We start from the raw sequence: 114204 nt of genomic DNA, 5'->3' as shown, positions 1-114204 counted from the left end.
AGATTTACGCCAAGTGACCATCCGTGTTTCCACGTATATCCAGATATTACTCTTGCCAAGCGTGATTTTGATAATAAATTATCAAAATCAATTACTTTGTCAAATTTTGCATCAATTGAAATATCGAGCGGCTTTCATAATAACATTTCATGCTCAAGAATTGGCATGGTGGCGCCAATAATAAATCACAGCACAGCGAGGCATAAAATGATCGAAGGCGGATGGTGGAAAGCCTATACAAAAAATGGCCGGTATATAGGAATAATCGAAGGAGATGAATTCATAGTCGGAAAAACGAGGATTTTATACAGAATAAGCAAAAACAAGCTGTATTCAACAGAAGTACCGCCTTCACTTATAGCTGACATATCAGAAAAACAAGCAATTACAACCAATGGAGAAATTCTACTCAAATTCTCAAAAACAACCAGAGAGCGAAGGCTATAAAAAACTGGACCAAGTCCAGACCAAAATAATTACTCAATCCAATCAAACAGCCGTCGCTACAGCACGAATTGGAAACTTTCGACCAAGATCAACACGTAATTGCATTCTGCGTATCAACTCTGGCGTCAAAACTCGACCTGCTGTAAGCAAGACCAAGCCTTCCCTCGATACGAAGTCTTGAGCCAAAATCATCCCTGGCCTCAATTCTGAACAGGGAACATTAATTGGAGCCGGGTCGGGAGCAGGGGTCGCCTGAATCACAATTTGCAAGAAAGCATCCACAACCTCTGGATCAAATTGTGCTCCTCTACTATGCGAAATGAGCGTTCTTGCCTCTGCGCAAGTTAGCGGCTTACTGCTCAAATGCCCCACCATCAGGTCATCGTAAAAATCAGCAACCGCAATTATGCGAGCACCTATTGGAATATCCTTCCCCTTTAGGCCATCAGGGTAACCTGCTCCATCGAATCGCTCATGGTGAGACCTGACGAGAGTAGCGACAAGATGCGCATCATCTATCGACAGAAGCAGTTGCTCTCCCAAACTGCTATGGTTTCTATACTTATCCAGTTCCTCATGACTTAAACTTGGGACGGGCTTGCTTAACATCCCATCGGGAAGAGTAATATGAGCGATATCATGAATGAGCGCAGCGACAAAAGCATTCTGCTGCTCTGCTTCACTTAGCTGCATAATACTTGCGGTTCGGCGGGTTAGATCCGCAACGCGTCTTGAATGTCCGGCAAGTATCCCCCCTCGCCACTCAAGCAGATTTGAAAACATTCGGATCGATGCGACGAAGCTTTTTTTAAGTTTCCTATGCGCCTCCAACAATTCGTCGTCATGCTCATGGGCAGTCAGCTCAACAGCTGCATTTAGTTCTGCCAACTCCTTCGTCAGCGCTCTATTTTTTTGCTCTAGCCGAATATTCTCATAGCGTGTAATTTTTTGATCATTCAGTTGCTCAATGACAGCCAAAAATTGCTCACTATTCAAAGGTTTGACTATATGGCGGTGCAAGCCCAGCAACCGACCAAGGCCTTTCGTAATTGCCATGGGACTGCATTCCGAAAGAAAAATCACGAACAGATCAGGGGACTGCCCAACGAGATTTTCCAGCCACTGCCCACCATCCTTGTCAATTACACGCGTATTGCATATCAACAAGTCAATTCGTCCACCAGCAAACTCAGCCAACGCTTCCGGCGCACTTGCCGCCATTCGCATATCATATCCAGCCTGACCGAGCAACAGGCCCAACCCTGAAAAATCTTCCACCTCGCAATCAACCATCAATGCTTGCAACCGCGATTGCGGCGCGAATGATTCTTGCCTCTCTCTAACATTCATTTGGCGCGCCTCCATTTGTCTTATTCGATGCATGGCCTCGCCAATATGCCATCGAAAGGCAATGTGCAGATAGAAATTCTTTACCAACACCAAATGAATGAAGATCAAATTTATCCGCTTCTCGCCACTCACTTACATCTAGCTACCATTACCCCAGTTTCGCGCAATGGATGAAATTTGCTCCAGGGAGAGCTCTCACTTGGATTCAAGGCAGTCTTGTTGGCCACGCTTGAAGCCCGGCCGCGTAGGCGGGCACCTGCGTGCGCAGCACGCTTGAGCCTGGCGCGGTCCAGCACCTGCAGCGGCGCATCAATGCCGCGCGCGGCCGAAGCATGCAGGAAGACCTGGCGCAGCCACACCATGTCATTGAGCACGGCGGCGGGCCGGCCTCGTCTTCCGTGCGCTGCTTCTTGGTGTAGCCCATCAGATCCTGCACCGTGAGCTTGGCGGCCTGGAGGTCGGCCCGACCAGAGGCCTGCAGTCGCGCGATGTCGGCTTTTTTACTACGGCCCCACTCAGTCACGTTTTTGACCGCACTGACATAATCCCGCAGTGGCTCCCCCACTGAAATTTTCTTGTGCACGGCCTGGCGCCTGGCCAAAAGCGTGCTCCTGGTCCATCTCGTGCTCGCGCCTGCGCAGCCACTCATTGGCCAGCACTTTCCGACGGTAGGCCTGGCTTTCGCGGTGGACAAACGTGCCGTTCTCCATCAGCCGGATCTGTGCGGTGCAGGCAAGCCATCCGTGCGCTTGCGTGAAGTGATGGCCCCATCTGTTTTGCGACAGGTGAAGGATGTGGCAAAGCCAGCGAGAAAATCAGCAAAAACGGGGTTGGATGGCGAAGAATCAGGCAACGACGCCAGAGCAAAAAACCCAATCAGATCAATGACAAACGTAGAAAACCAAGCACCTGCCAGCATGTGGCGCATGTCCGTTGCGCCCATGATGGACTGGACTGACAAGCACTGCCGCTACCTGCACCGACTGCTGAGCCGCCATACCCTGCTGTATACCGAGATGGTGACCACGGGCGCACTGCTGCACGGTGATGTGCCACGGCATCTGCGGTTCGAGGCCGAGGAGCATCCGGTGGCGTTGCAGCTCGGCGGCAGCGAGCCGTCGGATCTGGCGCAGGCTGCGCGGTTGGGAGCGCAGTGGGGATATGACGAGATCAATCTGAACTGCGGCTGCCCCAGCGAGCGGGTGCAGCGCGGTGCATTTGGCGCCTGCCTGATGAATGAGGCGCCGCTGGTGGCCGATTGCGTGAAGGCCATGGTGGATGTGGTGGACGTGCCTGTCACGGTGAAGCACCGCATCGGCATCGACAAGGACGAGAGCTACGAATTCGTGCGCGACTTCGTGGGCACGGTGGCCGATGCGGGATGCCGCGTGTTCATCGTTCACGCACGCAATGCCTGGCTCAAAGGCTTGTCTCCCAAGGAAAACCGCGAGATCCCGCCGCTGCGCTACGAGATCGTGGCCCGGCTCAAGCAGGATTTTCCGCAGCTGACCATTGCCATCAATGGCGGCATCAAGGCCGACGCCACCGTGCAGGAGCTGCTGCAGCAGGTCGATGGCGTGATGGTGGGGCGTGAGGCCTATCACAACCCCTGGTGGCTGGCCTCGTGGGATGCGCTGTACTACGGCGATGCTGGCGTGGAGCACACGCGCGAGTCCATCGAGGAGCAGATGGTGGCCTACATGGAGCGAGAGGCGCGCACGCACGGCACGCACTGGTATTCGATAGCCCGCCATATGTTGGGGTTGCGCAACGGGCTGGCAGGTGCGCGGCGCTGGCGCCAGGTGTGGAGCAACCACCAGTTCAAGCAATTGCCGCCTTCAGAGGTGATGCGGCTTGCGCGCACCAAACCGGCCGAAGCGGCGCTTGCCGCCTAGCGCGCCGCACTGCATTGCAGGAATGCCGGGGGCTGGGCTGCCGCCAGCTTACAACCATCAGTCAAGCTATCACTTAAGCGACAGCATTAGAGGGGTTTTACTACCAGTTTTCTTAGCGTGCTGCTGATATATTGCACTGCAACAAATCCAAACAACCCCCTTGTATCCATGCTCTATCAGCTCTACGAAATCCAGCGCGCCATGGTCGAGCCCTTTGCCGATTTCGCGCAGGCTGCAGCCAAGCTCTACAGCAACCCCCACTCGCTGCTGAGCCAGGGTCCGATGTCCCAGCGCATGGCCGCCGGGTTCGACCTGTTCTACCGCCTGGGCAAGGATTACGAAAAGCCCGAGTTCAACCTGCGCAGCGTCGATGTCGGCGGCGTGGACGTGACGATCCGCGAGCGGGTCGAAGTGGACAAGCCGTTTTGCGAGCTGCGCCGCTTCAAGCGCTTCTCCGACGACACCGAGACACTGCAGACCATGCTGAGCCAGCCCGTGGTGCTGATCGTGGCGCCGCTGTCGGGCCACTACGCCACGCTGCTGCGCGATACGGTGCAAAGCATGCTGGGCGACCACAAGGTCTACATCACCGACTGGAAGAACGCCCGCCTGGTACCGCTGGCCGATGGCGAGTTCCACCTCGACGACTACGTGAACTATGTGCAGGAGTTCATCCGCTACCTGCAGGGCAAGTACGGCCAGTGCCATGTGGTCAGCGTCTGCCAGCCCACGGTGCCGGTGCTGGCTGCCGTGTCGCTGATGGCCAGCCGTGGCGAGACGCCTCCGCTGTCCATGACCATGATGGGCGGCCCCATCGATGCGCGCCGCTCGCCGACCTCGGTGAACAATCTGGCGCAGAACCGCAGTTTCGAGTGGTTCGAGAACAATGTGATCTACCGCGTGCCCGAAGGCTATCCGGGCGTGGGTCGCCGCGTCTACCCCGGCTTCCTGCAGTACTCGGGCTTCGTGGCCATGAACCCGGATCGCCACGCCAAGAGCCACTACGACTACTTCAAGGACCTGATCAAGGGTGACGACGCCAGCGCCGAGCACCACCGCAAGTTCTATGACGAGTACAACGCCGTGCTCGACATGGATGCCGACTACTACCTCGAGACCATCGCCACGGTGTTCCAGGACTACAAGCTGGTCCATGGCACCTGGGAAGTGCGTTCGCCCGAGGACAAGGTTGAACTGGTGCGCCCGCAGGACATCAAGGGCAGCGCCCTGCTGACCATCGAGGGCGAGCTGGACGACATCTCCGGCTCCGGCCAGACGCGGGCTGCGCACGATCTGTGCAAGGGCATTGCCGCGGATCAGCGCAGGCACCTTGAAGTGCCGGGCGCGGGACACTACGGGATTTTCAGCGGCCGCCGCTGGCGAGAGATCGTCTATCCGCAGGTGCGCGAATTCATCAGCACCCACCAGCCCGAGAGCGCCACCGCCGCCAGCGCTGCAGGCCATGCCAGCAGCCTGAGCGATGACGCGCCAACGGCCGCCGAGCAGTCACGCAAGCGTGGCGCCAAGGTGCAGGCAGGCTGATTACCGAGCAAGCCCGCCACGCCATGTCCTCCACCGCCATGCTCGCCCGCGACGATCTGGCAGCGCGCATAGACGCCGCGCTGCCGCAGACGCAGTGCACGCGTTGCGGCTACCCTGACTGCGCCAGCTACGCCCAGGCCGTGGCTTCGGGCGAGGCTGGCATCAACCAGTGCCCACCGGGCGGCGCTGCGGGCGTGGAGCGGCTGGCCGCATTGACGGGCCGGCCCGTTGTTGCGCTGAGCGCCGAGCACGGCATGGAAGCCCCGCGCACCGTGGCCGTGATCGACGAGGCCTGGTGCATCGGTTGCACCCTGTGCATCAAGGCCTGCCCCACGGATGCCATCCTGGGGGCCAACAAGTTCATGCACACGGTGATCGCAGCCCACTGCACGGGATGCGAACTGTGCATTCCCGTGTGTCCGGTCGATTGCATCGAACTGCACAATGCCAGCGGCCCGGCCACAGGCTGGTCTGCCTGGAGCCCCCAGCAGGCCGAGCATGCGCGCCAGCGCTATGTGCTGCACCGCGAGCGTGAAGTGGAGCGCGAGCGTTTGAGTGCAAGCCGGGCAGCGACGCCTCTTGCGCAGGCAGAGCAGGCAGCAGCCGACGACGCCAGCCCTCAAGCACCCTGCCCCGCACCTCCCGTGGCCGAGAGCAAGCAGGCCACCATCGCCGCCATCCTGGCCCGCGCACGTGCCCAGCGCGCGGGCGGCGGTTCATCGCCGAACGCGTGCCAGTGAAGCCCGCCAGGCGGCAGTCTGCCTTCCACGCCAAGGCTATGCCGCCAGCGCCAGACTCTTGTAGACGCCGCATCCCCAGTACAGCCCGCCATGCTTGCAGACGAAGGACATCTTGGTCTGCACCTGTTGCGTGGCCGGGTTTCTGAAGTCGTACTCCACCCAGCCTGGGCCGCGCTCGGCCTGGGCAATGATGTCGGCCAGCAGCTGCTCACCCCGCACGCCTGGCAGCTCCTGCACGCGCACGCCCACACGCGCAGGGTTGCCGCCAAAGGCGCGGTAGCTGCCGTCGGCGGCCAGGGCGAAAACGTACATATCGCGGTCATGGAAGGGCTGGCCGGGGTCGTTTACGGCGGCCAGCAGTGCCTCGGTGGCCACTCCGCGCCGCGCCAGGCCCAGGGCCGACTCGACCAGGGCCACGGCCTCCTCCGCCGTGCCCTGCTGCAGCCGAAAGCGCGACACCGCCCCTGACAGCATCTGCGCGCGCTGCTGCAGCGCGCGTGCCTGGTCCAGCGCGTGGCCCACCATCTGCGCGTTGTGCTGGGTGATCTCGTCGATCTGGTGCACGGCGCGGCTGATCTCGGCCAGGCCCGTGCTCTGGCTGCCGGTGGACTGCGACAGCTCTCCCATGTGCTCGGCCACCTGGCGGATGCCTTCGGTCACGCGCTCCATGCCTCGCCCGGCCGTGCGGATCAGTTCGGTGCTGTGCTCCACCTGGGCCAGCGCATCGCCGATCAGGTGGCGGATCTCGCGCGCCGCCTCGGCCGAGCGGCCGGCCAGGGAGCGCACCTCGCTGGCCACCACGGCAAAGCCGCGGCCCTGCTCGCCCGCACGCGCCGCCTCCACGGCAGCGTTGAGCGCCAGGATGTTGGTCTGAAACGCAATGCCGTCGATCACACCGATGATCTCGCGCATGCGGCCGGCGCTGCTTTCAATGGTCTCCACCGACTCCACGGCGCGGCCCATGGCCACCACGCCTTCATCGGCCGCGCCGCGCACCGCGCTGGCCTGGTGGTGGACCACGCCCACCACGTCGGCGTTGTGCTGCACGGCGCTGCTGAGCTGCTCCACGCTGACCACGGTCTGGGCCAGGTTGGTGGCCTGCAGTTCGGTGCGATCGGACAGTGCTTGGTGCTCGTTCACCAGTTGTTGCCCGGCCTGCGCCACCAGGGCCGCATTGCTGCGCACATCGGCCACCATGCCAGACAGCGAGGTCACCATGCCGCCCAGCAAGGCCTTGGGCGTCTGGACGGCGCCTGCGCCCTCCTGGGAGGCCGCAGCCTCCACGGCCACACGCTGGCTCAGGTCTCCCTGGGCGATGCCCTGCATGGCCTGCTGCAGCAATTCGCGCTCGCCGATCACCCGCGACCAGAGCCTGTGCATGCCGCCCAGCAGCAACCCGGCCCACAGCAGCAAGGCTGCCCAAACCCAGGGCCCCAGGCCCATCGAATCGGCCACCAACGCCAGCGCCGGTCCCGCCAATGCCCACACCGTGCATACGAGGAAGCCGGCACCTGGGCCGGATGTATGCTTACGATGCCTGCTTCCATCTTTTTCCATGCCAGCGCCTGCCTGCATAGCTGTCTGCCTCTCTTGTAATTGGTATCTGGAATTCACCGTTTGCGAGGCCCCGCCACACGAGTTGGCATGGCCCCAGTCGAGACCATGCCAGAATAGGTAACAGAATGCAAAAAAGCCAGCGTGCAGACCCGCAGTCCCCTGTGACAACGGCATGCCGAAAGCGCATCAATCCATAATGCGAGCCCATGAATCCCCTGCTCTCCCGACTCCAGCCCTACCCGTTTGAGCGTCTTCGCAAACTGTTCGCCGGGGTCCAGCCACCGGCGGGCGTGCGCCCCATCAGCCTTGGCATCGGAGAGCCCCGCCATGCCACGCCGCCCTTCATCGAACAGGCGCTGAGCGCCGACCTGGGCGGCCTGGCCAAGTACCCGGCCACCGCCGGCGAGCCCGCGCTGCGCGAAGCCTGCGCCCAGTGGGCGCGCCAGCGCTACGGCATTGCGCTGGACGCCGCCGCCCAGGTGCTGCCGGTCAACGGCTCGCGCGAGGCCCTGTTCTCCTTCACCCAGGTCGTGGTGGACGCCAGCCAGGACGGCGCGCGCGTGATCTGCCCCAACCCGTTCTATCAAATCTACGAAGGCGCCACCCTGCTGGCCGGCGCCCAGCCGTACTACGCCCCCAGCGATGCTGCGCGCAATTTCGCGGTGGACTGGGACAGCGTTCCCGCCGACGTGTGGGAAAAGACCCAGCTGATCTTCGTGTGCTCTCCCGGCAACCCCACGGGCGCGGTGATGCCGCTGGCCGAATGGGAAAAGCTGTTTGCGCTGTCCGACCGCCATGGCTTCGTGATTGCCAGCGACGAGTGCTATAGCGAGATCTACTTCGACGGCACGCCTCCCCTGGGCGGACTGGAAGCCGCGCAGCGCCTGGGCCGCACGGACTACAAGAACCTGCTGATGTTCACCAGCCTGTCCAAGCGCAGCAATGTGCCTGGCCTGCGCAGCGGTTTCGTGGCGGGCGATGCGGCCCTGATCAAGGCCTTTTTGCTGTACCGCACCTACCACGGCGGCGCCATGAGCCCCGTGGTGCAGACGGCCAGCATCGCGGCCTGGGGCGACGAAGCCCATGTCGAGGAAAACCGCCGCCTGTACCGCGAAAAATTCAACCAGGTCACCCCCGTGCTGGCGCGCGTGATGGATGTGCGCCTGCCCGATGCCAGCTTCTACCTGTGGGCCGGCATTCCCGAATCGCTGGGCCTGGACGACGCCGACTTTGCCCGCGAGCTGTATGCCACCACCGGCGTGACCGTGCTGCCCGGCAGCTACCTGGCGCGCGAGGCCAATGGCCGCAATCCGGGCGCCGGGCGCGTGCGCATGGCCCTGGTGGCCGAGACCGCCGAATGCCTGGAGGCGGCCCAGCGCATTGCACAATTCATAGAATCACGCCAGCGCTGAGCCACGCCTGGCCACCCCTTTCCTCACAAACCCTTTGATCACCAAAGCCATATGACGCAACAGCTGCAATCCATCATCGACACCGCCTGGGACAACCGTGCCAGCCTCTCCCCCGCTGCCGCGCCCAAGGAAGTGACCGAGGCCGTGGACCACGTGATCGAAGCCCTGAACAACGGCCAGCTGCGCGTGGCCACGCGCGAAGGCGTGGGCCAGTGGACCGTGCACCAGTGGATCAAGAAGGCCGTGCTGCTGTCCTTCCGCCTCAAGGACAACGTGCTGATGCAGTCCGGCGACCTGAACTTCTTCGACAAGGTCCCCACCAAGTTCGCCGGCATGACCGAAGCCGAGATCGCCGCCACCGGCGTGCGCGTCGTGCCTCCGGCGGTGGCCCGCCGTGGCAGCTTCGTGGCCAAGGGCGCCATCCTGATGCCCTCCTACGTGAACATCGGCGCCTACGTGGACGAAGGCACCATGGTCGACACCTGGGCCACCGTGGGCTCCTGCGCTCAGGTCGGCAAGAACGTGCACCTGTCCGGCGGCGTGGGCCTGGGCGGCGTGCTGGAGCCGCTGCAGGCCAACCCGACCATCATCGAGGACAACTGCTTCATCGGCGCGCGTTCCGAAATCGTCGAAGGCGTGATCGTGGAAGAGAACTCGGTGATCTCCATGGGCGTGTACATCGGCCAGTCCACTCCCATCTATGACCGTGCGACCGGCGAGACCAGCTACGGCCGCGTGCCCGCCGGCTCGGTGGTGGTGTCGGGGAACCTGCCCAAGGACAACGGCCGCTACAGCATGTACGCCGCCATCATCGTCAAGAAGGTCGATGCCAAGACACGCTCCACCACGAGCCTGAACGACCTGCTGCGCGATTGACCTGCATCCGGACCGCGCCAAAGGCGTGGTTGCGGCGCCAAAACATCCCCTGTTCAGGGGATGGACCAAGGCATACTCTCGAGGGCGTCCCCGGCCACCAGGCAGCGGACGCCCGTTTCACGTCAAAAGCGCGTGACAACGATCCAAGAACAGCTACAGCACACGAATTTGGGGGAACACATGGGCACGATGGAGAGGATTTTGCGCCTGATGGGCGAGAAGCAGGCGTCCGACGTCTACCTGGCGGTCAACGCGCCGGCGCTGATCAAGATCAACGGCGAATGCGTCCCCATCAACAACCAGCTGCTGCCGCCCGATGCGCCGCGCAGCCTGCTGGCCGAGATCGTGCCGGCCGAGCGCCTGCAGGAGCTGGACGAGACGGGCGAGCTCAACATGGGCGTGCCGCTGCGCGGCGTGGGGCGTTTCCGCGTCAGCGCCATGCACCAGCGCGGCAGCTGCGCCGTGGTGATCCGCTTCATCGCCCAGCACATCCCGCCCATGGACACGCTGAACCTGCCGCCCGTGCTGGGCGAGCTGATCATGCAAAAGCGCGGCCTGCTGCTGGTCGTGGGCTCCACGGGCTCGGGCAAGAGCACGACGCTGGCCTCGATGATCGACGCGCGCAATGAAAAGCTCACGGGCCACATCCTCACCATCGAGGACCCCATCGAATACCAGTTCCGCAACAAGCGCTCCATCGTCAACCAGCGCGAAGTGGGATCCGACACGGCATCGCTGCAGGTTGCGCTCAAGAATGCGCTGCGCCAGGCGCCCGACGTGATCCTGATCGGCGAGATCCGCGACCGCGAGACCATGTCCTCGGCCATGGGCTTTGCGCAGTCGGGCCATTTGTGCCTTGCCACGCTGCACGCCAACAACAGCTACCACGCACTCAACCGCATCCTGTCCTTCTTCCCCGAGGAAATCCGCCCCACCATGCTGGGCGAGCTGTCGGCAGCGCTCAAGGGCGTGATCTCCCAGCGCCTGGTGCGCACCGTGGATGGCGGCCGCATGCCGGCCGTCGAGGTGATGCTCAACACCAAGCTGATCGCCGACCTGATCGAGCGCGGCAACTTCTCGGGCGTCAAGGAGGCCATGGAGAAATCCATGGCCGAAGGCTCGCAGACCTTTGAAGAGGCGCTGGCCCAGCTGATCCGCTCGGGCCGCATCGACCGCGCCGAGGGACTGGCCTTTGCCGACTCGCCCACCAACCTGATGTGGCGCCTGGAAAACGACGTGGTCAAGGCCGGCCATGCCGCGCCGTCCAGCCAGTTCGCCGAACTGGCCACGCCCGGCGAGGACGACATGCCCTCGTTCACCGAAATCATGCTGGAAGTCAAGCCGAACTGAACGGCCGGGCCTGCAGCGTTCACAATGTCGGAGCACGCTGGCGCCAGCCAGCCCTCCGACTTTTTTGTTTTTTGACCTTCCCACCATGTCCCGCACCTTGCAACTGACCGAGCAGCTGATCAGCCTGCCATCCGTGACCCCGGAAGACGCCGGCTGCCTTGAACTCCTGGCCGATGCCCTGCTGCCCATGGGCTTTGCCTGCGAGCGCATCGACAGCGGCCCCGACAGCTTTCGCGTGCGCAATCTCTGGGCCAGGCGCTCCGGCGCAGGCACCGACCGGCCCGTGCTGGTCTTTGCCGGTCATACCGACGTGGTGCCCACCGGCCCCCTGGAGCAGTGGAGCAGCCCGCCCTTCGTGCCCACGCACCGCGACGGCAAGCTGTACGGCCGCGGCGCCAGCGACATGAAGACCTCCATCGCCGCCTTTGTCGTGGCACTGGAGGAGTTCCTGGCCGAGACGCCAACTCCCTCCTTCGACATTGCCCTGCTGCTGACCAGCGACGAGGAAGGCCCTTCGGTGGACGGCACCAAGGTCGTGGTCGAGTTGCTGCGCGAGCGCGGCGAGCGCCTGGACTGGTGCATCGTGGGCGAGCCCACCTCCGTGGACCGCACGGGCGACATGATCAAGAACGGCCGCCGGGGCACCATGAGCGGACGCCTCACCGTCAAGGGCATCCAGGGCCACATCGCCTACCCGCAGCTGGCGCGCAACCCCATCCACCAGGCCCTGCCGGCCCTGGCCGAACTGGCCGCCACGCGATGGGACGAGGGCAACGCCTTCTTCCCGCCCACCAGCTGGCAGATCAGCAACATGCATGGCGGCACGGGCGCATCCAACGTCATCCCCGGCCATGTGACCATCGACTTCAACTTCCGTTTCTGCACCGAGTCCACGGCCGAATCGCTGCAGCAGCGCGTGCACGCCGTGCTGGACCGCCATGGACTGGAGTACGAGCTGGCCTGGACCATCGGCGGCCAGCCCTTCCTGACCACGCCGGGCACGCTGGTGAATGCCGTGCAGGCGGCCATCCGCGCCGAGACCGGCCTGGAGACCGAGCTGTCCACCACGGGCGGCACCAGCGACGGCCGCTTCATCGCCCAGATCTGCAGCCAGGTCGTGGAAGTGGGCCCGCCCAACGCCAGCATCCACAAGATCGACGAGCACATCGTGGTGGCCGACATCGAGCCCCTCAAGAACATTTACCGCCGCACGCTCCAGGAGCTGCAGCGCCAGCAGGCCGCCTGAACGCGCGCCCAAGGAGCCGACGATGACATCCGCCCCCACCCCTGCCAATATTCCCGCCATCTCGGGCAGCACCATCGCCGACCTCGTGGCCTCGGGCGCCGCAGCGCTCACGGCGGCCGGCGTGGCCTTTGGCCACGGCACGGCCACGGCCGAAGACGAAGCGGCCTGGCTCACGCTGTGGAAGCTGGGCCTGCCGCTGGACAGCGAACTGGCACCCGGCGCGCCCGAATCCCTGGCCGACCAGGCCGTCAGCGCCCAGCAGCAGGCCGAAGTGGCTGAGCTGTTTGCAGAGCGCATCCGAACGCGCAAGCCCGCCGCCTACCTCACGCGCGAAGCCTGGCTGCAGGGCGTGCCCTTCTACGTGGACGAGCGCGCCATCGTGCCGCGCAGCTTCATTGCCGAGCTGCTGGCCGACGGCAGCATCGACGGCTGGCTGTCCGACCGCACGCGCCGCGTGCTGGACCTGTGCACCGGCAACGGCAGCCTCGCCTGCCTGGCGGCCATGGCCTGGCCCGAGGTCGAGGTCACGGGCGCCGACATCTCGGCCGACGCGCTGGCCGTGGCGCGCATCAACGTGGACCGCCATGAACTCGCCGAGCGCGTGCAACTGCTGGAGAGCGACGGACTGGCCGCCCTGCCCGGCCCCTGGGACCTGGTGCTGTGCAACCCGCCCTATGTGAATGCCGACAGCATGTCGCGCCTGCCTGCCGAATACCAGGCCGAGCCCGAGCTGGCGCTGGCCGGTGGTGCCGACGGCATGGACTTCATCCGCCGCCTGCTGCAGGACCTGCCCTCGCGCCTGGCCAAGGAAGGCGTGGTCGTGCTGGAAATCGGCAATGAAAAGGACTTCTTCGAAGCCGCCTTCCCCGACCTGCCCGTGTTCTGGCTGGACACCAGCTCGGGCGACGAGCAGGTGCTGCTGATCACCCAGGAGGCACTGCGCGCCTGGACCGAAGGCGATATCGAGGCCCTGCGCCCGCAATACCGCCCCCTGGGCTGAGATGGACCTGCGGGCGCTGCGCTACTTCATCGCCGTGCTGGAGGCTGGCAGCCTCTCGCGCGCCGCGCACTCGCTGTACGTGGCCCAGCCCGCGCTCACGGCGCAGATCAAGAAGCTGGAAGGCGAGCTGGGTGCGCAACTGCTGGAGCGCAGCCACGCCGGCGTGACCCCCACCCCGGCCGGCGCGCAGCTGTACGAGGATGCCCGCCGCCTGCTGTCCGACGCCGATGCCATGCGCGAGCGCATACAGCGCCTGCCCCAAGGCCCCGAAGGCTCGGTCACCATCGCCCTGCCCTTTTTGCTGACCAGCCTGCTGGCAGGCCCCCTGATTGCCAGCCTGCGCCACAGCCACCCGCGCATACGCATCTTCGTGCTCGACGACCTGAGCCTGATGGTGCAAAAGGCCATGCTGGACCGGCGCGCCGACTTGGCCATTCTTGTGGACACGGCCAGCCTGCATGACCTGCAGGTGCAGCCCATGGCCGAGGAATCCATCTACGTCTGCGGCCAGGATGGCGATGGCAGCGTGGCCCCGCTGCTGCGCCCGGCGCCGGACGGCGGCCTGCCGCACATGGACTTTGCCCATGCCTGCCAGCTGCCGCTGGTGCTGCAGTCGCGCCGCTTTTCCATCCGCCAGACCGTGGAGGCCGCCGCCGATGCGCGGGAGCTGCGGTTGAACATCGTCCACGAACACGATTCCGCCCGCGTCATCCGCTCGCTCTACCACTGCGGCGCGGGCTTCACCTTCACGCCCGCCTGCTCGCTGAGCGATGCGCCCGCCTGGCTGCGCGAGGGCGCCAAGGCGGCGCCCACGGGCCTCCAGCCCGGCTGGATCGTGGCCCAGGTCGCGGCGCCCGCGCTGCTGCGCCGCTACTTCCTTGCCGTGCAGGCCAACCGCGGCGGTGACCCGGCACTGCAGGTGGTCCGGCAGGCACTGCTGGACCAGGCCCGGCAACTGATCACGGCGGGCCTCTGGCAGGCGCGCTGGCAGCATCCGCAGCAGATGTGATGCAGCAGCCCAGCGTAGTGCGGCAGTCCGATGGTCATCAGCAAAAACGGCAAGGGTTGGTCTGGACATCAATTTTTCTGATGCAACTGAATCACTAATCGGTATTTCCCCGGCCCGGTCCTCTTCTGCAACAGTGCATGGCACACCGCGCAAAACGCGCGGCTTCAGCCAAGGAATGCCATGCACGAGACATCCCGGCCCACCGCAGGCCACCCCCATTCCCTCCCCATACCCAATGTCGGCGAACTCGTCGCACGCAGCTGCAGGGCCCATGCCGAGCAGCCTGCGGTGACCAGCGCCGCGCGCAGCATCAGCTACGCAGAGCTTGAGCAGCGCTCCAACCGCCTGGCGAACGCCCTGCTTGCCCAGGGGCTGGCCCGCGGCGACCGCGTGGGCATCTACCTGCCCAATTGCGTGGAAATCGTGGAGATCGAGATCGCCTGCTACAAGGCCGGGCTCATCAAGGCGCCCTTCAACGCACGCCTGTCTCCACGCGAAGTAGGCGATATCGCGGCCAACAGCGATGCTTCCATCATCGTGACCACGGCCGCGCGCGCCGAGGCCTTCAAGCCGCACCTGCAGTCTGCCGACGTGCGCCTGCTGCTGCTGGACGGCCCTGCCGACAGCAACTACGAAGCGCTGCTCGCCCGCGCCAGCGACCGCTTCCAGCCCGTGGACGTGCACGAGCACGAGGTGGCCGTGCTGCACTACACCTCGGGCTCGTCGGGCGTGCTCAAGGCCGCCATGCAGACCTTCGGCAACCGCCTGGCCCAACTGCGCAAGTTCCTGATGCGCGGCGAGGGCATGCAGGCCGGCCATGTGCTGGGACTGGTGGGGCCGGTCACCCACGCCTCGGGCATGCAGATGGTGCCGGCGCTGTGCACGGGCGCCACCATCCACCTGTTCTCGGGCTTCGAGCCGGGCGCCTTCATGGCCGAGATGCAGGCGCGGCGCGTCACCCATACCTTCATGGTGCCCACCATGATCAACATGCTGCTGGCCGAGATCGGCGGCCGCTACCGCCCGCTGCCCGACCTGCAACGCCTGGGCTACGGCGCAGCGCCCATGGCGCCCGCGCGCATCCTGCAGGCCATGGACGTGTTCGGCCCCATCCTGTCCCAGGGCTACGGCGCGGGCGAGACCACCTCCGGCGTCTGCGGCCTGACGGTGCAGGACCACCTGCAGGCACGCGCGTCGCGGCCCGAGCGGCTGGCATCCTGCGGCCGGCCCTTTCTGGAATCCCTGGTGGAGGTGGTGGACGACGAAGGCCGCCGCGTGCCCGAGGGCGAGATCGGCGAGATCGTGGTCAGCGGCGCCGATGTCTTCGCAGGCTACTGGCGCGCGCCCGAGCTGACGGCCGAGGTGCTCAGGAACGGCCGCTACCACACGGGCGATCTGGCCCGCATGGACGAGCAGGGCTTTGTCTACATCGTGGACCGCAAGAAGGACATGGTCATCAGCGGCGGCTTCAACGTCTATCCGTCCGAGGTGGAGTCCGTGCTCTACGAACACGCCTCGGTGGCCGATGCCTGCGTGTTCGCCATCCCCGACGACAAATGGGGCGAGGCCGTGGCCGCCCACATCGTGCTCAAGCCCGGCCTGGCCGGCGACAGTGCCGCGCTGGACCGCTTCTGCGCCGAGCGCCTGGGCGGCTTCAAGCGCCCGCGCCACATCGAATTCGTGCAGCAACTGCCCAAGAACCCCAACGGCAAGGTCATGCGCCGCGCCGTGCAGGCGCCCTACTGGGCCAACCACGCCCGCAAGGTGAACTGAGATGAACGCCAAAGACACACTCCCCACCGCCAACGCTGCCCTGCTGGAAATGCCCTTTGAAGGCTCCGAGCGCGCAGCCGGCCTGATCGACGCGCTCAACGCCTTCATCCACGGCGAACTGGCCGACCTCGCCCGCGCGCATGGTGTGGACCATGAAAACAGCGCCTCCACCGATTTGCTGCGCCAGGTCTGGAAGCTGTCGCATGCGCGCGGCTTCTACGGCATGACCCTGCCCGAGGCCATGGGCGGCGCCGGCCTGTCCGTGCTCGACCAGGTGCTGGTCAAGGAGGCCATCTACGCCACGGGATCGCCCTTCGCGCCCCATGTGCTGGGCGAACTCAGCGGCCCGCCGCGCATAGGCGCGCTGATCCGCAAGGCCACGCCCTTGCAGATGGAGCAGTTCATCCTGCCCGTGGCACGCGCCGAAAAGTCCATCTGCTTTGCGCTGACCGAGGCGGCGGCCGGCTCGGACGCGGGCGCGCTGGAGACGCGCGCCGTGCTGGAAGGCGACCATTACGTGCTCCACGGCCGCAAGCGCTTCATCTCGGGCTCGCCGTTTGCCGACTTCGCCGTGCTCATGGCCTCGACCGCGCCCGAGGGCAGCCCGCAGCGCGAGATCAGCGCCTTCTTCGTGGACCTGCATGCACCGGGTGTGCAGGTGGTCAGCGGCTACAAGACCATGGCCGGTCAATCGAGCACGGGAGACATCGTGCTCGACGGCTGCCGCGTGCCCGCTGCCCAGTTGATCGGCGAGCCGGGCCGGGGCCTGGCCCTGGCGCTGGGCCGCATCACCGTCAACCGCCTGCTGCACTGCCCGGCCATGATGGGGCTGGCGCAGGTGGCGCTGCGCGATGCGCGTGACTATGCGCTGGGGCGCCAGCAATTCGGCCGCAGCATTGCCCAGTTCCAGTCCATACAGCACATGCTGGCCGACATGGCCACCGAATGGATGGCCGCGCGCGCGCTGATGGTGCAGACGGCCCGCGCCATAGACGCCGGTATCGACGCGCGCGCCCAGGCCTCGATGAGCAAGCTGTTCTGCTCGGAGACGGCGTTCCGCATCGCCGACCGCGCCGTGCAGATCCATGGGGGCGAAGGCATCGTCCAGGGCCGGCGCGTGGAATTCCTGTTCCGCATGCTGCGCATGTACCGCGTGCTCACGGGCACCAGCGAGATACAGCGCAACACCATCGCCAAGGAGCTGCTGGAGCGGGCCGGCGCCTGAGGCTGACCGGCAGCCCCAGCACTCCCCCAGCAAACAGAAAAGACAAAAGACCAGGAGACAAAGCCATGCCACACATCACCAGCAGCGGCCAGGACCGCCGCCAATTCCTGCGGGCTGCAGGCGCCGCATCGCTTGCGGCAGGCCTGCCCTGGGCCGCCACAGCCTCCGCGCACGACAGCGCCTGGCCCACGCGCCCCATCAAATGGGTGGTGCCCTACCTGGCCGGCACCAGCCCCGACACGGCCGCGCGCATCGTGGCCGAGGCGCTGTCGGCCCAGCTGGGCCAGCCCGTGGTGATAGACAACCGCGCCGGCGCGGGCGGCAACATCGGCGCCCGCCAGGTGGCCAAGGCACCGGCGGACGGCTACACCCTGTTGTACTCGGGCTCGCCCATGGCCGCCGCCATGCGCATGTACAAAAGCCCCGGCTACGACGTGTTCAAGGACTTCCGCCATGTGCTGGGCATGTCGCGCTCGGACATCCTGGTCGTCGTGCATGCCGACTCGGGCATGCGCACGCTGGATGACCTGGCCGCCCGCGCCAAGGCCAGGCCGGGCGCGCTGGACTATGCCTCGGGCGGCGTGGGCACGCCATCGCACCTGGGAGTGGAGATGCTGGCCTCAAGCATGGGCCTGCAGGTCAACCATGTGCCCTACAAGGGCGCGTCCGAGCTGGTCAATGCCGTGCTGGGCCAGCAGGTGGCCTTCGGCGCCCCGCTGTTTTCCGTGGCCTATCCCCAGGTGCTGGCGGGCAGGCTGGTGCCGCTGGCCATTGCCGGCCCCCAGCGCAACGCCAAGCTGCCCCAGGTGCAGACCCTGGCCGAGCTGGGCGTGCCCGACGTCAACCTCACGTCCTGGGGCGGTGTGTCCGTGCCGGCCGCCACGCCCGATGCCATCGTCCAGCGGCTGCGCACGGCGCTGGAGGAGGTGCTCAGGCAGCCCAAGGTCATCGCCTTGCTGGAGCAGGAAGGCGGCAAGGTCGCCATCACCAGCGCCGAAGCCTATGCCAAGGGCTTCGAGCGCGAGATCCAGTTCACCCAGTCCATGATGCAGCGCGTGGGCATACAGCCGATCTAGGGACTGGTACCAGGGCTTTGCACCGTGGCCGGGCACGGGCATGGCGGGCGGCAATCCTGCCCTGGCGCAATCGCTGGGATAATCCTGCCCATTCATGATCAGCCTTCGCAACATTACCCTGCGCCGCGGCACCCGCGTGCTGCTGGACAGCACCTCCGTCTCCATCAACCCCGGTGAAAAAGTCGGCCTTGTCGGACGCAATGGCGCCGGCAAGTCCAGCCTGTTCGCCCTGCTCAACGGCAGCCTGGCCGAGGACGGCGGAGAGTTCTCCATCCCCTCGCAATGGCGCCTGGGCCAGGTCGCGCAGAACATGCCCGAGACCTCGGAGACGGCCACCCAGTTCGTGCTGGACGGCGACACCCGCCTGAGCGAGCTCAACGCCCAGCTCGCGGCCGCCGAGGCCAGCGAGGACGGCATGGCCATCGCCCACGCCCACGTGGACCTGGCCGATGCCGGCGCGCACGACGCCGTGCCGCGCGCACAGGCCCTGATCCTGGGCCTGGGCTTCAAGGTCTCCGAGCTGGAGCACCCCGTCAACAGCTTCTCGGGCGGCTGGCGCATGCGCCTGCAGCTGGCGCGCGCGCTGATGTGCCCCTCCGACCTGCTGCTGCTGGACGAGCCCACCAACCACTTGGACCTGGACGCCCTGGTCTGGCTGGAAGCCTGGCTCAAGCGCTACCCCGGCACCCTGGTCGTGATCAGCCATGACCGCGAATTCCTGGACGCCATCACCAACACCACGCTGCACATCGAAAACGCGCAGGTCACGCGCTATGGCGGCAACTACAGCAAGTTCGAGGAACTGCGCGCCCAGCAGATGCTGCTGCAGCAGGCTTCGTTCGAGCGCCAGCAGGAAAAGATCGCCCACCTGCAAAAATTCATCGACCGCTTCAAGGCCAAGGCCTCCAAGGCCAAGCAGGCGCAAAGCCGCGTCAAGCAGATCGAGCGCATGGAAAAGGTCGCGCCCATGCTGGCCAGCGCCGATTTCACCTTCGAGTTCAAGCCGCCCGCCAACCTGCCCAACCCCATGCTGGCGATCACGGACGCCGCATTCGGCTACCTGGACGACGAAGGCCAGGCGACCACCATCCTGCGCGGCGTCAACCGCTCGGTGCTGGCGGGCCAGCGCATCGGCATCCTGGGCGCCAACGGCCAGGGCAAGTCCACCCTGGTCAAGACCATCGCGCGCGAGATGAAGGCCCTGGCCGGCACCGTGACCGAAGGCAAGGGCCTGAACATCGGCTACTTCGCCCAGCAGGAACTGGACGTGCTGCGCCCCGGCGAAAACCCGATGGAGCACATGATCCGCCTGGCACGGGACACCGGCGCCACCGGCCCGCAGGCGCGCGAGCAGGACCTGCGCAGCTACCTGGGTACGTTCAATTTCAGCGGCGACATGGTCAAGCAGGCCGTGGGCAGCATGAGCGGCGGCGAGAAGGCGCGCCTGGTGCTGGCCATGATCGTCTGGCAGCGCCCCAACCTGCTGCTGCTGGACGAGCCCACCAACCACCTGGACCTGGCCACGCGCGAGGCCCTGGCCATGGCCATCAACGACTTCGACGGTACCGTCATGCTGGTCAGCCACGACCGCGCGCTGCTGCGCTCGGTCTGCGAGGACTTCTGGCTGGTCGGCCGTGGCGTGGTCGGCCCCTTCGACGGCGACCTGGACGACTACCAGCGCTACCTGCTGGAAGAATCCCGCCGCCTGCGCGAGGAAGCCCGCAAGGCCGAACAGGCGGCTGCGGCCACCAGCAAGGCGGCAGCGCAGGTGGAGCCCGCAGCAGGTGCAGCAGCTGCAGCACCTGCAGTGCAGGCCCCCGTGGCTGCTGCGCTGGCCCCGGCCCCCGCTGCCCCATCCACGCCGCCGGCCGCCAGCGCCGGAGACCAGCGCGAGCAACGGCGCCTGGCCGCCCTGGCCCGCCAGCAGATGGCCGAGAAGACCCGGCCGTTCAAGAAGGAACTGGAACAGCTGGACAAGCGCCTGCCCCAGCTGCAGGCCGAACGCACGCGGCTGGAGGGCCTGCTGAGCCAGCCCATCTCGCCCGCCGAGATGGCCGAAGCAGGCCGCAGCCTCAAGGCCTGCAACGACGAGATCGACAGCCTGGAAGAACGCTGGCTGGAACTGAGCGAGCAGATCGAGCAGCTGTCGGCCGCGATGTCCGACTGATTCCAGTCGTTCTCGAAAACCAGGCGGTCCCATTGGCCCGCCTGCCACAAGCGTCGTCCCGCGTGAAGACGGCGCTCCACTTCGGCCCAGCCGAAGTGCGCCCCTGAGGCCCCTCCCTCTCCCAACGCCCTCGCACTCCCCCGTAGCCAGCGGAACGCATGGATCGTTCGGTTCAGGGTTTCCCCTGAATGAAAGATTTCATTCCTAAAAAATAATGAATGAAAGAGATCATTCACTTTTATTCATTCATGGAACTCCACCCCCACCCCGCCGTACAGGAACTGCTGCGCGCCAGCGTCGATGGCTCGCCCGCCGTCGCCCGGGTCGGCCGCTGGATGGCCGCGCATCCGGTCCTGGCCGTCACGCTGAGCGCCGAGGAAGTGGCCAATGCCTGTGGCGGCTCCCTGGCTGCCGTCAACCGCTTCGCCAAGCACGCCGGCTACGAAGGCTTTGCCGATCTGCGCCTGCACCTGGGCCGCCAGCTGCAACAGGCCCTGGAGCCCGTGAACAAGCTGCGCGCGGCGCACGAGCCTGCCGCAAGCGCCGTGGGAGCGCAGGCCTTCGAGCACACGCAGCGCAATCTGCAGGCGGCCGCACAGGCCTGCGACCCCGGCCTGCTCGATCAACTGGCCCAGCGCATCTGCCGCGCGCGCCGCGTCCTGTTCATGGGCTTTGGCAGCTCCCACCATGTGGCAGCCTTTGGCGCCGACGCGCTGCAGCCCTATCTGCCACAGGTGCTGGAAGTGGCCTGCGCAGGCGGCACGGAGCAAGCCGTCAGGCGCATGACGGGGCTGACGGAGCAGGACGTGCTGATCGCGATCTCGCTGCCGCGCTACTCACGCGAAGCGGTGGAGCTGACGGCGCATGCGCGCCAGCGGGGCGCCCTGACCATCGCCATCACCGACGAGGCCACCAGCCCGCTGGCCGGCCAGGCCGACTACGTGCTGCTGGCACCCGCCGCCCACCCTCTGCTGCCATCGTCGGTGCTGGCGGCCATGGCCATGGTCGAAGCGCTGGCCACCCAGGTCATCCGCGCCACGCCCCAGGCCGTGCGCAGCCTGGTCGAACTGTCCGAGTCGGTGCTTCCCTACCTGATACCGGACAGCAGCCCTGCTTCACCTGCGGCGAGCAAGCCGCAACCCCAGGCCCCCCATCCCGCCGCAAAGGACTCCGCATGAATGCCCCTGCCCGTTTCCGCTCTCTTTTCGCCTCGATGGCCGCCGCGGCCACGCTCGCTGCCGCGCCGGCCCACGCAGGCAAGACGCTGGATGGCATCAAGCAGCGCGGCGCCGTGGCCTGCGGTGTGCACACGGGGCGCGCAGGCTTTGCGCTGGCCGACGGCAGCGGCAACTGGTCCGGGCTGGACGTGGATTTCTGCCGCGCCGTGGCGGCCGCCACCCTGGGCGACGCCACCAAGGTGAAATTCATCCCCACCAGCGGCCAGACACGCATCACGGCGCTGCAGTCCGGCGAGATCGATCTGCTGGCACGCAACACCACCTGGACCTTCACGCGCGACAACGGCCTGGGCCTGATGTGGGCGGGCATCAATTTCCACGACGGCCAGGGCTTCATGGCCAGGAAGAAACCCGGCCTGAACAGCGTCAAGCAGCTCTCTGGCGCCACCATCTGCGTGATCAGCGGATCCACCACGGAAAAGACCCTGTCGGAGTACTTTCGCGCCCACAAGCTCAACTACAAGGCGGTGGTGTTCGACAACCCCGAAGCCGCCCTGCAGGCCTTCAGCAGCGGGCGCTGCCAGGCCTATACCGGCGACCTCGGCGCCCTGGCCGTGCTGCGCGGCAAGGAACTGGCCAACCCCGACGACTACGTGATCCTGCCCGAAGTCATCTCCAAGGAGCCGGCCGGCCCGGCCGTGCGCCGCGGTGACGACGAATGGTTCGCCGTCGTGCGCTGGACACTCAACGCCATGATCGAGGCCGAGGAACTGGGCATCACCCAGGCCAATGCCGACGAGCTCAAGACCCGCTCCGACAGCATCCAGGTCAAGCGTTTCCTGGGCCAGAGCGACGACCTGGGCAAGCAGCTGGGGCTGGACAAGGAATGGGCGCTGCGCATCGTCAAGGCCGTGGGCAACTATGGCGAGAGCTATGAGCGCAACCTGGGCGCCAGGTCGGGCCTGAACGTGCCGCGCGGCAAGAACGCGCTGTTCACCAAGGGCGGCCTGATGATGTCGCCGCCGATGAACTGACGCGCCGAGGGCACCCTGCCATGAACGCCGCGAACGCTGTAGATGCTGTGAAAGCCGTGAATGCCATCGACACCGGGGCACGGCAGCCACCGGCCCCCACCCGGCCACGCTGGGGCCGGCTGGCCTTGCAGCTCGCCATCGGCTGGCTGCTGATATTGCTGCTGGGCTGGCTGGCGCACAACGCCAGCCGCAACATGGCCGCGCGCGGCATTGCCGGGGGCTTCGGCTTTCTGGAGCAGACGGCCGGCTTTTCCATCTCCGAAGGGCTGCTGCCCTACGAGCCCGGCGACAGCTACCTGCGTGCGGTCGCGGCCGGCGTGGCCAACACGGTTCGCGCCGCCGTGCCCGCGCTCGTGCTGGCCACCGTGCTGGGCCTGCTGCTGGGCGTGGCCGCCGTGGCAAGGCATCCGCTGCTGCGCGGCGCCGTGCGCCTCTATGTCGATGTGGCGCGCAACATCCCGCTGCTGGTGCAGGTGCTGCTGTGGTATTTCGCGCTGACTTCGCTGCTGCCCGATGTGGACCGCCCTCTGGCCATCGGCCCCCTGGGCTTTCTGAGCAAGGCGGGGCTGGCCCTGCCCGGCCCGGTGTACGACAGCGCGGCGGGCTGGCACTGGAGTTCCCCGCAACCGGGCATGTTCGGCATCGACGGAGGACTGGCGCTGACGCCTGAATTCCTGGCCCTGGTGGGCGCCCTGGGCCTGTATGCCGCCGCCTATTGCGCGGAGATCGTGCGCGCCGGTCTGCAGGCCGTGCCGCGCGGGCAATGGAATGCTGCCTCGGCCCTGGGCATGCGCCGCGGCCAGCAGCTGCGCCTGGTCGTGCTGCCGCAGGCCCTGCGGGTGATCATTCCCCCCTATACCAACCTGGCGCTCAGCACCATCAAGAACTCCTCGCTGGCCGTGGCCATCGGCTACCCCGACGTGGTGATGGTCGCCAACACCGCCATGAGCCAGACCGGCCAGGCCATCGAATGCGTGACCATCATCGCGGTGGTCTACCTGGCCATCAACCTGCTGACCTCGCTGGCATTGAATGCCTTCAACCAGCGCAGTGCCTTCATCACACGCTAGCCGGGAAAGACCTGCCCATGAGTGCCGTACTCCGCGCACCGGCCCTGCCGGTGGCCCCGCCCCGGGTTCCGCTGGCGCAGGGCGCACCGGCCCTGCCGGTGGCCCCGCCCCGGGTTCCGCTGGCGCAGCGCCTGCGCGCCAGCCTGTTTCCGGATGCGCTCTCCGGGCTCATCACCGCCACGCTGCTGCTGGCCGCGCTGTGGGCGGGCTGGAAACTGCTGGCCTGGGGCCTGCTCGACGCCGAAACCGCAGCCAACCCCGACACATGCCGCGCTGCGGCCGGCGCCTGCTGGGGCGTGGTGCGCGAGAAATACCGCCTGGTATTCCTGGGCCGCTATCCCGTGGCCGAACAGTGGCGCCCCGTCGCCGCCAGCCTTTGGCTGCTGGGCAGCGTGGGCGTGGCGGCGCTACCGCGCTTCTTCGGCCGCGCCGGCATGGCAATGCTGCTGGCCGGGTTGACCGGCTTTGGCGTGCTGATGGCCGGCGGTGTGGCCGGCCTGGCACCCGTGCCCAGCGATCTGTGGGGCGGCCTGCCGCTGACCCTGTTCCTTGCCGTGATCGCCTGCCTGGCCGGCGTTCCGCTGGGCATCCTGCTGGCGCTGGGCCGGCGCTCCAGCCTGCCCTTGATCCGCATCCTGTGCACGGGCTTCATCGAGGCCGTGCGCGGCGTGCCCCTGATCACACTGCTGTTCTTCGGGGCCTTCGTGCTGCCCATGCTGGTGCCCGCGCAATGGAGGGTAGACCCCATGGTCCGCATCGCCGTCTGCCTGGCGGCCTTCAGCGCGGCCTATCTTGCCGAGGTGTTTCGCGGCGGGCTGCAGGCCGTGCCCCAAGGCCAGGTCATGGCGGCCCAGGCCATGGGCTTCACCAGGGTGCAGGTGCTGCGCCACGTGGTCCTGCCGCAGGCGCTGCGCGTGACCATAGCGCCCACGGTGAGCAACTTCATCGGCGCGGTGAAGGACACCTCCCTGGTGGCGATCGTGAACATCTACGACATCACTGGCTCCCTGAAGATGGCCATGAGCGACCCCCACTGGATTGCGTACTTCGTGGAGATGTACATGGTGGTCTGTGCCGTCTACCTGCTCATCGGCCTGGGCATCGCCCGCTATGGCCGCTTCCTGGAATCGCGCTACGCACTCCAATGAACATGCCCCAGAACTCCCGAAAATTTTCCATTGCCGTGCACGGCGGCGCAGGCACCGTCATCCAGGGCCAGGCCGACGAGGCCCCTTACCACGCCGCGCTGGCCCAGGCGCTGGAGGCGGGCGCCGCCCTGCTGCGGCGCGGCGCCAGCGCGCTGGACGCCGTCCAGGCCGCGTGCCAGTCCCTGGAAGACTGCCCGCTGTTCAATGCCGGGCGCGGCTCCGTCTACACACGCGACGCGCGCCACGAGATGGACGCCGGCCTGATGGACGGCAGCAACCTGCGGGCCGGCGCAGTCGCTTCCGTCAGCCAGGTGCGCAATCCGATTGCGCTGGCACGGCATGTTCTTGACGATGGCCAGTGCGTGCTCCTGGTCGGCGAAGGGGCGCAGCGGTTTGCCGATGAGCGCGGGCTGGCGCGGATGGATGCAGGCTACTTCGAATCTGCCGAGCGCCTGGCACAGCTGCGCCGGGTGCAGGCGCAATCCGGCCAGACCGCGCTGCTGGACCACGACGCCAGCGGACTGGCGGCGCACCCTGCTCCGCTGAACGAGAACGGCAAGATGGGCACGGTCGGCGCCGTGGCGCGCGATGTGCATGGCAACCTGGCCGCGGCGGCATCCACCGGCGGGCTGACCAACAAGCGCCCCGGGCGCGTGGGCGACACGCCTGTGGTGGGCGCAGGTTTCTACGCCGACAGCACCACCTGCGCCGTGGCGGCCACCGGAACCGGCGAGCATTTCCTGCGCGCAGCCATCGCGCACGACATCCATGCGCGCATGCGCTACCTGGGGCAAAGCCTGGAACTCGCAGCCGACGCCGCAGTGCGGGGCACGCTGACACACATCGGTGGCCAGGGCGGCGTGGTGGCCGTGGACAGCGACGGACGCGTGCACTGCCCCTTCAACAGCGCCGGCATGTACCGCGGCTACATCGTGGACGACGCGCCTGCCGTGACCCTGATTTTTGCCTGATGGACGTTTTCACCCCGGGTTGACCTGTGCCCACGCATTGCGGGCAACGAGGCGTAACAGCATCGGCATTAGCCCGCCACGCCCGTAAGCCTCTGTCAGAAAACGGATTTTTTCTCACCGCGCCAGAAATCTGTCTTCAAACTGACAGATCACCACCTCCGGGCTTGCAATTGCTTGCGTCCTGGGGCAATCCCTGAGTCAACCTGCCGCCACTGCCCCGCGTTGAACACGCAAAGGAGTGACTGCAATGACCGACATCTTTTCCCACACCGCCCTGCAGACCCGCTTTGCAGCCGCTGCGCTGGCCCAAGCTGTCTGGCCATGGGATGACCGTGACCGCAAGCGCGGCCCCCGCAGCGCTTGAAAACCGGGTCACGAAAAAGTTTCGACTTCCTTCGAAAATTTTTTAAAAACCTGTCAACCAGCTGAATCCAGCCCGCGTTAAGAGAGCAATACAGGAGAAGTTTCCATGCAAACGAACGCCATCATGTCCATCTGGCCCGAAGACGAACGCGATCGCAAGCGCTGAGGCGCTGGCTGGCGCACTCGGTGCCCCAGTCTCTGACACCACCGGTCTGACGGCCTTCCGTGCAGACCCCCTCTTCCACAGAACCCGCTTCAGCGGGTTTTGTCATTTCTGGGCCATTTGCCGCGGGGCTGCCCTACAAAAAAGGAGCCCGGAGGCTCCTTTGCAGTGCGAACCCTTGCAGGTTCAATGCATGTGCAGGCCACCGTTGACCGAAAAATCGGCGCCGGTGGAATAGCCGCCTTCCTCCGAAGCCAGCCAGGCGATGATCGATGCGATCTCGCTGGGCTCGCCCAGGCGCTTGACGGGGATGGTGCCCACGATCTTCTCCAGCACGTCGGGACGGATGGCCTTGACCATGTCGGTGCCGATGTAGCCGGGGCTCACGGTGTTGACGGTCACGCCCTTGGTGGCCATCTCCTGCGCCAGCGCCATGGTGAAGCCGTGCATGCCCGCCTTGGCGGCCGAGTAATTGGTCTGCCCGGCCTGGCCCTTGGCGCCATTGACCGAGCTGATGTTGATGATGCGGCCCCAGCCCTTTTCCACCATGTCGCCCACGACCTGCTTGGTCACGTTGAACATGGAGTTGAGGTTGGTCTCGATGACGGCCTGCCAGTCTTCGGGCGTCATCTTGATGAACATGCGGTCACGCGTGATGCCGGCATTGTTGACCAGCACATCGATGCTGCCGTGCTCGGCCTTGGTCTTGCTGAAGGCTTCGACGGTGGAAGCCCAGTCGCCCACATTGCCCACCGATGCATGGAAGGTGAAACCCAGCGCCTTTTGCTCGTCAAGCCACTTCTGGAAGTCGCGCGACGGACCACAACCTGCGATGACCTTGAAGCCTTCCTTGTGCAGACGCTGGCAGATGGCCGTTCCGATGCCTCCCATTCCCCCTGTGACATACGCTACTTTTTGAGCCATTCTTCTCTCCTGTCAATCAATGGTTGCTTCAGATCAATCTATCCATGACAACCGGAACATTGACGCCGGTTATCGCCAAGGGTGCCTGAGCCTCTGGGCCCGGCCCCCTCGCATGGCTAGTATGCAGCGCGTGCGCTGCGCCCCTCTTCGGGCAGGCCCTAGTCAAGCCTAGGATCTACCCTGAAAGCTTGCTAACGTTTTCCCGGAGCCTTTCAGACGCGCTCCACGGTCATGGCCACGCCCATGCCGCCGCCGATGCACAGGCCGGCCAGACCCTTCCTGGCGCCGCTGCGCTGCATCTCGTGCAGCAGGGTCACCAGGATGCGGGCGCCCGATGCGCCGATGGGGTGGCCGATGGCAATGGCGCCGCCGTTGACGTTGACCTTGGCCGGGTCGATGCCCAGCTCCTGGTTCACCGCACAGGCCTGTGCCGCGAAGGCTTCGTTCAGCTCGAACAGGTCCACGTCCTGCGCAGACCAGCCGGCGCGCTGCAGCGCCTTGCGCGAGGCGAACACCGGGCCCAGGCCCATGGTGGCGGGGTCCAGACCGCTGGTGGCATAGGAGACGATGCGCGCCAGCGGCGTCAGGCCCAGGGCCTTGGCCTTGGAGGCGCTCATCACCATCACGGCGGCGGCGCCGTCGTTCAGGCCCGAAGCATTGCCGGCCGTCACCGAGCCGGCCTTGTCGAAGGCCGGACGCAGGCCTGCCAGCGCCTCGGCGTTGGTCTTGCGGTTGATGTACTCGTCGGCCGCAAAGACCACGGGATCGCCCTTGCGCTGGGGAATGCTGACGGGAACGATCTCATCCACGAACTTGCCGGCGTCCTGCGCGGCCGTGGCCTTTTGCTGGCTGGCCAGGGCCAGGGCGTCCTGCTGTTCGCGGCTGACGCTCTTTTCCTTGGCCACGTTCTCGGCCGTGATGCCCATGTGGTACTGGTTGTAGACGTCCCACAGGCCGTCCACGATCATGGTGTCAGCCATCTTCCACTCGCCCATGCGCTGGCCGTCGCGCGAGCCCGGCAGCACGTGGGGGGACAGGCTCATGTTCTCCTGGCCGCCGGCCACGACGATCTCGCTGTCGCCCGTAGCCACGGCCTGGGCCGCCAGCATCACGGCCTTCAGGCCCGAGCCGCAGACCGCGTTGATGGTCAGGGCCGGGGTTTCCTTGGCGATGCCGGCCTTCATCATGGCCTGGCGTGCAGGGTTCTGGCCTGCGCCAGCGGCCAGCACCTGGCCCATGATGACTTCACCGACCTGGTCGGTGCCGACCTTGGCGCGGCTCAGAGCCTCGCGGATCACGATGGAGCCCAGTTCGGTGGCGGGGATCTTGGCAAGGGTGCCGCCGAACTTGCCAACGGCAGTGCGGACAGCGGAAACGATGACGATGTCTTCCATGATGACGGACCTTTCTTTGGACTCTTGAAGGGATGCCCGGGCACGCACTGCCGAAGCTGCGGCAGCGGCACCCTGCATTCAAGCCGCAGCGTTATTGCGCTGCAGCATCGAAACGATTGTGCCTCAGGCCTTGGCCAGCACGTAGCGGCCCGGGGCCGGCTCGATGGCCGTGTATTCCCTGCCCTTGCCGTACTGCTTTGGCGCCGCGACCAGCTTGCCGCCGTGCTCGGCCAGCCAGGGGCTCCAGTCGGCCCACCAGCTGCCGGGGTACTCGTCGGCGCCGGCCTGCCACTCCTTGAGCGTGGGCGGCAGCTGGCCGTCCTCACGCAGCCAGTAGCTGCGCTTTTTCTTGGCCGGCGGATTGATCACGCCCGCGATGTGGCCGGATGCGCCCATGACGAAACGCTTATCGCCACCCAGCACCTGGGTCGATGCATAGGAGCCGCCCACGGGCACGATGTGGTCCTCGCGCGAGCCGTAGATATAGGCCGGCAGGCGCAGCTGGTGCATGTCGATGCGCTCGCCGCAGACGGTCAGCGCACCGGGCTGGACCAGCTTGTTTTCCAGGTAGAGGTTGCGCAGGTACCAGGCGTAGTACGGGCCGGGCAGGTTGGTGCAGTCGCTGTTCCAGTACAGCAGGTCGAACGGCGGCGGTGTTTCGCCCTTGAGGTAGTTGCCCACCACGTAGTTCCAGACCAGATCGTTGGGACGCAGAAAGCTGAAGGTCGATGCCAGGTCCTGGCCCTTCATGAGGCCGCCCTCGCCCATCTGCATTTCGCGGAAGCGCACCACGGACTCGTCGATGAAGACATCGAGGATGCCGGTGTCGCTGAAGTCGATGAAAGTGGTCAGCAGCGTGACGCTGGCCACGGGAAATGGCACGCCGGCCGGCGCCGTGGCGCGGGCTGTGGATGTGCGGGCGGCGCTGCGGCTGCCAGCCGCGCGCTTGGCTGGAGCCGCCTTGGCCGCCGGAGCAGCAGCTGCGCCATGCTCGCGGTCGTGGCGTGCCTGCAGCACGGCCAGCGCGGTGGACAGCATGGTGCCGCCCACGCAAAAGCCCAGCACGTTGATCTGCTCGGCTCCTGCGATCTCGCGTGCCACGCGGATGCCGGTGAGCACGCCGTCTTCGATGTAGTTGTCCCAGGTCTTGTGCGCAAGGCTGTCGTCGGGATTGCGCCAGCTCATCACGAAGGTGCGGTGGCCCTGGCTGACGGCATAGCGGATCAGCGAGTTGTCGGGCTGCAGGTCCAGGATGTAGAACTTGTTGATGCACGGCGGCACCATGAGGAAGGGACGCTCGTGCACCTTGTCCGTCAGCGGCTTGTACTCGATGAGCTGGAACAGCTCGTTCTCGAACACCACGGCGCCTTCGGTGGTGGCAACGTTCTTGCCCACGGTGAACAGGCTCTCGTCGGTCATGGAGACATGGCCCTGGCGCATGTCGGCCAGCAGGTTGGCCACGCCCAGGGCCAGGCTCTCGCCCTGGGTTTCGATGGCCTTCTTCTGCGCCTCTGCATTGAGTGCCAGGAAGTTGCTGGGCGACATGGCCGCCAGCCACTGTTCCACAGCGAAGCGCACGCGGTTGCGGGTCTTCTCGTCGGCCTGCACGGCCTCGGCCAGGCCCATGAGCATGCGGCTGTTGAGCAGATAGGTGGCTGCGGTGGCCGCCGTCAGCGGGTTGTCGGCCCAGGATTGGGTGTTGAAGCGCTTGTCCTTGGCCAGCAGCGCCTGGGCGCCGCCCTGCTCGCACATGGCCTTGGCGCCGTCCAGGTACTGGCGCTGCAGCTCCAGCAGCTTTTCGGGGTCCAGCGACAGCGCGTTCTCGGGCAAGGCGCCGGGTTCGGGGACTGCAGCCTTCCAGGCCTGGGCCATGTCCGGCATGCCCGCGCCCTGTGCTCCCGGCATTCCCGGTGATCCCATCTGCTGCAGTATCTGCAGCGTCCGGCTCCATTGCTCGTTCCAGAATTGCTGGATGGGTTGGCCTGGCAGGCCTGCGAGTGGGTCAAAATTCATGCTGCATCCTTGTTCGCGGATGCCGTTCGCAATAGCCTGGGGCTTGCGGGGCATCCGTTTTGATTGTGACCCAGGCGAGCCCCCCGTTGCCCGGCACAGCCCTCCACAAAAACCCGTGCCCGGTGCGCCTTTTTCGAATCGACCATGTATCTCGTTGTTATCGCCTGGTTGTATGTCACGCTGATGATGGCCGTGGCCGAAGCCGCCAGCCCCACGGGCAGCATACTCGGCGCCCTGGTCACTTTCGCACTGTATGGACTGCTGCCGCTGTCCATCGTGATCTACATCATGGGTACGCCCGCGCGCAACCGAAAGCGCCATGCGCGCGAACTGGCCGAGCGCCAGGCCTGGCTGGCGCAGCAGCAGGCCTCGCAGGGCACGGCGGACGCACCGGACGCGCCCGCGCCCTCAGTCCTTCCAGATGCAGGCGGCGAATCGGCCGCTGCTGCCCAGGCGGGCAGCGTCGCGCCGGTGCGAAAAGAACCGTGAGTCGTTGAGCACCGTGCACCATGCGTCGCTGCCGTCATTGCCATGGATGGCAGTGATGCCCAGCGCCGCCAGGCGCTGGCGCGCAAGCCCGGCCAGGCTGGCCAGGTACTTGGGGGTGCCCTCGCCCGCCTGAGGTATGGCGGTGAAATGCGCGGCGGCGGCGGCGTCATGCGCGATGAAGGCAGCGCGCACCTCGGCACCGACCTCAAAGGAACGCGGACCGATGCAAGGGCCCAGCCATGCCAGGGTCTGCGGCGCCACCTGCTCGGGCGCGGTCCGGAGCTGATCGGCAAAGCGCTTGAACAGAGACTCCAGCACACCGCCTGCCAACGGCTGACCCGCATGGCCAGGCGGCATTCCGGCCAGACCGCGCCAGCCCGCATGGGCCGCGCCCACCACGGCGCCGCTGCGATGGGCCAGCAGCACGGGCAGGCAATCGGCCACCATGATGGTGCAGACCACGCCCGAGGCGCTGGTCACGCAGGCATCGAAGGCCTGGCCCTGCGCGCTGCCTGCATCCAGTGCGATGACATCCACGCCATGCACCTGCTGCAGGAACACCGCGCAGGCATCCGGCGTATCCGCACGCACGATCTCCTGCAGGCGCTGGCGGTTGGCGCGCACGGCCTGGGGGTCGTCGCCCACATGGTCGCCCAGGTTCAGGCTGCCCCAGGGCGCCGTGCTGACGCCGCCTTCGCGCGAGGTGCACAGCGCGTGCACGCCGGGCGGCGCGGGCCAGTCGGGCACCAGCCAGGATACGGGGATGGTGCCGGGGAGGTTGCCGGGGATGGAGTCAGGCCGGGCCGCGCTCATTCCGCGTCGGGGCAGGCCGAGGGATGGGCCTTCTGGAAGGCCGGCAGCGCCTCGCAGCGATCGACGATGGCCGCCAGGCGCGGCAGGCCGTCCAGGCTCACGTTGAAGCGGCGGCCGTTGAAGATCTGCGGCACCAGGCAGCAATCGGCCAGCGTGGGCGTGTCGCCCCAGCAAAACAGCGAAGGCGGCAGGCCGGCGGCCTCGCGCTCGGCGGCCAGCAGGTCCAGCTGGCGCTCGAAGGCCTCCAGGCCCGATCGCACCCAATGCACGTACCAGCCGCTCTTGGCCTCGTCGGAGACACCCAGGTTGCGCACCAGGTACTTGAGCACGCGCAGGTTGTTGAGCGGATGGATCTCGCAGGCCACCATCTGGGCCAGTGCGCGCACATGGGCACGGCCCAGGGCGTCACGCGGCAGCAGCGGTATTTCGGCATGGGTCTCATCGAGATATTCGATGATGGCCATGGACTGGGTCAGCCAGTGGCCGTCCTCGGTCTCCAGCGCCGGCACCAGCGCATCGCCGACATGCTGGGCATAGGCCGGCGCCTTGTGGTCGCCGCGCAGCAGGTGCACGGGTACGGATTCATAGTCCAGGCCCTTGATCTGCAGCGCAATGCGCACGCGGTAGGAGGCCGACGAGCGGAAGTAGGTGTGGAGCTTCATAGACTGCAAAGCATACCGTGCAGCCGCGCCGATGCATGGCACACTTGCGGCGGCGCCCAAGAGACAAGGCGCCAGAGGAACACCGACATGAGCTACGTTTTCAACCCGCCCGCCGTGGCCAGCGTACCCGTCCTGGGCCGCCCCGAGCGCTTCCCCGTGCACCGCATCTACTGCGTGGGCCGCAACTACGAAGAACACGCCAAGGAGATGGGCTTCACCGGCCGCGAGCCGCCCTTCTTCTTCCTCAAGCCTGCCGACGCCATCGTGCCCGTCGAGGCCGGCACCACGGGCACCATGCCCTACCCCACGCTGACCTCCAACCTGCACCACGAGATCGAGCTCGTCGTGGCCATCGGCAAGGCGGGCAAGAACATCCTGGCAGCCGATGCGCTGGACTACGTCTGGGGCTACGCCGTGGGCCTGGACATGACGCGCCGCGACCTGCAAAACGACATGAAGAAGCAGGGCCGACCCTGGTGCATCGGCAAGGCCTTCGAGCATGCCGCACCCATCGGCCCCATCACCCCGGCAGCCGAGGCCGGCGACATCGCCAAGGCCGCGATCTCGCTGCAGGTCAATGGCGCCGACCGCCAGCGCAGCGACATCGGCAAGCTGATCTGGAACATTGCCGAGACCATCGAGCACCTGTCGGCGGCCTGGGAACTGCAGCCCGGCGACCTGATCATGACGGGCACGCCCGAAGGCGTGGCCGCCGTGGTGCGCGGTGACCTGCTGGAAGGCCGCATCGACGGGCTGAGCCCCTTGAGCGTCAAGATCGCCTGAGTTTTCTCTGAGCCTGGCGACAGGCCGGCAAGGCAGCAGGGAGCACGCTCCCCGGCCTGCCGGCCTTTGTGTTTGAACCCACGGTCCGCCGCACGGAATGCCTTACTGCCTTCCGTCTGGCGGCGCTTTCACTTTCATGGTGTCGGCATGATTTTTCGCAGCCCCATCAAGTTCTGCCGAGCCTGCGGCACGGCGGTGGTCTACCGCCTTCCTGACGATGGCGACACGCGCGAGCGCGCCGTGTGCCCGCACTGCCACACCATCCACTACGAGAACCCGCTGAACGTGGTGGGCACCATCCCCGTGACCGACGACGGCCGCGTGCTGCTGTGCAAGCGCAACATCGAGCCGCGCCGGGGCCTGTGGACCCTGCCCGCAGGCTTCATGGAACTGGCCGAGACCACGGCACGCGGCGCCCAGCGCGAGACCGACGAGGAAGCCGGCGCCGACATCGAGATGGGGCCGCTGTTTTCCATCGTGGACGTGCCCAAGGTCAGCCAGGTCCATCTGTTCTACCGCGCCCGTCTGCGCAGCGAGCAGTTCTACCCCGGCCCCGAGACCATGGAGGCCCGCCTGTTTGCGCAGGCCGATGTTCCCTGGGAGGAACTGGCCTTCCGCACCGTGCGCGTGACGCTGGAGCGCTACTTCGCCGACCGGGCTGCCGGCCTGCTGGACGCGCACCGGGTGCACTCCATCGACCTGAGCCTGTAGGCCTGCACGGCCGCCAGGCACCACCGTGCTGCACGGGGCGCCGGCGTACGCACTGCGGTGATGCCGGGCCATGCCCCGGTGTGGCACCGGACGGGCTGCGGACGGGGAGCAGGCGGCGGTCCGTCACCCCTATGTCACCTTGCAGACACATTTAGTCACAAACTGGCCTCCTTCTTGCTCTTTGCATAGGGCTTTTCCCTGAGCGGAAAAGTTGGTTTACCGAACCTGAACCTGACTGCGGAGCGCCCCATGGCCACATCCCTGCCCACCGACCTGATTCTTCCCCACCTGCGGGAACTCAACCGCAACGCCGCCGACCTGCGCGAGATCCGGCTCATGTGGCGTCTCATCGAGGCTTCGGCCCGCATGCAGGCCTCGCAGCAGGGACAGGCCCTGGTGTCCATGCTGACCGACACGCGCCAGGGGTTGGAGCAGCTGGAGCAAGGCCTGCTGCAGTCGCAGCTGGCCCAGTCCGCGCAGGAAGCCATGGCCCAGCTGGGCATGCAGTCCAGCCATGCCATCGACCTGCTGGTGCGCAGCCTCTACGAGCGCACGGCCGATGTCGGCTTCCTGGCCGCCGATTCCGTGCTGTGCGAGGCCATGGCCCAGCTCGGCGATGGCGACATCCTGCTGGACATGGCCGCGGGCGGCCTGCACGCCTGGCAGGCTCCGCTGCAGCTGCACCTGCAGGCCTACCGTGCCAAGTACACGGTCTACGACGACATCCTGCTGCTGGACACCCAGGGCCAGGTCTGTGCACGCGCCCAGGCAGGCGACAAGCCGCTGCCGCCCTGCGCCGAGGGCTGGTTTCAGCAGTGCCTGCAGCAGGCCGGCCATGTCAGCCATTTCGGCGCCAGCTGCGTGCTGCCCGGCGCAGACCGCCTGATCTACGCGCAGCGCCTGCTGCATCCACGCACCATGGCGGTGCTCGGCGTACTGTGCCTGAGCTTCGACTTCGCGGCCGAGATGCAGGCCATCTTTGCCTCGGGCGGGCCTCGCGCCCAGGTGGGACTGCTGCTGGATGCGGCTGGACTGGTCATTGCCAGCAGCGATGACCACTGGATCGCCCCCGGCAGCCGCGTGCCCATGCACCACGGCGATGCCGTGCAGCCGCTGATCCACGCCGGCCGCACCTATCTGGTGCGTACGGCACGCGCCCTGCCCTACCAGGGCTATGCGGGCCCCGAGGGCTGGCAGACCCAGGTCATGGCGCCGCTGGACCTGGCCTTCGCCACCCAGCAAAGGCCGCAGGTCCTGCAGGCACTGGAGCCTGCCATCGCCGAAGGACTGATGGCCCAGTCCCGGGGCTTTTGCCCGCCCCTGCACGCCATGGCACGCGCGGCCGACGACATACGCCGCGTGGTCTGGAACGGCCAGGTGCTGGCTGCCAGCCAGGCGCCGGAGTCCCCCGTGCAGGGCACGGCCCACCCGGACCCGCTGCAGGCCGTGCTGGAGCAGATGAGCGAGACCGGCGACCTGACCCATGCCGTGTTCACGCGCGCCATCCACGGCCTGCACGAGACGGCGCTGTCCACGCGGCTGCAGGAGCACACCACGCTGAACCGGCTGCTGATGGACCTGCTGGAGCGCAATCTCTACGAACGCGCCAACGATTGCCGCTGGTGGGCCCTGACGCCAGGCCTGCAGAAAGTGCTGCAAGACAACAGCGGCTGCCTGGCCCTGTCGGTACAGGCACACGACGCCGCGCAGCGTCTGCTGGAGCAGCTCAATGCGCTGTACACCGTCTATGCGCGCATTGCGCTGTATGACGCCCAGGGCCTGGTGCTGGCCTGCAGCCATGAGGACGAACCCGGTCTGCCGCTGTCACCCGGCGTGCGCGTGCAGGCATCGGCACTGCAGGCCACCATGGCGCTGCGCGATGCCCAGGCCTATCACGTGCAGGAGCTGGACGATGGGGGCCTGCCCGTCCACGTCTACCACGCCGCATTGCGCGCCCCCTCAACCACCAATGGACATGGGCATGGGCAGGGCGCAGATCAGGGCCCCGCCATCGGCGGCATTGCCCTGCTGTTCCACACGCGCCGAGAACTGCAGGCCATGCTGCAGGCCGCTGCACCGGAGCAGTCCGAAGACGCCGGCCCCGAAGACCACGGCCTGCCCCGTTTGCCGATGGAGGCTTTCTACGTGGCACGCGACGGCCGCATCATCGCCGCCAGCCACGGCGGTCGGCCGCTGGGCAGTTGCATAGAAGGCGTGGCCGGGCTGGCAACGCTGGCCGATGGAGAGGTACGCAGCAGCATCGAGGAAATCGAAGGCCACTACTGCATCGTCGGCATGGCTGCCGGGCGCGGCTACCGCGAGTTCCGGCTGGACCAGGGCGCGGCACGCGATGCAAAGGAAAGCGCAACGGAGGACACACTGGCCGGCCTCGTCAGCCTGAGCCTTCAGCGGCTGGGCCCTGTGCATGCCGATGCGCGCAACCGCGCCCTGCGCCTGGCGCCGGCCACGCGGCTGGATGGCTCGCGTCCTGTCGCGCGTGCGCTCGCCGCGCACGGCGGCGGCGATGCGCCGGTGGAACTGGCCAGCTTCTACGTGGGCGCCAGCCTGCTGGCCCTGCGGGCGGCCGATGTCTGCGAGGCCCTGCCCGCCAGCGCCATCTCGCCCGTGGCGGCAGGGCGGCTGCCGTTTTGCGTGGGTGCGCTGGCGCGGCGCAGCCAGGGCAGCGTCAGCGGCTATGTCTGGGTGTTCGACCTGGCCGCGCTGCTGCAGGGCCGGCCCGGCGTGGTCACCGAGCAGTCGCAGGTCATCGTGGTCCAGCACGGAGGCCTGCGCGTGGGGCTGCTGGTCAGCGCGCTGCAAGGCGTGCACCGGCTGCCGGCCAGCGCGCTGGTGGAATCGCCCATGCTCAGCGTGGCCTCCACGACGCCGGCCCTGGTGCGGGAGCTGGTGCATGCCGGCGCGGGCCTGCCGCTGATCCAGTGCCTGGATCCGGCTGCATTGATGCAACGGCTGCAGCCTTCGCGCGGCGCGGCGGCCAACGCAGACCGCAGCGCGGCAGCAGTGGAGCGCGAGGCGGCCTGGGATGCCCAGGCGGCATAGGGCGCGTTCCCCCGGGGCCTCACAGACCCCAGTGGCGCAGGCCGGGCAGCGCGGCCTGCGTCGCCTCGTAGCCTTCGTCGATGGCCTCGCGGGCGCGGTGGAAGTCCAGCAGGCCCAGGTGGGACAGGCGCGGGGCGATCACCAGCTCGGGCGGGTCACCCGCCATGCGGCTGCGCGTGATGCGCATCTGCATGATGTTGACGCTGGTCATCACCACGTCCAGCAGCGAGGGCGGCCGGGGCGGGGGCTCGGTCTCGCGGCCTGCCTCATCGCGGTGGTGGCCGGGCATCCACCCCATCACGCCGCGCTGCAGCCGGCGCATCCAGGCCGAGCCGGCCACGGCGCTGGCCTGGCCCGACAGGTCCTCGGGCGCCACGCCCTGCTCCACGGCGGGCGGGGCCTCCTCCAGCGGCGGCGCAGCGGCCATGGCGGCAGCGGGCGCCAGCGGCCGCATGTGGCGCCGCATGATGTCGGCATTGAGATCGACCGCGATCACGATGTCCGCGCCCATGGCGCGCGCCAGCGAGGCGGGCACGGGGTTGACGATGCCGCCATCGACCAGCAGCCGCCCTTCGCGCTGCACGGGCGTGAACAGGCCGGGCAGCGCGATGGAGGCGCGCACGGCATCGGCGATGGAGCCCTTGCGCAGCCAGACCTCGGCACCCGAATGCAGGTCGGTGGCCACGGCGCCGAAGGGAATCTTCAGATCCTCGATGGCCGAGTCCACGAAATGCTCGCGCCAGAACGAGATCAGCTTCTCGCCCTTGAGCATGCCGCCCGCGATGTTGAAGTCCATGAAGCCGAAGACCTTGCGCATGCCCAGGCCCAGCACCCATTCCTCGAAGCGCTGCATTTCACCGGCCGCATAGGAGGCGCCCACCAGGGCGCCGATGGACGAGCCGCAGATGATGTCGGGCCGCAGGCCCGCATCCTCGAGCGCGCGCAGCACGCCGAAATGCGCCCAGCCGCGCGCCGACCCGCTGCCCAGCGCCAGGCCGACCACGGGTTTGCGCGGACTCAGCGCCATCAGCCCTGCTCCGCTGCGGCTGCAGCAGGGGGGTCACCCGCCAGCAGGGCCAGCATGCCGGCCTCGTCCAGCACGGGCACACCCAGTTCCTCGGCCTTGGCCAGCTTGCTGCCGGCCTCGGCGCCCGCGACCACGTAGCTGGTCTTTTTGCTGACCGATCCGGAGACCTTGGCGCCAGCGGCCTCCAGCATCTCCTTGGCCTGGTCGCGGCCCAGCGTGGGCAGCGTGCCGGTGAGCACCACGGTCATGCCGGCCAGGGGCTGGGCGGTCTGCTCGCGCGCCGCGCCCTCTTCCCAGTGCACGCCGCAGGCACGCAACTGCTCGACCACCTCGCGGTTGTGGGGCTGGGCGAAGAAGGTGTGGATGCTCTCGGCCACGATGGGCCCGACGTCGCGCACCTGCAGCAGTTGCTCGACGCTGGCGTCCATGATGGCGTCCAGCTGGCCGAAATGGCGGGCCAGGTCCTTGGCCGTGGACTCGCCGACCTGGCGGATGCCCAGGCCGAAGAGGAATCGCGCCAGCGTGGTCTTCTTGGATTTCTCCAGCGCATCCAGCACGTTCTGGGCCGACTTCTCGGCCATGCGGTCCAGCGATGCCAGGGCCACCAGGCCCAGGCGGTAGAGGTCGGGCAGCGTGCGCACCACATGGCCGTCCACCAACTGGTCCACCAGCTTGTCGCCCAGGCCCTCGATGTCCATGGCGCGCCGCGCGGCGAAGTGCAGGATGGCCTCCTTGCGCTGCGCCGGGCAGAACAGGCCGCCCGTGCAGCGGTGGTTGGCCTCGCCCTTGGGGCGCGACACCGCGCTGCCGCAGATGGGGCATGCAGCGGGCATGCGGAAGTTGGGCACATAGGCCGGCCGGTCGCCGGGCACGCGGCCCACGACTTCGGGAATCACATCGCCGGCGCGGCGCACGACCACGGTGTCGCCGGTGCGCACGCGCTTCTTGCGGATCTCGAACAGGTTGTGCAGCGTGGCATTGGTGACGATGACGCCGCCCACGGCCACGGGCGCCAGGCGCGCCACGGGGGTGAGCTTGCCCGTGCGGCCGACCTGTATGTCGATGCCTTCCATGCGCGTGGGCATTTCCTCGGCCGGGTACTTGTGGGCCACGGCCCAGCGCGGCTCGCGCGAGACAAAGCCCAGCTGGCGCTGCTGGGCCAGGCTGTTAACCTTGTAGACCACGCCGTCGATCTCGTAGGGCAGCGTGGCGCGCTCGGCGCCCATGCGCTGGTGGAAGGCCACCAGCTCGGCCGCACCCTTGGCAATGCAGACCTGGGGCGCCACCGGGAAGCCCCAGTCGCGCAGCGTCTGCAGCATGGCGTAGTGGGTGCCGAAGTCGGGGCCGCCCTGCGCGGCCGGCGTGATCTCTCCCAGGCCATAGGCGAAGAAGGACAGCGGTCGCTGCGCAGCAATGCCCGAGTCCAGCTGGCGCACCGAGCCCGCCGCCGCATTGCGCGGATTGGCAAAGCTCTTGCCGCCGGCGGCCTGCTGGCGTTCGTTGAGCCGGACGAAGTCGGCGCGGCCCATGTAGACCTCGCCGCGCACCTCGACCACGGGCGGCACGCCCTTGCCTTCGGGAAGGGACAGCGGAATCTTGCGGATGGTGCGGATGTTGTGTGTGACGTCCTCGCCCACCTCGCCGTCGCCGCGCGTGGTGGCCTGCACCAGGCGGCCGTTCTCGTAGCGCAGGTTCATGGCCAGGCCATCGAACTTGGGCTCGGCCACGTATTCCACGGGCGGTGCGCCTTCGGCCAGTTCCAGCTCCTTGCGGATGCGTGCGTCGAAGGCCTCGGCTCCCGTGGCCTCGTTGTCGGTCTCGGTGCGGATGCTGAGCATGGGCACGGCATGGCGCACGGGCATCAGGCCGTCGAGCACGGCGCCGATCACGCGCTGCGTGGGCGAGTCCGGGGTGACCAGTTCGGGGTAGGCACCTTCCAATGCCTGCAATTGCTGGAAGACGCGGTCGTACTCGCCGTCGGGCACGGTGGGCGTGTCCAGCACGTAGTACTCATGTGCCCATTGGTTGAGCTGGGCGCGCAGCGCCTGCACCTTGGCCAGCACCTTGTCGGGGGCGGCCCCGGACTCCGGCGCCGCGGGGGCTGCGCCGGAGAAGAGATCCAGATTGTCGTTCATGGGGTTGAGGCCAGGAGCCTGTTGTGCACCAGGGGCACCGCGCCGCGTCAGCTGAACAGTCGCCGCGCCAGCATGGAGCCCGCCGACAGCTCGCGGCTGTCGAGCTTGTCATAGAGTTGTTCCAGGTCGTGCTGGATGGGGTCCAGCGCCATGGCCGGCAGCAGGTAGCCGTTCTGGTCGCAGAGCACGCCGTCCATGGTCTGGCACAGGCGCTCGGCCACCTGGCGCAGCTGCACGAAGGCCTGCTCGCCGCGCGGCACCTGGGGCACGTCCAGGCTCAGCAGGAACTCGCGCACCACCGAGGTGTCCAGGTCGTCGGCCATGGCCGCCTGCGGGTCGTAGTTGAGCACCAGCACCGGCGGCATGCCGGGCGTGGGCGAAGGCAGGGCCATGCGCCCGGGCATGGAGCCCGGCAGAAAGCCCTGGCGCGATGCGTTCTGCTGCACATAGCCCGCGCTCCAGGAGGCCTGGCGTGCGCGCAGCATGAAGGTGAGCTGGGCATCGTGCTCGCTGGCGAACTGGTCGAGCTCGCGCGCACGCGCCACTTCCTGCAGCATGTCGGGCACGTCGGGCGTGGCGCCCAGCGCGTCGGCAAAGCGCTGCACCTTGGCAACGAACTCGGAGAACTCGATCTCGTTGAGCGCACCCGTGCGGTTGGCCAGCTGCACGCCGGCCTGGAAACCCAGGTAGCGCTGGCCGGGCTGCAGCGGCTCCCACTGGTGGGTGGACTGGTTCATGCCTTCGATGGCAAACGGCTTGTTGCCCGCGCGCCGCGTGGCCGGCTGGGCCTGCAGCGCCAGTTCGCCAGGCACGGCCTGGCCGACCTGCACGGGGGCAATGGCATCGATCAGCGCATCCAGGCCCGGCCGGCTGGCCGCAGCGCTGGTCAGGGCCGCGTCGTTGAGGGAAGGCTCGATGGACTGCGGTGCCAACGGGGATGGCGCAGGCACTGACGCAGATGCGGGTGCCGATGCGCTGGCGTCTTCAGCCGCCTGCAGGGCATGGGCAGCCTGCGCGGTCTGCACCGACTGGGCTGCCTTGGCCGCCAAAGCGGCCTGGGCCTCGGCCTGGCGCTGCTGCTCTTCGAGCTGGACCAGATGGGCCAGTTCGGCATCGGTTTCGGCAAAGCGGTCCACGGCGGCAGGGCTCTGGCCCGGGGCTGCGGTGCCGAAGTCGCCCAGCACGGGCTCGCGCAGGCTGTGCGTCAGGTCCGGGCCGTGGCCCACGGTGTCCATGCCGGGTTCATGGCGCGAGGGATCGCGCTGCGCCTCTTCGACGGGGTCGGCGCGCTTGGGTGCGTTGCGGCGTGCGGACCAGCTGTTGTAGGCAATGATCAGGGCCAGCACCACAAAGCCCAGGACGGCCAGACTGATTTGCAGGTTACTCATGGAATGAAGGAATGAAACGTCGTTCCAGCAAATGGGTTCGGAAGGTTGCGGACATGCTCAGGATAGCTCAGCCATGGACAGCGCGGACTCCATGTCCACGGCCACGATGCGGGACACGCCCTGCTCCTGCATGGTCACGCCGATGAGCTGCTGCGCCATTTCCATGGCGATCTTGTTGTGGCTGATGAACAGGAACTGCGTGCCCTTGCTCATGCTGGCCACCAGCTTGGCATAGCGCTCGGTGTTGGCGTCGTCCAGCGGCGCGTCCACCTCGTCCAGCAGACAGAACGGCGCCGGGTTGAGCTGGAAGATGGCGAAGACCAGGGCAATCGCCGTCAGCGCCTTCTCGCCACCGGACAGCAGGTGGATGGTCTGGTTCTTCTTGCCGGGCGGCTGCGCGATCACCTGCACGCCCGAGTCGAGGATTTCATCGCCGGTGATCACCAGCTTGGCCTGGCCACCGCCGAACAGCTCGGGGAACATGCGCCCGAAATGCCCGTTCACGGTCTCGAAGGTGCCCGACAGCAGCTCGCGCGTCTCGGCGTCGATCTTGCGGATGGCATCTTCCAGCGTGTTCATGGCCTGGGTCAGGTCCTCGGTCTGCGCGTCAAGGAAGGTCTTGCGCTCGCGCGCCAGCTTCAGCTCGTCCAGCGCCGCCAGGTTGACGGCGCCCAGGGCGGCGATCTCGCGGTGCAGCCGGTCGATTTCGCCCTGCAGGCCGTGCATGCGCACATTGGCCTCGGCAATGGACTGGGAGACGGCTGCCAGGTCGGCACCGGCCTCCTCCAGCAGGGTGGAGTACTGCTCCAGGCCCAGGCGCGCGGCCTGCTCCTTGAGCTGGAATTCGGTGATGCGCTGGCGCAGCGGGTCCAGCGCCTTCTCCAGCTGCTGGCGGCGTTCGTCGCTGGCGCGCAGCTTGTTGGTCAGGTCGTCATATTCGCTGCGGCGCGCGGCCACGGCCTGCTCGCGCTGCATCTTCAGATCCAGCGCGTCCTGCAGGCCGCCCTGGGCGGCGGCATCGGTCAGGCGCGTGAGTTCGTCCTGCGCGCGCTGCTGCTCGTCGGCCAGCGAGCGGGCCTGCTGGCTGGCCGTCTCTATGGTGCGGCTGAGTTCGCCCCGGCGAGCCTCCAGGCTGCGCCGCGAGAAAGTGGCCTCCTGGGCCTGGCGCTCCAGCGTGCGCAGCTGCTCGCGCGATTCGTTCAGGCGCCGCTCGGACTCCAGCACCTTGTCGCCCAGCTGGGCATGGCGCTCCTGGCTGTCGGCCAGCTGCATGTCCAGTTCCTCGAAGCGGGCTTCGGCCGCCACGCGGCGCTCCTCGATGTCGGACAGCTGGGCCTCGACCTCGGCCAGGTCGGCGCTGATCTGGGCATTGCGTGCACGGGCCTGCTCGGCCAGCTGCGACAGTCGCAGCGTCTCGACCTGCAGCTCGTGGGCACGGCTTTGCGATTCGCTGGCCTCGCGCCGGGCGCTGACCAGGCGCTGCGAGGCCTCGGCATAGGCGCTTTCGGCACGCACCAGGGCCGTGCGCGACTCGTCGGAGATCAGCGCCTGGGCACGCACTTCCTTTTCAAGGTGCTCGATTTCCTGGGCGCGGGCCAGCAGGCCGGATTGCTCCGAGTCCTGCGCATAAAAGCTCACGCTGTGGCTGCTGACGGCATGGCCCGTGGGCACATAGACCGTCTCGCCGGGCCGCAGCTCGCCGCGACGCGACAGCGCCTCTTCCAGCGTGGGCGCCGTGTAGCAGTCCTGCAGCCAGTCGCCGAGCACGGCGCGCAGGCCGGCATCGTTCACGCGCAGCAGGTCCGACAGGTGCTGCCAGCGGCCGGCGGCCGGCGCGGGCGCGCCTTGCGGCGGGCTGAAGAAGGCCAGGCGCGCGGGGGGCGCATCGTGCCCGCCTGCGCCCAGGAAGCCGCGCACCATGTCGAGCCGGCCCACTTCCAGCGCGCCCAGGCGTTCGCGCAGCGCGGCCTCCAGCGCGTTTTCCCAGCCGGGCTCGATGGCAATGCGGCTCCACAGGCCCTGCATGCCGTCCAGGCCGTGCTTGGCCAGCCAGGGCTGGAGCTTGCCGTCTGTCTTGACCTTTTCCTGCAGGGCCTTGAGGGCTTCCAGCCGCGCCGACAGGTCGGCATGGCGCGCGGCCTCGGCATTGACGGCCTGCTGGCGCGTGCGACGGTCCTCATCGAGCTGGGGCACGGAGTCCTGCAGCTCGTTGAGCACGGCATCGGCCATTTCAGCCAGTTCGCGGGCCTCGTCCAGCTGGGACTGCAGATTGTGGAGGCGGGCCTCGTCGGGTGTCTCCAGCGCATTGCGGTCGGCGCGCAGTCGCTCGAAGCGGGTCTCGAACTGGCGGCGCTGCTCGTCCAGGCTGCGCTGCTCAGCGGCCAGCACCTGGATCTGCTGCTGCACCTGCACCACGCTGGCGCGCTGGTCGGCATCGGCCTTCTGGGCATTGCGCAGCGCCTCTTCCAGGTCGGGCAGGCGCATGCTCTGCTCCTCGACCTGGGCGGCCAGCATCTCGGCCTGTTCCTCGGCGTCCATACCGGCGCCGTCGAGATTTTCGATTTCGGCTTCGGCCTCCTCGCGGCGGCTGTTCCACAGCAGCACCTGCTCGGACAGCTGCTGCAGCCGCTGCTGCACGCGCTGGCGGCCTTCGAGCACGTAGCGGATCTCGGCCTCCAGCTTGCCGACCTCGGCCGTGGATTCGTAGAGCTTGGCCTGGGCCTGGTTGACCTGGTCGCTGGCGTCATAGTGGGCCTGGCGCAGGGTTTCGAGTCCGCTTTCGTTGTTGCGGATGTCGGCCATGCGCTCTTCCAGCTCGTTGACGGCCTTCAGGCCCTCCACGCGCACGCGGTCCTGCTCGGCCTCGGCCTCGGCGCGCTTGAGAAACCACAGCTGCTGCTGCTTGAGCGTGACCTGGGACTGCAGCGCGTTGTACTGCGCCGCCACCTCGGCCTGCTTCTCCAGCCGGTCGAGGTTGTTGTTGAGCTCGCGCAGGATGTCCTCCACGCGCGTGAGGTTCTCGGTGGTGGCCGAGAGTCGGTTCTCGGTCTCGCGCCGGCGCTCCTTGTACTTGGACACGCCTGCGGCCTCTTCCAGGAACAGGCGCAGCTCTTCGGGGCGCGACTCGATGATGCGGCTGATCGTGCCCTGGCCGATGATGGCGTAGGCGCGCGGGCCCAGGCCCGTGCCCAGGAACACGTCCTGCACGTCACGGCGGCGCACGGCCTGGTTGTTGATGAAGTAGCTGCTGTTGCCCTCGCGCGTGAGCACGCGCTTGACGGCGATCTCACCGAACTGGCCCCACTGGCCGCCCGCACGGTGGTCGCTGTTGTCGAAAACCAGTTCCACGCTGGAGCGGCTGGCCGGCTTGCGGTGCGTGGTGCCGTTGAAGATCACGTCCTGCATGGACTCGCCGCGCAGCTCGCTGGCCTTGCTCTCGCCCAGCACCCAGCGCACCGCATCCATGATGTTGGACTTGCCGCAGCCGTTGGGGCCCACCACGCCCACCAGTTGACCCGGCAGCATGAAGTTGGTGGGCTCGGCGAAGGACTTGAAGCCGGACAGCTTGATGGAATTCAGGCGCACGATGCAGGCACAAAGCGGTCCGCGGCGAACGGACAAACAAGGAGGTGGGGAAAGAACAAGGCAGCTCGGGATGATACCGCGCGCCACCCCCTCTCAAGAATGGAAAGCGGCCCGGGCGGGGCCGCTGCGAATGTCAAGAATGGTTTGAAGGGACCTCTGGCCCCGTGCTGGCGTCCGTGCATTCCGCCACTTCGGGCCGGTGTTGCGCCGGCGGGGTCAGGCATGCGGGGCTCAAGGCCGGGGGGCGCTGCAAGGGGGCGGCCTCGCGCACCAGGGCCTCGAAGCTGCGCACGGGCACGGGCGGGCTGAGCAGGTAGCCCTGCCAGACGTGGCAGCTCTGGTCTTCGAGGAATTGGCGCTGCGCCTCGGTTTCCACGCCTTCGGCGATGACCTGCAGTCCCAGGCTGGTGCCCAGGGCGACGATGGTGCGCGCAATGGCCGCGTCGTTGGGGTCGCTGAGCACGTCGCGCACGAAGCTGCGGTCGATCTTGAGCTGGTCCAGCGGCAGGCGCTTGAGATAGGCCAGCGAGGAATAGCCTGTGCCGAAGTCATCCAGCGAGAAGCCGACACCGTGGGCCTTGAGCGTGGCCATCTTGGCGGCCGTGTCGTCCACGTCGGCCAGCAGCAGGCTTTCGGTCAGCTCCAGCTTGAGCAGGCGCGGGTTGGCGCCATGCTCCTTGAGCGCCTGCAGCACCTGCTCCACGAAGCGCGCCTGGTGGAACTGGCGCGGGCTGACGTTGACGGCCAGCACCATGCAGGCCATTTCGGGGTCCGCCGCCCATTGCGCCAGCTGCCTGCAGGCCTCGCCCAGCACCCATTCGCCCAGTTGCTGGATCAGGCCGGTCTCCTCGGCCAGCGAGACGAAGAGCGAGGGCGGCACCAGCCCTTCGCGCGGGTGGTTCCAGCGCAGCAGGCCTTCGGCGCCCACGATGCGTCCGTGCGCCATCTGCGGCTGGTAGTACAGGACGAACTGGCTGCGCACCAGGCCCTCGCGCATTTCCTGCTCCATGGCCGTGCGCGAGCGCAGCACGGCCTGCAACTGCGGATCGAAGAATTGCAGCGTGTTGCGCCCCATGCCCTTGGCCTGGTACATGGCCATTTCGGCGCGGCGCAGCACCTCGTCGGCGCTCAGTTCCTGCTCGCCGAACAGGCTGGCGCCAATGCTCATCGTGATGTGGCAGGACTGGCCTGCCAACTGCAGCGGCTGCTGCAGCAGCGAACGCATGCGCTGGACCTCGCCTTCCAGCTGCGAGGCCGCATGCATGGAGTCCTTGCCCAGGTCCTCCAGCAGCACGACGAAGTCATCGCCGCTGTGGCGGGCCAGCGTGGCCTCGGGCCCCAGGGACTGCGCCAGGCGCTCGGCAATCATGCGCAGCAGCACATCGCCAAGCTCCAGCCCCAGGCTGTCGTTGAAGGCCTTGAAGTTGTCCACATCCAGCAGCATGACGGCGCCGCAGCGCCCGCGCCGGCGGCTGGAGGCCAGCGCCTGCTGCAACCGGTCCACCAGCAGGCGGCGGTTGGGCAGGCCGGTGAGCGCGTCGTGGAAGGCCAGGCGGCGGATTTCCTCTTCGGCGGTCTTGCGCTGGCTCTGGTCCTGCAGGATCAGCAGGCAGCCTTCGTCCAGCAGCATGCCGCCTATCGATACGGAACGCGTGCGGCCATCGCTGCCCATGAGCTGGTATTCCTCGCAGTTGAGGGTGCCGCAGCTGTCGGACTCGCCGCTGTGCAGGCTCTGTGCCACGCGCGCCCTCGCCTGCGCGGCCTCGAAGCGGCGCTGCATGCGCAGGCGGCGGGCTTCATCGGGACACATGTTGCACCACCAGCCATCACCATCCATGCCGGCCGTGGCACCGTGGCCCGCCAGGCGCATGAATTCCTCGTTCCAGTAGGCGAAGCGGCCGTCGTCCTGAAGCATGGCCAGGCCCAGAGGCAGGCGCTGGATGACCATGCGCAGATGGCGCGATCCATCGCGCTGCATCTGCTGCAGGTGGCGCCGCGCGCTGATGTCCTGCACCAGCGCCATCAGCCGCCGGGACGGGCCATGGCCCAGCGCGGAGATATGCAGCTCCACCCAGACCAGGGTGCCGTCGCGGCGCCGCAGCTGCCGCTCGATCTGCAGGGCCCCGCGCTGGCCCGCCGTCAGCTCCTGCAGCAGCACCCGGTCGCCCTCCAGGGTTTCGGCCGCCAACAGGGCCAGCAGGGGCCGCTGGCACAGCTGCTGCGCCTCATGGCCCGTAATGTCGCAGTACCTGCGGTTCACATGCAGGACGTTGCCGCTGGCCGCATCGACCTGCACCACGCCCACGGCAGCCTGCTCGAACAGGGCCTGAAAGCGGGCATCGCTCTCGCGCATGCTGCGGGAGGAGGCGCGCAGCTGGGCCCAGCTGGAAGGATGGCGCCGCCACCAGGCCGCCGCCAGCGACGCCAGCAGGGCCGACACGAGCATGCCCAGCGCGAAAAGAACCAGGGGCTGGACACGCTCGGTCCAGGACAGGGCCGTCCCCATGGGAATGAAGTTCAACCGCCACAGCCGGTCCTGGGCCTGCAGCGTCTGCTCCAGCACCACTTGGCCGGTGTCGCCCATGCCGGCCGCCTCCTGCCCGCGCTCCGGCCAGGCCGCGCCCAGGTACAGCGGCAGCGGCGATATGCCGGCCGGCGGCAGGGGCGAGGTCGGGCCTGCGTCATGCATGGCCAGCGCAAGCCGGCGCAGAAAGCCGCGTTCATGCAGATCCTGCACCAGGTCGTGCACGCGCACGCTGACGTCTGCAGTCCCCAGAAACAGCGGCTGCGCGGCCTCCCCGTCCGGGGACTGGTGGTCCACAAGCGCAAAGACAGGCGCGCGCACCAGCACGGCGGTGGCATGCTCGCCGGGCTGCTTCAGCGCAAACGGTGCCGAGACCACGGCGGCCGCGCTGTCGCGGCTGCGCACCATGCTGGCCATGAGGCTGGGGCGGTCGTGCATGTCCAGGCCGGCAATGGACTCGTTGCCCTCCAGCGGCCAGAGATAGTCGATGAAGAAATAGTGGGGCCCGGGCCGGGCGGTGAAGGCCTGATCCTGGCCGGGCAGACCGCGCTGCGTTGCGGCCCGTGTAAAGGACAGCGCCTGCATGCCCGGCTGCGCCTGTATGCGCAGCGCCTGCGCCATGCGCGCGAAGGCCGATTGCCCCATCTCGGGAGAGGCGGCCAGCTGGTTGGCCACATGCTGGACCATGACCGCGTAGGCATCCAGGCGCATCTCCAGCGCCTGGCGGGCCGACTGGGCCTGCTGGGTATGGCGCTGCAGGTCGATACGCTCCAGCGCCCGCTGCTGCTGCAAGGCAAGCACAGCGCTCAGGCACATGCCCACCGCCATGACGGTTGCGGCTGGCCAGGCGGCCCGGATGGCTACAAGCGTGCGCTGGGCAAAAACTGACATGGAGCGGCTAAGGCGGAATAGGCGGTCACGGGAAATCGGTCCAGGAGCACGGAACCGCTCGTTGCCAGCCCCATGGCAGGTTCACCGGAAAGGGCAGTACAGGCCATGTGGAGCAGAGCGCGAGGATAAATGGATTTCGGCACGCGGCAGGCGAACCATGGATAAGACAAATCCTACAAACACCCTTCCTCTATCGTCTGCAAGCACACTTGCTGAAGGCTGGCCCGGGCAAACCCTAGAGAGCTCCGCAGGCCGGCGTGGGACTGGGGGACCGAACCGTTGCACGCTCCCTCATCCATGAAATCAAAAGCAGCAATTTTGAAACGACAGTGAAACGAATGTTGCGGCGGCAGCCAGCACCGCAGTGCACACGCCCTGTGCTGGCGCGCTGCAAGGCTTGCACGGGTTTTCCCTTGATGCGGATGGCATGGCGCTTGCAACAAACCTGGCCTACTGCCATCGCCTGACACCGCAGGGGACACCGTCCATGGGCATCAACCGCCGCCAGAGGCTGCGCGCTCCGGCGATCGGCAGACCGCAAGAACAGACACAGATACGAACAACAGCACAGGAGGCCTGAGATGGGCGCGATCCCCGAAACCTTTCTTCCCCAGTTGCGCATCCCTGCCACCTATCTGCGCGGCGGCACCAGCAAGGGCGTGTTCTTTCGCCTGCAGGATCTGCCCGAGGCGGCCCAGCGCCCCGGACCCGTGCGCGACGCCATCCTGTTGCGCGCCCTGGGCAGCCCCGACCCGTACGGCAAGCAGATCGACGGCATGGGCAATGCATCGTCCAGCACCAGCAAGGCCGTGATCCTGGCTCCCAGTACGCGGGAAGGCCATGACGTGGACTATCTGTTTGGCCAGGTCGCCATCGACCAGCCGTTTGTGGACTGGAGCGGCAACTGCGGCAACCTCTCGGCCGCCGTGGGGCCCTGCGCCATCCACATGGGACTGATAGATCCCGCGCGCATTCCTCGCAACGGCACGGTCACCATTCGCATCTGGCAGGCCAACATCGCCAAGACCATCGTGGCCCATGTGCCCATCACGCAAGGCCAGGTCCAGGAGACCGGCTCCTTCGAGCTCGATGGCGTGACCTTCCCGGCCGCCGAAGTGGCGCTGGAGTTCCTGGATCCCGCCGATGAAGGAGACGATGGCGGAGCCATGTTCCCTACAGGCCACCTCGTGGACCGGCTGGACGTGCCCGGCGTGGGCAGCCTGGCGGCCACGCTGATCAATGCGGGTATTCCGACCATCTTCCTGAACGCCCAGGACCTGGGCTACACGGGCTGCGAGCTGCAGGACGCCATCAACACGGACGACGAGGCCCTGGCCCGCTTCGAGGCCATACGCGCCCACGGCGCGCTGCAGATGGGGCTGATCAAGGACCTGGCCGAGGCCGCCAGACGGCAGCACACGCCAAAGATCGCCTTTGTGGCGCCACCGGCCGCCTACACGGCATCCAGCGGCAAGCGCATTGAATCGGGTGACGTGGACCTGCTGGTGCGCGCCCTGTCCATGGGCAAGCTGCACCACGCCATGATGGGCACGGCTGCCGTGGCCATCGGCACCGCAGCGGCTGTGCCGGGCACGCTGGTGAATCTGGCGGCAGGCGGCGGCGAGCGCAGCGCCGTGCGCTTTGGCCACCCCTCCGGAACGCTGCGCGTGGGCGCCGAGGCCCGTTTGGTGAACGGCCAGTGGCAGGTGACCAAGGCCCTGATGAGCCGCAGCGCACGCATCCTGATGGAAGGCTGGATCAGGGTCCCCGGCGAGGTGTTGAGCGCCGCATGAATGCGCGGGCCGGGACTTCAGGCCGCAGCCGTGCTCACGCCTCGGCTGCCAGCGCCGCCCCACGCCACGCCTGGAGCTGCTCCAGCGTGTTCGTCGTGCCGCCGCAGGCCACCACCAGCACGCGCTGGAAGCCTTGCAACGCAGGAGCGCGCCCGTAGGCCAGGGCCAGCGCGGCGCCACAGGCCGGCTCCACATGCAGGCGATGGTCGTCAATGAAGCGCAGGCAGGCCTGCAGCGCCTGCGCATCCGTCACCACGGCGCTGCGCACGGGGTGCACCTGCGCCAGATCGAAGGCCCGCTGGCAGACCTGGCGCGCGCCCAGCGAAGTAGCCACGCTGGTGATGCGGTCCAGCAGTACGCGGCGGCCCTGGGCCAGGGACTGCGCCAGAGAATCGGCGCCGGCCGTCTCCGCCGCGATCACGGGCACATCGGTCCAGCCATGGCGCTCCAGGCCCTGCACCACGCCGGCCAGCAGGCCGCCGCCGCCCACGGCCAGCACCACGGCGTCGGGCTTGAAGCCGGCAGCGGCCAGTTCGTCGACGAGGGTGGAATGCCCGGCCCACAGCAGCGGATCGTCAAACGGGTGGACAAAGGCATCGTCGGCACCCAGCAGGGACTGGGCCAGCGCATTGGCCTCGTCCCAGACGGAGCCATGCACGATCAGCTCGGCGCCCTGGGCGCGGATCAATGCCCGTGCATGCTCGGTCGTGGTCTGGGGAACGACCACGGTGACGGGCATCGACAGCTGCCGTCCCGCATAGGCCACGGCAATGCCGGCATTGCCGCCCGACGAGGCCACAAAGCGCTTCTTGCCCTGGCCCGCCAGGGTCTCGCAGGCATGGCCTATGCCGCGCAACTTGAATGATCCGCAAGGCTGCAGCGCGTCCAGCTTGAGCCAGATGTTCTGGCCGCTGGCCTGGCCCAGGGCATGGGATTCGATGAGGGGAGTGGAGGTGTGCAAAGGCATGGAGCGGCAGTGTAGAACCGGGCTGCCATCGCGATAATCCCCCGGTATTCCAAATATTCTTTGCGCCATGAGCACAAATCAAGCCCTGCCCCTGTTCGGAGAAATGGCCATCTTCGTCAAGGTGGTGGACACGGGCAGCTTCTCCGAGGCCGCGCGCCAGCTGGGCAGCACGCCATCGGCCACCAGCCGGGGCGTGGCGCGGCTGGAAAAGGCGCTGGGCCTGCGCCTGCTGGAACGCACCACGCGCAAGCTGCGCCTGAGCGAGGCCGGCCGCGAAGTGCATGCGCGCTGCCTGGACATGGTGGGCGCCGCGCAGGCCGTCATGGCTGCATCCCTGCTTCAGGACGCGCAGCCGCGCGGCCTGGTGCGCATCAGCGTGCCCAAGGCCGTGGGCCATACCGTGGTCCATCCCCACATGCCCGACTTCCTGGCCCTGTATCCCGAGGTCGACGTGCAAATGCGGCTGGAAGACCGCTACATGGACCTGATCGATGACCCCGTGGACCTGGCCATACGCATCACCAACCACCCGCCGCCAGGGCTCATGGGCCGCCACCTGATGGACATCGACCATCTGCTGTGCGCCTCGCCCCAGTACCTGGCCCGGCACGGCACGCCCGCACATCCGCTGGACCTCAAGGCCCACAGCTGCATCTACCTGGGAGAGGAGCCCGGCGACGCGCACTGGAAGCTGCGCGGCCGCGGCAAGACCGTCACCGTGGCCGTGCGCGGGCGCTATGCGGCCAACCACACCGGTGTGCGGCTGGACGCCGTGCTGCAGCACATCGGCATCGCCAGCCTGCCCCGCTTCACGGCACGGCAGGCCCTGGCGGACGGGCGCATCGTGCAGGTGCTGCCGGACTGGAGCTTCCTGCCCAACTACAGCGGCCAGCTGTGGATTCTTCACCCGCCCACCAGACATCTGCCACTGAAGCTGCGCGTGCTGATGGATTTCCTGGCCGAGCGGCTGGGTGGCCATGCACCCTGATCAGTCCGGCGCCCTGAGCCTGCGCCACAACGTGGCCCGGCTGATGCCCAGGATCTCGCAGGCGCGGCGCTGGTCGCCCTGTACCTGCTCCAGCACTTCGCGCATGCGCTGGCGCTCGGCATCGCGCCGGGCCTCGCGCAGTTGCAGTTGCCGCTGCTGCGCTGGCAGGGCCTGAACGGTACCCTGCCCAGCCCCGCCGCATTCAGGAAACAGCTCCCGCAAGCGGCCCATGTCCACGCGGCCCGCGCTGTCGCGCAGGTCGTGGCGGCAGGCCAGCAGGCGTTCCACCCAGTTGTCCAGCTCTCGCGCATTGCCGGGCCAGCGGTGGCCGGATGCCAGCTCCAGCAAGGCCGCCAGCAAGGGCTCCAGCGATGGCCCTTCCGCCTGCAGCGACTGCGTGCGCAGGCGCCGCGCCAGCATGGCGCGGGCCAGGGCCTGGACATCGGCCGGGCCGCGTTCGTGCAGTCCGGGCATGTACAGGCGCAGCACGGCCAGGCGGTAGAACAGGTCACGCCGGAATTCACCGCGCTCGACCAGGGCCGCCAGATCGGCGTGCGTGGCGGCGATGACGCGCAGGTCCACCGGCACGGGCGTGGTGGAGCCCACGCGCAGCACTTCGCGCTCCTGCAGCACGCGCAGCAGGCGGGACTGCAGGGCCAGCGGCATGTCGCCGATCTCGTCCAGGAACAAGGTGCCCGTATGGGCCGCCTCGATCAGCCCGGTCTTGCCGCCGCGCCGCGCGCCGGTGAAAGCGCCTTCGTCGTAGCCGAAGAGTTCGCTCTCCAGCAGGCTTTCCCCCAGGGCCGCGCAGTTCACCGCCAGGAAGGGCTGGGCCGCGCGCCGGCTGGCGCGGTGCATGCCCTGGGCCAGCAACTCCTTGCCCGTGCCGCTGTCGCCCTGGATGAGCACGGTGGCATCGCTGGCCGCGAACTGGCGCGCCAGGCGGCGCACGCGCTGGGCGGGTTCGCTGTCGCCCGCGTAGTCTTCGATGCGCCAGCGCACGCCCGCGCCGCGCAGGCTGCGGTTGGCGCGCAGGTGGCGGTCGGCACGCTGGATGGTGGCCGGGTCGCGGCACACCAGCAAGGCGCCCGTGAGCTGGCCGTTTTCCACGATGGGCGCGCGCCGTACCACCAGGGTGCGCATGGCCAGCTGGACCACGTCTTCACTGCCTTCGGGCTCCAGGGACTGCGACTGCAGCGCCTGTGCCAGTGCCAGCGCGGGTGCCACCTCGTCCAGCAGCCGGCCATGCAGCGCATTGGCGGGCGCGCCCAGCAGCGCGGCCATGGTGGGGTTCAGGGCCTGGATGCGGCCTTGCGTGTCCACGGCGACCACGCCGTCCTGCAACTGGCCGAGCACGGTTTCCAGCCGCTGGTGGCGGGCGCGCTCGGCATGGCGGTGGCGGGCCAGCAGCACGGCGTCACGCAGGGCCTGCAGCACGGCGCCATCGGAGTACAGCAGCACGCTGGGAATGCCGGCCTGCTCGGCCAGGTCGGCCACCAGGCCCGGCGCGACGACGGCGCCCACGCCGGCGGCCTGCAGCGCACGCACGCAGGCCTGGGCATCTTCGGGTCCGTGGTAGCTGAACTGCGCAATGCCGGCGCCGAACAGCGCGTCGAACTGGGCCAGATGCGGCGAGGGATGGTCGAACGACACCAGCCCGATGCGCGGCGTGCCGCCGGACTGGGCCAGTGCACGTGCGCTGGCCAGCGCCTGCAGCAGATCGAACCCGCGCACCTCGATCATGACGACGGGGATATCGACCCGCTCGCGCACCCAGGCGCCGCTGGCCCCTGCGGCCACCAGGGCGTCTATGGGCTCGACCGCCTGCAGCGCACGCACGGCCTGCACGGCATCGTCAAAGGCCGCGCTGACATGCTCCACGCGCACCTGGTCGCCCACGGCCAGCGACATGCGCTCCAGCACGCGGCCGATGCGGTGGCGGCCCACGGTGACGACGCGCGGCCAGGCTGCGCGGGGGCCGGAAGGGGTTGCATGCATGGAAGGCACAACTGATTCATTCATGCAACCGATTATTTCATTCATGCAACACCGCACCGGGCGAATCGATGAATGCCTGCAGAGCAGGCTTTTCAAGAAACACAAAACCCATTCACATCAACAACTTGCGATATCAAGGGTTTACCCTTTGATCCGGTGGCATGCCACTTGCAAACAGGCCAGGCGTTTCAATCATTTCAAGCATTTCCAGGAGACCCCATGAACCAGCCATCCCGCCTGCCCCGCCGCACCGCCCTGGCCACCCTGCTTGCCGCCGCGCTGCCGCTGGCCGGCGTGACCTGCTCCGTCGCTGCACGGGCTGCCGGCGCCGCCGATGCCTGGCCCACCCGCCCCATTCGCCTGGTGGTGCCGTTCTCGGCCGGCGGCGCCAATGACCTGATGGCACGATCGGCTGCCGAAGGCGCGTCCAGGATCCTGGGCCAGCCCGTGGTGGTCGACAACCGCGCGGGTGCGGGAGGCACGGTGGGCGCCGACATCGTGGCCAAGGCCCAGCCCGACGGCTACACCCTGCTGGTGAGCGCGGCTGGCGTGATCTCCAACAGCATGATCAAGAAGACCATGCCGTTCAAGGACGATGCGCTGGTTCCGGTGGCCATGATCGGCCTGGCGCCGTCCGTGATCGTGGTTCCCAAGAACGCGCCCTACCAGAACCTGCGCGATTTCGTCGAGGCATCGAAGAAGGGCCAGGGCTTCAATTTCGCCACTGCCGGCACGGGCAGCACGCCGCATTTCGTGGCCGAGATGCTGAACGTGAAGTACGGCGCCCAGCTGCAGCCCGTGCCCTACAAGAGCGGGTCGGAGAGCACGACGGCCGTGCTGGGCGGGCAGGTGGAGGGCACGTCGGAGGCCAGCATCATCGCCCTGCCCCACATCCTCAACGAAGGCAAGTTCAAGGCCCTGGCCACCACCTGGACGCAGCGCATCTCGGCCTATCCGCAGCTGTCCACCGCCGTGGAGCAGGGCTTTGCCGAGCTGCAGATCGCGCACTGGGCCGGCATCCATGCGCCCAAGGGGACGCCGCCCGCCATCCTGGACAAGCTGGCCGCCGCCGTGGACAAGGCCATGAAGGAGCCGGCCACGGTGGAAAAGCTCAAGGGCCTGGGCATCGAGCCCATCGGCGGCACGCGCGCCGAGTTCGTGAAGTTCACAGACGCCGAACGCAAGCGCCTGGGCGAGATCGTCAAGGCCGCGAACATGCAGGAAAAGTGAACCGCTTGCGCCATCACCATCGATCCCAACCGAGACAAGACACCATGAATACCCGCCGCAACACCCTCCGCCTGGGCATGGGCCTGGCCCTCAGCGCCACCGCCGCCGCTGCCGCCCTGCTCGCCGCCCCCGCCACCGCAATGGCCCAGGGCGCAGATGCCTGGCCCTCGCGCCCCATCAAGCTCATCGTGCCCTATGCGGCCGGCGGCTTTGCCGATACGCGGGCCCGCAAGATCGCCGACAAGATAGGCCAGAGCCTGGGCCAGCCCATCGTGATCGACAACCGCGGCGGCGCGGGCGGCGTGACGGGCACGGATGCCATCGCCAAGGCCACGGACGGCCATACCTTCGGTTTCGGCTCGCCGGGTCCGCTGGTGACCAATCCCATGCTGATGAAAAAGCTGCCCTACAACGCCGCACGCGACCTGCAGCCCATCATCCTGATCGAAGAGGCGCCGCTGATCCTGACCACGGCGCCCAACCAGCCGTTCAAGACCGTGGCCGAACTGGTCGCGGCAGCCAAGGCCAAGCCCGGCACGCTGACCTATGGATCGTCGGGCGTGGGCGGTGCCCACCACCTGTCGGGCGAGCTGCTGGCCTTCCAGACGCGCACGGACATGGTCCATGTGCCCTACAAGGGCGGCGCGCTGGCAGCCACCGACCTGATGGGCGGCCACCTGGCCTTCATGTTCGAGATGGGCTATGCGGCCCTGCCTGCCATCCAGGGCGACAAGGTCAAGGCCCTGGCCGTGTCCAGCAAGCAGCGCCTGAAAGTGCTACCCGGCGTGCCCACGCTGGATGAGGCGGGCATCAAGGGCTTCGAGTCATACAACTGGCTGGGCATGATCGCGCCGGCCAGCACGCCGCCGGCCGTGATCGAGCGCCTGAACAAGGCTGTGAACGACGCCCTCAAGGACGCGGAGGTGCGCGCCATGATCGAGAACACGGGCGGCATGGTCATGGGCGGCACGCCCCAGGCCTACGGAAAGTTCATCGAGGCCGAACGCGCCAAGTGGGGCCCGGTGATCAAGAACGCCAACATCACGCTGGACTGAGCGCCCACCCGCGCAGCACTTTTCCTCATCCGACAGAACCCTCCATGAACACCAAGCAACAACTCAAGGCCCTGGCCGAAGCGCGCCGCGGCGTGCTCGTGCCCGGCGCATTCAACGCACTGTCCGCGCGCGTCGTGGCCGATCTCGGCTTCGAGGCCATCTATGTGACCGGCGCTGGCGTGACCAATATGTGGTTCGGCCTGCCCGACCAGGCCTTCATGGGCCTGACCGACATCGCCGACCACACGGCCCGCATCCGCGACGCCGTGGATCTGCCGCTGATCGTCGATGCCGACACCGGCTTCGGCAACGCGCTCAACACCTACCATGCGGTGCGCACGCTGGAGCGCGCGGGCGCCGACTGCATCCAGATCGAGGACCAGATCAGCCCCAAGCGCTGCGGCCATTTCAATGGCAAGGAAGTGATTTCCACCGAGGAAATGCTGGGCAAGATCAAGGCCGCCGTGGACGCGCGCCGCGACCAGGGCACGCTGATCATGGCGCGCACCGATGCCTGCGCCACGCAGGGCTTCGAGGCTGCCGTCGAGCGCGCCCAGCGCTTTGCCGAGGCGGGAGCCGACATCCTCTTCGTGGAGGCCGTGACCCAGGCCGAAGAAATCCGCGCCCTGCCCCGGCGCCTGTCCACGCCGCAGCTGATGAACATGGTGATCGGAGGCAAGACGCCCATCACCGACGCGGGCGAGCTGGCAGACTTGGGCTATGGCCTGGTGCTGTATGCCAATGCCGCGCTGCAAGGCGCCGTGGCCGGCATGCAAAAGGCGCTGGGCCAACTGCGCAACGAGCGCAGGGTGGACGAGAACCCCGCTGTGGTCGCCCCCTTTGCCGAGCGCCAGCGCCTGGTCAACAAGCCGTTCTGGGACGCGCTGGAAAAGAAGTACGAGTGAAGCGCGAGCGAGGGCGCTCAGCCCCTCGCAGGCGCCTTCCACCCCTTGAGCGTCAGCTCCAGCGCCTGCAGCGCCTGCTGCAGGCGTTCGGGGGGTGCCCCTTCCTCGGCAATCCAGAATGCCGACTCCACCAGGCAGCCATTGAGCAGGCGCGACATGGCCAGCGGATTGGCCCGCACGATCACGCCGCGCTCCATGAGCTGCTCCAGGTAGCCGGCCACGAAGGCGATGCAGGCACGGTGCTGCTCGCCCTGGTCCGTGCCCGTCAGCACGGCGCGCGCATCCTGCAGCACGATGCGGCGTATCTCGCCCTCCTGCGCCATGGCCAGGTAGGCACGGCAGTAGGCCAGGAACCCCTCCCAGGGATCTGCATGGTCGGCCAGCACCTGCTCAAGGCGTGCGTCCATCTCGGCATCCATCTGCGCCACCACGGCGGCCAGCAGGCCCGGCTTGCCGCCGAAATGGTGGTACAGCGCGCCGCGCGTCAGGCCGGCCTTGGCCGTCAGTTCGTCCATGGAGGCCTGGGCATAGCCCTGGCTGCCAAAGGCCTCGCGCGCAGCCTCGATGAGCTTGGCGCGTGTCTCCTCGATCATGCTGGCCCGGCTTTTGCGCATGGCGCACTCCATTCACATACAAAACGTATGCCAATGATACGGCGCGTCATGGGCAACCCGTAGAATCGCTGACATACGCCGCGTATGTGATTGCAGCGGCCTGTCCGTCTTCCGAGGTTTCCATGTTCCACGCCTACCGCCAGCTGTTCTCCCGGCCCGGCACGGCCGCCTTTGTGCTGGCCGGTCTCCTGGCCCGCCTGCCCCTTTCCATGACGGGTATCGGCCTGATCACCATGCTGTCCCAGCAGCGCGGCGCCTACACGCTGGCCGGCGCGGTCGCCGCCTGCTTTGCGCTGTCCATCGCGGTGCTGGCGCCCCGCATCTCGGCCCTGGTGGACCGCCATGGCCAGCGCAAGGTCCTGCCCTGGGCAGCGGCCGTGAGTGCTGCCGCCATGTTTGCGCTGCTGGCCTGCGCGCATTGGCAGGGACCGGAGTGGCTGCTGCTGGTGCTGGCAGCGCTGGTGGGTGCCCTGCCCAGCATGCCGGCCATGGTGCGTGCGCGCTGGACCGTGCTGCTGCGCGGCACGCCACAACTGCAGACGGCCTATGCGCTGGAGGCCGTGCTGGACGATGTCTGCTTCATCGTCGGCCCGCCCCTGTCGGTCGGCCTGAGCATGGTGCTGTTCCCCGAGGCCGGGCCGCTGGCCGCCTCCTTGCTGCTGCTGGTGGGCGTGGCGCTGTTCGTGGCCCAGCGCCGTACAGAGCCACCCGTGGACACATCGCAGCGGCGCACGCGCCAGCAGTCGCTGGCCCGCCATCCCGTGGTACGCACGCTGGCGCTGTTCATGCTGGCCCAGGGCATCATCGTGGGCACCATCGACGTGGCCAGCGTGGCCTTTGCCACGCAGCAGGGCCAGCCGGCGGCGGCCAGCATCGTGCTGTCGTTCTATGCGCTGGGCTCCTGCGTGATGGGACTGGTGTTCGGCACGCTGCGCCTGAAGGCGCCGCTGCACCGCCAGATCGCCTGGGTGGGCGCCTCGGTCTGCATCACGGCCGTGCCCCTGCTGCTGGCCACCAATGTGTTCACGCTGACCCTGGCCGTGCTGCTGGCCGGCATTACCTTCGGCCCGACCATCACCGTGGCCATGGGCCTGGTGGAGCAGCAGGTGCCGCCCCAGCGCCTGACGGAGGGCATGACCTGGCTGCTGACCGGCATTGCCATGGGCGTGGCCCTGGGCGCGGCCGCCGCCGGCTGGGCCACCGACCTGTGGGGCGCGCGCATCTCCTTCGTGGTGGCGCTGCTGGCCGGTGCTGTCATGTGGGCCCTGGGCGTGCTGGCCGCACGCCAGGCACGAACGAAAGAGAGCCCGCCTGCCGAAGACGCAGCCGCTGCCTGCACCTGAACACGGCCCCAACGCCCGCGCCAGCCCAGACCGCTCAGGCCGTGGCCATCAAGGCCAGCAGCTCGGCCAGGCGCTGGCGCATCCACAGCGCTTCGACCCCGGGCGCCAGCCCTTCCAGCCAGAGCATGCGCACGGTCAGCGGCGGCAGCGCCAGCCCCTCGCAGGCGCGTTGCCGCAGATGCGGGCGCAGATCGCCGAACTCGGCAATATTGACCGGCAGGATGGCCCAGCCCAGGCCGTCGGCCACCATGTCGGCAATCACATAGAAGCTGTTGGAGCGCCAGACGGCGGGACTGAGCACGGTGTCCTCCACGCCCTCGATGTGCATCAGCAACTGGCGGTGCGCGGCCAGCTGCCTGCGCGTCAAGGACTCTGCGCCATCGAGCACATGGCCCTTGGCCACGCAAATGGTCTGCGGCACGCTGCCGATATGGCGCTGGGCACAGGTGGCCGGCGCAGGCGCTCGGTCGAACTGGAAGGCGACCTGGGCACGCTGCGCCGCCACATGCTCGGCCACTTCGGAGGCCGTGCCGTTCAGCACGGTCAGCTCCATGGCCGGAAAGCGTGCCGCCAGCTCCTTGAACAGCTGGGCCAGCGGCACATAGGGCAATGCCTCGTCCAGCGCAACGGCCAGGCGCGCCTGCCCGCCTGCGGCCAGGGCGCGTGCGCGGTGGTCCATGGCCTGGGCCTGGTGCAGCAGGGACCGGGCCTCCAGCAGCATGACCTCGCCTGCGGCCGTGAGCCGCACATGGCGTCCCACACGGTCGAACAGCTCCAGCCCCAGATCGGCCTCCAGCAGGCCGATGGCCGTGCTCACGGCCGATTGCGCACGGCCCAGGCGGCGCGCAGCCTCGGTCATGGTGCCGGCCTCGGCCACCGCCACGAAATGCCTCAGTCTGTCCAGTGTCCATTCCATCCATCAATTTTATTGATTGAATCAAACTTTGATAAAGCATTTTATTGATGGAAACTGCGGCTTTCATCCAAAGGAAGCTCCGGCCCACAAGGCCAGGGGCAAACAGGTGCTTTATGGCGTTCACGACGCAAACCCGGGTCCCCGCTGCGGGGCATCCCTCCAAATCTCTGGCGGCCGACCCGCGCCGCTGGCTGGTGCTGGCCATCGTCTCGGTGGCGCTGCTGCTCATCGTCATCGACATGACGGTGCTCTACACGGCACTGCCGCGCCTCACGCATGACCTGGCGGCCACGGCCTCCGCCAAGCTGTGGATCGTCAATATCTATGCCCTGGTGGTTTCCGGCCTGCTGCTGGGCATGGGCACGCTGGGCGACAGGCTCGGCCACAAGCGGCTGTTCATGGCCGGGCTGTGCGTGTTCGGCCTGGCATCGCTGTGCGCGGCCTTTGCGCCCTCGCCCGCCCTGCTGATTGCGGCGCGCGCGCTGCTGGGCGTGGGCGCGGCCATGATGATGCCGGCCACGCTGTCCCTGATCCGCCTGAGCTTTGCCGATGAGCGCGAGCGCGCGCTGGCCATCGGCATCTGGGCCTCGGTGGCATCGGGCGGTGCGGCCTTCGGCCCCGTGGTGGGCGGGCTGCTGCTGGAGTATTTCTGGTGGGGCTCGGTGTTCCTGATCAACGTGCCCATCGTGCTGCTGGCCCTGCCCCTGGCCTGGTGGCTGATTCCCGCAGGCGGCGCCACCTCGCAGCGGCCCTGGGACTTTGTGGGCTCGCTGCAGGTCATGGCAGGCCTGGTGGCAAGCACCTACGCGATCAAGGAGGCTGGCAAGCAATCGCCCGACTGGGTCCTGGCCGCCGTGACCCTGGTGCTGGGCCTGGGCTTTCTTGCCCTGTTCGTGCGGCGCCAGCGGCGCAGCAGCGACCCGCTGCTGGACTTCGCCCTGTTCCGCAACCCGGCCTTTGCCACGGCCGTGGCCTCGGCCCTGGTGGCTGCGGCAGCGCTGATCGGCATGGAACTGGTCTTCAGCCAGCGCCTGCAACTGGTGCAGGGCCTGTCTCCGCTGCAGGCGGGCCTGGCCGTGCTGCCGCTGCCGCTGGCCGCCTTTGTTGCCGGCCCCGTCGCAGGCCACTGGCTGCCGCGACTGGGTGGGGCCCGCATGCTGCCGGCCTCCCTGTTGCTGTCGGGCCTGGGCATGGGCGGCTACCTGCTGGTCCATGACATGGGCTGGTGGCCACAGGCGGCAGCGCTGGCCGTGCTGGGCCTGGGCATAGGCGCGGCCATGACCACGGCGTCGAGCACCATCATGCAAAGCGCTCCCGCAGACCGTGCAGGCATGGCGGCTTCGGTCGAGGAGGTGTCATACGAGCTGGGCGGCGCCCTGGGCGTGACGCTGATGGGCAGCCTGCTGTCGGCCGTGTACGCAGGCTCTTTGCGCCTGCCTGAGGGGCTGGGCCTGGCCCTGCCCGATTCCGTGCGCGACAGCCTGGACGAAGCCCTGCTGGCCGCCGAACAGCTGAGGCCTCAGGCCGCGCACCAGTTGACCGAACTGGCACGCACGGCCTTCGGCCAGGGTTTCAGCGCCGTGATCGCCGGCGCCACGCTGCTGCTGGTGTGCACGGCGCTGTGGACGGGGTGGCGGCTGCGCGGTCAGCGCCGCTGAACGGCGGCACCCCGGCCTCAGCCAGAAAGCCAAAAAGCCCCTTTCGGGGCTTTTTGGGCGCTGCGTGCACGTTGCGCGTGCACATTGCTGGCAGCTGCTTCGATCAGGCGAAGTTCTGCTCGGCAAACTTCCAGTTCACCAGCTTGTCGAGGAAGGTCTCGACGAACTTGGGACGCAGGTTGCGGTAGTCGATGTAGTAGGCGTGTTCCCAGACGTCCACGGTCAGCAGGGCCTTGTCTTGCGTGGTCAGGGGCGTGCCGGCGGCGCCGGTGTTGACGATGTCCACCGAGCCATCGGCCTTCTTCACCAGCCAGGTCCAGCCGGAGCCGAAGTTGCCCACGGCCGACTTCACGAAGGCTTCCTTGAAGGCGGCATAGCTGCCCCACTTCTTGTTGATGGCGTCAGCCAGGGCGCCGGTGGGCTCGCCGCCACCGTTGGGGGCCATGCAGTTCCAGAAGAAGGTGTGGTTCCAGATCTGGGCTGCGTTGTTGTAGATGCCGCCGGAAGACTTCTTGACGATCTCTTCCAGGGTCATGCTTTCGAATTCGGTGCCCTTTTGCAGATTATTCAGGTTCACCACATAGGCGTTGTGGTGCTTGCCATGGTGGTACTCCAGCGTTTCCTGGCTGTAGTGGGGTGCCAGCGCGTCAATCGCATAGGGCAGAGGGGGCAAGGTATGTTCCATGGTGTTTCCTTCGTGGTTGAAATCTTTTAGGACGGGCCAGCACCTGTTGCGCAGAGCGCCTGCAGCGCCTGCCGTGACCGTCGCGCGGGGCCTGCATTGCGCGCATTGCTGCGAGCCCTGGCCCTCACGCACCCGAACGGGCATTGTAGGAACAAGTTCGTGACCCTGCGGCGAAAGCGCGCTCCAAATCGGCCATCTTGGCCCGCTGCCGCGAGGGTGGATGTGAATTGACCGCAATCCGGCCAATCGGCCTACACGGATACCGCCTGCCGCCCGCCACTCCCTGCACGCCGAACGCTGCACACAGCGGGCCGCAGTTCAGAGCAGGCGCGGCTGCGTCACCACCAGGTCCAGGCTGCCGTCCGCCAGTTGCGCCTGCAGCGCCGTGCCCGGTGGCGCACGGCGCGCCTCGGTCACGGGATGGCCCTCGGCATCGGTGAGCAGGGCATAGCCTCGCTGCAGCACCAGGCGCGGGTCCAGCAGTTGCAGGCGAAGCTCCATGCGCGCCAGGTGATCCGCGCGCCTGTCCAGGCCGCGGCGCATGCCGGCAGGCAGCTGCGCCTGCAGGCCCTGCCCCGCATGGTCCATGCGCTGCAGCCTCAACTGCATGGCATGGCGCAGGCGCTGCGCCTGGCGGCTGAGCTGCAGCCGGCTGCGCGCCAGCTGTTCGCTGGGCCGGCCCAGGCGCTGCGACGCCAGGTCAAGGCGCTGCTGCTGGCGGTCCAGCAGCCGTTGCACCCCGTCCTCCAGCCGGCCCTGCATGAGCTGCAGCGCACCCAGCCAGACTTCGCGCGGCTGGCTCACCAACTCTGCCGCCGCCGTGGGCGTGGGCGCGCGCAGGTCGGCGCAGAAGTCGGCAATGGTGAAGTCGGTCTCGTGCCCCACGCCGCTGATCAGCGGCACCGGGCTTTGCACGATGGTGCGGGCCAGGCGCTCGTCATTGAAGGCCCAGAGGTCTTCGATGGAGCCGCCGCCGCGCACCAGCAAGATGGTGTCGATGTGCGGCGCGCCGGCCACCGATCCCGCGCCTTCCTGCGCCAGCCCATAAAGCCTTTGCAGCGCGTCGATCAGCGAGGCCGGTGCCTGCGCGCCCTGCACCAGGGCCGGCACCAGCACTACGGGGATGTGGGGCACGCGGCGGCGCAGCGCGGTGATCACGTCGTGCAGCGCGGCAGCCCCCGGCGAAGTCACCACGCCAATGCCGCGCGGCAGCGGCGGCAGGCTGCGCTTGCGCGCCGCATCGAAGAGGCCTTCGGCCTCCAGCTGCGCCTTCAGCCGCAGGAACTGCTCGAACAGTGCGCCCTGGCCTGCACGCTGCATGCTTTCGACGACCAGTTGCAGATCACCGCGCTGCTCGTAGACACCCAGCCGGCCCCGCAACTCGACCAGCTCGCCATCGCGCGGCGAAAAGTCCATGAGCTGGGCCGCGCGCCGGAACATGGCGCAGCGGATCTGCCCGCCGGCGTCCTTGATGCTGAAGTAGCAATGGCCGCTGGCCGCGCGCGAGAAGCCACTGATCTCGCCGCGCACCGCCACCGGATTGAAGCGCGCCTGCAAGGCATCGCTCACGGCGCGGCACAGCGCGCCGACTTCCCAGACCAGCGGCGCCGCTGCTGGATTCATTGCGCCAAATGCACCGCTCATGCGGGCTCCCGGTCAGCATGCAGTGCAACATTCTCCACAGGTCGGCAGATGCGGCCTTGAAGAGGCACTTTGGCGATGATTTGCACAAGCAATCTCAAGAACACCTCGCAAGCATTTGATTAATAATAGATTTTTTTACTGAAACAAAGAATTCACATTTGTCACAGTGGTCATTCGCCGTCGCCGCCGCATCTGCGCAGGCAGCTTGATAACAAAGTTATCCACAGAAAATTGTGCTATATGAGCAAGCTCGAGGCCAGAAACCGGGACACCGCCCGTTGCCTGGATGCTGCGCCCGGTCACAGTTTTAGGCCGATCGCGCAGCCGGGACGCCTGGACCGGCCACATGGCTGGGCCATAATCGTCGGCTGCAGTTAAACGCGGGGGGAAAACAACTTGCTGTCGATCATACAAGCCGCAGGCTGGCCGATCTGGCCACTGATTGCCTGCTCCATCCTGGCTCTGGCCCTGGTCTTTGAACGCTTCGTGGCGCTGAAAACAGCCCGTGTTGCGCCGCCTGCCCTGTTGGGCGAGGCGATTTCCGTGTCCTCGCGCGGCCTGCCCAGTCAGGAAGTCGTGCAGCAACTGGCACAGAACTCCACGCTGGGCGAGGTCCTGGCCAGCGGGCTGCGCGCACTGCAGGCCCATCCGGACAGCAGCGAGGAAGAGCTGCGCGCGTCCATGGAAGGCGCCGGCCGCGCCGCCGCCCACACGCTGGAAAAGCACCTGAGCGCACTGGCCACCATCGCCTCTGCCGCCCCTTTGCTGGGCCTGCTGGGCACGGTGATCGGCATGATCGAGATCTTCGGCTCGCAAGGCGGCGCATCGGCCACCGGCGGCAGCAACCCCGCCCAGCTGGCGGCCGGCATCTCCATCGCCCTGTACAACACGGCCTTCGGCCTGATCGTCGCCATTCCGGCCCTGATCTTCTGGCGCTACTTCCGCGCCCGCGTCGACGGCTACCTGCTGGGCATGGAGCTGGCTTCCGAACAGTTCGTGCGCCACCTCACCCGCGTCGGCGGCAAGTGAACCAGCACGCGAGAGACCTGACATGAACTTCCGTCCCCGCCGCCGTGACGAACCCGAGATCAACCTGATCCCGTTCATCGACGTGCTGCTGGTGGTGCTGATCTTTCTGATGCTGTCCACCACCTACAGCAAGTTCACCGAGCTGCAGCTGACCCTTCCGGTGGCCGACGTCGAGCAGCAGCGCGACCGGCCCCGCGAAATCATCGTCGCCATCGCAGCCGATGGCCGCTATGCCATCAACAAGACCGCCGTGGAAGATCGCAGCGTCACCGGCCTGACCCAGGCGCTGGCCGCAGCGGCCGTCGCCGGCAAGGACAGCGTGGTCATCATCAGCGCCGATGCCACTGCGCCGCACCAGTCCGTGGTATCGGTGATGGAAGCCTCGCGCCGCGCCGGACTGTCCCAGATCACCTTCGCCACGCAGACCTCGGCCAGCGCCGGGCGCTGAAGGCAAGGCCGCCATGCCCCGGACTGGTCCTGCCCCCGCAGCCCGGGGGCTTCGCGCGGCCTGGCGCCGCCGCGGTCCGCTGGCCTGCGCGCTCCTTCCCCTGTCCCTGCTGTACCGCGCCCTGCTGGGCCTGCATCGGCTGCCATATGCACTGGGCTTCAGGCGTGGGGGCCAGGCCGGCATTCCGGTCATCGTCGTCGGCAACGTGATTGCGGGCGGCGCCGGAAAGACCCCCGTCACGCTCGCCCTGGCCCGCCATCTGCGCGATGGCGGCTGGAGTCCCGGCATCGTCTCGCGCGGCTATGGCCGCAGCACGGACGACTGCCGCGAGGCCCGTCCTGACAGCGCCCCCGCCGACGTGGGTGACGAGCCCGCGCTGCTGGCTCGTGCCAGCGGCGTGCCGGTCTTCGTGGCCCGCAAGCGCATCGAGGCCGTCCAGGCCCTGCGCGCCCGCCATCCGCAGGTGGATGTGGTCATCAGCGACGACGGCCTGCAGCACCTGGCCCTGGCCCGCGACATCGAGCTGTGCGTCTTCAATGACGACGGCATCGGCAACGGCTGGCTGCTGCCGGCCGGCCCGCTGCGCGAGCCCTGGCCGCGCCCCGTCACCGCCGTGCTGCATGCAGGCGCAGCCCCCGACACCGACGCCCCCGCGTTTGCCATGCAGCGCCAGCTGTCCAGCGAAGCCGTCAATGCCCAAGGCGAGCGCATCGCACTGTCCTCCCTGCGTGCGCAGCCCGTGGAGGCCGTGGCCGCCGTGGCCCGGCCCGAGGGCTTTTTCTCCATGCTGACCCGCGAGCAAGGCCTGACGCTGGAGCATGTCCAGGCGCTGCCGGATCACTATAATTTTGAGAGCTTCCAGCGCCTGGGGCGCAACGAAGACCCGCTGGTCTGCACCGAAAAAGATGCCGTCAAGCTGTGGCGCACCCATCCCCAGGCCTGGGCGGTTGCGCTGCAATTGCAGCTGCCGGCGGATTTCTGGGCTCTGCTGGATGAGCGGCTGCAGGCACTGCGCCCCTGCCCCGCCTGACTATCATCTCCGTGTCGGCTGGCTGCCACGGCCCGCCCTTTCCCTTCAAAACACAGGATCCGCCATGGACGCCAAACTTCTCGAACTGCTGGTCTGCCCCGTCACCAAAGGCCCGCTGCGCTTTGACCGCGAGCACCAGGAACTGGTCTCGCGCAGCGCGCGCCTGGCCTACCCGGTGCGCGACGGCATTCCCGCGCTGCTGGAAACCGAGGCCCGCACGCTGGACGACGACGAGATCGAGGACTGATTTTTCCCATCACCTGCGCCGCCCCACGCCTTCGCCTCACTCCTGCACGCACCATGTCCTCCGCGCCCTTCACGGTTCTGATTCCCGCCCGCCTGTCTTCCAGCCGCCTGCCGGGCAAGCCCCTGGCCGACATTGCAGGCCTTCCCATGGTCGTGCGCGTGGCACAGCGCGCCAGCCGCAGCGGCGCCGCGCGGTGCGTGGTCGCAGCCGATGACGAAAGCATCCTCGCCGCCTGTACCGCGCATGGCGTGGCGGCCGTGCTCACGCGCAACGACCATGCCAGCGGCAGCGACCGACTGGCCGAGGCCTGCGCGCTGCTGGGTCTCGATGGCGATGACATCGTGGTCAATGTCCAGGGCGACGAGCCGCTGATCGCCCCCGAACTCATCGACGCCGTGGCCGCCCTGCTGCCCCGGCAACCTTCGGCCAGCATGGGAACGGCGGCGCATGCCATTGACAGCCTTGCCGACTTCGTCAACCCGAACGTGGTCAAGGTCGTCTGCGATGCCCAGGGCATGGCCCACTATTTCAGCCGTGCGCCCATTCCCTTCGCGCGCGAGCATGCGGACCAGGCATGGTGGGAGACGGCATCGGCAGCGTTGGGCTACCCCGGCTTCGCACCGCTGCGCCACATCGGCATCTACAGCTATCGCGCCGGCTTCCTGCGCAGCTTCCCCCAGCTTTCCCAGGCACCCACCGAGGCACTGGAGGCCCTGGAGCAGTTGCGTGCGCTGTGGCACGGCCACCGCATCGCCGTCCATGTCACACCCCATGCACCCGGCCCTGGCGTGGACACGCGCGAGGATCTGGAGCGGGTGCGCGCCCAGCTGTCCAATCCGTCGGCCTGAATCGGCCGGCCGCTGAAAACGCACAAATGGCGATGCCGGGCATCGCCATTTGCAGCAACACCGCCCATGCGGTTTTGTCGGACAGCAAAACGCAGGTTTTGGCGATTGCACAGGCGACAGTTTTGCCCCGTGCGTGTAAGCCAGTGTTGGCCCTGTGCGTGCTATCCTTGCCCGCGACAAAAATATGACGCATGGACTGTCCGCCCCGGTGGGCCGATCCGGCAGACAAGAATTTCTACTCTCCTCAAGGACTTCCATGAAACTGATTTTGTTGGGCGCACCCGGCGCCGGCAAAGGCACGCAAGCCGCTTTCATCTGCCAGAAGTACGGCATTCCCCAGATCTCCACCGGTGACATGCTGCGTGCCGCCGTCAAGGCCGGCACGCCCCTGGGCCAGCAGGCCAAGGCCGTGATGGACGCCGGCCAACTGGTCAGCGACGACCTGATCATCAATCTGGTCAAGGAGCGCATTGCCCAGCCCGATTGCGCCAACGGCTTCCTGTTCGACGGATTTCCCCGCACCATTCCCCAGGCCGACGCCATGAAGGCCGCCGGCGTGAAGCTGGACTACGTGCTCGAGATCGATGTGCCCTTCGATGCCATCATCGAGCGCATGAGCGGCCGCCGCTCCCACCCCGCTTCGGGCCGCACCTACCACGTCACGTTCAACCCGCCCAAGGTCGAAGGCCTGGACGACGTGACCGGCGAGCCGCTGGTGCAGCGCGAGGACGACAAGGAAGAAACGGTCAAGAAGCGCCTGGACGTCTACAGCAGCCAGACCCGCCCGCTGGTGGACTACTACCGCGCCTGGGCCGAGAAGGAAGCCGCAGCAGCCCCCAAGTACCGCGCCATCAGCGGCCTGGGCTCGGTGGAAGACATCACCCAGCGCGCCCTGGCAGCACTGGCTGAATGACACAGGCCATGCGCCAGACCCCAGAAAAGCACCCGCCGGGTGCTTTTTTGTTGCCCGCCTGCATCTGAAGCGCCGGCGACGCCCGGAGGATCAGTCGCGCGGCTGCGCGGCCAGCGCCAGCATCATGGCAATCCGTGCCTTGGCCACGGGCAGTTGGACCAGATCGGCCTCTGCGGGGTCCGTGCCAAGCCCCGAGGCAACGGGCAGGCCTTCGGCGCAGCGCGTGCCCCGCCAGATCCAGACGCCTTTGTCGCGCGCACGCAGCAAGGCCGCTTCCATGCTTTCGTGAATGGTCGCATTGCCCGTGCCGGCCACCACGATGCCGCGCACGCCGGCGGCCACCAGCGCATCCACGCCGCAGGCACGCGCCAGGGCACCGCTGAACACCACCTCGACCCAGGGCAGCTCATCCAGCGCCAGCAGGTCAGACAGAGCGGGAGCGGAAGTCACCATCCGCGCAACGGGGGCGACCGGCGTGACCGGCGCATCAGGCACCAGCCAGCGCACGCGTCCTTCCTCCACCACGGCCTGCGGGCCACCTTCCATGGAGCGCATGGCCTGCAGTCGGTAAGGGTGGACCTTTTGCACCTGGGCCGCCGCATGCACCTCGCCGCCGGCCACCACCCACACACCGCTGCGCCCGCCGCTGGCGGCCACGGTCACGGCATCGCGCAGATTCTGCGGTCCGTCGGCCAGCAGGGCCGTGGCCGGGCGCATGGCGCAAGTGAGCACTATGGGCTTGGCGGCAGGCAGCAGGCTGTGCAGCAGCCAGGCCGTCTCTTCCAGCGTGTCCGTTCCATGCGTGATCACCACGGCGCGTGTGTCCGCATCCTCCAGCGCCTGCGTGCAGGCACGCAGCAACGCGCGCCACACGGACCAGTCCATATCCTTGCTGTCCACCTGCGCGATCTGCTGCGTCTGCACAGGCCCCAGCGCCTGCTGCTCCAGATCCGGCACGGCATCGAGCAGCGACTGCACCGTGATCTGTCCGGCCTTGTATCCCACTGCCTGCGACTGCGAATCCGCCCGGCCGGCGATGGTGCCGCCCGTGCCAAGAATCACCAACTTTGACTGCCCCACTTGCACCTCTTGGAAAACTGGTTAAAAATACAGATACTGTATAAATCATCAGATGACTTCTCTGCCTGCCATCTGAATTCAAGGACCGGACGCACGCCATGCTCGACCATCCCAAGCTCACCGCCCGCCAGCAACAGATCCTGGACCTGATCCAGGCCGCCATCTCCCGCACGGGCGCGCCCCCCACCCGCGCGGAAATCGCCAACACGCTGGGCTTCAAGTCCGCCAACGCAGCAGAGGAACATCTGCAGGCCCTGGCCCGCAAAGGCGTGATCGAACTGGTCAGCGGCACCTCCCGCGGCATTCGCCTGCGTACCGACACCGTGCGCAACATCAATGCCGCACGCGGCACCAGCTTCGGGCTGCCGCTGTCGGCCCTGGCGCCGCTGATGCTGCCGCTGGTGGGCCGCGTTGCGGCGGGCTCGCCCATTCTCGCCCAGGAACATATCGACCAGACCTATTCCGTCGAACCCAGCCTGTTCCAGGTCCGCCCGGACTATCTGCTGCGCGTGCGCGGCATGTCCATGCGCGACGCGGGCATCATGGACGGCGATCTGCTGGCCGTGCAGTCCGCGCATGAAGCCCGCAACGGGCAGATCGTCGTGGCACGCCTGGGAGATGAAGTCACCGTCAAGCGCCTGCGCCGCACCACGCAGGGCGTGGAGCTCCTGCCGGAAAACCCCGATTACCCGGTGATCCGCGTCGCTCCCGAAGAGGCCTTTGCCATTGAAGGCCTGGCCGTGGGGCTGATCCGCAACAGCATGTCCATGTAAGCCGGACGGGCAGCCCTGCACGGGTTGCCACCCCCTACTTCATGCACCGCCCAGGTGGTAGGCGCGAAGCCTTGCAGCTTCGCCCTGGGCGGAGCTTTGCCCGCAAACCGCAATCCTGCCTGTGTCCATGCCTCTTTGAAATACGCCAACAGGAGTCGTCACATGGGATTCGCTCTGCCAACACTGTCTTCTCTGTCCTTCCTGCGCCTGGCACAGGGCATTCGCCTGCCCGCCGCCGCCATGGAGCCCGCCATGCGCACCATCCAGCCCGAATCGCCTGTGCAATCCGAGCAGGCGACCATCCTGTCCTTCAGCAAGGCCCGCCGCCGCAGCCAGCAGCGGCGCAGCAAGTCAGCACGGCTGCCAGAACACAGGGATGCGCAGCTGCTGCTGCCCCTGCAACCCGAACTGCCCTCCCTTCCGGCAGATCAGGCCCTGCCTTCGGGTCTGCGCATCATCCAGCGCTCGCCGCAGGAGCAGCCCGAATGCCTGTTCATCTCGGGCCGCATGGCCGATGTCTGTGCCGCCCTGGAACGCATGGAAGCGCACGGCGCGCAGACACCGGCCTGAGGTCGCCCTGAGACCAACCCGTCCACCCGGTCTGCGAGAGCCCGGGCCTGTCTCTTGCCTTGCCCAGCGGCAGGGGCTGCGCATCAGGCCCTGACAGCCGCCGGTGCAGCACTCCCCTCGCTGCGCCGATTGCGCATGCACCACGCCTGCGCCGCGGCAACGCACAGAATGCACAGCACGACGCTCAACGAAAAACGCAGTCCGCGCGCATCGGACAGCATGCCGAACAACGGCGCCACCATGCCGCCTATCGACATGGCCAGCCCCAGGGTCAGCCCGCTGGCCGTGGCCTGGTTGCGCGGCAGATAGTCCTGGGCCAGCGTGACCTGGGCGGCAAACGGAAGAAACATGCACACGCCCAGGGCCATGGTGCAGGCCAGCGCCATCCATGGCGTGGAGGCCAGGGCCAGGGCCGCCAGAGCAGGCAATGCCAGCAGGTAGCCGGCGCGGATGGCCTGCATGCGCCCCCGGCGATCTGCAAGCGTGCCCCCCAGCAAAGTACCCACCGCCGCAGCGGCTGTGAATGAGGTCAGCGTGGCCGCTCCCATGAAGTCCGAGCCGCCCAGCTCGCGCGTCACGAACATGGGCAGGGTGGACAGCACCGTCACATAGGGAATCGACCAGCAGACGATGACCCCGCACAGCAGGAAGAAGGCGCGCCAGTGGTTGGCCGGCAATTCGCCCTGCGCCACGGCCGGGCGCCGGGTGGCGCAATGGTCCTTGGCTCCATCCCGCCAGGTACAGGCATACCAGAGCACCAGCATGGCCGCTGCAGGCAGGGCCAGCATCCAGCTGCGGTGCAAGGCGCCTGCGCCCACCACGGCCGCCGCCAGCATGGGAGCGAACGATGCCCCCGCCGTTCCGCCCACCGAAAACACGCTCATCGCCTTCTGCGAGCTGCCGCCCGCCATGCGGGCCGCCACCGTTGCGGACGGATGGTAGGCCGCGATCCCCAGGCCGCACAGCACGGCAGCCAACCAGCTGACCCAGTAGTCCGGGCTCATGCCCACCAGGGCCAGGCCCAGGGCGGCCACCACAAAGCCGGCCGGCACCATCCAGGGCCGTGGCGACCGGTCGGCATACAGGCCGAACAGCGGCTGGACCATGCTCGACAGGCCCGTGGCCGCCAGCATCAGGCCGCTGGCTTCCGTATAGCTGTAGCCGCGCTCCAGCACCATGAAGGGCAACAGCGCAGGAACCAGTCCCTGGTAGAGGTCGTTGATGGCATGCGTGCCCGTAAGCAGCCCCAGACGTGCGCGGTTCATGCCCTGCCTCCTGTCACGTCCGTCATTCTCGAAAGGGAAATCATCTCCATACCTGCCACTTTCCTGCGGATTGAAAGTGGGTCATCGTAGAAAGTGCATGATCTGCATTCCTGCTACGAAGCAACAACAATCGTCGAGAAAATGACAACCCGGCAAAGTGGCCCACTTTCCCATGCCCGCACACGCGCTTGCCTGGATGACGTGCCTGCGGCCGCTCCATTGCCCCCGCACGGCGAGCACACGGCCCGCCCGGTCGTGGCCTTTGCCACAGACATGGCGGCCGGCGCTGCCATCGCACCGCATGCCCACCGCCGCGGCCAGCTGCTGCATGCCACCGAGGGAGTGATGCTGATCCGCGCGGATTCGGGCAGTTGGGTCGTCCCCCCGGGATGCGCCGTCTGGGTTCCACCACAGTCCCTGCACGCCATCCACATGGCCGCCGGCCCCGTGGCCATGCGCACCGTGTTCGTGGAGCCGGGGCTGCGGCCCGGCCTGTGGCAAGACTGCCGAGTGATGCAGGTCACGCCCCTGCTGCGCGAACTCGTGCTGGAGGCCATCGAGCTGCCCATGGACTACCCGCTGGGCGGCAGGGAGGAGCGTGTCATGCAGTTGATCCTCGACGAAATGGAGCGCGCCCGCGCCCTGTCCTTGCACGTGCCCATGCCCCGGCATGGCGCCCTGGCCGCCTGCTGCCGCAGCTTTGTGGACGACCCATCGCAGGACGCCGGCCTGGCCAGTTGGGCACAGCGGCTGCACATGCATCCCCGCACGCTGGCACGCCTGTTCCTGCGCGAGACCGGCATGAACTTCGGCGCATGGTGCCGCCAGGCCCGTCTTCTGCTCAGCCTGCCCCGGCTGGCCGCTGGCGCCTCGGTCCTGGAAGTGGCGCTCTCCCATGGATACGACAGTCCCAGCGCCTTCACCGCCGTCTTCCGGCGCAGCTTTGGCGCTCCGCCCAGCGCCTACCAGCGCAATCGCCCGGCGCAGGGCCGGCGTGGAAGTTCCGCCAGCATCTCCCTGTAGCGCACATGCAACAGAAAGATACCCAGTCCTCAGGAGTAAAGCCTGCGTGAAAGATAATTGATAAGCATTCTTATTATCTTTTGCAACCGAGACCGCCACGTTGCCCATCTCGGCTTCTACGCCCGGCCTCCCCGCTTCTTTCGCACAAGCCCTCTCCGTGCACAGCCTCTACCAGAATCACCATCCCTGGCTGGAAAGCCTGCTGCGCAAGCGCCTGGGCAACCGTGACGATGCGGCCGACCTGGCCCAGGACACCTTCGTGCGCCTGCTGCGCTCGCCAGTGCCGCAGCAGGACATCCGCGAGCCCAGGCGCTACCTGGCCACCATCGCCCGCGGCCTGGTCACCGACCTGTTTCGCCGCCGCACGCTGGAGCAGTCCTATCTGGACTATCTTGCACAGCTGCCGCAGTCGCTGGCGCCTTCGCCCGAGGAGCAGGCCATCGTCCAGCAGACCCTGCTCGACGTGGACCGCATGCTCCAGGGCCTTGCACCCAAGGTGCGCGAAGCCTTCGTCCTGTCCCATTTCGAGGAACTGAGCTACCCCGAGATCGCCGAGCGCCTGGGCGTGTCGCTGCGCACCGTCAGCAACTACCTGACCCGGGCGATGGAGCATTGCTGCCTGGTCCTGGCATAGCCACATGGGCGAGGGATCTTTGGAAAGCAACGACCGACGGGCCTTGCATGAGGCCGCTGCCTGGCACGTGAAACTGCGCGGCACCGCGGTGACGCCAAGCCTGCAGCAGGCATGGACGGACTGGCACGAGGCCGACCCCGCCCACCAGCGCGCCTGGCTGCGCGTGCAATCCGTCACCGCACAGCTGTCGCATCTGCCCGCACCCTTGGCGCGCCAGGCGCTGGGCCGCCGCTCCGACCCCAATCGCCGTTCTGCGGTGCGTGCTGTGGCCCTTGGCCTGGGCAGTGGTGCCACGGCCTGGCTCGCCTGGAAAGGCGCGCCGCTCGAGCACTGGCAGGCAGCTCATCGCACCGCCACTGGCGAGCGCCGCGACCTGACGCTGCCCGACGGCTCCCTGGTGGCCCTGGATACAGCCACCTCCGTGGACGTGGCTTTCGACGACCGCCAGCGCCTGCTGCGCCTTTACCGCGGCCGCATCCTCGTCGCCACCGGGCCAGACGCACTGGGCCGCCCCTTCAGTGTGCAAACCCCGCAAGGCCATGTACTGGCCCTGGGAACGCGCTTCACGGTCCATGTCGCGGACGACGGCCTGTGCCATGTCAACGTGCAGGAAAAGACCGTGCGCCTGCAGCCCCTGGACAGCGAAGCCACCCCCACCGAGCTGCAGGCCGGGCAACACGCCGCCTTCTCGGCCAGCGCCGCCCAGCCACCCGCGTCTGCCGATCCCTTTGCCGCCAGCTGGCACGAAGGCGGACTGATCGCGCTGGACATGCCGCTGGGCCAGCTGATCGACGCCCTCGCCCGCTACCGGCCCGGCTACCTGGGCTGCACGCCCGAGGTGGCAGGCCTGCGTGTCTCGGGCGCCTTTCCCGTGGACGACACCGATCGCGCCCTGGCCGCGCTCGTCAGCCGCTTCCCCTTGCAGTTGAGCACCCGTACACGCTATTGGGTGCAAGTGCAGGCACGGTCTGGCGGGGATTGAGTAGGCGATCGAGGAGGCGTTCCAGTGGGCGAGCCGGCGGCCGCACGGCCTTTGCGGTCAGGCCCGCACATACGGGTGATGCACCACGTCGAAGCCCTCCTGTGCGCAAGGCGCGACAAAGTAGCTGGTGATCAGGTCGAACTGCTCATCGCTGGCCTGAAAGGGATGATCCCCCGCCGCATTGCGCGCACGCAGGCGCTGCTTGCAGACCTCATCGGGCACATCCAGGAAATGCAGGCGGTGGGAGGCACCCACCCTCTCGAACACGCTGCGCGCCCAACCTCTGCCTTCCAGCGTGTTGGCAGGAAAGTCCAGCACCACTGAAACGCCGGCATCCAGCAGCGCCTGCACATGTGCCCCCATCAATCCCTTGAGCCGCGCGCTGCAGCGCACATAGTCGGCCACCGACTGCATCTCGCCAGGATACAAACCGGCCAGCCAGGAATCCTCGCTGACCAGCACCGTGCCGGGCTGCGCCGCCAGTTGCCGTGCCAGCGTCGACTTGCCCGAGCCGATCTTGCCGCAGACCATGTGCAGCGTGGCCGGCCGCGCAGCGCGGGAATCGGCCTGGGCGTCGTCCGCATGGCGGGACGGTTCGAAAACCTGCATATCCATCTCCTGAAAGGCTTGTGAAAACCCTGGAGGCGGAATGAAAAAACCCGCCTCTTCTGGGCGGGTTGCATGGCGCCGAAGGCCGCTGGCTAACCCACCATCCAATGGATGGTGCGAATAATCTGCGTTGCGTTCAGGCGGGCCATGGCGCACAGCATAGCGCAATCAGGGCGCCTCAATGGGCCACCATCCGCACCAGCCCCAGCCCCGCAAACAGCGCGGCAACGCCCAGCACCAGCGAACCCAGCGCATACAGCACGGAAGCGAGCCAGTCGCCGCGCTCGTACAGCATGCCGATCTCCAGTGCGTAGGTCGAAAACGTGGTGAAGCCGCCCAGAATGCCCGTGGTGATGAACAGCCTCGCACTCTGCGGCAGCGAAGTCTTGAGCGCAAACCACTCCACCACCACCCCCATCACGAAAGCGCCCAGCACATTGATCGCCAAGGTGCCCAGCGGATAGGCACTGCCCACCAGCCGCAGTGCAAGCAGGTTCGAGCCATGCCGTAGCGCGGAGCCGAGGCCGCCGCCCACGAACACCAAAATGAAACCGTAGATACCCATGACCGTCCTTTCATCAAACAACCGGGACGGGCGCGCCGGGCAGGATCAAGACACGGCCCTGCCACCGGCAGGACACGCCCCACCAAGGCAGGAGCCATCAGCCCCTTGCAGGGCGGTTTCGGGAAGCTCCATTCCCATCGTGCAGCCAGTGCTGCGGTGGTCGAGTTTACTCCGGGCAAGCGAGCACAGGCAGCCATCCCCTGGCGGCAATACCGACCCTGCATCCCTTGCAGCGGCCTATTGGAATAACTTAACCTCAACCAATTCACCGTACCGGGATACCATCACTCCCATTCATTCACCGAGATGCATATGCGCCTATTGACTCTGACAATCGTTGCGACATTTCTGGCTTTACCTGCCGCCGCCCAGGTCTATCAATGCAAGGATGTTTCTGGAAAACTGATTTTTTCAGACAGCCCCTGCAGCAGCGACCAATCCGGCGCACTGATACAGCGCAAAAAATCGGACGATGAAATCTACCGCGAACGGGCCGAGGCCGCGGAGGCCAATGAGCGAAAGCAGCAGCGCCAGATGAACGAAATGCAGCAGCGCCAGATCGAGAGCCAGCAGCGCGTCATCGAACAGCAGGCCCGCAAGGCGAATGCTCCTGCACCGGAGCAGCTCGGCGCATCCTCCCAGTGCAAGGAGGCGCGCAAGGAGCTGGAATTCGTATCCAGCATTCGCACCCTTTCCCTGGATGAAAAACGGATACGCACCAATGCAGCAATCACCAGCGTCAATGCTGCATGCGGCTCCAATACGCCGCTGATGCAGGAACCACCGAAGCCGGTTTTCACACCGCGGGCGGCCCAGCCTGTTCCTCTATCCAGTTGCAATGGTGCACTTTGCTACGACAGCAATGGCGGAATCTACAACCGCAACGGCCAATTCATCAGTGACAGTCAAGGGCGGAGCTGCCGAATACTGGGTGGAACCATGATTGAGTGCGACTGAGCGCGGTCCATCACACTCTCGGCCTTCACCGGCTTCGCCGGCAGGTGGCAACCCCCAAGTCCCGTCCGACCAGGGGTCCGCAAGGCGTTGCAGGGTGTAATTCGCTGATACAGCTGCGCGGGCGACAGAGCGTGCCAGTGACCGGTTTCACCTGCCAGGGCTTGCCGGCATCTGCGCGGCTTGTGTAACCACGGCTGCGCGATCTGGCGCGGGCCGAAGCCTTCAGCCTCAAGCCCGGGGCTGGTTGAACGACAATGTGACCGTCGGGCCTCGGGGCCCTGGCTGCGCAAGCGTCACACAATAGTCAGGCAGGCCGGTTCAGGTAGGCGTTGATGATGCCCAGGGCAAAGCGCAAAAGCGGATCAGAACATTTGCCGACAACCTCTTGCGCGGCAACCCGGAGATAAATCAAAGGCTTATGAGAGATTCACAGGCAATGAACATCATCATTCTTGACGACTACCAGGACGCCGTACGCAAGCTGGACTGTGCGCGGCTGCTGGAGCCGTTCAACGCCAAGGTCTTCACCAATACCGTCAAGGGTGTGGGCCAGCTGTCGGTGCGGTTGCGCGATGCGGACATCATCGTGCTGATCCGCGAACGCACGCAGATCAGCCGGCAGTTGCTGGAAAAACTCCCGCGCCTGAAGCTGATCGCGCAGACCGGCAAGGCCGGCGCCCATATCGATGTGCAGGCCTGCACCGACCAGGGCGTTGCGATTGCCGAGGGCGTGGGCTCGCCCATCGCACCGGCCGAGCTGACCTGGTCGCTGATCATGGCGGCCACGCGGCGGCTGCCGCAGTACATCGCCAACCTCAAGCACGGCGCATGGCAGCAATCGGGGTTCAAGGCGGCGTCCATGCCCGCCAATTTCGGGCTGGGCAGCGTGCTGCACGGGCGCACGCTGGGCATCTGGGGGTATGGCCGCATTGGCAGGCTGGTGGCCCACTATGGCCATGCCTTCGGCATGAAGGTTCTGGTCTGGGGCAGCGAGTCCTCGCGCCAGAAGGCCCAGGCCGACGGCTTTTCGGCCGCCGCTTCGCGCGAGGATTTCTTTGCCGAATCCGATGTGCTGTCCATGCATCTTCGCCTGCATGAGGCCACACGCGGCATCGTCACCGCGCAGGATCTGGCGCGCATGAGACCCACAGCCCTGTTCGTGAACACCTCGCGCGCCGAACTGGTGGAGGCCGATGCGCTGCTGGGCGCGCTCAACCGTGGCCGCCCCGGCCTGGCGGCCGTGGATGTCTTCGAGAGCGAGCCCATTCTCCAGGGCCACGCACTGCTGCGGCTGGAGAACTGCATCTGCACGCCGCACATCGGCTATGTGGAGCAAGACAGCTATGAGCTGTATTTCCGCGCCGCCTTCGACAATGTGGTGAACTTCGCTGCAGGCCAGCCCAGCAACATCCTCAATCCCGAGGTGTTCTCAGGCCCGGCACGCGCAGGCTGAAGGCCGGGTCAGGCGGGCACCTCGCCCTTCACCCGCCTACCCGATCACGGATCAACGCCCCCCGCCCTGTACAGCATCGCCGCGTGCGGCACTCGCCCGGTGGGCCAGTTCGTCGGCCACGGCCTCGTAGACGGCTTGGCGCACCACCGACTCCACCTCTTCGCGCAGGCGCACGACGATGGATCGCGTCTGCTGCTGCACCACCGTGGCGATGGCATCACGCAGGCGCTGGTCCAGCACCAGGTCCACGCGCTGCATGAGGCGATGGACCAGATACTCCTCGGTGACCTGCTGCGCGTGGCTGTCCCAGATGGACTCCATGGTGGGCAATGCACAGGCGGGTGATGCCCCAGGTGCTCCAGGTGCCGCAGATGCCGGATCCGGCTCGACCCCTTGCGTGGCAGCGTCGGCCTGCACCACCGGCGCGGCAGGAATGTCGTCCTCGATCGGTGCGGCCGGGGCCACCTCTGGCACATCGGCCGGTTCGGCAACTCCGGCCACTTCGAGCAGACGGCTCTCCTGGGCCAGCTGCATTTCCACGGACGGCGCACTGGGCGGCAGATAGTCGGAATGCACGGGCTGCACTGCAGGCCGCGGGCCCTGTCCAGGCGGCGCAGGCTCGGCGACCACGGACCGCTGGGGTTGCAGATCCAGGGGCAGCGGCGGCAGGGACGCGGGCATGGAAACCAGGCCGCGGCGTGGCGCAAGCATGCCTTCGCTCGCCCAGGAATCGGTCTCGCCACTGTGCGGCAGTTCGGAAGCAGCGACAGCGGGCGGTTCTGCCACCGGCGACTGCACTGCATCGACCGGCACGACATCGGTGAGCGTGGGAACAAAGCGTGGCGGGGTTTTGGAGGGAGCGCTCATGGCTTACTCCTTGAGGACCAGGTCATGGCGCTTGATGGAAATCCCCTGCGCCACGTAATGCTTCCAGCGCTGCCGGGCCAGATGCCGGTCTTCCTCATCGGTGGCAGACACCACTTCAACGACACGCGCAAAGCGCTCGAATCCTTCTGGCACATCGCCGCCCAGATTGACCAGCATGTCGTGGTGCGGCGCGCTGTCCAGCCGCTCCAGCAGCACGATGGGCGAGAAGGCCACAATGCCGGCCCCATCGCCTTCGACGGCGTGGGCAAGGAAATCGGTGGGCGAGACACTCCAGAGCCTGGGCGACAAGGCCTTGAGCGACGCGGAAGATCCCAGCACCACCAGTTGCGTGCGATGCCGCAGTGCCTTGCGCGCAAGACGGCACACATAGGCCAGCTTGTCGGGCGCGTTGAAATGGAACGCCACTTCAGTCAAGCGACGCTCCTTTCGCGCAGGCCCGTGCGGATGGGGACGATGCCATCAGGCCTGCTCCGGCTGGACTGCAGCGGCTGCCTTGCGGCGGCTGGCAGAGCCGGCCTTGGGCGCCGCAACCGACTTGGGCGCGCCGGCCCTGGATGGCGCCTTGCCGGCATCGACGCTGGCCAGCAGGTAGTGCAGCAGCAGGCCCACGGGGCGGCCCGTGCCGCCCTTGGCGGCGCCGCTCTTCCAGGCCGTGCCGGCGATGTCCAGATGAGCCCAGGGAATGTCTCCCACGAAGCGCTGCAGGAACTTGGCCGCCGTGACCGCACCACCTGCGCGGCCTGCCACATTGCCCATGTCGGCGAAATTGCTCTTGAGGCCTTCGCCATACTCCTCGTCCAGCGGCATGCGCCAGCACGGGTCGAGCGCGGCATCGCCCGCCTGCTCCAGCGCACGGGCCAGCTCGTCGCTGGGCGAAAACATGCCGCTGCGCAGCCCGCCCAGGGCGATGACGCAGGCACCGGTCAGCGTGGCGATGTCCACCATGGCGCGGGGCTTGAAGCGGGCGGCGTAGGTCAGCGCATCGCAGAGCACGAGGCGGCCTTCGGCATCGGTGTTGAGGATTTCTATGGTCTGGCCACTCATGCTGGTGACCACGTCGCCCGGCTTGACGGCTGCGCCTCCGGGCATGTTCTCGGAGGCCGGAATGAGCCCGACCACGTTGATGGCCGGCTGCAGCTGGGCCAGCGCCTGGAACACGCCCAGCACGCTGGCGGCACCGCCCATGTCGAACTTCATCTCGTCCATTTCGGCGGCAGGCTTGAGCGAGATGCCGCCGGTATCGAAGGTAATGCCCTTGCCCACCAGCACCACGGGCGCGGCGCCCTTGGCGCCGCCGTTGTAGTGCAGCTCGATGAAGCGCAGCGGCTGCTCCGACCCCTGGGCCACGGCCATGAAGGCGCCCATGCCGAGCTTGGCGACTTCGGCGGGGCCGTGGATCTTGCAGCTGATGCCGGGCAGCTTGGCCAGGGCACGGGCTGCGTCGGCCAGCAGCATGGGAGTGGCGTGGTTGGCCGGGCGATTGGCCCATTCGCGCGCCAGGGCCATGCCTTCGGCCTGGGCCACGGCGATCTTGAAAGCGGCGGCGATGCCGCCCTTGTCCCCGCTCTTGTCGCCGGACTTGCCGGACGCGGCACTGGCGCCCGTCGCCGCGATCACCAGCTTCTTGAGCGCCACAGGCTTGGCCTGGGGCTTGGTGTGGGTATAGCTGTAGCAGGCATCGGCCGCTGCCACCACCGCTGCTGCAACAGCGCCACCCGTGGCCTCGAAGCCGAAGCACAGCACGGCCTTGCCAACGCCGCTTGCCTTGAGGGCCGAGCCTGCGCCTGCCACGGCCTGGCGCACGTCGCGGGCCGAGCCGCTGCCCGCGCCCAGCAGCACGACGCGGCGGGCGGCCACGGCCGGCAGGCCGTACAGTGCCAACTGCTTGCCGGCTGCCGTTTCGAAATCTCCGGCCTTGACCGCGTGAGCGACCAGGGTGGACAGCGCGTCGCTGCCCGTGGCCGTGGCTTCGGTCACCAGCACCAACAACAGGTCACACTTTTCACGTACTGCAGCGGCAGTCGTCAACGGCTTCAGTTCAAAGTTCATAATCGGCGTTTTCCTTTCAGCCAATGTTATTCGATTCATCCATACGCAAAGAGCTGGCCCGCAGCTTCGGTGCCACGGTCGTGGTGCTGATCACGGTCGTCATGACCATGATGCTGATCCGCACGCTGGGTCAGGCTTACAAGGGCAATGTCAGCCCTTCCGACGTTCTGCTGGTCATGGGGTATACGGTGCTTGGCCAGTTGCCCACCATCCTGGGCCTGGGACTTTTCGTGGCCGTGGTCGGTTCGCTGTCGCGCATGTACCGCGACAGCGAGATGGTGATCTGGTTCGCCGCAGGCCAGGGGCTGGCCAGCCTGCTGCGCCCGCTGCTGCGCTTTGCCTGGCCGGTGCTGGCCGTGATCGCCGTGCTGGGCCTGGGCATCCTGCCCTGGGCCAATCAGCAGATCGAGCAGATCAAGACCCAGTTCGAGCAGCGCAGCGACATCGACCGCATCGCTCCCGGTGAGTTCCAGGAGTCTGCCGGCGGCTCGCGCGTGTTCTTCATCGACAAGGACGTGCCCAGCGCCACCGCTGCCAACAATGTGTTCATCGTGGCCAATGAGCGCGGGCGCGAGTCCGTGACCTCGGCGCGCGGGGCGCGGCTGGAAGTGGTCAAGGGCGAACGCATGGCCGTGCTGACCGACGGCCAGCGCATGGAGACGCAGACCAGCGACGGCTCGGTGAAGATCAGCGAGTTCAAGGAATACGGCACGCAGCTCGGCAGCGGCAACAATCTGGCCGCCGCCGAGGAAATGGCCGCGCGCAGCACGTACACGCATGAGCTGCTGCCGCGCACCGAACCCATCTACCGCGCCGAACTGGGCTGGCGCATAGGCCTGCCTCTGGCGGCGCTGAACTTCGTGATCCTGGGCCTGGCCGTGGCCAGCGTGAACCCGCGTGCCGGTGGCAGCGGCAGCCTCATGCTCGCGCTGTTCGCCTTCATCGTGTACTACAACCTCATGACGCTGGGCGAGAACTGGGTGGCCTCGGGCAAGCTGAGCATGCCCGCCATGACGGCCCTGCTGCACGGCGGCACGTTGCTGCTGGCGCTGCTGGTGCTGCTGGTGCGGCACAGGCGCTGGTCGCCGCGCGATCTGTGGCGCAGGCCCTGCAAGCCGACTGCCCTGGACGACGCGAAGGCGGTGCCATGATGAGAGTTCTGAGAAACCTGCTGTACCGCGACATCATCGCGGCCGTCGGCTATGTGACGCTGGCCTTCCTGGCGCTGTTCTTCTTCTTCGATCTGGTCGATGAGCTGCGATGGGTCGGGCGCGGCGGCGACAACGGCTACAAGATCACGCACGCGCTGCTTTTCGTGGTGCTGCGCATTCCCAGCCACCTGTACGAGCTGATGCCCATCACCGTGCTGATCGGCACCATCTACGTGATGGCGCGCTTTGCCCAGAGTTCGGAATTCACCATCATGCGCACCAGCGGCATGGGCCCCTGGCTGGCGCTGCGCACGCTGATGGTGCTGGGCCTGGGCTTTGTGCTGGTCACCTTCGGCACCGGCGACTACCTGGCACCTGCGGCCGAGAACGCGGGCCAGAACATCCGCGCCATCCACCTGGCCCAGCTGTCACGCGGGGCCACGGGTGCCTGGCTCAAGGAGCGCCAGGGCGATCATTCCATTGCCATCAACGTGCGTGCCATTCGCGGGCCGGGCGATTTCTCGAATGTGCGTATCTTCGACTTTGACGGCCAGGGCCGCATCTCTGCCCAGATCCATGCGGAATCGGCGCAGGTGAGCGAAGACGGAGAATCCTGGATGCTCCAGGGCGTGCAGGCCAGCCGCCTGACGGCCAAGCCCGACGGCGGCATGGTGCTGCAGCGCGAGAAAGAAGACAGCATGAACTGGAAGACGGGCATCAGCGCCGAGATGGTCTCGGCCGCTTTGCTCAAGCCCGATCGGATGTCCACCATCTCGCTGTTCCAGTATGTGCGCCACCTGGAAGCCAACGGCCAGGCTGCGCAGAAGTACGAGATCGAGTTCTGGCGCAAGGTCTTCTACCCGATGAGCTGCCTGGTGATGGTGGTGCTGGCCCTGCCTTTCGCCTACCTGCATTTCCGCTCGGGCGGCATCGCGGCCTATGTGTTCGGCGGCGTCATGGCCGGCATCAGCTTCTTCCTGCTGAACAACGTGTTCGGCTACATCGGCACGCTGCAGACCTGGTCGCCCTGGCTGACCGCTGCGGCGCCGGGCCTGCTCTACAGCCTTCTTTCATTGACGGCCTTCACCTGGCTGGTGCTGCGCCGCTAGGACCGTTGCCATGCAAAACGAGACAACATCTGCCGGCAGGACCGGACTGATCCTGCTGGCACACGGCTCGCGCGACGCCTTGTGGCGCCAACCCATCGAGGCCGTGCTGAAGGCCGTTCAGCAGACGCATCCCCAATCCCTGGCCGCCTGCGCCTACCTGGAGGCCTGCGCGCCCGACCTGCCCACCGCCGCGCGCGGGCTGGTCGAGGCCGGCGCCACGCACATCACCGTGCTGCCCCTGTTCCTTGGCACGGGCAAGCATGCGCGCGAGGACATCCCGAAGCTGGTGCAGGAGATAAGCGATACCCATCCGCAGGTGGCCGTGGACCTGCAGCCGGCCGTGGGCGAGCATCCGCGTGTCACGGCCCTGCTGGCAGAACTGGCACTGGTGGCCACGGAGCCCCGTGGCGCACCGGGAAGCTGAAATAACGAATCGCTTCTTTATATAAATGCAGCATAATGGCGTGCAGCACCCTGCTGTCACCGCCATGAACCTGCACCAATTCCGATTCGTCCAAGAAGCGGCGCGCCGCAACCTCAACCTCACCGAGGCGGCCAAGGCCCTGCACACCTCGCAGCCCGGCGTCTCCAAGGCCATCATCGAGCTGGAGGAGGAGCTGGGCATCGACATCTTTGCGCGCCACGGCAAGCGCCTCAAGCGCATCACCGAACCCGGGCTGGAGGTGCTCAAGAGCATCGAGCTCATCATGCGCGAGATCGGAAATCTCAAGCGCATCGGCGAGCAGTACAGCGCCCAGGACAGCGGCACGCTGTCGATTGCCACCACCCACACACAGGCCCGTTACGTGCTTCCGCCTGCCGTGGCACGGCTGCGCGACCTGTATCCCAAGGTCACGATCAGCCTGCACCAGGCCACTCCGGCAGAGGTGGCGCGCATGGTCATCGACGAGGTGGCCGACATCGGCATGGCCACCGAATCCCTGGCCGACTACCCCGATCTCGTCACCCTGCCCTGCTACGAATGGCAGCACGTGCTGGTCATGCCCACAGGCCACCCGCTGGCGCAGAAAGAGCGCATCACGCTGGACGACATCGCCCACGAATCGCTGATCACCTACCACCCTTCGTTCACGGGTCGCGGCAAGATCGACCAGGCCTTTGCCACGCGCCGCCTGCGTCCGCGCATCGTGCTGGAGGCCATTGACTCCGACGTGATCAAGACCTATGTGCGCCTGGGCCTGGGCATCGGCATCGTGGCCGAAATGGCCATGCGCGACGACCCGGTCAATGACCTGGTCGTGCGCCCCATGGGCCACCTGTTCGGCCAGAGCGTGGCACGCGTGGCCATCAAGCGAGGTGCCTACCTGCGCAATTTCGTCTACCGATTCGCCGAACTGCTCAGCGACCGCCTGACGCGCGATCTCATCATGCGCGCCATGAACGGCCACGTGCACGACTACGAACTCTGATCCTCCGCCCCACCGGACCTGCAGTGCGGGTCCGCTCCCGCTGTCCGCTGTTTCCGCCATGACTTCTGCCACGCCCCGCACGCCCGCCTTCCCCAGCCGCCTGCCCCATGTGGGCACGACCATCTTCACCACCATGTCGGCGCTGGCCGCCGAGCACCAGGCGGTGAACCTGGGCCAGGGCTTTCCCGATTTCGGCTGCGACCCCAGGCTGGTCGATGCCGTCACGGCCGCCATGCAGGCTGGCCACAACCAGTACCCGCCCATGCCCGGCCTGCCCCAGCTGCGCCAGGCCATGGCCGACAAGATACAGGCGCTGTACGGCCGCAGCTACGATGCGGGCACCGAGATCACGGTCACGGCCGGCGCCACGCAGGCCATCCTCACCGCCATCCTGGCCACCGTGCATGCTGGCGACGAGGTCATCGTGCTCGACCCCTGCTACGACAGCTACGTGCCCAACATCGAGCTGGCCGGCGGCGTGCCCGTGCGCGTACCGTTGACGCCGGGCAGCTTCAAGCCCGACTTCGCCAAAATTGCCGCCGCCATCACGCCGCGCACCCGGCTTTTGATCATCAACAGCCCGCACAACCCCAGCGCCACCATCTGGAGCGATGCCGAGATGCTGCAGCTGCAGGAGCTGCTGGCGCCCACCGACGTGCTGCTGATCAGCGACGAGGTCTACGAGCACATGGTCTACGACGGCCGCCAGCACCAGAGCGCCGCGCGCTTTGCCGGCCTGGCGGCGCGCGCCTTCATCGTCTCCAGCTTCGGCAAGACCTACCATGTCACGGGCTGGAAGGTGGGCACCGTCGCCGCGCCGGCCGCACTCACGGCCGAGTTCCGCAAGGTCCACCAGTTCAACGTCTTCACCGTCAACACACCCATGCAGGCGGGCCTGGCCAGCTACATGGCCGACCCCGCGCCCTATCTTCAGCTGCCCGCCTTCTACCAGGCCAAACGCGATCTTTTCCGCCAGGGCCTGGAAGGCTCGCGCCTGCGCCTTCTGCCCACGGCGGGGACCTATTTCGTCTGCGCCGACATCTCGGCCGTGTCGGACCTGGACGAAGCCGCGTTCTGCCAGTGGCTGGTCCGGGAGCATGGCGTGGCGGCCATCCCGCTGTCGGCCTTCTATGGCGACGGCTTCGACCAGCGCGTGGTGCGATTTTGCTTTGCCAAGCAGGACAGCACGCTGCGCGCGGCACTGGATCGGCTGCGCAAACTCTGAGGTTTGTGGGCGAGCGGGCCTGCAGCCCCGGATAATGAGAAGCATTCTCGAATCCAGCTGCGGGCCTTTTGTTCCGCTCACCCATGCCCTCCTCCTCCCAGCGCTACACCACGGCGCAGCTCGACGCCATGCGCCAGCGCCACGGTTTCAGCGTGCGCTTTCTCTCTGCCGTCTCCGAAAACGATTGCATCTTCGAGGGACAGGTGCAGGAGCACCAGCTGCCCTCGGGCCTGCAACTGGTCAGCTCCGACATCCGCATCGACCACGGCTATGAATCCACATCCGAGCACCCGCGGCGCTTCACCGCCGTGGTCCTGCTGGACGGCCAGGCCGAGCTGCAGTTGCCGGGCGCCCGCCGTGCACTGAGCGTGACGCGCCATGCGGCGGCGGCATTCTCGTGCGGCGACACCGAGATTCTCAAGGCCACCCATGCGGCAGGCCAGACGGTGCGCGGCTTCAACCTGTCCATCGAGGCGCCCGAGGCCTGCGCCGATGCCGAACTGGCCGAGCTGCTGCACCAGGCCATGCGGCAACCCGGCCCGCCACTGCATGCCTGGTCGCTGCCCGAGCATCTGGCGGTGTCGCTGCGCCAGTTGCTCGATGGCGTCTGGAGCGGCAGCCTGGCCCGGCTGCACCGCGAAGGCATTGCGCTGCAGGTGCTGGCCTGCGCGCTGCAGGCACATGCGCAACCGCGGCCTGCGCCCTTGCCGCGCATCCATCCCCGGGACAGGCGCGGCCTGGAGCGCGTGCGCGAGTGCATGGATGCAGCGCCGGGCCAGGCGTACAGCCTGGACGACCTGGCGCGCCTGGCCTGCATGAGCCCGACCACGCTGCGCGAGAAATTCCAGGCCGCCTACGGCCAGACCGTGTTCGGCTGGCTGCGCGAGCGCCGAATGCAGCTGGCGCGCGAGCGGCTGGCACAGGGCTGGAGCGTGCAGGAAGCGGCCGACTGCGTGGGCTTTCAGCACGCCAGCAATTTCGCCACGGCCTTTCGCCAGCGCTTCGGCCACGCGTCCAGCCAAGGCAGCCTGCGTCGCAAGCCATAGGACTGGCGTCGCCGGGAACAGGCGGCGGCGGCGCACATTTCCCACAATCCGGGCTCACGCCCAGGACCATGGAAATGATGAGCATTCGCATCCAAAACCCCGCCCCGCGACACCCACAAGGCGCGCGGCCCCCCCTGTCCCTGCTGATCTGTGCCCTGTGTGCCGCCCCTGCGTCAGCAGTCTGGGCCGCCGACGAGGACAGGCCCCCTGCCAGGAAAGGCGACACCGAACTGGGCACCGTCACCGTGCGCGCCGCCGCCGATGCCGGCACCACCGAAGGCACGGCCCGCTATACCAGCGGCTCCACAGGCACGGCCACGGGCCTGCAACTGTCGGCACGCGAAACTCCGCAGTCGGTCAGCGTGATCACGCGCCAGCTCATGGACGATGCAGGCCAGCTCACGGTCTCGCAGACGCTGGAGGCCTCCGCGCCCGGCCTGTCGGTCAGCCGCAGCGACAGCAACCGCTACCAGTTTTCCTCGCGCGGCTTCGGCGTCAGCAACTTCCAGTTCGACGGGCTGGCCTCGCCCATCAACAGCCTGTGGAACTTCGGCGCCACCGACATGGACACCGCCTTCTACGACAGCGTGGAAATCGTGCGCGGCGCCACGGGCCTGCTCAATGGCTCGGGCGATCCGTCGGCCACGGTGAACTTCGTGCGCAAGCAGCCGCGCGAGACGGCGGGCGGCCATGCATCGCTGACGCTGGGCCGCTGGAACCTGCGCCGCGCCGAGGCCGATCTGTCCCTGCCGCTGGACCGCGAAGGCCGCGTGCATGGCCGCGTCGTGGCCGTGCAATCGGACAGCGACAGCTACGTCAGCCACTTCGGCCAGCGCAGGCAGGGCCTGTACGCCGTGGTCAGCGCGGCCCTGACGCCCGCCACCCGGCTCGTCACCAGCCTCGAATACCAGAAGAACACCAGTCCCGGCATGGGCGCCGGCTTTCCGCTGTTCTATGCGGACGGCAGCCGCACGGCCTTCGACCGCTCGGTGTCCAACAACACGCGCTGGTCGCATTTCGGCACGGAGAACACCACGGCCACGCTGGACCTGACGCACCGGCTGGACAACCGCTGGCTGCTGCGCGCCGCCTACAGCCGCAACGACGGCAACTACGACATGCGCTACGTCTACCGGGGCGGCGCGCCGGACGCCAGCACCGGCCTGGGCATGGCCAACTCCTTCATCAAGTACCGGGGCGACCGCTCGCGCGACAGCCTGCACCTCACGGCCAGCGGCCCGGTCGCGCTGTTCGGGCGCCAGCACGAGATTGCCGTGGGCTGGAACCATGTGCGCGACGACATCGACATCCGCCGCTACGCACCGCTGGGCACGCCGCCTGCCACGGACAACTTCCTCGACTGGCGCAACGGCAGCCTGGCCGAGCCGGGCTGGTCCGACGTCTCCAACGGCGGCGACGACAGCCGCATGCGCCAAAGCGGCGGCTATGCCGTGGGGCGCCTGTCGCTGGCCGATGGCTGGACGGCCGTGGCCGGTGCCCGGCTGAGCCGCTGGTCCACGCGCCAGAACTACTTCGGCAGCCTGCGCGACTACCGCTACAGCAACGAAATCACGCCCTACGCCGGCCTGCTGTGGGACATCGATGCCCGGCACACGGCCTACCTGAGCTACACGGAAATCTTCACGCCCCAGAACTACCGCGACAAGCAAGGCAGCATCCTGGACCCCATCACCGGCCAGGCCTTCGAGCTGGGCCTCAAGGGCTCCTGGCTGCAGGACCGGCTGCAGGGTTCTGCCGCGCTGTTCCAGACCCGCCAGGACAACCTGGCGCAGGACACGGGCGAATTCATCGACGGCACCACGGACCAGAAGGCCTACCGGGGAGTCAAGGGCGCGCAGGTGCGCGGCATCGACCTGGAACTCAGCGGCGAGCCGGCCCGGGGCTGGCGCCTGGGCGCCAGCTACACGCACTACACGGCGCGCAGCGCCAGCGGCGCCGCCTTCAACACAACGCACCCGCGCAGCCTGGTCAAGCTCACGGCCATGCGCAGCTTCGAGGGTGCGCTGCAAGGCCTGAGCCTGGGCGGCAACCTGCGCTGGCAAAGCCGCATCTGGCAGAACGTGACCAACCCGCTGCGCCAGAGCGTGCAGGTAGGCCAGGGCAGCTACCTGGTGGTCAACCTCTCGGCCCACTACCGCCTCGACCCCACCTGGTCGGCCAGCGTGCAGCTCAACAACCTGCTGGACCGCCAGTACTACAGCCAGATCGGCTTCTACAACCAGGGCTGGTGGGGCGAGCCGCGCAATCTGACGGTGAGCCTGAAGGCGGATTTCTGAGCTGCATCGGCATTGGCGTCGGCATGGACATCGGCAATGCCCGCCCCACCCCGGCGCCGTAACGGGCGCCGGCCCATGCCATGGGGCGCATCGTGCACGTCCACGCAGGCGCCGCAAAGCCGCATGTTCGCGGGCAGTTTCACGGCAGCGCCGGAGGCGGATTCAGCAGCGGTGCGGTCCATGCCACAGGCGAGTCCCGGAGCCTTGCGCCGTGATGGCAGGCGCAATGACGGGCGCATGTCAACGCAATCCTTCTCATTTGCCGAGCAAGGCCGGACAGGTCATTCGCCCGCCGCATGACGTCCTGCCAAAACATTGATTGACGTCAAGACAGCCACCACCCAGCATTGGCCCGCCTGAAAAATCCGCCGCTGGCCCCAGCCGCTGCGCCACCAGAACATCGACAAGGAGACATCCCCCATGCCCCGTACCCTTTCACGCAAGCAATTCCTGCGCGCGGCCGCGCTGCTTGGCGCCACGCTGCTGCCCCTGCCCCAGGCCTGGGCGGATGCCTATCCCACCCGGCCGGTCAAGCTGGTCGTGCCCTTCGCTCCTGGCGGCAATACCGATGTGCTGGCGCGCATGGTGGCACAGGGCCTGTCCGAGTCGCTGGGCCAGCCCGTGATCGTGGAAAACATCTCCGGCGCCAACGGCTCCATCGGCGCCAGCCGCGTGGCTTCGGCGGCCAATGATGGCTATACCCTGCTGTTCGGCACGGCCGGCACCCAGGCCATCAACCAGAGCCTGTACAAGAACCTGAGCGAGAAGAACCTGGGCGATTTCGAATACGTGGCCCTGGTCACCACCATCCCCAACGTGCTGGTGGTCAACGAGGCGCGCACGCCCGCCAGGACGGTGAAGGACCTGGTGGCACGCTCCGCCGCGCAAAAGACCGGCATGAGCTATGGCTCGCCGGGCAGCGGCTCCACGGTCCACCTGTCGGGCGAGCTGTTCAAGAGCGCCACCCAGCTGGACATGGTGCATGTGCCCTACAAGGGCAGCGCGCCGGCCCTGACCGACCTGCTGGGCGGCCAGATCGATTTCATCTTCGAGAACGTGACGCCCGCCCTGCCCTTCGTGCAGTCGGGCAAGCTCAAGGCCCTGGCCGTGACCTCGGAGCAGCGCCTGCCCGCCCTGCCCGATGTGCCGACCATGAAGGAAAGCGGCTACCCCGCCTTCGTGACCGGCACCTGGAACGGCGTGCTGGCGCCCAAGGGCACGCCGGCCGCCATCGTCAAGCGGCTGGAGGATGCCACGCTCAAGGTGGCGGGCCATGCCGACTTCAAGTCCAAGGTGACGGCGCTGGGCGGCGAAGTGCGCCTGCTGGACTCCAAGGCCTTCCGCGAATTCACGCGGGCCGAGTACCAGCGCTGGAATGCCATCGTTCAGACGGCGAAGCTGGAGCGGCAATAACGCCGGCTCCGTTCCCCGCCTCCGGCGCCCGCTGGCGGCGGGCCCAGAACGTCTCGTTCGCCCAGCGCGGCTCCAGCGCATAGTAGTGCTCGTGATGGCTGCGGTACGCGGCGCGTATCGGCCGGATCCACGCATCCCAGGCAGGCAACGCACCGGCGTCGCCCGCCAGGCTGCGGCGCACGGCCAGGGCGGCCTCGCTGCCGGTGACCAGGCTGTTGAGCAGGCCCTGCGATGCCAGCGGATCGAAGGACAGGCAGGCATCGCCCACGGCCAGCCAATCCGCCCCGCTGGCTGCATCCAGCCATTGCTCGTGGGCGGCGGCCACCCGCAACGGCTCCAGCACCTGGCTGCCCACGCTGCGCGCGCCCACCAGGGCCGTGCGATCGGCCATGTCCAGCAGATCCGCCGTGCTGCGCAGGCGGCGGGCTTCGGGCAGGTCGATATCGGTCTGCCAGGCAATCACGCAACTGCCATCGGGCAGATCGGCGCTGTACCACCAGCCTTCGGCATCCGACTCGATCATGGTGGTGCCTGCATGCTCATGCGATGGCGGCTCCACCCAGGCGTGAAAACAGACCAGGCGGCCGTCGCGGCGGACCTCGGCACCCGCCTGCCGGGCCACCCGGGCCGCGCGGCCCGTGGCATCGACCACGATGCGGCAGGACAGCTCCAACGGGCCGTGCGCCGGGTCGCCCTGCGCCCTATCGATCAGGCAGCGCCAGCGCATGGGTGCGCCCGGTGGCTGGCGCTGCAGGCTGCGCAGCGTGGCGGGCACCAGGCAGGGCACGCCACGGCTGCGCGCAGCCTCCAGCAGCATGGCGTCGAAACGCTTGCGGTCCAGGTGCCAGCCCGCGCCATGTGGGTCGAACAGTGCGTCCTGAAAGATGACCTCGGAGCTTCCCCACAATGACCGCCGCGACCAGGCAGGACGGTGGCCCTGTGCCGCGAACGCATCCCACACGCCCAGGTCGGACAGAATCACCCGGGCCGCAGCGGGCAGGGTTTCGCCAATGGCCCGCCCTGCCTGCACGGCGCGTCCTACCAGCGCCACGCGGCAATGCCCCGCCAGCTGCGCGGCAACGGCCGCGCCCGCCGGTCCCGCGCCCACGACGAGCACATCCAGTTCATCCGGCAGCGGCGCGGTGGCCATGGCATGCGCAGACATAGACGTGGCCGCCATTCAGCGCGGCAGCACCGGGCCGCGCTGCGTCAGGGCGCGCAGCTGCTCTTCGTTGTCTGCGTCGAAGGGCTCGATGCGGGGAGGCGCTTCCTGCCCGGCCGGTTGCACGGCAGTCTTGAGCATGTGCGACGGCGCCGGGGCGATGCGGTTTTCCACCTGCATCAACGGCGGGAAGTCCTTGTCGCCAAGCGGGCCCGGCCGATTCTCGATGACGCCCATGTCACCGAAGTGGCTGATCATGCGGTTGATTTCGCTCTCATAGCCTCCCTCGCCCAGGGTGCGGAACCACGACTCGCGCCGGTTGAAGGCGGCGACACGCTGATCGCGCGGCAGTTCGGTATCGATGACCTTTTCATAGGCCTCCTGCGTCAGCACCTGGTTGGGCACGCGGGCCGGCCAGAACGTGGGCAGGTAGGGGTCGTAGCGCGGGCCGTAGCCGGCGTAGTAGCCGCTGCGGCAGCTGGCGGTGTCGGTCTGCCAGGGAACGGCCATCCAGCGCGTGAGGTCACCGGCCACCTGTGCATACAGCGGCCCGCTCTCGGACAGCGCCACGGCGGGGGTGAGCCGCGAGCCGTAGAGCTGCAGCTCGGGCGGGTTCTCGGCCGCCTCGCGGATGCGAAATGGCGCCCGGTACATGCTGGCGTGGCGCATGGGCCAGGTGATCTCGCAACCCGGGTGAAAGGCATCGGCCAGGCAGTCGTCCATGGCGGCATGGTCGAGCATGGTGGGCTGCTCCTGCAGCGGCACATCGGACAGCTGGGCCGGGTACTTCTGGCCGGGCGTCCAGTCGGAGAGAAAGTGGCCTGCGGCCCACAGGTCCAGCATCCTCAGCTGCGTGGCCGTCAGCGCCGCATGCTGGCGCGGCGTGTCGGCCGGCGGCACGGCCATGGCGTCGCCATACAGCCAGGGCCAGGGCTGGGGGGATGCGCCGTCCCGGTCAAAGCGCCGGAAGGCATTGGCCACCTGCTGGCGCAGCTCGGCCCAGGTCGTGCCCGGGCTGTTGAGCCTGGCGATCCACGCCTCGTCATCTGCACTGGCCGCCCCGCCCCAGCCGAACTGGGATGCAAAGCCCTTGTTCGCCCACTGCAGGCTGCTCTGGCGCTGGAGTATGGGCAGGATGTGCCGGCTGAAGGAGACCTGCAGCGGAAACGCAGCCATGCCCGAGCGGATGAAAACATCCTCCATCAGGTCCTTCATGGTGCGCACCGACTTCATCTGCGGGCCGTAGTTGGGCGGCGCAACCGTGACCCATGCCGCATCCACCGGCACGGAAACGCCGTCCACGACGACCTTCGCGCGCACCGGGCCGTCGGCCACATCGTCATGCCAGCCCTCGTTGTTCGCGAACGTGGTGGCCTTGGAGCCATCCACGGAGGCAGAGACGCCACGGCCTCCCAGCACGAGAAGCTGGCCCGTCTTTTCAATGCGCAATTCGCCCAGATAAACCGGCTTGCCGCAGAAACTACCGCTATCGAATGCCACCGGGGCCGAGCCTTTGGCAATTCGGCGGGCTCCCGGTCGAATGGCCAGGCTTTTCCGGTCCTTCACCGTGGCATTGCGCAAAATCGTGGGATCGGCCGTTGCGGCTTCAGGCACGTCCAGCGCCAATTGGAATTGATACCAGGCGGCTTTGGTATTGGCCAGTTCGACTTCCCATTCGATTTCGTCCTGGTCGGCCGTGAGTTCACGCACCACTTCGCCTGCGGCGTTGTAGCCGTAGATGCGAAAGCGCGCAGCCTGGCGCTTGAGCGCGCCCTGCGCATCACGCAGGCTGCCCGGCGCCATGGGCGGCACATGCATCAGCTCGGGGCCGACATAGTACCCATCCGGGCTATTGCCAATACGCGCCACACCAATTCCCGGGTGTATGGCAGCACGCACAATGGTGGAGTCGATTCCCATTTGTCACCCTTTCAGTTGCTGAGGCACTGATTGCAACAAACGGTATCAAAAATGCCGAGACAAAGTTAATTATCGGGAATCGACAATCCATAGCAACGCGCAAATCGATTCATATGAACCCATTTGCGCAAAAGATGCCGAATCGCTATTGATAATGAATTGGCAAGATAAATACCGGTTCACAGCAGCACGATGTCGTACTGCTCCTGTGCCATGGCGGTCTCGGCCTGCAGCGAGATGGGTTTCTTGATGAAGTCGGACAGGCCGGCCAGGTGCTGGCTTTCCTCGTCCAGGAACATCTCGACCACCTTGGGCGAGGCTACGATGCGGAACTCGCGCGGGTTGAACTGGCGCGCCTCGCGCAGGATTTCGCGCAGCACCTCGTAGCAGACGCTGCGCACGGTCTTCACATGGCCCTTGCCCTGGCAGACAGGGCAGGATTCGCACAGCATGTGGGCCAGCGATTCGCGCGTGCGCTTGCGCGTCATCTCCACCAGGCCCAGCTGCGAGAAACCGCCCGCCATGGTCTTGACGCGGTCGCGCCCGAGCTGGCGCTTGAATTCGGACAGCACCTCGGCCTGGTGGTCGTCGCGCACCATGTCGATGAAATCCACGATGATGATGCCGCCCAGGTTGCGCAGGCGCAGCTGGCGCGCGATCTGGTGGGCGGCTTCCAGGTTGGTCTTGAAGATGGTGTCGTCGAAGTTGCGCGCGCCCACGTAGCCGCCGGTATTGACGTCCACCGTGGTCAGCGCCTCGGTCTGGTCCACGATCAGGTAGCCGCCCGACTTGAGGTCCACCCGCCGGCCCAGCGCGCGGGCGATTTCCTCGTCGATGGCGAACAGATCGAAGATGGGCCGCTCGCCGCGGTAATGCTGCAGCTTGGGCACGGCCGCCGGCATGTACTCCTGCCCGAAGGTCATGAGCAGGGCGAACTGCTCCTTGGAGTCGATGCGGATGCTCTGGGTGCCTTCGCCCACCAGATCGCGCAGCACGCGCTGCAGCAGGTTCAGATCCTGGTGCAGCAGCGACATGGGCGGCAGGCGCACCGAGGCCTCCTTGATGCGGCTCCAGGTCTTGCGCAGGTAGCGGATGTCGTCGGCCAGCTCGGCGTCGCTGGAGTCCTCGCCATTGGTGCGCAGGATGAAGCCGCCGCCGCCGCCGGTCTCCTTGGTGCCGACCAGGCCCTGCAGCCGGGCGCGCAGGGCATCGCGCTCGCCCTGCGGGATTTTCTGCGAGATGCCGATGTGGTCGTCCTGCGGCAGCAGCACCAGCAGGCGTCCCGCAATGCTGATCTGCGTGGACAAGCGCGCGCCCTTGGTGCCGATCGGATCCTTGATGACCTGCACCATGATGGTCTGGCCCTCGAAAACCTGCTTTTCGATGGGCACGACAGGCATGTCCTTGCGCGCAAACATGGGGGCCTCGCCCCCTTCCTGCCGCTGCCAGACATCGGCCACGTGCAGGAAGGCCGCGCGCTCCAGGCCGATGTCGATGAAGGCCGACTGCATGCCCGGCAGCACACGCGAGACCTTGCCCAGGTACACGTTGCCGACCAGGCCGCGCTCCAGCGGGCGCTCCATGTGCAGTTCTTGGACGGCGCCGTTCTCGATGATGGCCACGCGCGTTTCCTGTGGCGACCAATTGATCAGAATGTCTTGCTGCATGCTGTGCCTGTGGTGTGCTTTGTCGTTTGTATTTCTCGGCCGGAGCGGCCCGGCAGACATCTTGCCGTGCCGCGCGCTGCCATCGGCCGTGCGCGCCCGCCTGCACGCCCCTCGGGGCCCAGGTCGGGGAGCTGGCCTACAGCGCCCAGCCCAGCTCGCGCAACAGCGCCGCCGTCTCGAACAGCGGCAGGCCCATGATGCCCGAGTAGCTGCCTTGCAGCCACTGCACATGGGCCGCCGCACGGCCCTGTATGCCATAGGCACCGGCCTTGCCCATGGGCTCGCCCGAGGCCACGTAGGCATCGATCTGCTGAGCGCTCATGGCCGCAAAGCGAACCCGGGAGACCGACAGCGCAGCCAGGCGCCGCGCGCCATGCTGTATGGCCACGGCCGTCAGCACCTCATGCTCTCGGCCGGCAAGCCCCGTCAGCATGCGGCGTGCATCGTCGGCATCGGCGGGCTTGCCCAGAATGCGGCCGTCGAGCGCCACCGTGGTGTCCGAGCAGAGCACGGGAGCGGCAGCCAGCGCACGGCGCGCGTGGCGGGCCACGGCAGCGTCGAGCTTGAGTGCGGTCACGCGCTGCACGTAGTCGCGCGCTGCCTCGCCGGCCAGCTCGGCTTCCATGGCCTCGGCATCTTCGGCGATGTCGCCATCCGCATTGGGCAGCAAAAGCTCATGGGCCACGCCCAGCTGCTCCAGCAGTTGGCGGCGTCGGGGGCTTTGGGAGGCTAGGTAGATGAAGGGCGGCATGATGAAAATGAGAAATGCCTTCAGCCCTTTGTATCAAAGCGCCGAAGGCTATCAAAATCATAGTATCACGAGATCTTCCGATCCGCATGACACCGCCGCTGCCGCTATTCCCGGTGGTAGGGATGGCCGGCGTTGACCGACCAGGCACGGTACAGCTGCTCGATAAGGAGCACCCGCACCATGGCATGCGGCAGGGTCAGGTCCGACAGGCGTATGCGCTCGTGTGCGGCCTGCCTGAAGGCGGGGTCCAGACCGTCCGGGCCTCCGATGATGAGGGCCACGTCATCGCCCTCCAGCTGCCAGCCCTGCAGGCGCTGGGCCAGGGCCTTGGTCGTCAGATTGGTGCCGCGCTCATCGAGCACCACGATGCGCGTGCCGCGCGGAATGGCGGCCTCGATGCGCTTGCGCTCGGCCGCGTACAGGGTCTCGACCGTCTTGGAGCCGCGTGGCTCCGTCTTGACGGCCTTGAGCTCCACCTTGAGTTCCGGAGGAAAACGCTTGGCGTAGTCGTCGTAGGCTGTCTGCGCCCAGTCGGGCACATGCTGGCCCACGGCCACGATCAACAGCTTCATGCAGCGTCAGCCCTGAACCGCTCAGGCCTTGGCGCGGGGAGCGCGCTTGGCTGCCGGCTTGGCGACAGGCTTGGCAGCGGCGCCAGCCTTGGCCTTGGCGGGGGCGCGGTTGACCACCACGGTCTTGATGGCCTTGGGCGCCGCCGTCTTGCCGGCCGGCGACTTGGCTGCGGCCGACTTCACAGCAGCCGACTTTGCGGCAGCCGGCTTTGCCGCTGCGGAACGGGGTGCAGCGGCCTTGGCAGGGGCCGCCTTCTTGGCAGCGGGCTTCTTGGCGGCGGCGGAGGCTGCGCCAGAAGCGGCCTTCTTGGCTGCAGGCTTGGCAGCGGTTGCCGCCGCCTTCTTGGTTGCAGCCTTCTTGGCCTTTTCTTCCGCCTTGTCGGTGGCAGCCGAGCGCGTGGGCTTGGGAGCGCCCAGCTTCAGGCGTACAGGCGTCTCGCCCCAGATCTCTTCCAGGCGGTAGTACTGGCGGATGGCCGGCTGCATGACATGGACCACGGCCTGGCCGCAGTCCACGATGATCCACTCGCCGTTTTCTTCGCCTTCCTGGCGCGGCACGGGGAAACCGGCCTGCTTGACGGCGTCGCGCACGCTGGAGGCCAGCGCCTTGGTCTGGCGGTTGGAGGTGCCCGCAGCCACGATCACGCGCTCGAACAGCGGCGAGAGCTTTTCGGTATTGAAGACCTGGATGTCTTGGGCCTTGACGTTTTCGAGGCCGTCAACAATGGCGCGTTGCAGCTTGGTCACGTCGCGCTTGGCTGCGGAATCCGATTTGGTGGAAGTGGTCATCAGGCGGTGATCAATGGAATAGGAATGGGATCAATATAGCGCGAGCGCCGTGCGGCCCGTAGAGGGCTGGGCTGTAGCGGCGCTCCAAAATGCATGGAGTTCGCCCACAGATCGCCGGAAGATTTCGCGCCGAAGAAAGTGGAGAACGCAGCCAACGCTGCGCCTCAAGCTATTGAAATTATAGTTTTGCCGCCTATTCCCTTGCACGCGCGGATTTCGCCACGCCGCTCGGGAGGGCGGCTTTCGGGCTCAAAGCCAGTCGCGAGGCACCAGGAATTGCTCCAGCAAAGCGCGCTCGGGGGTGCCGGGCGCGTCCTCGCGCTGGTAGCTCCAGCTCGCATGCGGTGGCATGGACAGCAAGATGGACTCCGTGCGCCCGCCGGACTGCAGGCCGAAGTGCGTGCCCCGGTCCCAGACCAGGTTGAACTCCACATAGCGGCCGCGGCGGTAGCGCTGGAAATCGACCTGCTGCTGCCCGTAGTCCATGGCCTGGCGGCGCTCGACGATGGGAAGGTAGGACTCCAGAAAGGCATCGCCCACCGAGCGCAGCATGTCGAAACTGCGCGCCTGGCCCAGTTCCGAGAAGTCGTCGAAGAAGATGCCGCCGATGCCGCGCTGCTCGTTGCGGTGCTTCAGGCGGAAGTACTCGTCGCACCAGGTCTTGAAGCGCGGGTAGAGCGTGTCGCCAAAAGGCGCCAGCGCATCGCGGCAGACGCGGTGAAAGTGCTGTGCATCTTCCTCGAAGCCGTAGACCGGCGTCAGGTCCATGCCGCCGCCGAACCAGCAGGTGGGTTCGTTGCCCGGCTGCCCTGCCGCACCTGAGCCGGCCGCACCTGAGCCGGCTGCAATCATTCGCACATTCATGTGCACCGTAGGCACAAAAGGATTGCGCGGATGGAAGACCAGGGACACGCCCATGGCCTCGAACGGCGCACCGGCCAGCTCAGGCCGGTGCTGCGTGGCCGAGGGCGGCAGCTGCGGCCCGCGCACATGCGAGAAGCCGCAGCCCGCGCGCTCGAACACGCGGCCGCCTTCCATGATGCGGGTGATGCCATCGCCCTGCAGGCGCTCGCCGGGGCCCTTGCTCCAGGCGTCGGACAGAAAGCGTGCACCGCCCTCGCCTTCCACCTGTTCCAGCGCCTGCGTGATGCGGGCCTGCAGGCCCGTCAGGTACTCGCGCACCTGGGCCACGGGCAGCGCCTGCCCGGTCGATTGCTCTGCCATGGACTCAGTTCTTCACGGCACGGAAGCCGATGTCGCGGCGGTACTGGGCACCATCGAAATGGATGCCGCGCGCCACGTCATAGACCTTTTGCTGGGCCTGCTTGACGCTGTCGGCCAGCACGGTGACGCACAGTACGCGGCCACCGCTGGTGACGGGAACGCCATCCTTGAGCTGGGTGCCGGCATGGAAGACCATGGCATCGGCGGCGTCCTGCGGCAGCCCGCTGATGGCATCGCCCTTGCGCGGGTCCTCGGGGTAGCCTGCTGCGGCCATGACCACGCCCAGCGCCGTGCGGCGGTCCCATTGCAGCTCGACCTGGTCGAGCTTGGCATCGGTGGCCGCCAGCATGACGTCCACCAGATCGCTCTTGAGACGCATCATGATGGGCTGGGTCTCGGGGTCGCCCATGCGGCAGTTGAACTCCAGCGTCTTGGGATGGCCGGATGCATCGATCATCAGGCCCGCATACAGGAAGCCGGTGTAGGGAATGCCGTCCTTTTCCATGCCGCGGATGGTCGGCAGGATGATCTCGCGCATGGCGCGGGCATGCACGTCGGCCGTGACCACGGGCGCGGGCGAGTAGGCGCCCATGCCGCCCGTGTTCGGGCCCTGGTCGCCGTCCTTCAGGCGCTTGTGGTCCTGGCTGGTCGCCAGGGCCAGGACGTTCTTGCCGTCGCACAGCACGATGAAGCTGGCTTCCTCGCCGGCGAGGAATTCCTCGATCACCACGCGGGCGCCGCCGTCGTTGTGGGCCACGCCGTACTTGTTGTCCACGAGCATGAAGTCCACGGCGTCGTGGGCTTCCTGCAGCGTGGTCGCAACGACCACGCCCTTGCCTGCGGCCAGGCCGTCGGCCTTGACCACGATGGGCGCACCCAGGCGGTCCACATAGGCGTGGGCAGCAACCGGGTCGGTGAAAGTCTCGTAGAGCGCCGTGGGGATGCCGTGGCGCGCCATGAAGTCCTTGGAGAAGGCCTTGGAGCTTTCCAGCTGGGCGGCCGCCTTGGAGGGGCCGAAGATGCGCAGGCCATGGGCACGGAACTCATCGACCACGCCGGCCGCCAAAGGCGCCTCGGGGCCGACCACGGTCAGCGCGACCTTCTCGGCCTGCGCCCACTCGCGCAGCGCCTGCGGGTCGGTGATGTTGAGGTTCTCCACCTTGCCGCCGGCCAGGCCCGTGCCACCGTTGCCGGGGGCCACATAGACCTTGGTCGATTTCGGCGATTCAGCCAGTTTCCACGCCAGGGCGTGCTCGCGGCCTCCGCCACCAATCACAAGAATTTTCATAGTTCAGCGTTGTGGTAGACGTCCTGTACGTCATCCAGGTCTTCGATCATGTCCAGCAGCTTTTGCATGCGGGCTGCGTCATCGCCTTGCAGGGCGATGGTGTTTTCCGGGCGCATGGTGACTTCAGCCACCTCCGGCGTCAGGCCCTTGGCCTGCAGCGCGTCGCGCACGGTTTCGAACTCGGCGGGTGCGGTCAGCACCTCGATGGCCCCCTCATCATCGGTGATCACGTCCTCGGCACCGGCCTCCAGCGCCACTTCCATGATCTGGTCCTCGCCGCTTCCGGGAGCAAAGATCAGTTGTCCGACATGCTTGAACTGGAAGGACACGGAACCCTCCGTGCCCATGTTGCCACCGTACTTGCTGAAGGCATGACGCACATCCGCCACAGTGCGCACGCGATTGTCGGTCATGGTGTCCACGATGATGGCCGCGCCGCCAATGCCGTAGCCTTCGTAGCGGATTTCCTCGTAGGTCACGCCTTCGAGATTGCCCGTGGCCTTGTCGATGTTGCGCTTGATGTTGTCGGCCGGCATGTTGGCCGCCTTGGCCTTTTCCACCGCCAGGCGCAGGCGCGGGTTGGCGCTGAGATCGCCCCCTCCCGTGCGTGCCGCCACCATGATTTCACGGATGATGCGAGTCCAGACCTTGCCGCGCTTTTCGTCCTGGCGGCCTTTGCGGTGCTGGATATTGGCCCATTTACTGTGTCCTGCCACAGGCTGTCCTTTGATATTGATTTAACCTTGCGGCTGGGATTTTACTTTTGACCGCATGCTCCCCCGAGGAAACCCGAAATGGCCGCTCCACTTCTGATCGCCCGCCACTCTGCCACAGAATGCCTGCTGCTGCCCGCACTGGCCAATCGACATGGCCTGATCACCGGCGCCACGGGCACCGGAAAGACCGTGACGCTGCAGAAAATGGCGGAAGGCTTCTCCGAAATCGGCGTGCCGGTGTTCATGGCCGACATCAAGGGCGACCTGTCGGGCATCAGCCAAAGCGGCAGCACCGGCGCCAAGATGGCGGCTTCGCTGCAGGAGCGCGGCATCGAGATTCCCCAGCCCCTGGCCTGCCCCACCACGCTGTGGGACGTGTTCGGCGAGCTGGGCCATCCGGTGCGCGCCACGGTTTCGGACATGGGGCCGCTGCTGATCGGGCGCATGCTGGCCCTGAACGACACGCAGATGGGCGTGCTCAACCTGGTCTTCAAGATTGCCGACGACAACGGACTGCTGCTGCTGGACCTCAAGGACCTGCGGTCCATGCTCCAGCACGTGGGCGACAACGCCAAGCAGTTCACCACCGAGTACGGCAACATCAGTGCCGCCAGCGTGGGGGCCATACAGCGCGGGCTGGTGGCCATCGAGTCGCAGGGCGGCGACAAATTCTTTGGCGAGCCCATGCTCGACATCAACGACCTGATGCAGACCGATGCGGGCGGCAAGGGCGTGGTCAACATCCTGGCGGCCGAGAAGCTGATGAATTCGCCGCGCCTGTACTCCACCTTCCTGCTGTGGATGCTGTCCGAGCTGTTCGAGCGCCTGCCCGAGATCGGCGACCCCGACAAGCCCAAGCTGGTCTTCTTCTTCGACGAGGCCCACCTGCTGTTCAACGATGCGCCCAAGGTGCTGCTCGAACGCATCGAGCTGGTGGTGCGCCTGGTGCGCTCCAAGGGCGTGGGCGTGTATTTCGTCACGCAAAACCCGATGGACGTGCCCGACACCGTGCTGGCCCAGCTGGGCAATCGCGTGCAGCATGCGCTGCGCGCCTTCACGCCGCGCGACCAGAAGGCCGTCAAGGCCACGGCCACCACGATGCGGCCCAAGCCGGGGCTGGACATCGAGGCCGCCATCACGGAGCTGGCCGTGGGCGAGGCCCTGGTGAGCTTCCTCGATGAAAAGGGCCGCCCCGGCATCACCGAACGCGCCTATGTCATTCCACCGGGCAGCCAGATCGGTCCGATCAGCGAGGAGCAGCGCAAGGTCTTGCTGGCGCAATCGCTGGTGGCAGGTGTCTATGAAAAGGCGGTGGACCGCGAATCGGCCTACGAAGTGCTGCGCGGACGCACGGCAGCATCCGGCGACGGGGCCTCGCCGGCAAGCCCTGCCGGAGCCGCACCCGCCGCCAGCGAAGGCGGCGGCGCCATGATGGACGGGCTCAAGGATCTTCTGTTCGGCACCACAGGCCCGCGCGGAGGCAAGCACGACGGCCTGGTTCAGACCATGGCCAAGTCCACCATGCGCACCATGGGCAATTCGCTGGGCAAGGAAATCCTGCGCGGCGTGCTCGGCGGCATCCTGGGCAACAAGAAGCGCTGAAGCGCTGGCGCACCGGCACTGCGCCGCATCAAACACCATAGCACCCAGCCGTTGCCATGCAACGGCTGGCGCATTTCAGGGCGCTGAAAGCCTGCGCATGCGGCTATGATCGAAACCGCCTCCATCCACTTTGCGGAACCGCACGCCATGACGACGAACAGCCCTCCCTCGCTGCCCACCTATGACGACGTTGCCGCCGCAGCCGGCCGGCTGGAGGGCGTGGCCCACCGCACCCCCATACTGCGCAGCCGCACCGCCGACGAGCTGCTGGGCGCCCAGCTGTTCTTCAAGTGCGAGAACCTGCAGCGCACGGGTGCCTTCAAGATACGCGGCGCCTACAACGCGCTGTCGCAGTTCACCCCCGAGCAGCGCAAGCGCGGCGCCCTGGCCTTCTCTTCGGGCAACCATGCCCAGGCCGTGGCACTGGCCGCGCAGATGCTGGACATGCCCGCGCTCATCGTCATGCCCGAGGATGCGCCTGCCTCCAAGATGGCGGCCACCCGCTCCTACGGCGCCCAGGTGGTGACCTATGACCGCTTCACCGAGGACCGCGAAGCCATCTCCCGGCGCCTGGCCGACGAGCGCGGCATGACGCTGATCCCGCCGTTCAACCACCGCGACGTGATTGCCGGCCAGGGCACGGCGGCCAAGGAGTTGTTCGAGGAGGTGCCCGATCTGGACTACCTGTTCGTCTGCCTGGGCGGCGGCGGCCTGCTGTCGGGCAGCCTGCTGGCAGCCGGACAGCTCGCCCCGGGCTGCAAGGTCTACGGCGTCGAGCCCCAGGCCGGCGACGATGCCCGCCAGTCGCTGCGCGCAGGCCGGATCGTGCAGATCCCCACGCCCCACACCATTGCCGACGGCGCGCAGACCCAGTCCATCGGCGATATCACATTCGCCATCATCCGCGAGCATGTCGAAGATATCCTGGCCGTGGCGGACGAGCATCTGGTGCAGGCCATGCGCTTTTACGCGGAACGCAAGAAAATCGTGGTCGAACCCACGGGTGCGCTCTCGCTGGCGGGCGCCCTGCATGGCGGGGTTGCGCTGTCGGGCGCACGCGTGGGCATTCTCATCAGCGGCGGCAATGTGGACCTGGCGCGCTACGCGCGCTTTCTGCACGACTGAACCGACCCCTGGCGCCGGCCCCAAAATACCGGCGCCCTTTTTTCCAGAAGAAAACCATGAGTACTCTGCACCTGATCGACCACCCGCTGGTCCAACACAAGCTCACGCTGATGCGCCGCAAGGAAGCCAGCACCAACAGCTTTCGCCGCATGCTGGGCGAGCTGTCCACGCTGATGGCCTACGAGATCACGCGCGACATGCCGCTGCAGGACATCGAGATCGAGACCCCGCTGGAGACCATGACCGGCAAGGTCATCGACGGCAAGAAGCTGGTGCTGGTGTCCATCCTGCGCGCCGGCAACGGTTTCCTCGACGGCATGCTCAACGTCGTGCCCGGCGCGCGCATCGGCCACATCGGCCTGTACCGCGACCCCGAGACGCTGCAGCCCGTCGAGTACTACTTCAAGATGCCCTCCGAGATGGAAGAGCGCGACGTGCTGGTCGTCGATCCCATGCTGGCCACAGGCAACTCGGCCGCCGCCGCCGTGGCGCGCCTGAAGCAGCTGAATCCGAAGTCCATCAAGTTCATGTGCCTGCTGGCTGCGCCCGAAGGCGTGGCCACCATGCAGAAGGCCCATCCCGACGTGGACATCTACACGGCCGCCGTGGACCGCCAGCTGGACGCCCACGGCTACATCCTGCCGGGCCTGGGCGACGCGGGCGACCGAATCTTCGGCACCAAGTGAGCCGCCGGGCGCTGGGCGCCTGCACCCACAAAAAAGCCGCACGATGTGCGGCTTTTTTGCTTGGCAGCGGGGACAGCGTCATCAATCCACCAGGCCCGCGTAGACGTTCTGCACGTCATCGTCGTTCTCGATGCCGGCCAGGAAGTCCTGCACTTCCTCCTGCTGCTCAGCCGACAGGCTGGCCATGCTGACCGGCGTCTTGGCCTTGTAGCCCAGCTTGGCCGACAGCACCTTGAAGCCCTGGGCCGGCAGCGCCTTGCTCACGGTATCGAGGTCGGTGGGGTCGGTGATGAACAGCGTCGTGCCCTCTTCCTCGCCGGGCTCGAAGTCCTGTGCACCGGCCTCGATGGCGGCCAGTTCGGCATCGGCGCCGCCTTCGGGCTCGCCTTCGATCATGCCCACATGGTCGAAGTCCCAGGCCACGGCCGTCATCTGGCCCTTGCGAAAGCACACGCGCATGTTGGGCGCCGTGCGGTTCACGTTGTCGGTCAGGCACTCGATCATCACCGGCACGCGGTTGGGGCCGTAGCCTTCATAGACCACGCGCTCGTAGTTGACGGCATCGGCACCCACGCCCGAGCCCTTCTTGATGGCACGCTCGAGCGTGTCCTTGGGCATGGAGGCCTTGCGTGCGGCTTCCACCGCCATGCGCAGGCGCGAGTTGCCTGCCGGATCGGCGCCGGCGCGCGCCGCGACGATGATTTCCTTGACAAGCTTGCCAAACAGCTTTCCCTTGGCGTCGGCGACCAGCGCCTTGCCCTTTGCTTTCCATTGCGCGCCCATGGCTGCTTTTCCCTTGCGGATTCTCTGGTGGGTAGGAGGCGCCGCCGCCCGCCCCCGCAGGGACCCGGCCCGGCGCCGAAAGAGCGCTGTTTATACACCCGCGCAAGTGGCTGCGCGGGCTTTTTGCGCAGTGGTTGACAGGTCGCCGCAGGCTCTGGTGGCGTCGTGCATGATGCTGGCTTGTGCGAAGCCCCCTGCCTGCGCTGCACCGCCGCCGACGTCAACGGCGGTGCATCCGGCTTCCCGTCTTGTCCCCTCACCACAGGAGCATCGGCATGCCGCCATCCCTATCCGCCGCCCTCGCCATCAGCACCCTGGGCCTGTCCGGCGCACTGTGGGCCGCCAGCCCCAACCTCTCCACAGAAATCGTCGCCGAAGGCCTGGAGCACCCCTGGGCCATGGCTTTCCTGCCGGATGGGCGCTACCTGGTGACCGAGCGGCCGGGCCGCATGCGCATCGTGCAGGGCGACGGAAGGCTGGGCGCTCCCCTGGCGGGCCTTCCGGCCGTGGAGGCCGCAGGCCAGGGCGGCCTGCTGGACGTGGTGCTGGACAGCGACTTCGCGCGCAACCGCCAGCTGTACTTCTGCTACTCCGAGCCCGGCAGCGGCGCCGACAGCGGCAAGAACAGCACGGCGCTGGCCAGCGCCCGGCTGTCCGACGATGCCAGCCGGCTGGAGCAGGTGAAAGTGCTGTTCTCGCAGCGCCCCAGGTACGCGAGCGCATTGCATTTCGGCTGCCGCATCGTGGAGCGCAGGGTGGACGGCAAGAGCGATGGCACGCTGTTCCTGGCGCTGGGCGAGCGCTCGCGCTACAAGGAAGAGGCCCAGAACCTGCAAAGCCACCTGGGCAAGATCGTGCGCATTGCCAAGGACGGCAGCGTGCCCAGGGACAACCCCTTTGTCGGCCGCGCGGATGCCTGGCCCGAGATCTGGAGCTACGGCCACCGCAACGCCCAGGGCGCGGCGCTGGCGCCCGATGGCAGCCTGTGGATGCATGAGCACGGCCCGCAGGGCGGCGACGAGGTCAACCGGCCCGAGCCCGGCAAGAACTACGGCTGGCCCGTGATCACCTACGGCGAGAACTATGGCGGCGGTAAGATCGGCGCCGGCATCACGCGCAAGGAGGGCATGGAGCAGCCGCTGCACTACTGGGTGCCGTCGATCGCCCCCTCAGGCATGGCCTTTGTGACCAGTGACCGGTATGGGGCGCAATGGAAGGGATCGCTGGTCGTGGGCTCGCTCAAGTTCCAGCGGCTGGAGCGCCTGACGATCAGGTCCGGGAAGGTGACGGCCAGCGAGCAGGTGCTGCCGCGCCTGGGCCAGCGCGTGCGCGATGTGCGCCAGGGACCGGACGGATGGCTTTACCTGCTGACGGACGCCCAGGGCGGGCAGTTGCTGCGCGTCACCGCCACGCCCTGAGTCCCGTCACGCGCGGCGCCTCACTGCACGGTGATGCCGTTGGCCTTGACCACGGCATCCCAGCGCTTGCGCTCGGCGGCCACGAAGCCCGTGAAGGCGGCGGAGGAGCTGCCCACGGGCGTCAGGCCCAGTTTCTCCAGGCTGGCGCGCGTGGCCGGCAGGGCCAGGGCCTTTTGCACCAGGTCCTGCAGCTTCTGCACGGTCTCGGGCGCGGTGCCTGCGGGCAGGAAGAAGCCGTTCCACTCCGTCACCTCGAAGCCCTTGATGCCGCTTTCCGCCACCGTGGGCACGTCGGGCAGGTCCGGCATGCGCTTGGCCGAGGACACGGCCAGCGCCTTGAGCTTGCCGCCCTTGACATAGTTGATGCTGGAGGCGGCGTTGGCAAAGTACACATCGACCTGGCCGCCCATGACATCGACGATGGCGGGCGCCCCGCCCTTGTAGGGAACGTGGACGGCATCGAACTTGGCGTCTGCCTTGAGCAGTTCCGTCGCCATCTGGGCCAGGCTGCCCGGGCCGTAGGAGGCATAGGTGAGCCTGCCGGGCTTTTGCCGCGCGGCATTCATGAAGTCGGCCAGGCTGTTGTAGGGCGAGGACGGCGCCGTCACGAGGATGTTGGGCACGCTGATGGCCTGGGACACGGCAATGAAGTCCTTGGCCGGGTCATAGGGCAGCTTGCGCAACGCGGGGTTGATGGCGAAGGACGATGCGTCATACAGCACCGTATAGCCATCGGCCTTGGCACGCGCCACGAGGGCGGCGCCGATGGCGCCGCTGGCGCCGGCCTTGTTGTCCACCACCACGGTCTGGCCCGAGACCTCGCCCAGCGCCTTGGCGATGATGCGCGCCGCATTGTCCGCACCGCCGCCGGCCGAGAACGGCACGACGACCGTGATGGCCTGCGCGGCCGGATAGTCGGCCGCATGCAGCGTGCCCTGGAAAAGTCCCAGTCCCAGGCCCAACCCCAAGGCCAGCACCGTCATGGCGGGCCGCAATGTCTTGATCTTCTTCACGTTTCTGTCTCCTGTTGCTCCATGGTGAAAACCTGGGCTGCGAGGCTTGCGTGCCCCGCGCCCTCAATCGAATCCGTACAGCTCGGCGGCGTTGTCCACCAGCACGCGGGCGCGCAGCGCCGCATCGGGAATCCAGCGTGACAGCAGCGCCAGCAGCATGGGGGTCTGCGGCGGATGGGCAGCTTCGGTGACATGGGGCCAGTCGCTGCCCCAGACCAGGCGCTGCGGGGCCTCGGCCACCCAGGCCTGCGCCAGCGCGTCGCAATCGGCATAGCCTGCGGCCAGGCCCGCCCGGCTGTTCAGATACGGGCCCGAGAGCTTGACCCAGGCCCTGCCCTGCTGCACCAGCCCACGGACCACGCCGAAGGCGGGCTGGTGCACGCCAGCGCCGTCAGCACTGTCAGCCAGCCGCGCCATGTGATCGAACACCAGGGTGCATGGCAGCCGCTGCAGCAGCGCCGCATGGGCCTCGATCTGGCTGGCCAGCCAGTGCAGCTGCACATGCCAGCCCAGCGCGGCAATGCGCTCGGCCAATGGCTCCAGCATGTCCAGCCGCACGGCTGCATCGTGCTCGGTGTGCAGCGAAAAGCGGATGCCGCGAATGCCGCCGTCATGCAGCGCCTGCAGCTGGGCGTCGGTGATCTCGGGGTGCACTACGGCAATGCCGCGCGTGCTTGCTGCGCCCAGCGACTGGATGGCGTGCAGCGTGGCCCGGTTGTCCGTGCCATGCGCACGCGGCTGGACGATGACGGCGCGCTCCAGCCCCATGGCGCCGCGCAGTTGCGCATAGTCGGCAGCCGTGGCATGGGCGCGCATGGCCTGCGGCGCCTCGGCCCCAAAACGCGTACCAAAGCGCGGATCGAAGACGTGCAGATGGGCGTCGCAGGCGCCTGCGGGCAGTGCGTGCATCAGCGGCTCTCTTGCGCGGCGGCCTTCAGGGCCTCGGTATGCTGGCCCAGCGTGGGCGCGGCAAAGGCCGGCGGGCCGGGCGTGCGGTCGAACTCCACGGCGCCGGCAAAGCCCCGGTAGCTGCCCAGGGTCGGGTGCTCGAAGCGGGTGACCATGCCCTCGGCCTGCACCTGCGGGTCGTCGAACATGTCTTCCACCGTGCGCGCCGCCGCGCAGGGCACCTCCTCGCCGAACAAGGCCTCCCATTCCAGCGCGCTGCGCCCTGCCAATGCCTGGCGCAGCAGCGGCACCAGCACGTCGCGGTGCTGGGCGCGCTTGCGCACGGAGTCATAGCGCTCGTCGCCGGCCAGCTCGGGCAGCCCCAGCTTGCAGCACAGCGCCTCCCAGAAATGCGCGGTATTGGCCGAGATGTAGAGATGTCCTTCACGCGTCGGGTGGATGCCCGTGATGCCGCCCGAGCGCATGTCGCGCCCCACCTCGCGCGGCTCGCCCTCGGCCCAGACCATGCGTGCGGACTGCATGGTCAGTGCCGCGCGCAGCAGCGACACGCCCACATGCTGGCCCAGCCCGCTTTTCTCGCGCTCGTACAGCGCCGACGACACGCCGCCCGCCACCAGGGCCGAGGCGTAGTAGTCCACCACGGAGCCGTAGAGAATCTCGGGCGGCCCGCCTGCCTTGCCCTGCATGGCGCACATGCCGGTCATGGTCTGCAGCACCTGGTCGTAGCCCGCCTTGGCCTTGAGCGGCCCGCGGCTGCCATAGCCGGTGACGCTGCAATAGATGAGGCGTGGGTTGATGGCGGCCAGTTGCGCAAAACCGATGCCCAGCCGCTCGGGCACGCCGGGCCGGAAGTTGTGGACCAGCACATCGGCCTCGCGCACCAGGCGCAGCAGCACGGCGTGGTCGGCCTCGTCCTTCAGGTCCAGCACCATGCCCCACTTGCTGCGGTTCACGCCCAGGAAGGCGCGGCTTTCAGCTTCCAGCGTGGACGGGTACTTGCGCAGGTTGTCGCCCACGGGCGGCTCGACCTTGATCACCTCGGCGCCCTGGTCCGCCAGCAGCGAGCAGCCGTAAGGCCCTGCGATATAGGCGCTCAGGTCCAGCACGCGCACGCCGCTGAGCGGGCCTTTCGGCCCCTGGCGTTCACCGGGCACAAAACTCATTCGTTTCTCCTGATAGGGAAGCGGGAAGGCCTGGGGCGCCTCCCGCGAGCGGCCGGGTTCAATCGGCCTGGATATTGCGGTCCTTGGCGAGCTGCTTCCAGCGCGCCACGTCGCTGCGGATCACCTGTGCGAACTGCTGCGGCGTCACGGGGTTGGCAATGGCGCCTTCGCGCAGGAAGCTGGCCTGGATGGTCGGCTTGGCCAGCACCTGGTTCACGGCCTGGTTGAGGCGGTCCACGATGTCGGCGGGCGTGCCCGCAGGCGCCAGCAGCCCCCACCACAGATCGAACTCGTAGCCCGGGATGGCCGTTGCCATGGGCGTCAGGTCCGGCGCAATGGGGCTGGGCTTGAGGCTGGTGATGCCGATGGCGCGCAGCTTGCCGTTGCGCACCATGGGCAGGATGGACGGGCCGCTGGAGACCAGCATCTGCACCTGGTTGCCGATCACATCGGTCACGGCCGGACCCTGGCCCTTGTAGGGCACATGCATGATGTCCATGCCCGGCACCATGGAGCGCATCATCTCGGTCGCGAAGTGGTTGATGCTGCCGGTGCCCGAGGTGGCGTAGTTGAACTGGCCCGGGCTGGCCTTGATGGCGCGCACCAGATCCTGCGGCGTCCTGGCCGGGAATTCGTTGTTCACGGCCACCACCAGCGGGCCCTTGGCAAACATGGCCACGGGCGCCAGGTCCTTGACGGGGTCGAAGGGCATCTTGGCCTGTACCGCAGCATTCGTGGTCATGCTGGACGACACCGCCACCAGCGTGTAGCCGTCCGCCGTCGCCTTGGCCACCGAGGCCGTGCCGGTGTTGCCGCTGGCACCGGGCCGGTTGTCCACGATCACGGTCTGCTTGAGCAGATCGCCCATTTCCTTGGCCACCTGGCGTGCGAACACATCGTTGGAGCCTCCCGGCGGATAGGGAACCACCATGGTGATGGCCTTGGACGGGAAGGCGCCCTGCGCCATCAATCCCGGCGAAGCCAGCCCGGCCAGCGTGGCCACCGTTGTGGTGGCGGCCAGCGCCACCAGCCTGCGCCGCGCGCGGCAATGGGAAATGCTCATGTCTTTGTCTCCTGTACTGTTTCTTGTCATGGGGATGCCCGGCATGCGGGATGCCGGGGCATCGGATTGCCGGCCGCCCGTTCAGGCCGCCAGCAGCCCCTGTGCATGCGCTGCGGCCACGATGGCCTGGGCACGCAGCACAAAGGGCTTGTCCACCATCTTTCCGTCCACCACATAGGCGCCCAGGGCATTGGCATCTGCCTGGCGGGCCGCCTCCACCACCTTCAGGGCGTGCCCGATTTCCTGCTCGGTCGGCTGGTAGACCGCATTGGCCAGCGCAACCTGGCTGGGGTGTATGCACGTCTTGCCCAGAAAGCCCAGGCCGCGCGACAGCCGCGCCTCGGCGCTGAAGCCGTCGCTGTCGCGGATGTCGGCAAAGGCGCCGTCATAGGCATAGATGCCTGCCTCGGCAGCGGCCATGCGCACGGCAAGCAGCACCTGGGCAATGGCGGCGGGCTCGCGCCGGTTCACGCCAAAGGGCTCGAACAGGTCGCCCAGCCCCATCTGCAGGCCAGCCACGCTGGCGTGGGCGCCGGCCAGTTCGGCAGCGCAGCGCAGGGCGCGGGGTGTTTCGATGTTGAGCAGCAGGCCAGGCGCCTGGGGCACGCCGTTGGCATCTGCCGCATCGGCAATGCGCTGTGCGGCCTCGCGCACCTGCTGCACGGTCTCGGGCTTGGGCAGGTTGATGAGGTGCACGCCGTCGCGCACCATCTCGGCGATGTCGGCGCCGAAATGCGGCGTATCCATGGCGTTGACACGCACGATCAGCGTCTTGCCGTGGCCCCGGCTTTCAGGGCTGAGCAGGAAGCTGCGCAGCAGGCCGCGCGCCTCGTCCTTGCGGGCTTCGGCCACCGCGTCCTCCAGGTCGAAGGACAGCGCGTCGGCCTCGCCGGCCAGTGCCTTGGCGAACAGCTCGGGACGCGATGCGGGAACAAACAGTTTGCTTCTCATGGCCCGCATTGTGGGCGGCAGAAAGCCAAGAGAAACACAGGTAATATTTGTTCAAACCACACAAATTCTTTGTTTATGGAAACCAGCTACCTGCACAGCTTCCTGCTTGTGGTGGAGACCGGCTCCATGGCCGAGGCCGCGCGGCGCCTGGATATCACGGCCGCCGCCGTGGCCCAGCAGATCCGCATCCTCGAGCGCGAGTTCGACGCCCCCCTGCTGGCCCGCGCAGGCCGCACCGTGCTGCCCACCCCGGCCGGCCACCGCCTGGCCCAATCCGCGCCGCAGTTGCTGCGCGAACTGGCCAATGCCAAGACCCATGTCAGCCAGGAAGGCACGGCCGGGGAACTGGTCATAGGCACCATCAACACGGCGCTGCACAGCCTGCTGCCCGACATCCTGGCCGGCTTCGTGAAGAAGTGCCCCGACGCCAAGGTGTTCCTGCGGTCGGCCACCACGCGCGAGCTGTACGAGGCCGTGCGGCAGGGCGAGCTGGATGCGGCGGTCTGCCTGCACCCCTCGTTCGCCCTGGCCAAGACCTTCGACTGGACACTGCTGCGCGAGGAGCCGCTGGTGCTGCTGGTGCCGCGCCAGCTGGCGCACCTGGACCCGCACACGCTGCTGCGCACCCAGCCGCTGATCCGCTATGACCGCAGCCTGGGCGGCGGCCAGATGGTGGAGCGCTACCTGCGCGCCGCGCAGATCGCTCCCCAGGAGCGCTTTGAACTGAGTTCGCTGGTGGCCATTGCCATGATGGTGGACAGGGGCCTGGGCGTCTCCCTGGTGCCCGACACGGCCCTGAACCTGCCCGATGGCCAGGGCGTGGTGCGACTGGCCCTGCCCGAGGAATCGCAGTCGCGGCGCTTCGGTGTGATGTGGCTGCGCTCTTCGGCACGCCTGCCGCTGATCCACAAGCTGGTGGAATGCGCGCGCACCGTGGTCAGGCAGCGCGGCGGTCCTCGCGCTGCCGCACGCGCAGCAACCAGGTCACCATAGTCCGCACCTTCAGGACTCCGCCACGGCCGCCGTGGCAACCAGGTCCTGGAACCTGCGCAGCACCGCAGACGCATCGCCCACGCGCGTGGCCAGATGCAGCGGAGCGGCCAGCCCCGGGCATTGCGACAGCGTGCGGTAGGCAATGCCGTCGCTGCGCAGGCGCTGCATGGAGGCCGGCACGATGGACAGCCCCAGCCCTGCCGAGACCAGGCTCAGCGTGGCCGTCATGCGCGGCGCCTCCTGCACCACGCGCGGGCTGAAACCCGCCTCCAGGCAGGCCTTGAGAATGGCGTCGTACAGGCCCTGCCCTACCCTGCGCCGGTACAGCACGAAATCCTCCGAGGCGAGCTGCGGCAAAGGCACGGGCCGGCGCAATGGGCGTGCCAGCGCATGCCCTGCCGGCAGAGCCAGCAGCATGGGCTCCTCCAGAATCGGCACGGCCTGCAGCCCCTGGCTGCCGTGCAGGGGCGAGCGCACAAAGGCCGCGTCCAGCCGCTCTTGCAGCAATGCATCCATGAGCTCGCCCGTGCCCGCCTCCTCCAGCGCCACCGCGACGCCGGGCACCTGCTGGCGGAACATGCGCAGCAC

General features: G+C 67.3%; 99 protein-coding genes and 1 riboswitch (2 of these 100 running past the window's edge). Of the genes, 56 read left to right on the top strand and 43 right to left on the bottom strand.

The window, feature by feature from the left end; translation table 11 throughout:
* Positions 1–447, top strand: the 3' portion of a protein-coding gene (locus tag GRX31_RS10475) for a hypothetical protein (RefSeq protein WP_160310754.1). Its footprint begins 81 nt before the window's first position; only the last 447 of its 528 coding nucleotides appear in the window; its start codon lies beyond the left edge, outside the window; the stop codon is at positions 445–447.
* A gap of 42 nt (positions 448–489) precedes the next feature.
* Here the strand turns inward: GRX31_RS10475 and GRX31_RS10470 are convergent, their stop codons facing one another.
* From GRX31_RS10470 to GRX31_RS30540, 3 genes are all read right to left on the bottom strand, one after another.
* A complete protein-coding gene (locus GRX31_RS10470) occupies positions 490–1905 on the bottom strand; it encodes an HD domain-containing phosphohydrolase (protein WP_237426649.1) in 1416 nt (471 codons plus the stop codon).
* Between the two features lie 97 nt (positions 1906–2002).
* Positions 2003–2380, bottom strand: coding sequence for a hypothetical protein (locus GRX31_RS10465; RefSeq protein ID WP_160852524.1), 378 nt, complete (start codon positions 2378–2380; stop codon positions 2003–2005).
* Between the two features lie 126 nt (positions 2381–2506).
* A complete protein-coding gene (locus tag GRX31_RS30540; protein WP_202396551.1) occupies positions 2507–2725 on the bottom strand; it encodes a hypothetical protein in 219 nt (72 codons plus the stop codon).
* On the opposite strand from GRX31_RS30540, the gene dusA reads away from it, so the two are divergent.
* From dusA to rsxB, 3 genes are all read left to right on the top strand, one after another.
* Positions 2715–3692 (top strand): tRNA dihydrouridine(20/20a) synthase DusA, encoded by a 978-nt coding sequence (gene dusA, locus GRX31_RS10460; protein ID WP_016445948.1) that lies wholly within the window; start codon positions 2715–2717, stop codon positions 3690–3692. The genes GRX31_RS30540 and dusA overlap by 11 nt on opposite strands.
* Before the next feature lie 168 nt (positions 3693–3860).
* A complete protein-coding gene (locus GRX31_RS10455) occupies positions 3861–5234 on the top strand; it encodes a polyhydroxyalkanoate depolymerase (protein WP_160852522.1) in 1374 nt (457 codons plus the stop codon).
* Between the two features lie 23 nt (positions 5235–5257).
* Positions 5258–5974, top strand: coding sequence for an electron transport complex subunit RsxB (gene rsxB / locus GRX31_RS10450; RefSeq protein WP_074922261.1), 717 nt, complete (start codon positions 5258–5260; stop codon positions 5972–5974).
* A gap of 36 nt (positions 5975–6010) precedes the next feature.
* Here rsxB and GRX31_RS10445 read toward each other — a convergent pair whose 3' ends face one another.
* Positions 6011–7549, bottom strand: a complete 1539-nt coding sequence (locus tag GRX31_RS10445) for a methyl-accepting chemotaxis protein (RefSeq protein ID WP_160852520.1) — start codon at positions 7547–7549, stop codon at positions 6011–6013.
* Between the two features lie 188 nt (positions 7550–7737).
* Between GRX31_RS10445 and dapC the strand changes: the two genes are divergently transcribed.
* The 15 genes from dapC (at position 7738) to GRX31_RS10370 (ending at position 26066) form a co-directional block, all read left to right on the top strand.
* Positions 7738–8943 carry a succinyldiaminopimelate transaminase gene (gene dapC / locus GRX31_RS10440; protein ID WP_160852518.1) on the top strand — a complete coding sequence of 402 codons (1206 nt, stop codon included), beginning with the start codon at positions 7738–7740 and terminating at the stop codon, positions 8941–8943.
* Between the two features lie 51 nt (positions 8944–8994).
* A complete protein-coding gene (dapD, locus tag GRX31_RS10435; protein ID WP_012205450.1) occupies positions 8995–9819 on the top strand; it encodes a 2,3,4,5-tetrahydropyridine-2,6-dicarboxylate N-succinyltransferase in 825 nt (274 codons plus the stop codon).
* A 180-nt stretch (positions 9820–9999) separates the two neighbouring features.
* Complete coding sequence (locus tag GRX31_RS10430; RefSeq protein WP_016445943.1) at positions 10000–11169, top strand: PilT/PilU family type 4a pilus ATPase; 1170 nt, start codon at positions 10000–10002, stop codon at positions 11167–11169.
* Positions 11170–11254: 85 nt separating this feature from the next.
* Entirely contained in the window at positions 11255–12415 is a 1161-nt protein-coding gene (dapE, locus tag GRX31_RS10425; RefSeq protein WP_016445942.1) for a succinyl-diaminopimelate desuccinylase, read from the top strand.
* Positions 12416–12437: 22 nt separating this feature from the next.
* Complete coding sequence (prmB, locus tag GRX31_RS10420) at positions 12438–13415, top strand: 50S ribosomal protein L3 N(5)-glutamine methyltransferase (RefSeq protein ID WP_160852516.1); 978 nt, start codon at positions 12438–12440, stop codon at positions 13413–13415.
* A 1-nt stretch (position 13416) separates the two neighbouring features.
* The gene (locus GRX31_RS10415; protein WP_016445940.1) at positions 13417–14424 is read left to right on the top strand and encodes a LysR family transcriptional regulator; all 1008 of its coding nucleotides are present in this window, start codon (positions 13417–13419) and stop codon (positions 14422–14424) included.
* 180 nt (positions 14425–14604) lie between these two features.
* The gene (locus tag GRX31_RS10410; protein ID WP_160852514.1) at positions 14605–16197 is read left to right on the top strand and encodes a class I adenylate-forming enzyme family protein; all 1593 of its coding nucleotides are present in this window, start codon (positions 14605–14607) and stop codon (positions 16195–16197) included.
* Between the two features lies 1 nt (position 16198).
* Positions 16199–17422 (top strand): acyl-CoA dehydrogenase family protein, encoded by a 1224-nt coding sequence (locus GRX31_RS10405; protein WP_160852512.1) that lies wholly within the window; start codon positions 16199–16201, stop codon positions 17420–17422.
* 65 nt (positions 17423–17487) lie between these two features.
* Positions 17488–18498, top strand: a complete 1011-nt coding sequence (locus tag GRX31_RS10400) for a tripartite tricarboxylate transporter substrate binding protein (protein WP_016453490.1) — start codon at positions 17488–17490, stop codon at positions 18496–18498.
* A gap of 94 nt (positions 18499–18592) precedes the next feature.
* Positions 18593–20665 carry an ABC-F family ATP-binding cassette domain-containing protein gene (locus GRX31_RS10395; RefSeq protein ID WP_160852510.1) on the top strand — a complete coding sequence of 691 codons (2073 nt, stop codon included), beginning with the start codon at positions 18593–18595 and terminating at the stop codon, positions 20663–20665.
* A gap of 218 nt (positions 20666–20883) precedes the next feature.
* Complete coding sequence (locus GRX31_RS10390; RefSeq protein WP_160852508.1) at positions 20884–21843, top strand: MurR/RpiR family transcriptional regulator; 960 nt, start codon at positions 20884–20886, stop codon at positions 21841–21843.
* Entirely contained in the window at positions 21840–22877 is a 1038-nt protein-coding gene (locus GRX31_RS10385) for an amino acid ABC transporter substrate-binding protein (protein WP_160852506.1), read from the top strand. The genes GRX31_RS10390 and GRX31_RS10385 overlap by 4 nt, the downstream gene beginning before the upstream one ends.
* Positions 22878–22897: 20 nt before the next feature.
* On the top strand, positions 22898–23947 hold the full coding sequence (locus GRX31_RS10380) for an amino acid ABC transporter permease (RefSeq protein ID WP_016445933.1): 1050 nt from the start codon (positions 22898–22900) through the stop codon (positions 23945–23947).
* A gap of 17 nt (positions 23948–23964) precedes the next feature.
* Positions 23965–25095 (top strand): amino acid ABC transporter permease, encoded by a 1131-nt coding sequence (locus GRX31_RS10375; protein WP_237426648.1) that lies wholly within the window; start codon positions 23965–23967, stop codon positions 25093–25095.
* Positions 25092–26066 carry an isoaspartyl peptidase/L-asparaginase family protein gene (locus tag GRX31_RS10370; protein WP_046982572.1) on the top strand — a complete coding sequence of 325 codons (975 nt, stop codon included), beginning with the start codon at positions 25092–25094 and terminating at the stop codon, positions 26064–26066. The genes GRX31_RS10375 and GRX31_RS10370 overlap by 4 nt, the downstream gene beginning before the upstream one ends.
* Positions 26067–26778: 712 nt before the next feature.
* Here the strand turns inward: GRX31_RS10370 and phbB are convergent.
* The 3 genes from phbB to GRX31_RS10355 all read right to left on the bottom strand — a co-directional run bounded on the left by phbB (position 26779) and on the right by GRX31_RS10355 (position 30923).
* Positions 26779–27516, bottom strand: a complete 738-nt coding sequence (phbB, locus tag GRX31_RS10365; RefSeq protein ID WP_016445929.1) for an acetoacetyl-CoA reductase — start codon at positions 27514–27516, stop codon at positions 26779–26781.
* A gap of 212 nt (positions 27517–27728) precedes the next feature.
* Positions 27729–28910, bottom strand: coding sequence for an acetyl-CoA C-acetyltransferase (locus GRX31_RS10360; protein ID WP_160852504.1), 1182 nt, complete (start codon positions 28908–28910; stop codon positions 27729–27731).
* 123 nt (positions 28911–29033) lie between these two features.
* Positions 29034–30923, bottom strand: a complete 1890-nt coding sequence (locus tag GRX31_RS10355) for a PHA/PHB synthase family protein (protein ID WP_046982577.1) — start codon at positions 30921–30923, stop codon at positions 29034–29036.
* 144 nt (positions 30924–31067) lie between these two features.
* Here GRX31_RS10355 and GRX31_RS10350 point away from each other — a divergent pair, with 144 nt between their 5' ends.
* Positions 31068–31412, top strand: coding sequence for a hypothetical protein (locus tag GRX31_RS10350; protein WP_016445926.1), 345 nt, complete (start codon positions 31068–31070; stop codon positions 31410–31412).
* Here the strand turns inward: GRX31_RS10350 and GRX31_RS10345 are convergent.
* Together GRX31_RS10345 and maiA are read right to left on the bottom strand one after the other, a co-directional pair.
* Positions 31332–32225 (bottom strand): polyphenol oxidase family protein, encoded by an 894-nt coding sequence (locus GRX31_RS10345; RefSeq protein WP_126312832.1) that lies wholly within the window; start codon positions 32223–32225, stop codon positions 31332–31334. The genes GRX31_RS10350 and GRX31_RS10345 overlap by 81 nt on opposite strands.
* On the bottom strand, positions 32222–32887 hold the full coding sequence (maiA, locus tag GRX31_RS10340) for a maleylacetoacetate isomerase (RefSeq protein ID WP_016445924.1): 666 nt from the start codon (positions 32885–32887) through the stop codon (positions 32222–32224). The genes GRX31_RS10345 and maiA overlap by 4 nt, the downstream gene beginning before the upstream one ends.
* 87 nt (positions 32888–32974) lie before the next feature.
* On the opposite strand from maiA, the gene GRX31_RS10335 reads away from it, so the two are divergent.
* The 3 genes from GRX31_RS10335 to GRX31_RS10325 all read left to right on the top strand — a co-directional run bounded on the left by GRX31_RS10335 (position 32975) and on the right by GRX31_RS10325 (position 37441).
* Positions 32975–33670, top strand: coding sequence for a fumarylacetoacetate hydrolase family protein (locus GRX31_RS10335; protein ID WP_046982570.1), 696 nt, complete (start codon positions 32975–32977; stop codon positions 33668–33670).
* Between the two features lie 147 nt (positions 33671–33817).
* Positions 33818–34381 carry an NUDIX hydrolase gene (locus GRX31_RS10330; protein WP_016453500.1) on the top strand — a complete coding sequence of 188 codons (564 nt, stop codon included), beginning with the start codon at positions 33818–33820 and terminating at the stop codon, positions 34379–34381.
* Between the two features lie 249 nt (positions 34382–34630).
* Positions 34631–37441, top strand: coding sequence for a chemotaxis protein CheW (locus tag GRX31_RS10325; protein WP_160852502.1), 2811 nt, complete (start codon positions 34631–34633; stop codon positions 37439–37441).
* Positions 37442–37460: 19 nt separating this feature from the next.
* On the opposite strand, the gene GRX31_RS10320 is transcribed toward GRX31_RS10325, so the two are convergent.
* The 5 genes from GRX31_RS10320 to GRX31_RS10300 all read right to left on the bottom strand — a co-directional run bounded on the left by GRX31_RS10320 (position 37461) and on the right by GRX31_RS10300 (position 48916).
* Entirely contained in the window at positions 37461–38468 is a 1008-nt protein-coding gene (locus GRX31_RS10320; RefSeq protein WP_160852500.1) for a patatin-like phospholipase family protein, read from the bottom strand.
* Positions 38468–40603, bottom strand: a complete 2136-nt coding sequence (ligA, locus tag GRX31_RS10315; protein ID WP_016453503.1) for an NAD-dependent DNA ligase LigA — start codon at positions 40601–40603, stop codon at positions 38468–38470. The genes GRX31_RS10320 and ligA overlap by 1 nt, the downstream gene beginning before the upstream one ends.
* Before the next feature lie 47 nt (positions 40604–40650).
* Positions 40651–41991 (bottom strand): cell division protein ZipA C-terminal FtsZ-binding domain-containing protein, encoded by a 1341-nt coding sequence (locus GRX31_RS10310; protein ID WP_160852498.1) that lies wholly within the window; start codon positions 41989–41991, stop codon positions 40651–40653.
* A gap of 57 nt (positions 41992–42048) precedes the next feature.
* Positions 42049–45576: a chromosome segregation protein SMC gene (gene smc, locus GRX31_RS10305; protein WP_160852496.1), complete on the bottom strand. Its 3528-nt coding sequence runs from the start codon at positions 45574–45576 to the stop codon at positions 42049–42051.
* Positions 45577–45709: 133 nt separating this feature from the next.
* Positions 45710–48916 carry a bifunctional diguanylate cyclase/phosphodiesterase gene (locus tag GRX31_RS10300; protein WP_237426647.1) on the bottom strand — a complete coding sequence of 1069 codons (3207 nt, stop codon included), beginning with the start codon at positions 48914–48916 and terminating at the stop codon, positions 45710–45712.
* Positions 48917–49572: 656 nt separating this feature from the next.
* Between GRX31_RS10300 and prpF the strand changes: the two genes are divergently transcribed.
* A complete protein-coding gene (prpF, locus tag GRX31_RS10295) occupies positions 49573–50784 on the top strand; it encodes a 2-methylaconitate cis-trans isomerase PrpF (protein WP_026062288.1) in 1212 nt (403 codons plus the stop codon).
* Between the two features lie 34 nt (positions 50785–50818).
* On the opposite strand, the gene GRX31_RS10290 is transcribed toward prpF, so the two are convergent.
* On the bottom strand, positions 50819–51751 hold the full coding sequence (locus tag GRX31_RS10290; protein WP_026062287.1) for a pyridoxal-phosphate dependent enzyme: 933 nt from the start codon (positions 51749–51751) through the stop codon (positions 50819–50821).
* A 67-nt stretch (positions 51752–51818) separates the two neighbouring features.
* Here GRX31_RS10290 and GRX31_RS10285 point away from each other — a divergent pair, with 67 nt between their 5' ends.
* Positions 51819–52739 carry a LysR family transcriptional regulator gene (locus GRX31_RS10285; RefSeq protein WP_016453509.1) on the top strand — a complete coding sequence of 307 codons (921 nt, stop codon included), beginning with the start codon at positions 51819–51821 and terminating at the stop codon, positions 52737–52739.
* Here GRX31_RS10285 and prpR read toward each other — a convergent pair whose 3' ends face one another.
* Positions 52740–54737 carry a propionate catabolism operon regulatory protein PrpR gene (prpR, locus tag GRX31_RS10280; protein WP_160852532.1) on the bottom strand — a complete coding sequence of 666 codons (1998 nt, stop codon included), beginning with the start codon at positions 54735–54737 and terminating at the stop codon, positions 52740–52742.
* A 219-nt stretch (positions 54738–54956) separates the two neighbouring features.
* Between prpR and GRX31_RS10275 the strand changes: the two genes are divergently transcribed.
* Genes GRX31_RS10275 through GRX31_RS10265 form a run of 3 tightly spaced genes read left to right on the top strand, consistent with a single transcriptional unit; the run spans position 54957 to position 57927 of the window.
* Entirely contained in the window at positions 54957–55967 is a 1011-nt protein-coding gene (locus GRX31_RS10275) for a tripartite tricarboxylate transporter substrate binding protein (protein ID WP_017405022.1), read from the top strand.
* 44 nt (positions 55968–56011) lie between these two features.
* A complete protein-coding gene (locus tag GRX31_RS10270; protein ID WP_160852494.1) occupies positions 56012–57022 on the top strand; it encodes a Bug family tripartite tricarboxylate transporter substrate binding protein in 1011 nt (336 codons plus the stop codon).
* 44 nt (positions 57023–57066) lie between these two features.
* On the top strand, positions 57067–57927 hold the full coding sequence (locus GRX31_RS10265; protein WP_017405020.1) for an isocitrate lyase/PEP mutase family protein: 861 nt from the start codon (positions 57067–57069) through the stop codon (positions 57925–57927).
* A 17-nt stretch (positions 57928–57944) separates the two neighbouring features.
* On the opposite strand, the gene GRX31_RS10260 is transcribed toward GRX31_RS10265, so the two are convergent.
* Positions 57945–58541, bottom strand: a complete 597-nt coding sequence (locus GRX31_RS10260; protein WP_026062285.1) for a TetR/AcrR family transcriptional regulator — start codon at positions 58539–58541, stop codon at positions 57945–57947.
* Positions 58542–58663: 122 nt separating this feature from the next.
* Here GRX31_RS10260 and GRX31_RS10255 point away from each other — a divergent pair, with 122 nt between their 5' ends.
* Positions 58664–59884 carry an MFS transporter gene (locus GRX31_RS10255; RefSeq protein ID WP_017405018.1) on the top strand — a complete coding sequence of 407 codons (1221 nt, stop codon included), beginning with the start codon at positions 58664–58666 and terminating at the stop codon, positions 59882–59884.
* A 34-nt stretch (positions 59885–59918) separates the two neighbouring features.
* On the opposite strand, the gene GRX31_RS10250 is transcribed toward GRX31_RS10255, so the two are convergent.
* Positions 59919–60800, bottom strand: coding sequence for a LysR family transcriptional regulator (locus GRX31_RS10250; protein WP_047218136.1), 882 nt, complete (start codon positions 60798–60800; stop codon positions 59919–59921).
* 113 nt (positions 60801–60913) lie between these two features.
* Between GRX31_RS10250 and GRX31_RS10245 the strand changes: the two genes are divergently transcribed.
* A complete protein-coding gene (locus tag GRX31_RS10245; protein ID WP_133072376.1) occupies positions 60914–62458 on the top strand; it encodes an MFS transporter in 1545 nt (514 codons plus the stop codon).
* A 103-nt stretch (positions 62459–62561) separates the two neighbouring features.
* On the opposite strand, the gene GRX31_RS10240 is transcribed toward GRX31_RS10245, so the two are convergent.
* Entirely contained in the window at positions 62562–63143 is a 582-nt protein-coding gene (locus tag GRX31_RS10240; protein ID WP_016445904.1) for a superoxide dismutase, read from the bottom strand.
* A gap of 318 nt (positions 63144–63461) precedes the next feature.
* Entirely contained in the window at positions 63462–64787 is a 1326-nt protein-coding gene (xseA, locus tag GRX31_RS10235) for an exodeoxyribonuclease VII large subunit (RefSeq protein WP_047327748.1), read from the bottom strand.
* Positions 64788–65183: 396 nt separating this feature from the next.
* On the opposite strand from xseA, the gene GRX31_RS10230 reads away from it, so the two are divergent.
* The 6 genes from GRX31_RS10230 (at position 65184) to adk (ending at position 69302) form a co-directional block, all read left to right on the top strand.
* The gene (locus tag GRX31_RS10230; protein WP_016445902.1) at positions 65184–65816 is read left to right on the top strand and encodes a MotA/TolQ/ExbB proton channel family protein; all 633 of its coding nucleotides are present in this window, start codon (positions 65184–65186) and stop codon (positions 65814–65816) included.
* A 22-nt stretch (positions 65817–65838) separates the two neighbouring features.
* Entirely contained in the window at positions 65839–66264 is a 426-nt protein-coding gene (locus tag GRX31_RS10225) for an ExbD/TolR family protein (RefSeq protein ID WP_012205405.1), read from the top strand.
* A gap of 13 nt (positions 66265–66277) precedes the next feature.
* Positions 66278–67294, top strand: coding sequence for a tetraacyldisaccharide 4'-kinase (lpxK, locus tag GRX31_RS10220; RefSeq protein ID WP_154834402.1), 1017 nt, complete (start codon positions 66278–66280; stop codon positions 67292–67294).
* A 64-nt stretch (positions 67295–67358) separates the two neighbouring features.
* Positions 67359–67541: a Trm112 family protein gene (locus GRX31_RS10215; RefSeq protein WP_160852492.1), complete on the top strand. Its 183-nt coding sequence runs from the start codon at positions 67359–67361 to the stop codon at positions 67539–67541.
* 53 nt (positions 67542–67594) lie between these two features.
* Positions 67595–68389 (top strand): 3-deoxy-manno-octulosonate cytidylyltransferase, encoded by a 795-nt coding sequence (gene kdsB / locus GRX31_RS10210; RefSeq protein WP_154834403.1) that lies wholly within the window; start codon positions 67595–67597, stop codon positions 68387–68389.
* 256 nt (positions 68390–68645) lie between these two features.
* Positions 68646–69302 carry an adenylate kinase gene (adk, locus tag GRX31_RS10205; protein ID WP_016445898.1) on the top strand — a complete coding sequence of 219 codons (657 nt, stop codon included), beginning with the start codon at positions 68646–68648 and terminating at the stop codon, positions 69300–69302.
* A gap of 90 nt (positions 69303–69392) precedes the next feature.
* Here the strand turns inward: adk and GRX31_RS10200 are convergent, their stop codons facing one another.
* Complete coding sequence (locus GRX31_RS10200) at positions 69393–70382, bottom strand: asparaginase (RefSeq protein WP_160852490.1); 990 nt, start codon at positions 70380–70382, stop codon at positions 69393–69395.
* A 98-nt stretch (positions 70383–70480) separates the two neighbouring features.
* On the opposite strand from GRX31_RS10200, the gene lexA reads away from it, so the two are divergent.
* Both lexA and GRX31_RS10190 read left to right on the top strand, forming a co-directional pair.
* A complete protein-coding gene (lexA, locus tag GRX31_RS10195) occupies positions 70481–71155 on the top strand; it encodes a transcriptional repressor LexA (RefSeq protein ID WP_016445896.1) in 675 nt (224 codons plus the stop codon).
* A 162-nt stretch (positions 71156–71317) separates the two neighbouring features.
* Complete coding sequence (locus tag GRX31_RS10190; protein ID WP_016445895.1) at positions 71318–71725, top strand: hypothetical protein; 408 nt, start codon at positions 71318–71320, stop codon at positions 71723–71725.
* A gap of 83 nt (positions 71726–71808) precedes the next feature.
* Here the strand turns inward: GRX31_RS10190 and GRX31_RS10185 are convergent, their stop codons facing one another.
* Positions 71809–72990, bottom strand: a complete 1182-nt coding sequence (locus GRX31_RS10185; RefSeq protein ID WP_047472433.1) for an MFS transporter — start codon at positions 72988–72990, stop codon at positions 71809–71811.
* 141 nt (positions 72991–73131) lie between these two features.
* On the opposite strand from GRX31_RS10185, the gene GRX31_RS10180 reads away from it, so the two are divergent.
* The 3 genes from GRX31_RS10180 to GRX31_RS10170 all read left to right on the top strand — a co-directional run bounded on the left by GRX31_RS10180 (position 73132) and on the right by GRX31_RS10170 (position 75629).
* The gene (locus tag GRX31_RS10180) at positions 73132–74013 is read left to right on the top strand and encodes an AraC family transcriptional regulator (RefSeq protein WP_160852488.1); all 882 of its coding nucleotides are present in this window, start codon (positions 73132–73134) and stop codon (positions 74011–74013) included.
* Positions 74014–74170: 157 nt separating this feature from the next.
* Positions 74171–74647 carry a sigma-70 family RNA polymerase sigma factor gene (locus GRX31_RS10175; RefSeq protein WP_017405010.1) on the top strand — a complete coding sequence of 159 codons (477 nt, stop codon included), beginning with the start codon at positions 74171–74173 and terminating at the stop codon, positions 74645–74647.
* A gap of 4 nt (positions 74648–74651) precedes the next feature.
* On the top strand, positions 74652–75629 hold the full coding sequence (locus GRX31_RS10170; protein WP_034363887.1) for a FecR domain-containing protein: 978 nt from the start codon (positions 74652–74654) through the stop codon (positions 75627–75629).
* 57 nt (positions 75630–75686) lie between these two features.
* On the opposite strand, the gene GRX31_RS10165 is transcribed toward GRX31_RS10170, so the two are convergent.
* Complete coding sequence (locus GRX31_RS10165; protein ID WP_046239633.1) at positions 75687–76238, bottom strand: AAA family ATPase; 552 nt, start codon at positions 76236–76238, stop codon at positions 75687–75689.
* Between the two features lie 178 nt (positions 76239–76416).
* Entirely contained in the window at positions 76417–76803 is a 387-nt protein-coding gene (gene crcB / locus GRX31_RS10160) for a fluoride efflux transporter CrcB (RefSeq protein ID WP_016445889.1), read from the bottom strand.
* Between the two features lie 81 nt (positions 76804–76884).
* Positions 76885–76948: riboswitch (Fluoride riboswitch) on the bottom strand.
* A 167-nt stretch (positions 76949–77115) separates the two neighbouring features.
* On the opposite strand from crcB, the gene GRX31_RS10155 reads away from it, so the two are divergent.
* Positions 77116–77760: a DUF4124 domain-containing protein gene (locus GRX31_RS10155; protein ID WP_016453526.1), complete on the top strand. Its 645-nt coding sequence runs from the start codon at positions 77116–77118 to the stop codon at positions 77758–77760.
* Positions 77761–78196: 436 nt separating this feature from the next.
* A complete protein-coding gene (locus tag GRX31_RS10150) occupies positions 78197–79213 on the top strand; it encodes a D-2-hydroxyacid dehydrogenase family protein (protein ID WP_016445887.1) in 1017 nt (338 codons plus the stop codon).
* Between the two features lie 51 nt (positions 79214–79264).
* On the opposite strand, the gene GRX31_RS10145 is transcribed toward GRX31_RS10150, so the two are convergent.
* Genes GRX31_RS10145 through GRX31_RS10135 form a run of 3 tightly spaced genes read right to left on the bottom strand, consistent with a single transcriptional unit; the run spans position 79265 to position 82150 of the window.
* Positions 79265–80080: a hypothetical protein gene (locus tag GRX31_RS10145; RefSeq protein ID WP_160852486.1), complete on the bottom strand. Its 816-nt coding sequence runs from the start codon at positions 80078–80080 to the stop codon at positions 79265–79267.
* A 3-nt stretch (positions 80081–80083) separates the two neighbouring features.
* Positions 80084–80515 carry a DNA polymerase III subunit chi gene (locus tag GRX31_RS10140; RefSeq protein ID WP_016445885.1) on the bottom strand — a complete coding sequence of 144 codons (432 nt, stop codon included), beginning with the start codon at positions 80513–80515 and terminating at the stop codon, positions 80084–80086.
* 45 nt (positions 80516–80560) lie between these two features.
* Positions 80561–82150, bottom strand: a complete 1590-nt coding sequence (locus tag GRX31_RS10135; protein ID WP_160852484.1) for a leucyl aminopeptidase — start codon at positions 82148–82150, stop codon at positions 80561–80563.
* Between the two features lie 23 nt (positions 82151–82173).
* Between GRX31_RS10135 and lptF the strand changes: the two genes are divergently transcribed.
* From lptF to GRX31_RS10095, 8 genes are all read left to right on the top strand, one after another.
* Positions 82174–83301, top strand: coding sequence for an LPS export ABC transporter permease LptF (lptF, locus tag GRX31_RS10130; RefSeq protein ID WP_016445883.1), 1128 nt, complete (start codon positions 82174–82176; stop codon positions 83299–83301).
* Positions 83301–84410 (top strand): LPS export ABC transporter permease LptG, encoded by a 1110-nt coding sequence (gene lptG, locus GRX31_RS10125; protein ID WP_017407657.1) that lies wholly within the window; start codon positions 83301–83303, stop codon positions 84408–84410. The genes lptF and lptG overlap by 1 nt, the downstream gene beginning before the upstream one ends.
* A gap of 10 nt (positions 84411–84420) precedes the next feature.
* A complete protein-coding gene (locus GRX31_RS10120; protein WP_016445881.1) occupies positions 84421–84834 on the top strand; it encodes a sirohydrochlorin chelatase in 414 nt (137 codons plus the stop codon).
* A gap of 64 nt (positions 84835–84898) precedes the next feature.
* Positions 84899–85840, top strand: a complete 942-nt coding sequence (locus GRX31_RS10115) for a CysB family HTH-type transcriptional regulator (RefSeq protein WP_016445880.1) — start codon at positions 84899–84901, stop codon at positions 85838–85840.
* Between the two features lie 58 nt (positions 85841–85898).
* Positions 85899–87065, top strand: coding sequence for a pyridoxal phosphate-dependent aminotransferase (locus GRX31_RS10110; protein WP_160852482.1), 1167 nt, complete (start codon positions 85899–85901; stop codon positions 87063–87065).
* 83 nt (positions 87066–87148) lie between these two features.
* Positions 87149–88111: a helix-turn-helix transcriptional regulator gene (locus GRX31_RS10105; RefSeq protein ID WP_160852480.1), complete on the top strand. Its 963-nt coding sequence runs from the start codon at positions 87149–87151 to the stop codon at positions 88109–88111.
* 77 nt (positions 88112–88188) lie between these two features.
* Positions 88189–90408 (top strand): TonB-dependent alcaligin siderophore receptor FauA, encoded by a 2220-nt coding sequence (gene fauA, locus GRX31_RS10100; RefSeq protein WP_237426646.1) that lies wholly within the window; start codon positions 88189–88191, stop codon positions 90406–90408.
* Positions 90409–90828: 420 nt separating this feature from the next.
* The gene (locus GRX31_RS10095; protein ID WP_046985402.1) at positions 90829–91821 is read left to right on the top strand and encodes a Bug family tripartite tricarboxylate transporter substrate binding protein; all 993 of its coding nucleotides are present in this window, start codon (positions 90829–90831) and stop codon (positions 91819–91821) included.
* Here GRX31_RS10095 and GRX31_RS10090 read toward each other — a convergent pair.
* The 9 genes from GRX31_RS10090 to GRX31_RS10050 all read right to left on the bottom strand — a co-directional run bounded on the left by GRX31_RS10090 (position 91757) and on the right by GRX31_RS10050 (position 101910).
* The gene (locus GRX31_RS10090) at positions 91757–92986 is read right to left on the bottom strand and encodes an NAD(P)/FAD-dependent oxidoreductase (protein WP_047473469.1); all 1230 of its coding nucleotides are present in this window, start codon (positions 92984–92986) and stop codon (positions 91757–91759) included. The genes GRX31_RS10095 and GRX31_RS10090 overlap by 65 nt on opposite strands.
* Positions 92987–93001: 15 nt before the next feature.
* Positions 93002–94903 carry a LodA/GoxA family CTQ-dependent oxidase gene (locus GRX31_RS10085; RefSeq protein WP_160852476.1) on the bottom strand — a complete coding sequence of 634 codons (1902 nt, stop codon included), beginning with the start codon at positions 94901–94903 and terminating at the stop codon, positions 93002–93004.
* A 179-nt stretch (positions 94904–95082) separates the two neighbouring features.
* Positions 95083–96570 carry a ribonuclease G gene (gene rng / locus GRX31_RS10080; RefSeq protein WP_016453532.1) on the bottom strand — a complete coding sequence of 496 codons (1488 nt, stop codon included), beginning with the start codon at positions 96568–96570 and terminating at the stop codon, positions 95083–95085.
* Positions 96571–96706: 136 nt separating this feature from the next.
* Positions 96707–97321 carry a Maf family protein gene (locus GRX31_RS10075; RefSeq protein ID WP_047218151.1) on the bottom strand — a complete coding sequence of 205 codons (615 nt, stop codon included), beginning with the start codon at positions 97319–97321 and terminating at the stop codon, positions 96707–96709.
* Positions 97322–97425: 104 nt separating this feature from the next.
* Positions 97426–97893, bottom strand: a complete 468-nt coding sequence (gene rlmH / locus GRX31_RS10070) for a 23S rRNA (pseudouridine(1915)-N(3))-methyltransferase RlmH (protein ID WP_012205361.1) — start codon at positions 97891–97893, stop codon at positions 97426–97428.
* A 21-nt stretch (positions 97894–97914) separates the two neighbouring features.
* The gene (gene rsfS, locus GRX31_RS10065; protein WP_016446885.1) at positions 97915–98682 is read right to left on the bottom strand and encodes a ribosome silencing factor; all 768 of its coding nucleotides are present in this window, start codon (positions 98680–98682) and stop codon (positions 97915–97917) included.
* A gap of 249 nt (positions 98683–98931) precedes the next feature.
* The gene (hemF, locus tag GRX31_RS10060; RefSeq protein WP_016446884.1) at positions 98932–99906 is read right to left on the bottom strand and encodes an oxygen-dependent coproporphyrinogen oxidase; all 975 of its coding nucleotides are present in this window, start codon (positions 99904–99906) and stop codon (positions 98932–98934) included.
* Positions 99907–99910: 4 nt separating this feature from the next.
* Positions 99911–101194 (bottom strand): phosphoribosylamine--glycine ligase, encoded by a 1284-nt coding sequence (gene purD, locus GRX31_RS10055; RefSeq protein WP_012205358.1) that lies wholly within the window; start codon positions 101192–101194, stop codon positions 99911–99913.
* The gene (locus tag GRX31_RS10050) at positions 101191–101910 is read right to left on the bottom strand and encodes a YebC/PmpR family DNA-binding transcriptional regulator (protein WP_160852474.1); all 720 of its coding nucleotides are present in this window, start codon (positions 101908–101910) and stop codon (positions 101191–101193) included. The genes purD and GRX31_RS10050 overlap by 4 nt, the downstream gene beginning before the upstream one ends.
* A gap of 78 nt (positions 101911–101988) precedes the next feature.
* On the opposite strand from GRX31_RS10050, the gene GRX31_RS10045 reads away from it, so the two are divergent.
* The 3 genes from GRX31_RS10045 (at position 101989) to upp (ending at position 105323) form a co-directional block, all read left to right on the top strand.
* Positions 101989–103512 carry a helicase HerA-like domain-containing protein gene (locus GRX31_RS10045; protein ID WP_160852472.1) on the top strand — a complete coding sequence of 508 codons (1524 nt, stop codon included), beginning with the start codon at positions 101989–101991 and terminating at the stop codon, positions 103510–103512.
* Between the two features lie 147 nt (positions 103513–103659).
* Entirely contained in the window at positions 103660–104637 is a 978-nt protein-coding gene (locus GRX31_RS10040; protein WP_237426645.1) for a threo-3-hydroxy-L-aspartate ammonia-lyase, read from the top strand.
* 56 nt (positions 104638–104693) lie between these two features.
* Positions 104694–105323, top strand: coding sequence for a uracil phosphoribosyltransferase (gene upp, locus GRX31_RS10035; protein ID WP_012205354.1), 630 nt, complete (start codon positions 104694–104696; stop codon positions 105321–105323).
* Between the two features lie 81 nt (positions 105324–105404).
* Here upp and GRX31_RS10030 read toward each other — a convergent pair whose 3' ends face one another.
* Positions 105405–106106 carry a YebC/PmpR family DNA-binding transcriptional regulator gene (locus tag GRX31_RS10030; RefSeq protein WP_016446881.1) on the bottom strand — a complete coding sequence of 234 codons (702 nt, stop codon included), beginning with the start codon at positions 106104–106106 and terminating at the stop codon, positions 105405–105407.
* Positions 106107–106381: 275 nt separating this feature from the next.
* Here GRX31_RS10030 and GRX31_RS10025 point away from each other — a divergent pair, with 275 nt between their 5' ends.
* On the top strand, positions 106382–107524 hold the full coding sequence (locus GRX31_RS10025) for a PQQ-dependent sugar dehydrogenase (RefSeq protein ID WP_046239341.1): 1143 nt from the start codon (positions 106382–106384) through the stop codon (positions 107522–107524).
* 20 nt (positions 107525–107544) lie between these two features.
* Here the strand turns inward: GRX31_RS10025 and GRX31_RS10020 are convergent, their stop codons facing one another.
* From GRX31_RS10020 to GRX31_RS10000, 5 genes are all read right to left on the bottom strand, one after another.
* Positions 107545–108537 (bottom strand): tripartite tricarboxylate transporter substrate-binding protein, encoded by a 993-nt coding sequence (locus GRX31_RS10020; protein WP_160852468.1) that lies wholly within the window; start codon positions 108535–108537, stop codon positions 107545–107547.
* A gap of 63 nt (positions 108538–108600) precedes the next feature.
* A complete protein-coding gene (locus tag GRX31_RS10015) occupies positions 108601–109446 on the bottom strand; it encodes an amidohydrolase family protein (RefSeq protein ID WP_160852466.1) in 846 nt (281 codons plus the stop codon).
* Positions 109446–110609, bottom strand: coding sequence for a CoA transferase (locus GRX31_RS10010; RefSeq protein WP_160852464.1), 1164 nt, complete (start codon positions 110607–110609; stop codon positions 109446–109448). The genes GRX31_RS10015 and GRX31_RS10010 overlap by 1 nt, the downstream gene beginning before the upstream one ends.
* 58 nt (positions 110610–110667) lie before the next feature.
* Entirely contained in the window at positions 110668–111672 is a 1005-nt protein-coding gene (locus GRX31_RS10005) for a tripartite tricarboxylate transporter substrate binding protein (protein WP_034393042.1), read from the bottom strand.
* 81 nt (positions 111673–111753) lie between these two features.
* Complete coding sequence (locus tag GRX31_RS10000) at positions 111754–112623, bottom strand: HpcH/HpaI aldolase/citrate lyase family protein (protein WP_160852462.1); 870 nt, start codon at positions 112621–112623, stop codon at positions 111754–111756.
* Positions 112624–112698: 75 nt separating this feature from the next.
* Here GRX31_RS10000 and GRX31_RS09995 point away from each other — a divergent pair, with 75 nt between their 5' ends.
* Complete coding sequence (locus tag GRX31_RS09995) at positions 112699–113616, top strand: LysR family transcriptional regulator (RefSeq protein WP_016446874.1); 918 nt, start codon at positions 112699–112701, stop codon at positions 113614–113616.
* 9 nt (positions 113617–113625) lie between these two features.
* On the opposite strand, the gene GRX31_RS09990 is transcribed toward GRX31_RS09995, so the two are convergent.
* Positions 113626–114204, bottom strand: the 3' portion of a protein-coding gene (locus GRX31_RS09990; RefSeq protein WP_337193874.1) for a LysR family transcriptional regulator. The gene runs 330 nt beyond the window's last position; only the last 579 of its 909 coding nucleotides appear in the window; its start codon lies beyond the right edge, outside the window — the gene reads right to left on this strand; its stop codon occupies positions 113626–113628.

This window comes from Delftia sp. CH05, assembly GCF_009827015.1.
In the GTDB taxonomy this organism is placed as follows: domain Bacteria; phylum Pseudomonadota; class Gammaproteobacteria; order Burkholderiales; family Burkholderiaceae_C; genus Comamonas; species Comamonas tsuruhatensis.
The sequence above is the reverse complement of the archived record's forward strand: the minus strand, read 5'-3'. Positions and strand labels throughout refer to the sequence as shown.

Excerpts from the sequence above, each read along its gene's own strand:
- GRX31_RS10040 (WP_237426645.1), top strand. The coding sequence starts at position 103,660 with ATGACGACGAACAGCCCTCCCTCGCTGCCCACCTATGACGACGTTGCC.
- GRX31_RS10030 (WP_016446881.1), bottom strand. The coding sequence starts at position 106,106 with ATGGGCGCGCAATGGAAAGCAAAGGGCAAGGCGCTGGTCGCCGACGCC.
- GRX31_RS10155 (WP_016453526.1), top strand. The coding sequence starts at position 77,116 with ATGCGCCTATTGACTCTGACAATCGTTGCGACATTTCTGGCTTTACCT.
- GRX31_RS10285 (WP_016453509.1), top strand. The coding sequence starts at position 51,819 with ATGAGCACAAATCAAGCCCTGCCCCTGTTCGGAGAAATGGCCATCTTC.
- GRX31_RS10445 (WP_160852520.1), bottom strand. The coding sequence starts at position 7,549 with ATGCAGGCAGGCGCTGGCATGGAAAAAGATGGAAGCAGGCATCGTAAG.
- dapD (WP_012205450.1), top strand. The coding sequence starts at position 8,995 with ATGACGCAACAGCTGCAATCCATCATCGACACCGCCTGGGACAACCGT.
- GRX31_RS10145 (WP_160852486.1), bottom strand. The coding sequence starts at position 80,080 with ATGAGCGCTCCCTCCAAAACCCCGCCACGCTTTGTTCCCACGCTCACC.
- rsfS (WP_016446885.1), bottom strand. The coding sequence starts at position 98,682 with ATGACCACTTCCACCAAATCGGATTCCGCAGCCAAGCGCGACGTGACC.
- GRX31_RS10000 (WP_160852462.1), bottom strand. The coding sequence starts at position 112,623 with ATGAGAAGCAAACTGTTTGTTCCCGCATCGCGTCCCGAGCTGTTCGCC.
- GRX31_RS10325 (WP_160852502.1), top strand. The coding sequence starts at position 34,631 with ATGGCCACATCCCTGCCCACCGACCTGATTCTTCCCCACCTGCGGGAA.
- GRX31_RS10345 (WP_126312832.1), bottom strand. The coding sequence starts at position 32,225 with ATGAGCGCGGCCCGGCCTGACTCCATCCCCGGCAACCTCCCCGGCACC.
- kdsB (WP_154834403.1), top strand. The coding sequence starts at position 67,595 with ATGTCCTCCGCGCCCTTCACGGTTCTGATTCCCGCCCGCCTGTCTTCC.
- GRX31_RS10330 (WP_016453500.1), top strand. The coding sequence starts at position 33,818 with ATGATTTTTCGCAGCCCCATCAAGTTCTGCCGAGCCTGCGGCACGGCG.
- lpxK (WP_154834402.1), top strand. The coding sequence starts at position 66,278 with ATGCCCCGGACTGGTCCTGCCCCCGCAGCCCGGGGGCTTCGCGCGGCC.
- GRX31_RS10380 (WP_016445933.1), top strand. The coding sequence starts at position 22,898 with ATGAACGCCGCGAACGCTGTAGATGCTGTGAAAGCCGTGAATGCCATC.
- GRX31_RS10255 (WP_017405018.1), top strand. The coding sequence starts at position 58,664 with ATGTTCCACGCCTACCGCCAGCTGTTCTCCCGGCCCGGCACGGCCGCC.
- lexA (WP_016445896.1), top strand. The coding sequence starts at position 70,481 with ATGCTCGACCATCCCAAGCTCACCGCCCGCCAGCAACAGATCCTGGAC.
- GRX31_RS10355 (WP_046982577.1), bottom strand. The coding sequence starts at position 30,923 with ATGAATTTTGACCCACTCGCAGGCCTGCCAGGCCAACCCATCCAGCAA.
- hemF (WP_016446884.1), bottom strand. The coding sequence starts at position 99,906 with ATGGCAGAGCAATCGACCGGGCAGGCGCTGCCCGTGGCCCAGGTGCGC.
- adk (WP_016445898.1), top strand. The coding sequence starts at position 68,646 with ATGAAACTGATTTTGTTGGGCGCACCCGGCGCCGGCAAAGGCACGCAA.
- GRX31_RS10075 (WP_047218151.1), bottom strand. The coding sequence starts at position 97,321 with ATGCCGCCCTTCATCTACCTAGCCTCCCAAAGCCCCCGACGCCGCCAA.
- dapE (WP_016445942.1), top strand. The coding sequence starts at position 11,255 with ATGTCCCGCACCTTGCAACTGACCGAGCAGCTGATCAGCCTGCCATCC.
- GRX31_RS10240 (WP_016445904.1), bottom strand. The coding sequence starts at position 63,143 with ATGGAACATACCTTGCCCCCTCTGCCCTATGCGATTGACGCGCTGGCA.
- GRX31_RS10105 (WP_160852480.1), top strand. The coding sequence starts at position 87,149 with ATGCCCTCCTCCTCCCAGCGCTACACCACGGCGCAGCTCGACGCCATG.
- GRX31_RS10215 (WP_160852492.1), top strand. The coding sequence starts at position 67,359 with ATGGACGCCAAACTTCTCGAACTGCTGGTCTGCCCCGTCACCAAAGGC.
- GRX31_RS10095 (WP_046985402.1), top strand. The coding sequence starts at position 90,829 with ATGCCCCGTACCCTTTCACGCAAGCAATTCCTGCGCGCGGCCGCGCTG.
- ligA (WP_016453503.1), bottom strand. The coding sequence starts at position 40,603 with ATGAACGACAATCTGGATCTCTTCTCCGGCGCAGCCCCCGCGGCGCCG.
- GRX31_RS10185 (WP_047472433.1), bottom strand. The coding sequence starts at position 72,990 with ATGAACCGCGCACGTCTGGGGCTGCTTACGGGCACGCATGCCATCAAC.
- GRX31_RS10400 (WP_016453490.1), top strand. The coding sequence starts at position 17,488 with ATGCCACACATCACCAGCAGCGGCCAGGACCGCCGCCAATTCCTGCGG.
- upp (WP_012205354.1), top strand. The coding sequence starts at position 104,694 with ATGAGTACTCTGCACCTGATCGACCACCCGCTGGTCCAACACAAGCTC.
- GRX31_RS10310 (WP_160852498.1), bottom strand. The coding sequence starts at position 41,991 with ATGAGTAACCTGCAAATCAGTCTGGCCGTCCTGGGCTTTGTGGTGCTG.
- GRX31_RS10300 (WP_237426647.1), bottom strand. The coding sequence starts at position 48,916 with ATGTGCCTGAGCGCTGTGCTTGCCTTGCAGCAGCAGCGGGCGCTGGAG.
- GRX31_RS10005 (WP_034393042.1), bottom strand. The coding sequence starts at position 111,672 with ATGAGCATTTCCCATTGCCGCGCGCGGCGCAGGCTGGTGGCGCTGGCC.
- GRX31_RS10190 (WP_016445895.1), top strand. The coding sequence starts at position 71,318 with ATGGGATTCGCTCTGCCAACACTGTCTTCTCTGTCCTTCCTGCGCCTG.
- dusA (WP_016445948.1), top strand. The coding sequence starts at position 2,715 with ATGTGGCGCATGTCCGTTGCGCCCATGATGGACTGGACTGACAAGCAC.
- fauA (WP_237426646.1), top strand. The coding sequence starts at position 88,189 with ATGAGCATTCGCATCCAAAACCCCGCCCCGCGACACCCACAAGGCGCG.
- GRX31_RS10170 (WP_034363887.1), top strand. The coding sequence starts at position 74,652 with ATGGGCGAGGGATCTTTGGAAAGCAACGACCGACGGGCCTTGCATGAG.
- GRX31_RS10115 (WP_016445880.1), top strand. The coding sequence starts at position 84,899 with ATGAACCTGCACCAATTCCGATTCGTCCAAGAAGCGGCGCGCCGCAAC.
- xseA (WP_047327748.1), bottom strand. The coding sequence starts at position 64,787 with ATGAGCGGTGCATTTGGCGCAATGAATCCAGCAGCGGCGCCGCTGGTC.
- GRX31_RS10335 (WP_046982570.1), top strand. The coding sequence starts at position 32,975 with ATGAGCTACGTTTTCAACCCGCCCGCCGTGGCCAGCGTACCCGTCCTG.
- GRX31_RS10110 (WP_160852482.1), top strand. The coding sequence starts at position 85,899 with ATGACTTCTGCCACGCCCCGCACGCCCGCCTTCCCCAGCCGCCTGCCC.
- GRX31_RS10395 (WP_160852510.1), top strand. The coding sequence starts at position 18,593 with ATGATCAGCCTTCGCAACATTACCCTGCGCCGCGGCACCCGCGTGCTG.
- GRX31_RS30540 (WP_202396551.1), bottom strand. The coding sequence starts at position 2,725 with ATGCGCCACATGCTGGCAGGTGCTTGGTTTTCTACGTTTGTCATTGAT.
- GRX31_RS10165 (WP_046239633.1), bottom strand. The coding sequence starts at position 76,238 with ATGCAGGTTTTCGAACCGTCCCGCCATGCGGACGACGCCCAGGCCGAT.
- prpF (WP_026062288.1), top strand. The coding sequence starts at position 49,573 with ATGGGCGCGATCCCCGAAACCTTTCTTCCCCAGTTGCGCATCCCTGCC.
- GRX31_RS10410 (WP_160852514.1), top strand. The coding sequence starts at position 14,605 with ATGCACGAGACATCCCGGCCCACCGCAGGCCACCCCCATTCCCTCCCC.
- GRX31_RS10405 (WP_160852512.1), top strand. The coding sequence starts at position 16,199 with ATGAACGCCAAAGACACACTCCCCACCGCCAACGCTGCCCTGCTGGAA.
- GRX31_RS10455 (WP_160852522.1), top strand. The coding sequence starts at position 3,861 with ATGCTCTATCAGCTCTACGAAATCCAGCGCGCCATGGTCGAGCCCTTT.
- dapC (WP_160852518.1), top strand. The coding sequence starts at position 7,738 with ATGAATCCCCTGCTCTCCCGACTCCAGCCCTACCCGTTTGAGCGTCTT.
- prpR (WP_160852532.1), bottom strand. The coding sequence starts at position 54,737 with ATGCATGCAACCCCTTCCGGCCCCCGCGCAGCCTGGCCGCGCGTCGTC.
- GRX31_RS10260 (WP_026062285.1), bottom strand. The coding sequence starts at position 58,541 with ATGCGCAAAAGCCGGGCCAGCATGATCGAGGAGACACGCGCCAAGCTC.
- purD (WP_012205358.1), bottom strand. The coding sequence starts at position 101,194 with ATGAAAATTCTTGTGATTGGTGGCGGAGGCCGCGAGCACGCCCTGGCG.
- crcB (WP_016445889.1), bottom strand. The coding sequence starts at position 76,803 with ATGGGTATCTACGGTTTCATTTTGGTGTTCGTGGGCGGCGGCCTCGGC.
- GRX31_RS10430 (WP_016445943.1), top strand. The coding sequence starts at position 10,000 with ATGGGCACGATGGAGAGGATTTTGCGCCTGATGGGCGAGAAGCAGGCG.
- GRX31_RS10390 (WP_160852508.1), top strand. The coding sequence starts at position 20,884 with ATGAAAGAGATCATTCACTTTTATTCATTCATGGAACTCCACCCCCAC.
- GRX31_RS10370 (WP_046982572.1), top strand. The coding sequence starts at position 25,092 with ATGAACATGCCCCAGAACTCCCGAAAATTTTCCATTGCCGTGCACGGC.
- maiA (WP_016445924.1), bottom strand. The coding sequence starts at position 32,887 with ATGAAGCTCCACACCTACTTCCGCTCGTCGGCCTCCTACCGCGTGCGC.
- GRX31_RS10290 (WP_026062287.1), bottom strand. The coding sequence starts at position 51,751 with ATGCCTTTGCACACCTCCACTCCCCTCATCGAATCCCATGCCCTGGGC.
- phbB (WP_016445929.1), bottom strand. The coding sequence starts at position 27,516 with ATGGCTCAAAAAGTAGCGTATGTCACAGGGGGAATGGGAGGCATCGGA.
- lptG (WP_017407657.1), top strand. The coding sequence starts at position 83,301 with ATGAGAGTTCTGAGAAACCTGCTGTACCGCGACATCATCGCGGCCGTC.
- rsxB (WP_074922261.1), top strand. The coding sequence starts at position 5,258 with ATGTCCTCCACCGCCATGCTCGCCCGCGACGATCTGGCAGCGCGCATA.
- GRX31_RS10270 (WP_160852494.1), top strand. The coding sequence starts at position 56,012 with ATGAATACCCGCCGCAACACCCTCCGCCTGGGCATGGGCCTGGCCCTC.
- GRX31_RS10090 (WP_047473469.1), bottom strand. The coding sequence starts at position 92,986 with ATGTCTGCGCATGCCATGGCCACCGCGCCGCTGCCGGATGAACTGGAT.
- lptF (WP_016445883.1), top strand. The coding sequence starts at position 82,174 with ATGTTATTCGATTCATCCATACGCAAAGAGCTGGCCCGCAGCTTCGGT.
- GRX31_RS10375 (WP_237426648.1), top strand. The coding sequence starts at position 23,965 with ATGAGTGCCGTACTCCGCGCACCGGCCCTGCCGGTGGCCCCGCCCCGG.
- GRX31_RS10360 (WP_160852504.1), bottom strand. The coding sequence starts at position 28,910 with ATGGAAGACATCGTCATCGTTTCCGCTGTCCGCACTGCCGTTGGCAAG.
- GRX31_RS10250 (WP_047218136.1), bottom strand. The coding sequence starts at position 60,800 with ATGGAATGGACACTGGACAGACTGAGGCATTTCGTGGCGGTGGCCGAG.
- GRX31_RS10180 (WP_160852488.1), top strand. The coding sequence starts at position 73,132 with ATGACAACCCGGCAAAGTGGCCCACTTTCCCATGCCCGCACACGCGCT.
- GRX31_RS10085 (WP_160852476.1), bottom strand. The coding sequence starts at position 94,903 with ATGGGAATCGACTCCACCATTGTGCGTGCTGCCATACACCCGGGAATT.
- GRX31_RS10245 (WP_133072376.1), top strand. The coding sequence starts at position 60,914 with ATGGCGTTCACGACGCAAACCCGGGTCCCCGCTGCGGGGCATCCCTCC.
- GRX31_RS10350 (WP_016445926.1), top strand. The coding sequence starts at position 31,068 with ATGTATCTCGTTGTTATCGCCTGGTTGTATGTCACGCTGATGATGGCC.
- GRX31_RS10045 (WP_160852472.1), top strand. The coding sequence starts at position 101,989 with ATGGCCGCTCCACTTCTGATCGCCCGCCACTCTGCCACAGAATGCCTG.
- GRX31_RS10275 (WP_017405022.1), top strand. The coding sequence starts at position 54,957 with ATGAACCAGCCATCCCGCCTGCCCCGCCGCACCGCCCTGGCCACCCTG.
- rng (WP_016453532.1), bottom strand. The coding sequence starts at position 96,570 with ATGCAGCAAGACATTCTGATCAATTGGTCGCCACAGGAAACGCGCGTG.
- GRX31_RS10015 (WP_160852466.1), bottom strand. The coding sequence starts at position 109,446 with ATGCACGCACTGCCCGCAGGCGCCTGCGACGCCCATCTGCACGTCTTC.
- GRX31_RS09995 (WP_016446874.1), top strand. The coding sequence starts at position 112,699 with ATGGAAACCAGCTACCTGCACAGCTTCCTGCTTGTGGTGGAGACCGGC.
- prmB (WP_160852516.1), top strand. The coding sequence starts at position 12,438 with ATGACATCCGCCCCCACCCCTGCCAATATTCCCGCCATCTCGGGCAGC.
- GRX31_RS10320 (WP_160852500.1), bottom strand. The coding sequence starts at position 38,468 with ATGGCGCTGAGTCCGCGCAAACCCGTGGTCGGCCTGGCGCTGGGCAGC.
- GRX31_RS10265 (WP_017405020.1), top strand. The coding sequence starts at position 57,067 with ATGAACACCAAGCAACAACTCAAGGCCCTGGCCGAAGCGCGCCGCGGC.
- GRX31_RS10225 (WP_012205405.1), top strand. The coding sequence starts at position 65,839 with ATGAACTTCCGTCCCCGCCGCCGTGACGAACCCGAGATCAACCTGATC.
- GRX31_RS10385 (WP_160852506.1), top strand. The coding sequence starts at position 21,840 with ATGAATGCCCCTGCCCGTTTCCGCTCTCTTTTCGCCTCGATGGCCGCC.
- GRX31_RS10150 (WP_016445887.1), top strand. The coding sequence starts at position 78,197 with ATGAACATCATCATTCTTGACGACTACCAGGACGCCGTACGCAAGCTG.
- rlmH (WP_012205361.1), bottom strand. The coding sequence starts at position 97,893 with ATGAAGCTGTTGATCGTGGCCGTGGGCCAGCATGTGCCCGACTGGGCG.
- GRX31_RS10135 (WP_160852484.1), bottom strand. The coding sequence starts at position 82,150 with ATGAACTTTGAACTGAAGCCGTTGACGACTGCCGCTGCAGTACGTGAA.
- GRX31_RS10025 (WP_046239341.1), top strand. The coding sequence starts at position 106,382 with ATGCCGCCATCCCTATCCGCCGCCCTCGCCATCAGCACCCTGGGCCTG.
- GRX31_RS10120 (WP_016445881.1), top strand. The coding sequence starts at position 84,421 with ATGCAAAACGAGACAACATCTGCCGGCAGGACCGGACTGATCCTGCTG.
- GRX31_RS10010 (WP_160852464.1), bottom strand. The coding sequence starts at position 110,609 with ATGAGTTTTGTGCCCGGTGAACGCCAGGGGCCGAAAGGCCCGCTCAGC.
- GRX31_RS10415 (WP_016445940.1), top strand. The coding sequence starts at position 13,417 with ATGGACCTGCGGGCGCTGCGCTACTTCATCGCCGTGCTGGAGGCTGGC.